Origin of the sequence: Streptococcus sp. SR1, from assembly GCF_000526075.1 — a bacterium.
GTDB lineage: Bacteria > Bacillota > Bacilli > Lactobacillales > Streptococcaceae > Streptococcus > Streptococcus halitosis.
In genome coordinates this window covers 57,672-173,014 of the sequence record NZ_JATR01000002.1, presented here as the reverse complement: position 1 = coordinate 173,014, position 115,343 = coordinate 57,672, and the positions used below count along the sequence as shown (strand labels likewise).

Here is a 115,343-nt window from a genome sequence, read left to right as displayed (position 1 = left end):
CCTTGGTATTCTTCTGGAGTATCGATTTGAACACGTTCAAATGGCTCACATTTAACACCGTCGATTTCTTTTACGATAACTTCTGGACGAGATACTTGAAGCTCATAACCCTCACGACGCATGGTTTCGATCAGGATTGACAAGTGCAATTCTCCACGTCCTGAAACAGTCCATTTATCTGGTGAGTCCGTTGGGTCAACACGAAGGGAAACGTCTGTTTGCAATTCTGCTTGCAAGCGTTCTTCCACCTTACGAGAAGTCACCCATTTACCTTCTTTACCAGCAAATGGTGAGTTGTTGACCAAGAAGGTCATTTGAAGAGTTGGCTCATCGATGTGTAGGATTGGAAGAGGCTCAACTGCATCTGTCGGTGTAATCGTCTCACCAACAAAGATATCTTCCATACCTGAAACGGCAATCAAGTCACCTGCTTTTGCTTCTTGGATTTCACGACGTTCCAAACCAAAGAAACCAAAGAGTTTTGTAACACGGAAGTTCTTCGTTGTACCATCTAGTTTAGAAAGGGTAACTTGGTCCCCAACTTTCACACTACCACGGAAGACACGACCGATACCGATACGACCTACGAAGTCATTGTAGTCCAAAAGTGACACTTGGAACTGCAAAGGCTCATCTGAGTTGTCTACTGGAGCTGGGATATGATCGATAATGGTGTCAAAGATTGGCGCCATTGTTTTTTCTTGATCAGCTGGATCATCTGACAAGGAAGATGTTCCGTTAATCGCTGAAGCATAAACAACTGGGAAATCAAGCTGGTCATCATCTGCACCAAGCTCGATGAAGAGTTCCAAGACTTCGTCCACTACTTCTGCTGGACGAGCTGAAGGTTTGTCGATTTTGTTGACAACCACGATTGGAACAAGGTCTTGTTCCAAGGCTTTTTTCAATACGAAACGAGTCTGTGGCATGGTTCCTTCGTAGGCATCTACGACCAAGACAACACCGTCAACCATTTTCATGATACGCTCAACTTCTCCACCGAAGTCCGCGTGTCCTGGTGTGTCCATGATATTGATACGAGTTCCATTGTAAGCAACGGCTGTATTCTTAGCAAGGATGGTAATTCCACGCTCTTTTTCGATATCGTTTGAGTCCATAGCACGCTCTGCCAATTCAGTACGTGCATCAAGAGTTTCAGATTGTTTCAATAATTCGTCAACGAGGGTTGTTTTACCGTGGTCAACGTGGGCGATAATCGCAATGTTACGGATATCTTCTCTTAATTTTGTCATGATTTCCTCTAATATTTTAAATTTTTATTTCTAACTGAACAATTATACCACAGTCTCATTCAAAAATCACAGTTCAGCTAAGTGTAAATGTTTTCACTCTACTTTTCTAGTCAAGCAACTCTTTTCAAAGTCAGAGACTTATGATAAGATAAGCTGGTATGCGTTTAGATAGATTATTAGCCCAAGAAATGATCAGTCGCAAGGCTGTGAAACAGGCACTCCTGAAAAAAGAAATCCTAGTAGATGATTGTCCAGCCAACTCCCTCGCTCAAAATGTCGATACTGGATTGCAGAAACTAGTTTTTCAAGGACGACAAATCCAAGGATACAAGCACACCTACCTCATGCTTCATAAACCAGGTAGAGTGGTGACAGCCAGTCAGGATAAGGACCTACCAACCGTCATGGACCTCCTTCCACCTGACATCCAGTCTGACCAGCTCTATGCTGTCGGCAGATTAGACCGTGACACGACGGGACTGCTCCTTCTGACAGACAATGGACCTCTTGGTTTTCAGCTCCTTCATCCCCAGTACCATGTCGATAAATCCTATCAAGTGGTGGTCAACGGACTGCTCACACCAGAACATATCCAAAAATTCAAAGATGGGATTGTCTTTTTAGACGGGACCACTTGTAAACCTGCTCAGCTCGAAATTCTGTCCTCAAGCCCAACAGAGAGCCGGGCCTCCATCACCATCTCAGAAGGAAAATTTCATCAGGTTAAAAAAATGTTCCTCTCAGTTGGTGTCAAGGTGACTGCCCTAAAACGCGTCCAATTCGGTGACTTTACATTAAACCCAGAACTAGCAGAAGGGCAATACCGTCCCTTGAATCCAGAGGAATTGGAAATCATTAAAAACTATTTAGAAAAAAGTGGATAAAAGAAAAAAGCTTTATGTTTAAAGCTTTTTTCTTTTTTGCTTATCTAAAAACTATTGCGATTGCTAGAATCCAGTTAAGAACAGAAACTACAAGTCCTACGATATTGAGAATTTTTTCTGTTTTATAGTCCAGTCCAGATTCTTTTTGGTATGAAAAAGCCAAGACCAATCCTATAATCCCCAAAATCAGACCCACTATTGGAGATAGCAAACCAAGGACGATAGATAAGATACCTAAAATAAGTGAAGGTTTTTTCTTTTGTTGTGAATTCATATTACAAAATCTCCTTAAATTTAATATAAATGATGATACCATAAAATGCTAGCTTTATCACTCATTCGACAGTTTTTACAGAATGTTAGCTTGTCTTGATCTTCCCTTTCCAAGAATCCAATCCATAAGAAAGGATATAAATCTCAGAAAAACCTTGTTTTTTCAAATAAAGTGCGGCATTGGTCACTCGTTGTCCGCGTTGGTTTTCGTAGAGAAGGACAGGTTTATCCTTACGAAGGGCTGCAAGGCTTGACTTCAACTGATTTGAAGGAATATTGCGAGCTCCGAGGATATGTTTTCTGTGAAATTCTGCTGGTTCACGGACGTCAATCAATTGCCCTTTCCGAATCAAGTCTTCAAATTCCGCATTATCCACAATCTTAGCCGCACGACGAATACGAAGGTAGTTATACCCCATCCATGCCACCATCGCTAATACGATTCCCCAAACAATCCAAATTGTCATAAGTTCTTATCTCCATTTTTCTCTATGTAGTCTAATTCTATCTTGTGCTCTCTACGAAGAACAGCTTCCGCCTCTAGATAGTCTAGCTTGTCCATCAGACCTGCATCATAGATCCGAGAGAGTTCGAGCTTCATCAGTTCAATATCATACAAACGCTTCCCCATGTAAACAATAATGCCAAATTGTTTGAGAAATTGCTGCACATCATAGAATGTTTTCATAGCTTCCATTTTAGCAGATTCTAGACTTTTTTTCAATACTGGACCAGCTCTTTCCCCCTATTTTCTTCGTCTTCATTGCCCATTCTTCCGCAAGTATGGTACAATAAAAACATGAGAATTCAACAACTACACTATATTATCAAAATCGTCGAAACTGGCTCTATGAATGAGGCAGCTAAGCAGCTCTTTATCACCCAACCCAGTCTCTCTAATGCTGTTCGAGACTTGGAAAATGAAATGGGCATTGAAATCTTTATCCGCAATCCCAAGGGCATTACCTTAACCCGTGATGGGATGGAGTTTCTCTCCTACGCTCGCCAAGTTGTCGAGCAAACGCAGCTTCTGGAGGAACGCTATAAAAATCCTGTCGCCCACCGCGAACTTTTCAGCGTTTCCTCTCAGCACTATGCCTTTGTAGTCAATGCCTTTGTCTCTCTGCTCAAAAAAAGTGATATGGAGAAATACGAGCTCTTCCTTCGTGAAACTCGGACTTGGGAGATTATCGATGACGTCAAGAACTTCCGTAGCGAGGTCGGTGTCCTCTTTTTAAACAGCTACAACCGCGATGTTTTAACGAAAATGCTCGATGACAATCACCTCTTAGCCCACCACCTCTTTACCGCTCAACCCCATATCTTTGTTAGCAAGACCAATCCTCTAGCTAAAAAAGACAAGGTCAAACTGGCTGATTTAGAAGATTTTCCTTACCTCAGTTACGACCAGGGGACGCACAACTCCTTCTACTTTTCAGAGGAGATTCTTTCACAAGAGCACCACAAGAAATCCATCGTAGTCAGTGACCGTGCCACCCTCTTTAACCTCTTGATTGGTTTGGATGGTTACACCATTGCAACAGGGATTTTGAACAGCAACCTCAACGGAGATAATATCGTTTCCATTCCGCTGGACATTGACGACCCGATTGAACTGGTCTATATCCAACATGAAAAAACCAGCCTGTCTAAGATGGGCGAACGCTTTATCGAATACTTAGTAGAAGAAGTTCAATTCGATAGTTGAACAACTCTAAAACATATTTTATAATATGTTTTGGAAAATAAAAATTGGAGAAAAATGTTGAAAAAGTTAATATTAGTAAGTACCATCGCACTCTCTATCACAGGATTGCCACAAGCATCAATATCAGCAGAAGAAAACACAACTCAATCCACATCTGCTGTCAAGGAAGCAATTGCCAAAGAAGAAAAGAAAGAATCGAGTGTTGAGGAAAACTCTAAATCAGAAACTCTTCCGAAAGTAGATGTACAAGAAGACAAGCCTAAAAAAGAAGGGTGGTACCAAGAAAATCAAAACTGGCGCTTTTACCAAGATGATAAGCCTGCTTTGAATTGGAAACAAATCCAAGGAAAATGGTACTACTTCGATCAAGATGGAAATCGTCTTCATTCTACTATCTACAAAGGCTATGCCTTTGATCAAGATGGTGTCATGATAGAAAATAGTTGGACCAAATTGGACAACCAATGGTATTATGCTAATTCCTCTGGACGACTAATTCAGAACACCTGGAAAAAAATTAACGGCTCTTGGTACTATTTTGATCAAACTGGAAGCATGCTCAGCAACACCTCCGTTGACGGCTATCTTCTCACAAAAAGCGGAGCTATGGCAGAAAAGGGTTGGACTAAATTAGACCAAATTTGGTACTATGTCGCTCCTTCCGGAAAAATTTTGCAGGACAAATGGGAGAAAATCAACGGTTCTTGGTATTACTTTGACAAAGACGGTGGAATGCTGAGTGCGACAACCTTCAAGGGCTACCTCTTTAACCAGAGCGGAGCTATGGCAGAAAACAACTGGGTCAAAATCAAGGATACTTGGTTCTATGCGAACGGGTCAGGTAGATATGTCCAACAAAACTGGCAAAAGATTCAGGGTTCCTGGTACTCATTTGACCAGAATGGTGGAATGCTAGCAGACAAATGGAAAGAAAGCTACTACCTTAAAACCAGTGGAGCCATGGCGGAGAATGAGTGGATCTTCGATAAAGCCTACAAGAGCTGGTTCTATCTAAAAGCGGATGGTCGTTATGCAAATCAGGAGTGGATTGGAGCATACTACCTCAAGTCAGGCGGTTACATGGCAAAGAGCGAATGGATTTACGATAACTCTGACAAAGCACGCTACTACCTAGATGATAATGGACATTATGTTTCAGGAACTTACAAGATAGACGGTAAGGAACACCTGTTCCAAAAATACGGCCAATGGATTTCAGAAGTTTCAACTGAGGGTGGATTTGTAAAAGGCCAATACAGTAAGACCATCTTCCTCGATCCCGGACATGGCGGACGAGATTCTGGCGCCTTTTACTACAATGTCGCTGAAAAAGATCTCAACATGCAGATTTACCGTAAGCTTCGTACTAAGTTAGAAGAACTAGGCTACAAGGTTCTCACCTCACGTGATAGTGATATTGATGTAGATTTCATTACAGAACGTTCCCGTATGGTCAACAAAACCAACTCGGATATTTTTATCAGTATCCACTTCAATGCTACTGGTAATACCTACTCAAAAGCAAGCGGTATTCAAACATACTCCTATAGCGATGAACCTGATTATCCAAGTAAGATTAATCAATACTGGCACAACCATCCTGATCGCATTAGTGAAAGTAAGCGCCTCGCTGCTGCTATCCACTCCTCTCTCTTAGCCGAAACAGGGGCTAAGGATGCTGGTCAGTTAGAAAGAAGTTTTGCCGTCCTACGCGAAACAGCCAAACCAGCCGTCCTCCTTGAACTTGGTTATATGGATAATTTCACTGAAAGCCAACAAATCAGAGATAGTCGCTACCAAGATAAACTGGTCGCAGGCATTGTGAAAGGAATTCAAAAATATTACGCTGGTAAATAAAAATAAAGTCTCGAGAAACCTCGAGACTTTTCTATTTGTCTTCTTTTTTATCTTTATCAGGAAAGAGATAGCCAATGCCTACACAAGCTAACACACCGGCACCAATCACCAAACCACTTGAAATTGGCAAGAGATCCAAAATAGCATTTGCAATGATAAAGGCAATAATCAAACACATCAGACTAGCCTTATAGTCTTTTTTCAAAAGATTTTCTAGAGTGAAATAGAGGAACAATCCTACCGGAATCAGTGACCAGAGGTTGACATCCAAACTTGGCCAACCAACAGAACCGAAATACAATACTAGCGCTGCTGCTACTAAAAATACAAGTCCCAATAATTTTTTCATTTTTATGTCTCCATTTTCTTTTTTATTGACTTGAGTTGTCTGATACTGACCCCTCATGTCCCTTACATGAACCATTATAGCAGAGGAATTTTTCAAGAACAAGCCCTTTTGCCTATCTGGTCTCTATCTCAGTCTAAGTGGTTGAATATTACCGACAACAAAAAAAGAAGCCTAATTAAGGCTTCTTGATTCTGCCGATTGCAACAGTATTTTTGAACGAATACAATCTAGTTTTTCTTTTCCTTAGATTCTAGAGAAGATTTGATTGCTTCACGCTCAGCCTGTAGTTGAGCTAAATTCTTCTCCTCTTCATCAAGTTTACTGGCATCTGGTTTCACACGATAATAAACATCTTCTGGTTTCATTAACATAGACCCATAATCTTGTCCTGAAAGTAGTCTTTCCTCAGCATGATTGCTTTTATCCGTAATCTTTCCGTCATCAGCAGGTTGCATAACAACTCCACTTGGCACAGCTACTACTACAAATCCTCCAGCAACAGAATCTTTTACCCACGCACTGATAGACGCTGTCTCAGGGTTACGACTATCTTGTCCTTTTGATACCTTTAATCCAACTACAGATTCGTACTTTTGATCATTTGTAAACCAAGTCGCACGTACTTCTCCAGAATCATTAATAATGTATTCATTGCCAGATTGACTACGCCAAGTACCTTCTAAACTAGACAAATCATTGTTCTTGATTGCTTCAATATCTAGTTTTGGAACGGTAGTTTCTTTCTTGAACTTGCTAACAAGTGCTTCTGCTTCCGTAATTTTGGTATCTAAAGCAGTCAGTTGATCCTTGAGTTTTTGAATTTCCTCTTGTTTATCCTTATCAGTCTCATCTGCTTTTCCTTGGCTTGTAGACGATTGACTTGTTGACTCTGTAGTTGAAACAGCAGACGATGCTTGATTTGACTCTTTCTTTCCAATCAAAGAATGAGAGAAAACACTTACTAGGATTAGAGCAACTAAAATACCGAGGACTAACCCAATATAGATTTTGATGTTTCCAGTTCCTCTCGCAAACTTTTTAGTTGACTGCGCCTCTGCTAATTCTGATGCAGTCGGCTTGCGGCCATTCGCCTCCTCAAATTGTTTTACCCATTCTTTCTTATTCATAATTTTCTCCTTTTTGATTTCTATTCAGCCAAGCTTGCGAGACTTCATTCGTTATTATCCATGGATTTTTATAATTTTTAGAAAACCTATGCAAAAAATTCTAGAATGATTAACAGCCTATAGTCCTCTAAAACGGAACGAAAACAAGTGCTTATTAATATATATTATACCACAAAATATAAATTTTAGTTTTTATTTATAAGCAGGAGTTTCAGACGTTAAATAGAACCTATCTCAAACGTTCCACCTTTCCTATAGTTACAAAAAAAGAAGCCCGTTTGGACTTCTTGATTCTGCCGATTGCAGGGCTTGAACCTGTGACCTACGCGTTACGAGTGCGTTGCTCTACCAACTGAGCTAAATCGGCGATTACCCTTTTAGTATAGCACTCTGAGAATAGATGTCAAGAAATTTTTATCTCCATTAGAAAAAGCCTGTCCTGAGACAAGGCTTTTACATATATCTCTTTCAAATCTCCCATTTTTATAGAAATCTAAATAATATATTTATAAATCAATACTTTCACAAAACTATGTCATCACCTCACTATCTAATCTCAGTGCATAAACCATTTTTTCTATAGCTTTTGTCTTAATCTTTATTTTTTCTCTTCAATCCTAGAAAAGCTCCTACTATAAACATGATTCCGGCAGCTAATAGTGTCTGGGCTCCGCTTGCTGTTCCGGTTCTTGGCAACTCATTAGGATTGTTACTAGTTGATTTACTATTGATGTTGGTATTTTTATTAGTTACGTTCCCTTGTTCATTTAGATAAACGTTCTTGTTAATTTCAAAGTTTTTATCATTTTCATCAGAAACAATACTGTTGACATCATTAGTTGAATCAGATTGTGTTTTTTCTTTCTTTTTCGATACATCAAAAGTAGGTTTATTTTCCTCCTCCTTTTTCTCCTCTATTTTCTTGAATACAGGTTTTATAAAGGTATCTTTTGATAGATTAATAACATACCCGGCGTCTTTTTTCCCTTGGAAACCAGATATTTCCCAACCATCAAATTGGTATCCTTTTTCTAATTCACCCTTATAGACAGGTAACATAAAATCTTCTTCCGACACTATCGTTGAACTCATTTCTTTTCCATTTTGAATGGTCACAGTTACCCTATGAGGTTTTAGTTCGCTTAACTCTCCCGTATCTTTGTTTAAAATGAATTCTTTTACGGTCGTATTTCTTGCGAAATCTTTTACAACAATCTTAATGTTTAGTGTCTTATCTGTTAGTTGTTTAATATCATCAAATGATTTGTATTCTTTTCCGTTTATATAAATATGTTGTTCTTGAATCTCACCATCGAATCCATTATTTCTTTTATCATTGATGTTAAAGACTACAGATTTTCCGTTAGCATATTCGATACTAGTATTTCCCTTAGGGTCAATGTTTACTTCTGGTTTGACATTATCATATAAAAATTGATAGTGTACTCCAACCGCTTTCGCATTCAAATCGCTATAGCCAGTTTGAAGATAAACATTTCCATCCATATCTGTTACCTTATCTGGAAATCCGTTTGCTTTATAGTCTTTCATCCCCCAGTCCATGATGTCACCGTCTTTAACATTAAGCTTAATGTTAAAATCTCTAGTGTTATCAATGTGTAAATCTCCGTAGATTAAATAATTATCTACAACCGATTCATTAACTCTCAACTCCCAGTTAAAACCACCCTTATCAGAAATCTTACCTCTTAAATAAAATTCTGGATTTCGTACATAAATTTTATTAGTTTTAGATGGATTAAAGTAGTTCTTGTCCATTGAAAGATTTACTGGTTTTGCATCAATAAATAACGTAGAGCCATCTTCTTTTATAGCTTCTACATTGGACTTATCCTCTCCTGTGTACTCTTTACCATCCTTACCAAATAATACCAGTTTAGAAGGATCTGTCACAAGATTGCCATCTTTATCGATTGCCTCCCCTTTATCATTCATTTTAAAGGTAAACACTTGATATCTTACAATGTTAAAGCCGTCCAAAGCCGACATTAATACTGATTGAGTACTTCTTCCATCTTCAACATTTCTACTATCAGCATAAATTGTTGTTTCTGATAAGACTCTTAGATTAGGATTGGCCTTTTGGATTTTTGCTATATCTTCCTGGCTATAAACTCCATTCCCTTCTAACATATCCGTTTTTCCAGGATTATAGGTAGTCACTTTTAGTGCATAACCTTTTCTTAGAATGATGTTATCCTTTAATAGATATTGTTGTTTTTCTGAATCAGAATAGATTTTACCAGATTCCATGTCCGTTAAATTGTTTGGTTTATTTTTTGAAAGATCTCCTTCTCCTAATTCTATTACATTCCCATAACTTGATGCATACGGATATTCTGCTTTAGTTTCCTTATTTTTTTCAGGCATTCTAATTTTAGTTTCAGCTTTTATCTGACCATCATCTTTAACAAAGAATCTCATATCTCCTGCAAAAGCTAATCCATCCACAATATCATTAATATTAGCGTATAAATCAAATGTCATCGTTTTCGAATGTGAATCATACTTGGTCGTTTTGATTTCTATCGATTTATAATTATTACCATAATATACCTTGGCATTTTTAGAAACATTACTGATCTTTCCAAGAATTTCAAAGTGTCCATCTTTAGATGGGTTTAGAATGCCATAAATTTTTGATTTGATTTCATCAAGTTTTTCAGTTTCATATTGTAAGGCACTACCATCGTCATAAGCAATGATATTTCCCTTATCATCGTATTTATAATCGTATTCCTCTATTCTCTTACCAGTTTCACTTGTAAAGTCATCAACTTCTCTGAATTTCTTTTTAATGAGTTTCTTTAAATCTTTGGTTTCAAAGTCTCTAATTGTTGAAATTGTTTTATGAATAGTCAAGCTAGATTTTTCTTCGGTAGCCTCTTCATTTTCTTGATGATGTTCTACTTCAGTTGTATCTTTTTTAAGACTATCATCTTTAACGTTTTTTATATTCTTAAATTTAGATTCAGGAATTTCTCCAAGCTTTTGGTATTTAGATGAATCTTGATCAGGATCTACTAGATAATAGGAAATCATCCCCTTTTCATCAGCATGATCAGCAAATTTAATTCTATGAATCTTTGTGAAATTGCTAGAACCGTCTAATGCAATCACTTCAATGATTTTGCCTCTTAAATCTCCTGCTCCACTAATTTCATAAATAGTATTTCCGTCTTTATCAAGTTTCCTATTTCGTCCTTGACCCTCACCTGCATAAGTGACTTCAAGATTTTTCTCAACCTCTCCATCTTCATTAACAAGAGCGGCCCCAGCATACCAAACTTCGTTGGCAATCTCGTCAAATTTTTCAGGATGTTCTTTTTGATCTCTCGCAAATAGCGTTTCATTCTTGTATTGCTCTTTGACCTTGTGATAAGTATCCTTTGTAATCAACTTAATTTTTTCAGGGTTTGAAAAATCAATTGAAACAATCTTTGGAGGGGTGTTATCAATTTTTACAGGAATATAGGAAACCTGCCATGGGTAATCCTTGGTTAATCTATATTTAAATTTATAGAAATATTGGCCTTCCGCAATCGGTTCAAATTGTCCTCGTATCTTAGTAGCAGGATCTTTTTTGTCATTACTTTCTGGGGCATTTTCTTCTCTACCTCTAGGGTTATAAATAAGTCCATCCCATTTCAAGTCACCCCAAACTTTTAGTTTAGATGATTTAATGCCCTTTGCATCATTTCTTTTAGAGTTTAAAATTCCTTTAATAAAGTGTTCTCTCGAAATGACTTTTAAGTCTCTTTGATTTTCTCCTTCTTTATTTGTATTTACTATTGAAATCACTCCTTCTTCTGCACTTCTTAATACAAGTGGAGAAGGCGTTAATCCTCTCTCAAGTTGAGCATCTTGAGGATTTCCATTTGAATCTAAAGGATAAATTTTAGCAATATTAGAACCACTCGTTGATGGTGCGTTGATTCCTTCGTTATTGAAAGCAAATAATTCTGGATTTTGATCTAGGGATGTTGTATTTTTATCTTTTCTGTTTTGTATAACTCCTGCTGGATTAAATTTATCTATACCATGTTCTCCACCAATCCCCTTATTTAAGGTACCTGGAATTTTTGGTTTACCATCATCATCATAACCTTCCATTGCTTTTGATTTTGACCCTTCTTCCCAAGCCCATTTATCAAGGATTGGTTCGTGGTTCCAATTCCCAGCAAATCCCATTAGAGGCATCGATAAAGAAGGTTGGAAGTTTCTTTTCTTACCGTTGGAGTTTAGAGCTTCCATTTCTTCCACTGACTCAAAATGAATAAATGATTCTACAAATTTATTTTTATTTTTTGCCTCTCCAACATTTATAACCGCATTTAAATCAAAGCTAGAATTTGGGCCTATAGTGAAAGTATCATGCTCAAATGTGATATTTGCTCCTTTGACTTTTTCTGGGTGAATTTCTGGAACAATTTGCTTCCCGTCCGGAGATTTTTCATCTTTATATGTTTCATCGAGTTTTAGCCTATCAGTTAGAGCATCTGTAGTTACAGTTGATGCAGAAACTTTAAAGGTTAAAGGTCTATTTGATGTATTGTGAAGCTTAATTGTAAAGTATTTTTTATCACCTTTTATTTCTTTAAGAGAAATGGAACCATATGAATTTACCAAACCTTTAGAATCAGTATTTTTGAAAGTTGCTACAACTTCATTTCTCAAAGCGTTGGCAACATTAATTAGTCCCGCTCCCTGCTGTCTAGGCGATGCATAGTATTGACTCTTTTCTTTCCAAGAGGTTGCATCCATCATAGGTCTTGCAGTATTTTGTAGAGCTATTTTTGTAAGACTTGTAAGGTCTATTTTGTCATCTCCCTTAAGATTTTTCAAGACAGGTCTTTCAAGCAATTCCTTTAATTTTGGTCGAATCAAAACAGTAGAAGCTGCTACGATTGGAGTTGCCATACTAGTTCCTGACATATAACCATAAGTGGATTTACCATTGATAACATTTAGAGTGGATTTAATATTTTTACCAGGTGCTGAAACATCCGGTTTTAAAAGCAAGTCTGTTCTTGGCCCCCAAGATGTAGACCCTGCTGGGACTATAATATCTTCTTTATAAAGTTCTTTGTCTGTGTCAGCTGCAAATTTAAAGTCAATTTCTTTTTCATCACCTACATTCGGTTTATTAGAATTATAGCTTTCCATATCAATTGGATAGTATTGTTCTAAGTTATCTTTAAAATCTTCCTTATTATTTCTTTTGACTTCAGTTTTTTTATCAGGGTTAATCATGTTCCATAATTTTACACCATCATCTCCTGAAATTGAAAATACTTGACTTTTAGTCCCTTCATCCGCTTCATATCCCATAGCTGGAAGGTCTGTCCAATTATCTCTATTGTAGTAATTTACAGTATTTACAACCATAATAGCACGTGCACCTTTATCCGTTGCTCTTTTAAAAGCATCTTTTAAATCCTTGGTATAAATTCTATCCATTACTGCAATTTTGCCCTTAAGATCCAAGCCTATCAAATCTTGGTCTTGACCTTTGCCTATATATACAAATTTTAATTTATTTGGAGTTTTTGAGCCATCCTCATTTGTTAGGATTTTATTTTTATCGAAAAAAGCCCCTATATTTCTGTATTTAAAACTTTGTCCACCTATGTTAACTTTATCAAACTCAATGGTTTGATTTTTAGCAGAAGCGACCGCTATTGCATCTTCATGTGCGGCAGTTCGTGTTACATTTCCAGTATCTGTCATTTTCAGATTATTATTGGCTACTAAATCCCAAGAAGAACTTGAAGCAGAAGTCGCAAAATTACCTGTAGCAACAACCATTGGGATTCCTGCTTTTCTTAATGCTCTAATAGCCTCCCAATATTTCTCGCCTACAAGACCGGTTCCTGTAAAACCAGATGATACCGAAACAACATCGACATTGTGTTTGATCGAATCTTCAATAGCATGAAACATTGTTTCATCACCCGCAAACCCAGATCCTGCGTCAGAGTACATTTTATAAGAGAAAATTTGTGCATTAGGCGCAATTCCATCTATGCCATTAAAGTTCTTGATGTCTTTTTCAGTATCATTTCCAGCAAGAATCCCTGCAATATGCATCCCATGTGGGTCAAAATAATCCCTACCATCATCATATTTTTCTACAGTGATTTTACCACCATTATAATAATTGAACGCATGAGGGATTTTATCACTCAACCAATAATTTTTATCAGTGCCTTTTAAGTCTTCTTTTTTAAATTTCATTGAGTCTTTGGCATCATCATCAATCCTCATAGCCTTATGCCTATAATCTGTTCCAGTATCGATATTTGAAATGACCATACCTCTACCATCAAAATTTTTCCCAAATGGAGCATTAATAGACTTTAGGTAATCAATAGCTTCCTCAACTCCAATTTCCTTTCTGGCATGATTCATCATTGGTTGGACTTTTTGTGATCGTTCAACCGACGAAACACCTTCTATTTGTTTAATTTTGTCCAAATTTTCTGGAGTTGTTTCAATGGCAGCGCCATTAAAAATCGTATTATAGGTATATAAAACTTTTGTATCCTTAAGATTTGATAGTTCCTTAATTACTTTTTCTCGAGATTCTTTATCTTTAAATTCAGCAATATAGACAAGTTTATCTTCTTTTTTCGGATTTTCTGTATCTTTATTTACAAATGAGTTCGCATCATCTCCTTTGGATTGATTGGAGTCTTCTTTGATACTTTCTACTTCGTTACTAGTTTTTTTGTCTATCTCAGACTTTCTACTAACAACTTCTTTTTCCTCAATAACTGTTGTCTTCTTCTCTTCAGTATCCTTTGAAGTTTCTATAACATTATGAAGTTCTTCAGATTGTTCATTGTTTTCTGTTTCTTTATCTGCTACTACTTTTTCTTTATCAGAAATTCTTAAAGCATCTTCAGAACTAGGTGCATCTGCTAAAATTACCTCATTGGGGGCATATGCTGCTAAAATAACTGCAGCAGTAGTTAATGACAATACCGTACTTTTTTTCATTATAATTCCTTCATTTTTTATTTTAAACCCAATAGATAGAAAACTTTAACTTTGCTAGCCTTTGTTATAAAAAGTTTTATGACGTATTATCTAGTGGGATAGAGTAGTACATTTATATATAATTGTTAGCTCTCTGAAAAATAGTATATCAATTAAAAAAATTTAAGTCAAGAAAAATTAACCCAGGTTAATTTTTTTTTTAATCCATGTTAACAAAAAATCTAGTCAATAAATTTTATAGTTAACTGGGTGCAATATAAACTCATTCTTACCATCAAAAATATTATCAATTAACTGAACTAACTACCAAAATCGCAAAAAGGGGGGATAGATACAACTTATACCTCAATAAATATGCAAAAACAACCGCTATAATTTTCAACGGTTGTTTGTAACATATTTAATTTTTAACTCTCATCCTATCTTATATCTTAAGAACCCGCACTTTCGTAGGCATCCAAGCCCCTGTCCCAGAGTTTTAAAGAAATAACAAAGAAAACAAGGGAAATCAAAATCAACCCACCAATGTTAAAGAGCCCGTCTTTGTCCTGCAAGAAATAGCTGGCAGGATAGTAGGCCGTAAAGGCGAAAGGCACGATAAAGCTAATCAACCAACGAAGGAGCGAATTGTAAATGGAAATCGGATACTTGGCAAAGTCATTAAACATATAGAAAATGTAAATCATGGCTCCTGACTGCTTGGTCCAAAAAGCGATACTGGCAGTCGCGATTTTCAAGGAAGTATAGATCAAGGTCGCAAAAGGAATGCAGACTAGAAAAATCAGGAATTTTGGAAGAGTCCAAGCAATGCTTGATACTGTTGTCGCTAATAAAATGCCACCGACCAATAGTTCGCCCAGGGCATCAATCTGAAAGGTCTCAACCAGAATGTGAAAAAGAGGATTAATAGGACGCGTCAGGTACTTGTCAAACTCTCCTTTTCGCACCAAACGTTGCCCCAGTGCCCAGAGATTGTCAAAGAAGAGATGGTCCAATCCCTTGGGAATCAAAGAAAAACCATAGATAAAGGCGATTTCTTGAAAAGTCCATCCTTCTAGGGATGGAATATGTTGAAAGATGACATTGAGAAACAAGAGGTTCAAGCCTTGGGTCAGGAAAACACCTAACACACCAACCACAAAATCAACCTTGTATTCCATGATTTGCTTGATGTATTGTCTGATAAAAATCAGATGCATGCGTTGATATTTTTTCATACTAACCTCCCTGAATGGTGATGAATGACTGGACTCGTTTCCAAATCAACTGAGACAAGCCCACCATCACTATAAGCCAGAAGAACTGGAGCAAAAGCGCTTGAAGAATTTGACTGGCATCGTATTTCCCAACGATAATCATGACCGGAGTATAAATCAAGGATGAAAAAGGCAAGAAGGACAAGATATCAGAAACAATCTTTGGAAAGAAAGCCAAGGGAATCAAACTTCCAGACATAAAGGCCACTATTGAAGTCTTGAGGAGATTGGAACCCCATAAATTTTTAAATACAAAGGCTGAAAATCCAAAGCAGATATTAAAGAAAAAGTTAATCAGATAAGCCAGAGTTAAGCTAAAAAGATAAAGGACAGTTAATCCCAGCACTTCTACCATCCCTTGTCCAGATAAGATTTTCATCAACACAATAACACTTAAAAATGGCAGTCCTACACTGACAAAAATCAACCACTTGGAACCAAGCTCGGTGAAGAGATAAGAGGCCGCAAAATGCACTGGTCGCAATAAGCGCATGATAATGGAACCATCCTTGACCTCCTCACCAATCATAAAGGAGCTATCTGACCTGGTCAAAAGATTAGTCACAAAACTCATAATGATGTAGAGGGTGATATCTGCCATGCTGAAGCCCTGAATCGAAGAATCTTGCGAGGAATCAAAGACCGCCTTCCAGAGATAGAAAGCCACAAAAGCCCCCATGACATCGCCAATCCGATAGAGAATAAAGTTGACTCGATAAGTGATCAACTCCTGAACACCTGCATTGATAAAGGGTTTATAACGTCTCCACAATTTGACCATCTTAGAGCTCCTTTCGGTAGAAGCGACGGATAATATCCTCAATATCCGTATCCAACATCTTCAAATCGCGAATTTCAAAATCAGACAGGGTTTGCTTGATAATATCAGCTGACTGGTAGCGGGAACTATCAAATTCAATATTGAGGCTATTTCCTTGTCTATCAATGGTCATATCAGGCAGGCCTTCATAGTGAGAAAGGAGATGACTTTGACCTGGTACCAGTTCAAAAGAAAGAGTCTTCATCTTGCCAAAGGTTTCCTTGAGCTGGCTAACCGTTCCATCAAAAATCTCTTGCCCCTTGTCAATCATAAAAATCCGATCACAGAGTTGCTCAATGTCACTCAGGTCATGAGTGGTCAAGAGAATGGTTGTTTCTTCCTCCTGATTGATTTGGGTGATAGCCCGACGAATATTGTCCTTGACCGACACATCCAAACCAATGGTCGGTTCATCTAAAAAGAGAACCTTGGGATTATGAAGTAAGGAAGCCGCAATGTCCGCACGCATCCGTTGACCCAGTGAAAGAGTGCGCACGGGGTCCTTGATAAATTCCTTCAAATCCAAGACTTCATTTAAAAAGTCCATGCGCTTATGAAAGAGCGAGTCTGGCACATCGTATATCTCTTTCAAGACCGTATAGGTCTCTTGCAGAGCCAAATCCCACCATAGCTGGGTGCGTTGTCCAAAGACCACACCAATATCCTTAACATAATCCTGACGATTGTCCTGCGGAATCTTACCATTAATCCGACAAAAACCAGATGTCGGTTTCAAAATCCCTGTCAGCATTTTGATGGTTGTCGACTTCCCAGCACCATTTGCCCCGATAAAGCCTAGAATTTGGCCTTTTGGAACCTCAAAGGTTAAATTCTTGACCGCTTCAAAGGTCTGTTTTTCAGGATGAATAAAGGAGCGCAAAGCTCCCTTCAAACCAGGTTCCTTGACTGTCTTCACAAAATTTTTCTGAAGATGTTCCACTTCTATCATTGCCATAAATCTCTCCCTATAGCAAGGAATAGCAACATTGTATTTTTAACTACAAATATCTAAATCCTTACTTTCTACAACTTCTACATTTTATTATTACAGAAGGCTTTATACCAACCTATTATAGTCCAATAAAAACTAGAATGCAAGCGTTTGCCTATGGATTATGAAATTAGAGATTTCTCTCTTAAAATAATACTTTGAAACAAAAATTCTGATTTGATGATTTCCTAGAACACTAAAAAACCCTGCCCATTGGGCAGGGTTTTTGGTAAGAAAAAGAATTTTTTTTAATCGAAAAAATTCACGATTCTACTGTTAATCCTTCAGCATTTAATTATTGTCATCAGTCTAAAATTAAAATGATCTCTAAACCATCAATTACTCTTTAAAAAATCTTCAATCTGAGAAACTATTTCATGACTTTGATAATGATAGAGGTCGTGAGGCGCATCCATATAGACGACTTGAACATTAGACTGGTCGCTTATAAATCTCTCTGCATAACGTTGCCATTCTGATTGGCTAAAACTAGTACCTTCACCGTTAGACACCAGTAATAAGGTGGGAATTTTCGGATTGATGCTAGAAGTAACTTTCTTGGCGTTTTCCTTTACCGTTTGAGATTCATGAAGCATGGCTTGTGACATCAACTGCTTATAAGCTAGAAATCTATATTGTTTTCGTTCAGTTTCAGTCAGAGTTTGATTTTTTATATAAAAAGACTCAGGGAAGTAGCGTAATAAACCAATCTTGCTGCTCCAATATGCCACAGTGAGCAAGGTCTGATTATCCTTTAAATTCTCATAACTTGACGGCAGTGCCCAATCCAGACCAATCAAGGCTTTCACTTCATTAGGATATTTCTCCTGCCAAGCCAGACTCTCAAGACTCGCTATGGAATGAGACAGAATGATAAACGGCCCTGTGATATTTGCTTGCGAAAGAGCTTGGCGAGTCTCAGACAAAACCTCCATCACATCTCTTGAATGATTGCTATCATCACTATAACCATATCCCGCTCGCTCCACGATGACTACCTTATACCGTTTCGATAAGGATTCCGATACATTTTTAAAGTCCAATATGGGAGAAGCAATACCAGCACCTGAGAGAACTACTATAGTCTCAGGTCCATCCCCTTCAACGTAAATATTTATTTGATGTCCATTGACAAGAACTTGTTGTCCCATAGGTGATAGTGAGGCTTCTTCCTTTTCCAAACTGATACGGTGAAAGATGAATGTAGCGAGTAAAAACAAAAGAATGAAACTAAGAATGCCAAGAAACCATTTTTTCAGTATTTTCATAGCATTATTGTACAAAAAATAGAACCTTTTAGCAACTTAAGATTGGTTCTTCTACAGTATATTCGCTATATATCCAGACACAAAAAACCCACCCAATGGGCAGGTTTCATCTGTATTGTTCAGCTAGATTATGCTTTACCTTCTGAACCGAATACGTCGATACGTTCTTCAACAGCTTCTGTAATTGCTTCGAAACCTGGTTTCAAGAATTTACGTGGGTCAAAGAGTTTCTTCTTATCGTATTCTGCTTCGTTTGCTTCGTATTCAGCAACAAATTTACGAGTTGCGTTAGCAAATGCGATTTGGCATTCAGTGTTAACGTTAACTTTCGCAACACCAAGTTTGATAGCTGCTTGGATTTGGTCATCAGGAATACCTGAACCACCATGCAATACGATTGGGAAGCCTGGAACTGCTTCTGTCAATTTTTGCAAGTGATCAAGGTGAAGACCTTTCCAGTTTGCTGGGTAAGGACCGTGGATGTTACCGATACCAGCTGCCAAGAAGTCAATACCAGTTGCAACCATTGCTTTAGCATCTTCAATTGGAGCCAATTCGCCATCACCAATGATTCCGTCTTCTTCACCACCGATAGTACCAACTTCAGCTTCTACTGATACGCCGTTTGCATGAGCAAATTCTACAACTTTACGAGCTTTTTCAAGGTTTTCTTCAACTGGAAGGTGTGAACCGTCAAACATAACTGAAGTATAACCAACTCGGATACATTCAAGTGCATCTTCATAATGACCATGGTCAAGGTGAATAGCAACTGGTACAGTAATTCCCATTGATTCTACAAGGTTTTCGATGAGAAGTTTACATACTTTGTAACCACCCATGTATTTCGCAGCACCCATAGAAGTTTGGATCAAAACTGGAGCTTTTTTAGCTTCTGCTGCACGCAAGATAGCTTGAGTCCACTCAAGGTTGTTTGTGTTAAATCCACCAACTGCATAACCGTTGTCACGAGCTGCTTGGACAAATTTTTCTGCTGAAACGATTGCCATTTGTCAGGCCTCCTATATATTTTTTGGGACATCCCATTTACATTGTTCATTTTATCACTTTTTGATAAAAAAAGCTAGTTTTTCCCATGCTTTAGATTGAATTTCTTCCAATCCAATCAATGTAAACCCTTTCTTTTTTAATCTTGGCTAACTCTAGGAAAGCGTATAAAGAAAGTCAAGCGATCATCCTGCCTTTCAAAACGATAAGGCAATTTCTCATGTTCTAATAAACTTTTGACCACAAAGATCCCCATCCCCGAACCCTTGGCCTTGCGACTAGCATTTCCAGAAAAAGACTGGGCCAATTGTTCTTGTTCTTCAGGACTACAGCTATTCTCGATAAAGAGTTCTCCTTCTCTCTCGCCAATGTAGACCAGGCCACCTGGAGTGGAGTGCTTGATAGCATTACTGATGAGATTCGATAGGATTAGTTTCATGACAGATGGGTTTATGTATGCCTGCTGATGGGTTAGGTTAATGTCTACCTGAAGTTCTCTCTCCTTGGCTAGTAAAGCATAATTCTTGACTAGACTTTGCGTCATCTGAAGGAGGTCAACCTTTTCTTTCTCCTCTCGCAATTCCTGAACAGAAGAAAGAGACAATATCTGGAGAACGTGATGACTGAGGTCATCCACAATCCCCAAGGCAACTCCCAGATAGTGGTCTCTATCTCTATAGCGACCGATATTTTCTTTCATATTCTCAATCAGGATTTTCAAACTGGCCAGAGGTGTTTTCAATTCATGAGAAGCCCCTCGTAGAAACTCAACCTTCATCTTCTCCAGCTGGAGAATAGCTTCATTCTTGTCATGCAAGTCCGCAATAACAGTCAAAAGATGCTGGTAAAGGCTATTGATTTGTTCCTTGAGATCACCAATCTCATCCTTAGAGTCCACGCGCAATCGCACTTGGGCATCCAAATCCATCATCCGACGGGTCACTCGCTTGATTTCCAAAATCGGTGCAACAATGGTCCGAGCATAGATGTAGGCCACCAAGAGGGAAATCAGAAAGGATGCCAGCAAGGTATAGGGAAGAAACTGGAGACTGATCTGCTCTGCTTCTTTTTGCAAATCCATGGAAGCTAGAAACTGAAGAGTCATAGTGCTACCATCTTGCGTTTTTACCTCGCGTTCCTCAATGAAGAGTGAAGTTGTCTGGCGAGCTGTATCTAGTGGAAAATTATCCTTAACCTCTAACTTGTCCTCAGTCATCTCACCCTTAACGGACCCTTTGATATCACTGGTCTGGGAATACAAATCTAACACTTGCTCGATACTTTGCCTATCCTTTCCTTCTAGGGACTGGGCAATAGCTGTCGCTTTCTGACCAATGGTTTCCTGACGGTGGCTCAGATAAGTCGATGGAAAGAGAAAATAAATAGCTAAATGAAGACAAATAACCAGAACACTAAAAATCGAGAAGGTATAGATAAATATTTTAGTAAATAGACCTGTTCGTTTCATTTTCGCTCCAATTTATAACCAACATTGCGCACAGTGAGTATACAATCCAAGTCTAGCTTTTTCCGCAGTTCCTTGATATAGACATCAATGACACGGTCAAAGGGAACCTCATCTGTCACCTTCCAGACCGCATCAATTATCTGAGAACGAGTCAAGGCCCGTCCCTCATTTTTCACCAGATAGTCCAGAATTTCCAACTCTTTGGCATTGATGGCCACTTCTTGACCTGCGAGGCTTGCACTATAGCTTTCAAAGTCTACCTTGGTATCCTTATAAGAGAAGATTCGTCCTGTATCGTAGTAGCGCTTGAAAATCGCGTCCACCCTCACTTTTAAGAGAGACAGGGAGAAGGGTTTTTCCAGATAACCGTCTGCTAGAGAAGCAAAAGCACTCATCTTGTATTCCTCATCCTGAAAGGCGGTCAGCATCAAGACAGGAACCTGACTGGTCTTACGAATCTCAGCTAGGACTTCTAGGCCATTAAGCTTGGGCATCTGGATATCCAGTAGTACTAGAGCAACTTCATAGCTGGAAAATTTTTCCAAAGCTTCTTGTCCATCTGCTGCTTCAATGGTTTCATAACCACAATCCGTCAAATAGTCACTGATCCCCTCACGGATCATCTCTTCATCTTCTACAATTAAAATTTTCATAGAAAAAATTTTTCACATTCCTTTAAATTTCTTGTAAATTATCTCAGTTTCATCCTGATAGGAAGAGTCCTTATCAAGACAAAACAGATAAAAATGCTACCTATATTATACCCCATTTAGGGGAGAATAGGTAGCAAGTTTTTTATTCGCTATCGAGCAAGAGCTCTTTTGGTTGTTTTCTGAGGATATTGCTTGAAGCAAGCGCCATAACGAGAACCACTAGAACCAAGGCAAGGACAAAGATGATGATAAAGTCTGATGTCTGAATGGAAATGTCTAGGCTCGACAAGGTCTTGCTAAAGCCGTCTACTTCTGCACCACCACCAAGGTTAGAGGCTTGAGCAGCCTTGCTGGCTTGCTTGGCAACACCTGAAGTGACATTGGCAAGAACAGTATTTCCGATTGCTCGAGCTGTGTAGTTGGCTAGGAAGTAAGCCGAAACGAGAGCAGGGATGGCAATCAGGATAGATTCGGTGATGAATTGCCCCAAGATACTTGCCTGCTTGAGACCGATAGAGAGGAGGATTCCCACTTCCTTGCGACGGGCGTTGATCCAAAGGCTGAGCAAGAGTGCAAGGAGAAGGACTGAGAAGCTCAAGCTACCCCAGAAGAGGAGGTTGGCCATCTTGTACATACCAGAGATGGATTGCTCTAGAGCTGGGTAGTTAGAGGAGCTCTTCACAAGTGTGTAGCTCTTCCAGTTGATACCACTGATACCATTCAACTCTTTCATGACGTCATCCAAGTTCTTGTCTGCTGTTACAAAGAAGGTTGCGTCCCCATAAATAGCTGTGTCTTCTGTGTATCCATAAAGTTTTGCAGCAGTGTGAATGTCTGTGATAGCTGTGTTTTCATAGAGCTCTTGTGAGTAGGTTACTGCTGACTTATTGTGACCATCAAAGAGTCCCTTGATTGTCACTTCGACTGTTTCCTTGGCACCTTTTTCATTGTCTGCATCGTAAATATTGGAGTCCAATTTGATCTTATCTCCGACTTTCCAACCGTGTTTGGCTGCCAAGTCCTTGTGCATGAGAATCTTGTCCTTGTCGTCGTTGGTTAAGTGCTCACCTTCGACCAGCTTATATGAACCAGAGACAAACTTGTCTTCTTTAGAGGAGTCATTGACACCTGTAATCATCAAGCTGCTTCCAAACCGTTTGGCACGGTCAGCAGTGAGATTTTTCTTGGTTTCTGGTGTTTCGATGAGATCGTATCCAGTCAAATCTCCGATGGCGTTGATGCGTTTAACATAAGACTCGATGGCCTTGTTTTCGGTGATTTTTTTGATATCCTCACCCTTGATATTCCCAGAACCACGTGGCGTTCCTTGATTGACGCGACGATTGATTTGCATGGAGAAGCTATTGGTAATATTTTTAAATGTCTCCTGAGAAGCCTTGGCAGTAGCTCCCTTGATCGACAAGCCGACCAAACTTAAGCTCGCCATGAGGAGAATAATCAGGAAGATAACAATCGATTTGAAAAACTTCCTTGTAACATAGGCAAATGCGTTGTGTAACATAGGTTTCCTTTCTAGATTTGATTCGTTTTTATCATTCTATCAAAACAAACTCATCTTATTTTGTAGTATTGCGAGTTTCAGTTAGTTTCTTATCCTTCAATTCAAGTGTAATATCTGACGCTTGTGCCACTTCTTTACTGTGGGTGACGACGATTACACATTTACCTGTTTTCTCGGCAAGTGATTTGAGCAGTTCGATAATATCTCCAGCAGTTTTAGGGTCCAGATTTCCTGTTGGCTCATCAGCTAGAATAACTGGAGCTTCTGAGACTAAACTGCGAGCGATGGCTACACGTTGCTGTTGACCACCTGATAACTGGAGAACATTCCGCTTGATCTGACTTTCATCCAAACCAAGCTCAAGAAGTGTATCCTTGCTTGCCTTTTTGTTGACCAAGCGGATATTTTCCAGCGGAGAAAGATAATCTATCAAGTTATAATTTTGAAAGACCAGGGAAATATGGTGCATGCGATGGTAAGAATACCCCTTATTCCGAATGTCCTCTCCTTGGAAAAGGATAGAACCTTCAACAGGGCTATCTAGACCAGCCAGTAGGGACAAGAGAGTGGATTTTCCTGCTCCTGACTCACCAATGATACTATAAAATTTTCCGGGTTCAAAATTATACTTGATCTGATATAAAACTGCTTCAGCAGTGTTCTTATAACGGTAGGTAACATCTTGCAATTGTAATAAAGTCATGATTTCTCCTTCTTAACTAATAGATGATAAAATTTCTTTCGGCGATTTTCTAAATAAGAATAGGAAACAAAGGGCTACAGACAAGCAACCAATCAGGAGCAGAAAGACATAGGATTCTGCAAAGGATAGGAGACTAGTTGATAGACCGCTTGCTTTGGCCAGCGTGTCTTGTAAGGTTGCCTGATCTCCACTGGCTAGTACAGTTTGGAGCAGATAGGATGTGATGGCATTTCCAGCGATAAAGGATGGAAGCAAAGCTCCGAGAGATACCAACACTACCTCTAAACAGAACTGTAGGAAGATCGAGCTCTTGCTTTTTCCAAGTGCGAGTAAAATTCCCACTTCGTAGACTCTTTCTCTCAACCAGAGAGACAAGACCAAGATTAATGCTCCTGCTCCTGCTATCAACATCCCATAAAGGAAGATGGTGAGGAAGGTTTGGAAGGTTGCAACTGAGTCTTTGATTTGTTCAAAGGCCTTGTTTTCCTTCTCGACTTGGTAGCCTTGACTTTCCAAAGCCAAGTTTTCCACCTGCTTCATGAGTCCGTCCATTTCCTTAGGATTTTCTACATAGAAGCGCGCTGCACTGACTTGAGCTTCACTATTTCCCAGAAGGGTTTGGCTACTTTCATAGTCTGTAAAGACCTGGTTTTCACTGAAGTCGGAAGACAAGCCTGTGAACTTTTCTTGTTTCTTACCAGAAAAGATGCCGACAATTTCAAAATCAACTGTTTGCCCCTTTCCAGCTTCGGACTGACCAGCATCCAAGCGAATCTTGTCGTGAAGCGAAAGAGCGTTCTTCTTAGCCAACTCTTCGTGGATCAGGATTTTCTTGGAATCTCCTTTTTGAAGGTGTCGCCCTTCTTTTAGATTGAAAGCCGAACTGGTAAAGGTGACATCCTTGGATGAATCTTCAAGAGCCGTTAAGCTAACCAAGTTCTTGTCCGCAGCCGACAAATCATCACGTTCTACGCTCTGCTCACCACTCACCGCTTCCTTGTCTTTCAGTTTTGCGACCATTTCGAGTTCAGGAGAGACATTTTCCAGCCCCTTAATCTTGCTCACGGATGCTAGATTAGACAATTTGAAGGTCTGTCCATTTTCTATCTTTTTGATAGAAAACGAAGTATTGAGTGATTTGTAAAGATTGCTTTCTACTGTTTTGTTGGACTTCATCAGAGTCAAACAAGCTGAAATTCCGGCCAATAGGACCAATAAAATCAGAAATAAAATAAAACTTCTCAGTCGTTTTCTGCTGACATAAGCCCAAGCTCTTTGGATTGGATTCATTTGTCACCTCCATATTTGTAAGACTATTATAAAATCCAAATATGAAATGTTTATGAAATCAAAAATTTTTTTTGATTTATTTTTTGAAAAAACAAAAAAGCTAGCAAACGCTAACTTTTCTTCATATATAAGGATAAATAGTACCAATCAAAAATCTACTTCATTTTATAAATGTTGGCACCGTCTTTCAGCTTAGCATTTTCCATTTCCTAAGTTCTTCATTTTCTGACTTGTGTCTGAGAAAATTCTTGATAGAATGAAATGAAAAACTCAGTTTAAATGTTCTGATACAATGACTGTTCTTTATGCCAATATTTTTCGATATACGAAACGTAGCCTCTAGTTTTCTTTGTAAAAACAAAAAGAGCCAGCCAAAGCTAACTCTTATCCTATGCGGAGAGAGGGACTTGAACCCTCACGACCTAAAGCGGTCACAGGATCCTTAGTCCTGCGCGTCTGCCAATTCCGCCATCCCCGCGTCGATTACTTTACTAGTATATCAACTTTCAAAATCTTTGTCAACACTTTTTTCAGATTTTTTTCATTTTTCCAAGGGAATTATTCTTGGATTTCAGCCAGATTTTCATCCAGCAACTTGGCTCCCAAAGTGTTCTTAAAATGACCAAGAGCAAACTGATGATTTTCTGGCCAAATAGAGGCAACTGCAGGCTTGACAATCTCGATTTGATAACCTAAATTATAGGCATCAATAGCCGTATGAAGAACACAAATATCCGTCAAAACACCTGTTAAGATAACAGTAGTAACCCGACGTTCTCGCAGGCGAATATCGAGGTCCGTTCCTGAAAATGCTGAATAGTGCCGCTTGTCCATCCAAAAGACGCGGCTATCCACCTCATGTTCAGCATAAAAGTCAGCTAGGGGACCATAGAGGTTGCGGCCACTAGTCCCGATGATGTTGTGTGGCGGAAAGAGCTTGCTTTCTGGGTGAAATGTATCCTTCTCTTCATGGGCATCAATGGTGAAAAAGATATAGTCCCCACGTTCAAAAGCCAATCTGGTTACCTGATCAATGGCTTTTGATATGGCTTGAGCAGGTGCCCCTGCAGTCAGCTTTCCATGGTCTGCTACGAAATCCTCTGTATAGTCAATCGAGATTAAAGCCTTTGCCATTAGTAGTCCCTCTTTTTCACTTCCTCAAAAATATCACCAATTAAAACTTTGAGATAAGTCCCCTTCATTCCGAGTGAACGGCTCTCAATAATTCCTGCTGACTCCAGTTTACGAAGCGCATTGACAATCACAGAACGCGTAATTCCAATACGGTCTGCAATAACAGATGCAGTCAGCTGTCCTTCATTTCCATCCAGCTCAGCTAAAATAGCTGATACGGCACGAAGTTCTGAATAGGAAAGGGTGTTGACCGCCATGGTAACAGCCGTACGACGGCGAATATTTTTCTCATCCTCTTCACGTTGGAAGTTCAAGAGTTGAATCCCTACCACCGTGCTCGCAATCTCAACAAGGATTAAATCTTCATCTTCAAATTTCTTATCATTGCGCCAAATAATCAACGAACCTAGGCGAATCCCTGATACATGAATCGGAGCAATGGTCGTCAAACCATCTGGAAAGTCCGCACGACTCTCTACAGGGAAAATGGTCAAATCATGTTCAACAGGAAGGTTGGCTTCCGTATCATAGATCATGTTTGCACCTTGAATATAATCATCTGGAAAAATCTTAGTTTGAAAAAACTGTTCTACACGATCTGTATTCGTTTTATAACGCATGAAGTAGCCTAAAAGGCGCCCCTTGCTATTCACAATACAAGCGTTACAATCAATAATATCTGCCAACTGGCGTGTAATCGCATTATAGGGAAGTTCATCTTGAAGTTGCTCCTCTGAGCGTTTCAAAATAGAAGTAATTTTTCTTGTTTTTTCTAATAAATGTGCCATTTTTTACCTCGCATTTAATCGCTACCATTATAACATAAAGAGCGTGAATTTTCAATTATTATCTGAAAATTGCTTATTTAATTACAATTTTGAACAGCAAAAATATTTTAGAAAAATGAGTTCTTTTGTGTTGACAGCTGAATTATTTTTTGTTAATATAACATTATAAGAAGATGACATGGTAAATCCCTTTCCGTTTCACCTATCCTTTACTATCACCATCTTCTTTTACCCTTGGTCTCCTTATATATAAAAGCGATTCACAATGTGAATCGCTTTTTCCTATTTGTCTCCTTTGTTACGAATAACAAAGCCAGTCTTCTTTTCACTTGAAGTGTTGTGAGGTTTTTTATTGTCTTTATTACGATAGCGTCTGTCTTTATCAAAATGATCGTTCCCGCGGCTGCCTTTTTTGAAAACATCACGGCGACCACCACGACGGTTATCTCCTCGACGATTGTCGCGTCCACGATTACCTCCAGAACGTCCATTTCCTGACGGTTTGAACGGCAGTGGTTTTTCACGCGCAATCTCCACTTCAGGAAGGCTGTCTGGATCTTGGACTGTCAGACTCAAGATATACATAGCCAATTCTTCTGGACTAAATTCTGCAGCTAACTTACGAGCATCTTTAGCAAATTTCTCAAAGTTCCCACGAATAGTTTCATCCGCAAAATCACGTTCGATTTTCTTGAGAGCTACTTGTTTCTTAGCTTGGAAGGCTTCTTCAGCTGTCGCTGGTTTAAGACCTTTCATGCGTTTCTTAGTCAAGTTTTCGATGATTTGAAGGTAGCCCATTTCATTTGGTGCTACGAAAGTAATAGATTGACCTGACTTACCAGCACGACCTGTACGCCCGATACGGTGAACGTAACTTTCAGGATCTTGTGGAATATCGTAGTTATAGACATGGGTCACACCTGAAATATCCAAACCACGTGCTGCCACGTCTGTCGCAACTAGAACATCAAGATTACCATTTTTAAAATCACGAAGGACACGAAGACGTTTGTTTTGATCCAAATCACCATGAATTCCTTCTGCACGGAAACCACGGATTTTAAGTCCACGAGTCAATTCATCCACACGACGTTTGGTACGGCCAAATACGATAGCAAGTTCTGGTTGTTCCACATCCATGAGACGTGTCATGGTATCAAATTTTTCTTGTTCCTTGACACGGATATAGTACTGATCCACCAATTCTGTTGTCAATTCCTTGGCAGCAATCTTGACATGCTCAGGATCTTTCATAAACTGAACGCCGATACGTTTGATAGCGTCTGGCATAGTTGCTGAAAAGAGCAAGGTTTGACGATTTGCAGGGACACGGGAAATGATGGCTTCAATGTCTTCAAGGAAGCCCATGTTGAGCATTTCATCCGCTTCGTCAAGGATGAGGGTTTCAATATCTTGTAATTTCAAGGCCTTCCGTTTAATCAAGTCCAAGAGACGGCCTGGTGTTCCTACCACGATGTGAGCACCCGATTTAAGGGCCTTGATTTGTTTTTCAATGCTGGAACCACCGTAAACTGAGCGAACTTTCACTCCTTTGCTACGACCAAAGCGGAACAGTTCCTCTTGACTTTGGACAGCGAGTTCACGAGTTGGAGCGATGACCAAGGCTTGAATAGTCGCTTCTTCTGTACGGATTTTTTCAAGGGTTGGCAAGCCAAAGGCTGCAGTTTTTCCTGTACCAGTCTGAGCTTGACCAATGACATCCTTGCCTTCAAGGGCCAAGGGAATAGTCTGTTCTTGGATAGGACTGGCTTCTACAAATCCAGCTTTTTCAATCTCTGCTAGCAAATCAGCAGACAAGTTAAATTCATTAAATTTCACGTTATTCTTCTTTCTAAAGGTGGTGCGAAGCCACCCTATAGCGCGTAGTTTATACTTTTCTTTTCATGACGTATCTTCTACAAAAATGAGATACCGTGTTGCTTCTTTTCCACGAAAGAAAAGTACTAGTTTCTTTGCAACCTATCTAGTATAACACAAGAGAGGGGCAAAAGATAGTAGAATCCATTAGGAAAACTATGTAAACGATTTATTATCCATTGAATTAGAATTATAGAAGTTTTTGATAGACTTTTTGATCGGAAATCATTTCCCGTAGCAGATTTGTGCAAAAAGTGTTTTCTTATGCTAGAATGAAAATCGAATAGGAGGACTATAAATGTTAACATATGATTTAATCGTTATTGGATTTGGTAAAGCTGGGAAAACACTAGCTGGTAAATTGGCTTCAGCTGGCAAAAAAGTTGCCCTCGTTGAACGTAGCAAAGCTATGTACGGTGGAACTTGTATCAACATCGGTTGTATCCCAACTAAAACCTTGCTAGTTGCTGCTGAGAAAGATTTGTCTTTTGAAGAAGTCATTGCTACCAAAAATACTATCACTAGTCGCCTCAACGGTAAAAACTATGCGACTGTTGCTGGTACAGGCGTGGATATCTTTGATGCGGAAGCTCACTTCCTTTCAAACAAAGTCATCGAAATCCAAGCTGGTGATGAAAAACAAGAACTAACTGCTGAAACAATCGTCATCAACACTGGTGCTGTTTCAAATGTCTTGCCAATCCCTGGACTTGCTACAAGTAAGAATGTCTTTGACTCGACTGGTATTCAAAACTTGGACAAATTGCCTGAAAAACTTGGTGTCCTTGGTGGCGGAAATATCGGTCTTGAATTTGCAGGCCTTTACAACAAACTTGGAAGCAAGGTTACAGTCCTAGATGCCTTGGATACTTTCCTACCTCGTGCAGAACCTTCCATCGCAGCTCTTGCTAAGCAATACATGGAAGAAGACGGTATTGAATTGCTTCAAAATATCCGTACTACTGAAATCAAAAATGACGGTGACCAAGTTCTCGTCGTAACTGAAAACGAAACTTACCGTTTTGACGCCCTTCTCTACGCAACTGGACGTAAACCAAATGTCGAACCACTTCAACTTGAAAATACAGATATCGAACTTACTGAACGTGGTGCTATCAAAGTAGATAAACATTGTCAAACAAACGTTCCTGGTGTCTTTGCAGTCGGAGACGTCAACGGTGGACCTCAATTTACTTACATTTCACTTGATGACTTCCGTGTTGTCTACAGCTACCTTGCTGGAGATGGCAGCTACACTCTTGAAGACCGTCTCAATGTGCCAAACACTATGTTCATCACACCTGCACTTTCACAAGTTGGTTTGACTGAAAGCCAAGCAGCTGATTTGAAACTTCCATACGCAGTGAAGGAAATCCCTGTTGCTGCCATGCCTCGTGGTCACGTAAATGGAGATCTTCGCGGTGCCTTCAAAGCAGTTGTCAATACTGAAACAAAAGAAATTCTTGGAGCAAGTATCTTCTCAGAAGGTTCTCAAGAAATCATCAACATCATCACTGTTGCTATGGACAACAAGATTCCTTACACTTACTTCACAAAACAAATCTTCACTCACCCAACCTTGGCTGAGAACTTGAATGACTTGTTTGCGATTTAAGATTTCAAATATTCTACACAAGACAAGTATCCATTTTGGTGCTTGTCTTTTTCTATCCAATCCATAGTTTCCTTACAAGATTATTTGTGCTTTTAGCTGTAAAAGCTTATAATATAGGTGTAGGATGTTGTCTTCATTTTCTGTTCAAAAAGGAGACTAGTCACATGGAAAAGCAAGTTAAACTACCAACACACTCTCCTTTTTCCTTTCTATTTAAAGGAAAAAATCCGGCTATGAAAACACTGGTTTTCTGTGTTAGTACAGTCTTCATTTTTCTCCTGCTTTGCTGGGTACTTTTTCGCTTGATTTCACCTCAAAAACAGCGATTCACAGTCAATCAAGCTGCTGATTTTTACCTTGTTAATTCGAAATCCATTCAAAGTTATCAGTTGCAAAACGATCAGTTTCAGCTCATAAAGACTGAAGGCGTCTCCATTGCAGAAGATGTCAATTTCTGGTTTCCTCAGGGACGGTTTGACAATCGCTATCTCGTCTTTTCATCTGGAAATACCAGAGGGAAGGCATCCACTCAGAACATCGTATCTCTTGACTTTCAGACAGGGGACATCCAGAAAACTTCAACTCCCTTCTATGCTTATTCGGGAGCTGGAGTATCAGATAAGTTCTTCTACACGGGCCAAACTACAACTGAGGATGGGGTGCTCTGTATGTTTGACATCTCAGGAAAGCTGATTACTCAGAAAACATTCTCCGAGTCCACTTCCTTTCCAATCCAGTTTCATGGAAGAAGGAATCGCCTCTACCTCGGTCTGGGATTTCACGATGAGTCTCGTCAACGACCCGCTTTAGTGTTTGATGGATATTTAGTTGAATTGGACGAAAAGGACCAACTAAAGGAATTGTCTCGCACACCTCTGACAAGCGAAGGAAAGATCGTTGAAATGTTGACTTCTTCTGAATTAATCGGTGACAATTATTACAGTAGCGTTGCTTATACTCGAAATACAGAAACTTTCTCCAAAGATCCAGACAATCGCATACTTGTCATGAACTTGTCTAGTAAGGAAAAGCACTTCATCAAGCTACCAGAGGACAATCCCAATCTTCTTTATAAAACACCGAAAGAGGACCGTTTGATTGTAAAACATGAGGCGGATGGAAATGATCGCTGTGCCTTATCTATTGTCAATCTCTCTGATGAATCTAGCTATCTGATTAATGTCAGAAAAGATTTGCCTGACTCCACAGAAGAGATAATACACATCGATACAAGTTTGACAAACAAGATATTGGTCGTAACCAATCAACATTTGTTATTGTATTCTTTAGAAAATGGCCAACTTCTAACTAAAACAAAACTGGAACTGAAACAAAACGACTTCCCAATCGCAACTTGGTTTCAGAACTAATCACTCACAGCCCTCTTCGGGCTGTTTTTGTTTCTACGAAATCTCAAATCTATCTTTTCTTTCTTTTATGATATAATGTCCAAACTTTACTTAGCAGTCCTAATTATATATTGAGTCTCAGGTCACTCTTTCAAATATCAGCAATACATATGACTTTGAATAACTCGCTTCAGCTCATCATTTTATGGGTAATTTAAAAAGTATATTTTGCAATGATTGTTTCATGCCTAATTAGTAAATTATCCACTCTTTGCGCGGATCGTATGTGTATTTTCATCGTTTGTGGAAAGGTTTTACCGTTTGCAAATTGATGGCTAAGTCGATATATTTTTTCTTCTTAAATATTTTCCAAATTATTTAATCTTTTTAAAGATAAGAATCACTTTCTAATCAATCAAAGGATACTTCAAATTTCTTCATTCTTGATAATATGAGCAATACCCTGCAAAATGTTTAAACTTTATCATTGTAAAAAATATCGAAAGAAATCCCACATTACATTAGTATATATTTGGTATGGGATGAAATTGACTTTCGAAAACATTAACTATATAATGTCTGTAAACAATAAATAATGAGGTAACGATTATGAATAAAACAGAATTACTGTTACAAAGACTAGATGATATTGGTCAGTCTCTAAAAGATTCTAGACAAGCACTAGCTTTGCTGGCACTTGGTTCTTGCGGAGTAGAAAGAGACCGATTGGATCAATACTCAGATTTGGATTTTTTTGTTATTGTAAAAGATGGCTACAAGCAGGCCTATATACAAGATCTAACTTGGTTAAGTAATCTAGAACCAATTGCATTTCACTACCAAAATACAGTGGACGGACATAAAGTTCTATTTGAAGATGATGTTTTTTGTGAATTTGCTGTCTTTGAAGCTCATGAACTAGTAAACATTCCCTTCGCTGAAGGCAAGATTATCTGGAAGGAGGTCGGTTTTGATGGAACAATCTGCCAGCCACAAAGATTGCCATCAAAAGAAAATAGAGACCGTGAATGGCTGTTGGGAGAAATTTTATGCAATCTATATATAGGACTAGGTCGCTATCAACGAGGCGAAAAATTGGCTGCTTATGATTTCATCCAAAACAGATCCGTCAAGCTTTGGACCGAACTAATCAATTTGGAAAAAACCTCTAAATCTGATTTTATAGATATTTTTAACAGCAACAGAAGATTTGAAAAAGGTTATCCAAACGAGGCCAAACAATTACCCTACTTTTTGCAAGGTTACGAACGAATTTCTGAATCTGCTCAGGCACTCCTAGAATATCTTGATAAACACTATCCTCTTAACGCATTTATAAAAGAAAAAATTCGTAATTTATTATAAAAGAGACTTTCCAAAAAATAATCTAAATCCCAAAAGTTAGGTATCTCTGTCAGTTATAATGGATTAATGAAATTTTAAAACCTGTAGAGGATAATCGATGTCCTCTCCTTTCTTATATTCAGAGTGAGAAAGATTTATTTCTTAAAGTTGCCAAAGTTATCAAATCCAAAGATATTGTATTTGATTGGTTTGGTTTAATCAGAACCTAAAAAGCACTTCTAAGGTTACTTCTTTAGTTGTTCTTAGAGGTTACTTTAGTTATTGGACTGCTGGGCGCAGTATGATATAATAGAAACATGAAATTAAAAACTACTTTGGGCCTCCTAGCTGGGCGTTCTTCTCACTTCGTTTTAAGCCGTCTTGGCCGCGGAAGTACGCTCCCAGGAAAACTCGCCCTTCAATTTGATAAAGATATTTTACAAAATTTAGCTAAGAACTACGAGATTGTCGTGGTCACTGGAACCAACGGGAAAACCCTGACAACTGCCCTCACTGTCGGCATTTTAAAAGAAGTTTATGGTCAGGTTCTGACAAATCCTAGTGGTGCCAACATGATCACAGGAATTACAACAACCTTCTTGACCGCCAAATCTTCTAAAACTGGGAAAAACATTGCCGTCCTCGAAATTGACGAGGCCAGTCTTTCTCGTATCTGTGACTATATCCATCCTAGCCTTTTTGTCATCACTAACATTTTCCGTGACCAGATGGACCGCTACGGTGAAATTTACACAACTTATAACATGATTTTGGATGCCATTCGTAAGGTTCCTACGGCTACTGTTCTCCTCAATGGTGACAGTCCACTTTTCTACAAGCCAGCTATTCCAAATCCTGTTCAGTATTTTGGTTTTGACTTGGAAAAAGGACCAGCCAAACTAGCTCACTACAATACCGAAGGGATTCTCTGCCCTGACTGTCAAGGCATCCTCAAATATGAGCACAATACCTATGCCAACTTGGGGGCCTATATCTGTGAAAATTGTGGCTGCAAACGTCCTGAACTCGACTATCGTTTGACAGAACTGGTTGAGTTGACCAACAATCGCTCTCGCTTTGTCATCGACGGACAAGAATACGGTATTCAAATCGGTGGACTCTACAACATCTACAACGCTCTCGCTGCGGTTGCTATTGCCCGTTTTCTCGGGGCTGATTCGCAACTCATCAAGCAAGGATTTGATAAGAGCCGTGCTGTCTTTGGACGCCAGGAAACCTTCCATATCGGTGATAAAGAATGTACTCTTGTCTTGATTAAAAATCCTGTTGGTGCTACCCAAGCTATCGAGATGATCAAACTAGCGCCTTATCCATTTAGTTTATCTGTTCTCCTTAATGCCAACTATGCTGATGGAATTGATACTAGCTGGATCTGGGATGCGGACTTTGAACAAATCACTGACATGGACATTCCAGAAATTAACGCTGGTGGTGTTCGTCATTCTGAAATCGCACGCCGTCTTCGAGTGACTGGCTACCCAGCTGATAAAATCACTGAAACAAGTAGTCTGGAACAAGTTCTCAAGACCATTGAGAACCAAGACTGCAAACATGCCTATATCCTGGCTACCTATACTGCTATGCTGGAATTCCGAGAACTGCTGGCTAGTCGTCAGATTGTTAGAAAGGAGATGAACTAATGGTTTATACTTCACTTTCCTCAAAAGCTGGCAATTACCCTTATCAGCTCAACATTGCCCACCTCTATGGAAACCTCATGAATACCTACGGGGACAACGGCAATATCCTCATGCTCAAGTATGTGGCTGAAAAACTGGGAGCTCATGTAACAGTTGATATCGTTTCTCTCCATGATGACTTTGACGAAAATCACTACGATATCGCCTTTTTCGGTGGTGGTCAAGACTTTGAACAAAGTATCATCGCAGGCGATCTACCTGCCAAGAAAGAGAGCATTGACAACTACATCCAAAACGATGGTGTGGTTCTAGCCATCTGCGGTGGTTTCCAACTATTGGGCCAATATTATGTTGAAGCTTCCGGTAAACGTATCGAAGGGCTAGGGGTCATGGGCCACTACACCCTCAACCAGACCAATAACCGTTTTATCGGTGACATCAAGATTCACAATGAAGACTTCGACGAAACCTACTATGGATTTGAAAATCACCAGGGCCGTACCTTCCTTTCTGATGACCAAAAACCGCTGGGTCAGGTTGTCTATGGGAATGGAAATAACGAAGAAAAGATCGGCGAAGGGGTTCATTATAAGAATGTCTTTGGTTCCTACTTCCACGGACCTATCCTCTCTCGTAATGCCAATCTGGCTTATCGCCTAGTCACCACTGCCCTCAAGAAGAAATACGGTCAGGATATCCAACTCCCTGCCTATGAAGACATTCTCAGTCAAGAAATCGCTGAAGAATACAGCGACGTAAAAAGCAAGGCAGACTTTTCTTAAACCAAGAAAAACTAGATCAAAGAACTCCGCTATCTTGTCGGAGTTCTTTTTGCCTGCCCTTTTACCCTTCTCCCTTGCATTTTCTCTCTTTTTTTGCCAAAATAGAGGGGTAGAAAGAAGGTAGCATATGTCTAAATTACAACAAATCCTAACATATCTTGAATCAGAAAAACTAGACGTCGCTGTCGTATCTGACCCCGTCACTATCAATTACCTCACTGGCTTTTACAGTGATCCCCATGAACGCCAAATGTTCCTCTTTGTTCTAGCGGATCAGGAACCTCTCCTCTTTGTCCCAGCTCTTGAAGTGGAGCGTGCAAGTAGCACTGTGTCCTTCCCAGTTGTGGACTATGTGGATTCTGAAAATCCATGGCAAAAAATCAAAAATGCCTTGCCACAGCACGACTTCAAACGTGTCGCTGTTGAGTTTGATAATCTCATCTTGACCAAATACCATGGTTTGAAAACAGTTTTTGAAACTGCTGAGTTTGAAAACCTCACTCCTCGCATCCAACGCATGCGCCTCATCAAATCAGCCGATGAAGTCCAAAAAATGATGGTTGCAGGTCTCTATGCTGATAAAGCTGTAAAAGTTGGTTTTGACAATATCTCTCTTGATAAAACAGAGACAGATATCATCGCCCAAATCGACTTCGCCTTAAAGCGTGAAGGCTATGAAATGAGTTTTGATACCATGGTCTTGACTGGTGATAATGCTGCAAATCCACACGGAATTCCCGGTGCAAACAAGGTCGAAAAAGACGCCCTTCTCCTCTTTGACCTGGGTGTTATGGTCAATGGCTACGCATCAGATATGACTCGTACAGTCGCTGTCGGCAAACCAGACCAATTCAAAAAAGATATCTACAACTTGACTCTTGAAGCCCAACAAGCTGCCCTTGACTTTATCAAACCTGGTGTGACTGCACATGAAGTGGACCGCGCTGCCCGTGAAGTCATCGAAAAAGCTGGTTACGGTGAGTACTTCAACCACCGTCTCGGTCACGGTATCGGTATGGATGTCCACGAATTCCCATCTATCATGGAAGGAAACGACATGGTCATCGAAGAAGGCATGTGCTTCTCTGTTGAACCTGGTATCTATATCCCTGGTAAAGTCGGCGTTCGTATCGAAGACTGCGGTGTTGTAACCAAGGATGGATTTGACCTCTTTACCAGCACCAGCAAAGACTTGCTTTATTTTGATTAAACCTAGACAAGCAAAAAGTCAGCTTCAATAGCTGACTTTTTTATTTTATCTTCTTGACGCTCTGAAAGACTACAAATCCCACAACCATCCCCAAGGTATTTTGTAGGAAGTTTGGAAGGATTTCTGGCAAGGCTGCTGACCAGCCATTCATTAGGGTAGAACCTAAGGCGTAGCCACTTACCATGACGATTGTAGCCAAGACAAGTCCTAGCCATTGCCATTTCCCTTTAAAACCTGCAAAAAATCCTTGCAAGCCATGGTTTACCAAGCTAAAGAACATCCACTGTGGAAAGCCTGATAAAAGGTCAATTAGGAATCCTGCTAGTCCTCCAACGACGGCCCCTTCTTTACTGCCAAAGTAAAAGGCAGTAAAGAAAATACCTGCATCCAAGAGAGTCAATATTCCTGTTGGCGTTCCAATTTTCAAGTAATAACCTAGAACTACTGAAAGAGCGGTTAGAAGGGATACAAGTGCGATTTTAGTTGTTTTGGTTTGCTTCATATTGTCTTACTCCATATTGATCTGCTTGTGCAATAGCACGGTAAACGAAAGCTTTCGAGCTCTCTACTGCTGGTAAAAGTTCATCCCCTTTAACCAAGTGACTGGCGATGCTTGAGGCAAAGGTACAACCTGCACCAGCATTTTGGCCTTGAATGACTGGGTTTTCTAGAACAGTGAAAGTTTGTCCATCATAAAAGACATCCACTGCCTTGTCCTGACTGAGGCGATTGCCTCCCTTGATAATGACTGCTGGCGCTCCTAAATCATGCAATTTCTGCGCTGCAGCTTTCATATCTTCCAATGTTTTGATCTCTTGACCCGCTAACAATTCTGCTTCAGGAAGATTTGGCGTAATCACACTGACATGAGGGAAAAAACGAATCAACTCTTGGCAGAGCTCACTAACAGCCACGTCGTGCGTTTCCTTGCAGACCAAGACGGGGTCCAGTACCACAGGCACTCCAGGACGTTGCTTGATAAAGTCCAAGGCCTTCTCAGCCACGCTGACAGTAGGAAGAAGGCCAATCTTAATCCCCGCAAACTCGACATCACGCAAGCTATTCAACTCATGTTGGAAAATAGTATCATCTGTTGGAAAGACCTCAAAGCCCTTTTCGGTCAAGGCCGTCAAACAAGTGACAGCTACAAAGCCATGCAAGCTGTTTAAGGTATAGGTGGCCAAATCAGCTGACAAACCACCACCACTAAAAATATCATTCCCAGAAAGGGCTAAAATACGATTATTCTTCATAACGAATCTCCTTTAAATACAAGCCATTCGGTGCAGCCGTGGGACCTGCAAGTTGCCTGTCCCTCTTCTCCAAAATCAAGTCAATCTGCTCAACTGGCATTCGATCATTTCCGATTTTGAGCAGTGTCCCCACCATATTGCGAATCTGCTTATACAAGAAACCATTTCCCGAAAAGCTAAAGGTCAAAAACTGCCCTGTCTCATCAACTGTTAGACTTGCTTCTGTGATGGTCCGAACCTTGTCCTCTACACTAGTCCCAGATGCTGTAAAACCGGTAAAATCGTGGGTTCCTTCTAATTTCTTGACAGCCTCCTGCATCCGCTCCACATCGAGCGGATAAGGAAAGTGAGTGGCATAGTGACGGCGCATGGGATTTTTAGGACGCCCCCTATCCACGATAAACTCATATGTCTTGCTATGTTTTGCATAACGGCAATGAAAATCATCCGCCACAAGATCAATTGAAATCACATCGATATCTTCTGGTGACTGGGTATCCAGAGCAAAACGGAGTTTTTCCTCATCCATCTGATAGGGCAGATCAAAATGAATAACCTGTCCCAGAGCATGGACCCCACTATCCGTCCTACCAGCACCATGAACAGCGATGGCTTGCCCCTTATTCAATCTAGTCAACGTTTTTTCAATTTCTTCCTGAACGCTCCGCGCATGAGGCTGGCGCTGAAAACCAGCAAAGGCATAACCGTCATAGGAAATGATTGCTTTATATCTTGTCATAACTTCTATTTTATCAGGAAATAAAAGTGTAAACAAGTTTAAAAAACAATAATTGTCTGGGTACAAAATTCCCAGAAAGAAAAACTTAGGAAATTAATCCTAAGCTCTCTTTTGAAGTGCGTACATAACAAAGATAGAAGTGACAATCAACCAACATCCTAAAATGGTGAAGACCAACATACCGTTTTGAGTCACCAAGCCAATCGCCCCAAGAATAAACGGTGTCGTAAAGGCTCCAAAGCTACATCCTAGCACTGCAAAAGATGTTGCCTGATTAAGGAGCTTGGCTGGGATCCTTTCGGAAAGAAGCTGAAAGACAGTGGTCAAGGCCACACTGTAAGAAAAACCTGCCACAACACTTCCAACTACCATCACACCCAATGACGGAGACAAGGCAATCACAATCTGCCCCAATCCAAAGGTGATACCTGACCAAAGGAGCAACCTTTCTTTAAACAGAGAGATAAAGAAAGAAAAACTCACACCTGCCAAGATACCAATCAACTGCATGATACTTAAAACCAAGCTCGATAACTGGGCATCCCCTAGACCTCTTTCCACCATCAGACTAGGAATACGAATGGTGATAGCTGTGTTGGTGCAGACAACAACTGCTGCTTCGACAGCCAATAGAAAAATTAATCCTTTCATCTTTCCTGTCAAACGAGTCGTTTCGGTCTCTTTTTTCTTTGTTTCTTTCTTTTCTTTCCCATAAGGGACAAAGAGCAGATAAAGGATCAATACTAAAAATCCCGCACTGTAGGCCAAGAAGGTCACTGTCCATCCCAAGGATAAGAGTTGACCGACCACTAGAGTCAAAATCGATGCCCCGACAACTTCTGCTGATCCGCGAAGACCCAACATCTGGATCCGTGTCTTTCCATGATAGCGTTCACTGATGATGGAAATGGCCTTGGCATTGATCATCCCAACACCCAAGCCAAATAAAATCCGCATCGCAAAGACAAAGTTGTACTCCTGATACCAGAAAGGGGCTGTCCCCCCGATAGAAAGGATGAGAAGACCTAGACTAATCTGAAATCGCTCAGGAAATAACCGCTCCAAAAACCCATTTAAAACCAGCATAATCATAATTCCAAAAGAAGGAAGACTGACCAGGAGCTCGATTTGTTCTTTGGGATAGCCTTGATAGTAGTCAAACATGGCTGGCAGAGCACTTGAGATGGAGAAGGAGGTAATCAAAACGAGGGAGAGGGCCAAAATACTAGCCCGTTCTAAATATTGTTTCATGAATTTTCTTTCTATATATTTCTCACTGTTTATCCTTTTAAAAGGAAGATGGCAAGAAAAGAAGGAGCCCGATTGAACTAGAGACTCCGTCCTAACTTTCCTAATAGGAAGACTATTTTCGCTTGATTTGCTTGATCAGATAGAAGATGAAGCCTGCAACCATATACGCCGCAAAAATGATCAAACACCATTTGATAACCACGTCCCAACCCTTGTTCACATTTAAAAAGAAATAAGGGAAGGGATTGTCCTTGGAATTCGGAATATTGAGTTTTAAGACCAAGCCATTAAACAAGGCAAAAATCATATAAACCAAGGGCAAGATGGTCCACAAGACTGGATCCCAGATCTTGTATTGACCCCGTTCGTCAAAGAAGAGGGTGTCGGCTAAAAACCAGAGTGGAACGATATAGTGGCAAAGGAAATTTTCCACTCGGTAAAAGTCTGTCGCAATCGGTGCAAGCATAAAATGGTAAATCACACAGGTAATCATGATACTCATGGTAACACCACCCTTGAGACGAAGCAAGGTCGGACTTTGCCAACTTTCACCTGAACGGCTCATCACACGGAGCAGATAACCCGTGAAAATCGTTACCAAAAGATTGGACAACACTGTATAGTAAAGGAGCATACCAAAGCCACCGTGCTTGGTAATCTCCAAATAAACTCCTGTAAATGCCGCTAAGAACAAGAGCACACGACTATAAAAGATAAATTTGTAGTTCAGTTTCATGGCTAGATTTTCTTAACAAATTCTGACTTGAGTTTCATAGCTCCAAAACCATCAATCTTACAGTCGATGTTGTGGTCACCTTCTACAATACGGATATTTTTAACGCGAGTTCCTTGTTTCAAATCCTTTGGCGCACCTTTTACTTTCAAGTCCTTGATTAAGGTTACAGTATCGCCGTCAGCCAATTTATTTCCATTGGCATCAATAGCAACAACACCTTCTTCTACTTCTGCAACTTCAGCAGGATTCCACTCATAGGCACACTCTGGGCAGACCAAGAGATTTCCATCTTCGTAGACATATTCTGAATTACATTTTGGGCAATTTGGTAAATTGTTCATGGGTTCTCCTTATAACATTTCACTATTTTTTGACAATCAAAATTTCTCGAACAGCAACTATTATACCGTAAAATCCTACTTTTGACAATGTGTCCTAAGTCCAGCAAACAAAAAAAATCATGCAACTTTTTACAGTTACATGACTTTTAAAAGATGATTGGTCATGGGCACTTATCAAGCACCTCATGATAAAAGGGGTAGCAACTATATCTTACAAACCAGGAGCTTGTCCAAGTTCTGCTGCAAGCATCCAAACGGTTTTCTCAAGTTCAGCCTTAGCACCAACAAAGATATCATTTGTAACATCGTCGCCTTCTTCATCAGTCACATCCAAAGCTTTTTGGAAAAGAGCGATGAGATAGTGATAAATCGCTAGAACACGTTCCAAGCTTTCTTCAACGTTACGGAATTCTCCTTCTTCTTCTTCGATTTCACTGTGTTGAAGGAACTCTGTCAAAGTTGAGTAAGGTTTGCCACCAAGGGTGATCAAACGTTCGCTGATTTCGTCAAGATAGCCATCAAGGCTGTCCATGTATTCATCCATTTTTGGATGCCATACGAGGAAACCACGACCACGCATATACCAGTGAACTTGGTGAAGGGCAATGTGAGCCACATACAAGTCTGCTACTGCTTGGTTCAATACTTCCTTTGTTTTTGCCAATGCTACTGGCGCTGTTTTAGATAATGTTGTAACGTCTTTTACTGCTTCTTTTTTCAATTCAACCATATTTCTTACCTCTTTCATTTTTTTGTAACCATCTTATTAGTGGTTACAATATAAGTATACTACTACCAGAAAACGATAGCAAGGAAAGTGTACTATCTGAGAAAAGTTGTAATAGACTGATAATTTAAGAATAGTCTGGACAGTTTTGATTAGCCGACTTGCTCGGATTTACTTGAAAATTGACTTTGATATAGGTCATAATAAAAACCTTTTGCTTGGAGCAAGCTTTCATGATTTCCCTGTTCAATAATCTGTCCATCCTTAAGAACGAGAATCTTATCCGCTTCTTGAATGGTAGAGAGACGGTGGGCGATGACAAAGCTGGTTCTTCCCTTCATCAAGCGTTTCATAGCTTTTTGAATCAAGAGTTCCAAACGGGTGTCAACAGAGGAAGTCGCTTCATCCAGAATGAGAATTTTAGGATTGGCTAGGAGAGCACGCGCGATGGTCAAGAGTTGTTTTTGCCCAAGGGAAATATTACTTGACTCTTGGTTCATCTCCATGTTGTAACCACCAGGAAGAGTTCGGATAAAATGGTCTACATTTGCTGCTTTGGCAGCTTCTATTATTTCCTCGTCACTGGCGTCAAGATTTCCAAAACGTAGGTTTTCTTTGATCGTACCTTCATAAAGCCAAGCATCCTGTAAGACCATCCCAAACTGACGGCGGTAGTCTTGACGTGACAACCGACGAATATCCTGCCCGTCAACCAAGATTGCGCCTGCTTTGACATCGTAAAAGCGCATAAGCAGATTGATCAAGGTCGTCTTACCAGCTCCAGTAGGACCAACAATCGCTACCATCTCTCCCGGTTGAACTTCTAGATTAAAGTCTCGAATCAATGGTTTGTTTTCGACATACTGGAAATCAACCTGCTGGAAGGTTACCTGACCCGTTAAAGGGTCAAGGATTTCGAGTTCCTCTCCCTTAACTTCCTCCGTCTCATCTAAGATATCGAAGATACGATCGAGCGAAGACTTGGCACTTTGCATTTGACCCGCAAGTTGTGTGATATTTTGGATAGGCTGGCTGACCTGCCAGACATACTGAACAAAAGCCTGCATATTCCCCACTGTCAAACGACCCGCAATCACTTGCAAACCACCAAGAACCGCAACGATCAGATAGGTCAAATCCGATACAGCATGGAGGGCTGGCATCATGAGCCCAGAGATAAAACTGGCTTTAAAGCCAACACGTTGGAGGTCATCTGTAATCTTAGAAAATTCTTTATGAGAAGTTTCCTCACGACCATAGAGTTTCAAAACATTAAAACCTGTGAGATTTTCCTGCACATAGCCGTTCATCCGACCTAAAATAGCTGCCTGCTCTTTAAAATAAGGCTGAGAACGTTTCAGGATACTTCTGGCACCGAAATAGGTCACTGGAATGGATAGAATCACCACTATAGCCAGTTGGAAGTTCAAGTATAAAACCATTCCCATAACGAGGACAATCGTCAGAACGGCATTGACAATTTGGAGGAAAGACTGTTGAAGAGTGTTGGACACTGTCTCAACGTCACTGGTAAAGCGCCCCAACAAATCACCAAATTGGTGTTTGTCAAAGAAAGATACTGGGATACGATTGATTTTCTCGGTCATTTCATTTCGCAGATCTTGGGTCATGGACTGGACCGCATTGGTCATGAAATAGTTGGAATAATAAGACCCAAGTTCATACAAGAGACCTCTAAAGAGGTAAATGATTAAAACAGTTCCGATGTAGCCAGTATTGATACGAGCACCTGCAAGACCATTAGCCATATCTAAGAGATTCTTTGTCAACTCCGTAATGGCTAGCCCCAATACAAAAGGCTCCAAGACACTCATGACTACGCTTAAAACTTTTAGAAAGACTGCAAAAAAGACAGAAAAACGGTAGGCTTTCAAATAGCTCCACAAACGAGCCAAACTAGATTGTGTTTTCATATTTCCTCCTATTCTTCTGTTAGAGATGCATTTTTCAACTGCGACTCAGCAATCTCACGATAGATATCATTGGTTTCCATTAATTCCTCATGGCGACCGCGACCCACGATCTCTCCCTTATCCAGAACGATGATCTGGTCCGCATCCATAATGGTTCCGACACGTTGAGCAACAATTAAAACTGTAGCATTTTGAGTAACTTCCTTGAGACGACGGCGTAAAATAGCATCCGTACGATAATCCAAGGCTGAGAAGGAATCGTCAAAAATATAGATATCAGGATTCTTTATAACCGCTCTGGCAATTGAAAGACGTTGTTTCTGTCCTCCAGAAAGATTGCTTCCACCTTCAGCTAGATGGGTCGCAAAGCCTTCTTCTCGGCTTTCGATAAAATCTTTGGCTTGCGCCACATCCGCTGCCTGATGTAGGTCTTTGTGACTAGCATCTTCCTTCCCATAGCGGATATTTTCAGCGATAGTTCCTGTAAAAAGCAAGGCCTTCTGCGGGATAAAACCAATCTTTTGACGGAGAGACTTGAGGCGGTAATCTCTCACATCGACACCATCAACCTTGATTTTTCCAAGTGTGACATCGTAAAAACGTGGAATCAATTGCACAAGAGAGGACTTGCCCGATCCGGTCGATCCGATAAAGGCAATGGTTTCACCTGGTTTAGCACTGAAAGAAATATTGTGCAAAACAGGATTTTCCGTCTCACCAGGATAGGCAAAGGTGACATTTTCAAATTCCAAATAGCCGTGGGTTGCTGTCTCTCTGACGCCTCCTTCATTTGGATCAATAGAAATCGGCATATCCATGACTTCTTTCAACCGTTCACTCGAAACGGCTGTACGAGGATACATGGTGAAGAGATTGGATAGGAAAAGGAAGGACAAGAGAGCGTGGAAACTATATTCGATAAAGGCAACCAGGTCCCCAATTTGTAAGTTCCCTTGTTTGATAGGATCCAGAGCAAACCAGACAATAGCTACTATCATAGCAATGATAATCTGAACAAACAAAGGTTCCGTCAAACCAGTTAGTTTAAACAGACGATTGGAATTGGCTGCATAGACTGCATTTTGTCCTGCAAAGCGTTCCTCTTGAAACTCCTCACGGGCAAAGGCACGAATGACACGGAGTCCCATCAGATTTTCCCTGGCATATTGGTTTATCTTATCTAAGGTAGCCTGCTGTTTCTCTGATAATGGTCGAGTCTTGACCGCTACATAAATGACCACCACAGCCAAGAAAGGTACTGCAAAGGCCACTATCCAGGCTAATGACGGACTGGTTAGGAAGATCATTAAGATACTAGACAGCATCATCATGGGAGTGATGACACCCAGTTTTAAGGTCTGTTCTGCAAATTGCATGAGAACAAAGGCATCACTGGTAATACGAGTAACCAGTGAAGACACTCCAATCTTTTCATATTCATGATGAGAATACTCTTGTAATTTGGCATAGAGATCATCTCTCATATCCTTGACCATATTGGTCGTCAGCTTACTAGCAGCATAAGCCAAGACTATACGCCCCAAGGTTCCACATAGGATAATCACTAGCATAATTGCAGCCCAAACATACAATTGCTGTTCATTTCCTTTATTCACACCTTCATCAATCATCCGAGCCAGAACAGTTGGCAGTCCAAGATTGACGACAACAAAGAAAACCGCTCCAAAGAAATCCAAGAATAACCACTTGGGATATTTTTTCAAATAAGACCAAATATAGAGCATAACTCCCCCTTTCATAACTTTTTGATATAGAAAAGAGCGCGCATCTGCACGCCTTTCTTTCCCTAAGGAACTTTCCTAGTCTAGAAAAATCCCTCTTTCACAAGAATGCTCCAAGTAAAAATAAGACAGGCAGTCAAAGTCACTTAGTACTTTTAACTGTCTGTCTGGAATGAGCTAGATTATTTTACAAAATCAAGCAATGCCAAGAAGCTTTCAGCTTCAAGTGACGCACCACCAACAAGGGCACCGTCAACGTCTGGGCAAGCCATGTATGAAGCAACGTTTTCAGGTTTAACAGAACCACCGTATTGAACACGAACTTTGTCAGCAACTTCTTGACCGAAGTCGGCTGCTACAACGTCACGAACAACTTTACACATTTTTTGTGCATCGTCTTGTGAAGCTGATTTACCAGTACCGATAGCCCAGATTGGCTCATAAGCGATAACCGTTGAAGCAACTTGTTCAGCTGTCAATCCAGCCAATGCAGCAGATACTTGAGCACCTACGAATTCAGCAGCTTTACCAGCTTCGTAAGTTTCAAGTGACTCACCACAACAAATGATTGGAAGCATACCGTTTGCAAAGATTGCTTTTGCTTTTTTATTGATATCTTCGTCAGTTTCATGGAAGTAGTCACGACGTTCTGAGTGACCGATCACAACGTAGTCTGTACCGATTTCTTTCAAAACTTGTGGGCTAGTTTCACCAGTGAATGCACCTGCATTTTCAAAGTAGCAGTTTTGAGCAGCAACTTTAAGGTTTGAACCTTTAGCAGCAGCAAGAACAGCCGTCAAATCAACTGCAGGAGCTGCGATACCTGCTTCAACAAGGTCTGATGAAGGAAGTTTTGATGCAACGGCTTCAACGAATGCTTTTGCTTCTTCTGGATTTTTGTTCATTTTCCAGTTACCAGCGATAAATGGTTTACGTGACATTTCACATACCTCTTTTTCATTTTATTCACTATTATTCTATCATATTTATAAGGTGCTTGCAAACCTTACTCTAATTTTCAAGAATTTTCAAGCGACTAATCTTGCCACAAATTCATGGCATCGAGGAAATCAGCCGAAGCCTGAACTTGTTTGGGATTGTTCGCTTCTCGCTCTGCTCGTTTGGCCTCCACCTGGGCCACAGACTGAATGCCTTCATGGCGCCAGTTTCGTAGGATTGCCTGAATGTACTTCCAGTTTGGTTTGCCATTAAAAACCGCCTCTCGGAGAGCTTCCTTGATCAAATCCGCCTTGATTCCATCTTCTTTGACAGTCTTAGAAAGATCTTCGATTTCAAATGGTGTTAACAAGCGACCCAATTCCTGCTGAAAAGTTTCAACCAGATCCTTCAATTGATTTTTGGGGTTTGGGGCAGTTGTAGCTGGAGTTTGGGTATCCAACAAGCTATCTAAGCGTTCAAAAGCCAGACTAGCATCAAAAATGAGCTCAATTTCCCCATTTAGTTCAATGGTCCGATATTGCAGCAAACCATTTTCAGTCAAATTCGAAATAGATTGGTTGACATCTGCCACCTCTTTCCCAATGATTTCAGCTATTTGGCTAGGCGAAACATCTCCTAAGGCTGTGGTATTTTGTAAATAGAAAAATTGCCAGACGAGAAAATCTTCGCTGGAAGGAAAGAGTTCCTTAAAATGCAAGAGCAGGGCACTTGGCAAAACCAAGTTCCCTGATTTAAAAGCGTCAAAATATGTCATAATTCCTCTTATAGATATCCAAATGCAGCCGCATCATCCTCTACCTTTCTCCAGTCAAAAGGGGTTTCTTGATAAACTGCATAGTTTACCCAATTGCTGAAAAAGAGGGCAGCTGATGAAGACCAACAGAGACAAGGTGTCTCATTTACATCATCATTTTTAAAGTAGTTCTCTGGTATATGAGGGTCGAGTCCCGCCTCATAATCACGAAAATACTCTCTTGCCAAAGTGTCACGATCGTACTCCAAATGACCAAAACTATAAATTTCACGCAAATCTCGACTAGCTAGGATAGAAACCCCAACCTCAGGACCTTCTGACAGAATCTCCAGATTGGTCTTGTTTAAGATTTCTTCTTTTAAAATCTCAGTATGACGAGAATGAGGAGCTACATAGCGATCATCAAAACCTCTAAAAAGAAGGTGCCCCTCTTTTAAGGTATCCTGTGGGTAAATACCTGATAGTTTCCGATCCATCTGGTGCTTTTCAACGCCATAGCGAACATAAAGACCTGCTTGCGCTCCCCAACAGATATGCAGGGTTGAAAAGACATGCGTCTTGGACCATTCGATAACCTGCTTGAATTCCTCCCAGTAATCTACCTCCTCAAAAGGCAAATGCTCCACTGGTGCTCCTGTGATAATCATTCCATCAAAAAAGTCATCCTTGACCTCTGGAAAGGTCTTATAGAAGGTTTCCATATGTTCGGCACGAGTTGTCTTGGAATGATGCGTTTCCATATATAAGAAATCAATATCTAATTGCAACGGTGTATTAGCCAAGTGCCGCAAGAGTTGCGTTTCTGTTACCATCTTTTGGGGCATGAGATTTAAAATCAAAATCTTCAAGGGGCGAATATCCTGATGAGCGGCCCGTTGGTCGTCCATAACAAAGATATTTTCTGTCCTTAAAATCTCCACAGCTGGTAATTTTTTATCAAGTCGAATCGGCATAATACCCTCCTAACAGTTCTCTATTTCGGGAATGATCTTGTCTGTTTGAAAGCAAAAACCTCCAAATACTTCTTCCCTATATTATACTGTATGAAGATATAGTTTTCAATTATAGTTTTTCTCTAACTAGCTATAGTTAATTTATATAGCTGATGAAGAGAAAACAGCCCAAAGGACTGTTTTTTATTAATAATGCATAAGTACCTTGTAATCGTAATCTCCGATTTTTTCACGGCCCTTAAGATCATCCAGTTCAATCAAGAAAGCACAGCCTGCTACAATTCCACCAAGTCTTTCAATCATCTCAATTGTTGCCTTGACAGTTCCACCTGTTGCCAAGAGATCATCTACGATGAGAACGCGTTGGCCTGGCTTGATTGCATCAGCATGCATGGTCAAGGTATCGATACCGTACTCTTTCTCATAGTCAGCAGAAATCACTTCACGTGGCAATTTCCCTGGTTTACGAACAGGTGCAAAGCCAATTCCCAACTCGAAAGCAACTGGGCATCCGACAATAAATCCACGGGCCTCTGGGCCCACAATCATGTCAATTTTTTTGTCTGTTGCATACTGAACAATTTCACGAACAGCATAGCTATAAGCATTTCCATCTGCCATCAAAGGGCTAATGTCACGGAAGGTGATGCCTTCCTTAGGATAATTTTCAATCGTTGCGATATAATCTTTTAAATTCATCTTTTTCTTTCTTTCAAAGTTTTTTACTCTCTATTATACCATATTTTCTGTGAAAGAAGAAGAGGAAACGCACTATTGCTACAAAGCTGATCAATGAACTGATTTTTCTAAAAGGTCATACTCATCAAAAAAACGAGCACTTTCGTACTCGTCTTCTCTTTTATAAACTACTGATTAAAGTGAGTTTACGTCAACTTTGATACCAACACCTTGAGTAGTTGTGATTGTCAAGTTTGTTACGTAAGTTCCTTTAGCTGTAGCTGGTTTTGATTTTTGGATTGTTTCGTTGAAAGCTTTGAAGTTTTCAACCAATTTTTCAACTTCAAATGATACTTTACCGATGATTGCTTGAACGTTACCTGCACGGTCAGCACGGTAAGTAATTTTACCACCTTTAGACTCTTCAACTGCTTTAGCAACATCCATTGTTACAGTACCAGTTTTAGGGTTTGGCATCAAGTTACGTGGTCCAAGGACACGCCCAAGACGTCCAACAAGAGCCATCATGTCAGGTGTAGCGATAACTACGTCGAAGTCCAACCAACCGTCGTTGATTTTCGCAACAAGATCATCTTCACCAACAAAGTCTGCACCAGCAGCTTTTGCTTCTTCAGCTTTTGCACCACGTGCGAAAACAAGAACGCGTGAAGTTTTACCAGTTCCGTTTGGCAATACCATTGCTCCACGGATTTGTTGGTCAGCTTTTTTTACGTCGATGTTCAAGTTGTAAGCAACTTCTACAGTTGCGTCAAATTTTGCAAAGTTAGTTTCTTTTGCAAGTGCTACAGCTTCTTCTACACTGTATGCTTTTGTGCTGTCAATTTTCTCAAGAGCAGCACGAAGTTGTTTGCTTTTTTTAGCCATTTTCTATTCTCCTTGTAAGTGGTTCAATCGATTTTCATCTCCCACGTCACTTCTCGAAATGATGAAGCCTTGCGGGTTTTCAGTCTATTATTTTCCTTTTCCTACTTCGTTCGGTTCCTTTACTGTACCTAAGTACAAGCCTCAGTCACTTGCCTAGTATGAAAAGCAACTAATAGACTGCTGTGAGATTTTCTACTGTGTTATTGATTAGTCAACAACAGTGAATCCCATAGAACGAGCAGTACCTTCGATCATACGCATTGCAGACTCAATGTTTGCTGCGTTCAAATCTGGCATCTTAGTTTCTGCAATTTCTTGTACTTGTGCACGAGTAACTGTAGCAACTTTAGTTTTGTTAGGTGTACCTGATCCTTTTTCAACACCTGCAGCTTTTTTCAAAAGAACAGCAGCTGGTGGTGTTTTTGTTACGAAAGTAAATGATTTGTCTTCGTATACTGAGATAACAACTGGAATGATCATACCAGCTTGGTCAGCTGTACGAGCGTTGAACTCTTTTGTGAATCCCATGATGTTGATACCAGCTTGACCAAGAGCAGGTCCGACCGGTGGAGCTGGTGTAGCTTTACCAGCAGGGATTTGCAATTTTACAAGTTTTTCGACTTTTTTAGCCATTTTTAAATCCTCCTTTGTGGTTTTGGCGGTAATGTAAGATTTTTACCTCCCACAAGTATGCTTTACACATACCCATCTATTATACACTATTTATCTAAAAATGCAAGAGAAAAATTTCTTTTTTAATCGACGTAATCTCCGCCTTCAAAGCCATAGTATTCTTCCAAACTAAGGCCACTTGCAGCAATTTCTTTGGCCTCTTTTCCGACGTAGCGAAGATGCCATTCTTCCGCCATATAGCCAGTCTCTTTTTCCTTGCCTTTGAGATAGCGAACAACAAAGCCATAGTCAGCTGCATGATCCAAGAGCCACTGAGCCGCCTTCTCCTCCGTCACTAATTCTCCATTTGTCCCAATCAAATCAAAAGCAAGACCTGTTTGGTGTTCACTGTATCCAGGGCGGGCTGAGTAGCGATCTGCCTCTTCCTTACCATCTTGATTCACATAGTCTTGATAAAGTTTGGTTTGAGTTTCATAACTTCTAAAACCACTGTAGTGATCGCTGATTGGGTAGCCAGCTGCTTGCATTGCTGCAATGAGTTTGACCAACTCTGCCTTGGCTGTTGGATTTTCTCCTGGATTGTAGTCTTTTGACAAAGGATAGTGCTTATTAGCTACGACGATTTCATCGTATTTCCCTTGTATACTATAGTGGTCTCCCTTATTGACAACTTCTGCCTTCTTCTGACTAGAAGCTTGAGATTTGCTTCCTACAGTTCCTTCAGATTGGCTAGTTTGTTCCGTTTTTTGAGTATTTTCTTCATTTTTAGGTTGTTCTTGAGAACATGCTGCTAGGGTTACTGCTAGCAAACCAGATAAAATGATATATCTTTTTTTCATTTTTTGCTTCCTCTCTTAGACCAAGTGCTTCTCTAATTCATCGGATAAGGTTTTAATCATTTGTTCCAACTCATGGGATTTCACTTGGCAATCTTCTGCCGCCATTTCTTCCCAGGGCACCCACCAGACTGGACCACGACCATTCAATCCATAACCCCTCATATCACCTGATCGTCTTGGAAAGAGGTGCCAGTGGGCGTGGGCATCTCCATTTCCTAACAGTTCAATGTTCATCTTTTCAGCTTTAAACGCTTTGGCGACTGCTTCTTGGACCAAACTCATTTCCTCTAGAAAACGCAGTTTTTTAGAAGTCTCCATATGGTGGAGTTCTGTGACATGCTCTTTTGCCAGAAATAAGGTATAGCCCCTAAAGTATTGATGGTCTCCAATGACAACATAGCCTGTTTCTAGTTCTTTTACAAAGTAGGGATTTTCCCCTGCCTTGATCCATTCAATTCTTTGACAAATCAAGCACATATTAGTCTACCAATGCACTCTTAAGATAGGCATCAACCATACGCTCCGTCGCTACTACTGAATCAATGTGTGTTCGTTCGTAAGAGTGACTGGACTCAATACCAGCTCCAAGGAGGGCATGCTTGACTTCTGCTCCCGCAGACATGGCCGCTGAAGCGTCCGAACCATAAAATGGATAGATATCTAGCTTAAATGGAATATCTTGCTCTTTCGCCAAAGCCACTAAATGTTGACGGAAGTCATAGTGATAGGGACCTGAAGCGTCCTTGACACAGATAGATACTGTGTACTCATCCGTCTGCTGGTCATCTCCCATTGCCCCCATATCGACAGCTAGATATTCCACCACTTGAGTTGGAATATTGGAGTTGGCACCATGGCCAACCTCTTCAAAGACTGAAAAAGCAAAATGAGTTGTTACTGGTAATTCAATTCCCTCTTCCTTATAAACACGAAGAAGATTGAGCAAAATCGCTGCGCTGACTTTGTCATCCAAGTGACGTGACTTGATAAAACCAGTCTCTGTCACGACAGTTCGCGGGTCAAAACTGATAAAGTCGCCAACCTCGATGCCCAAGGCGCGGGTTTCTTTTTCATTGGTTACTTTTGCATCCAAACGCACTTCCATATTGTCCTGAGTGCGTTCAGCAGTTCCTGCATCTTTGTAGACATGGCATGATGTCTGGTGGATGAGAATGGTTCCAGATACCTTTTTACCTGTGCTAGCTACATGAACCGTACAGTTCTCCCCTTCAATCATGTTCCAAGGGAAACCACCGATACGATCCAATTTGAGACGACCATCCGGTTTGACAGCACGGACAATAGCACCCAGCGTATCCACATGGGCAGTCACATAGCGGTGTTGGTCATCATTTTGACCTTTAATAGTAACATTAACACCACCCTTGGCTGTACGGACTGGCTGGTAGCCAAGCTCTTCTAAAGTATGGACCAAGTAGTCTGAAATCTCACGAGTGAAACCCGTTGGTGATGCAATAGCGGTTAGTTCTTTGATATAGTTTATAGTCTGATTCATTTCTTCACCTCTTTCCTACCATTATAACATTTTTCTAGTCAGACTCCTTCTCAAAAGGAGAAAAACTATGTTTAGTTGCTTTCACTATAGATCCATGTTATAATACAAATACTTTGATTATGAAAGGAAATTCTATGGAAACTCTTGTCAAAACTTCACTAGCCCTTGTGGCTTCACTTGTCCTCCTACTCGGATGTTCCAAACAAGCATCAACACCTACTAACAGCAGTACCAAAGAAGACACAACAACTCAGTCAAGCGAGACCAAACAAAGCAGTCAACAATCATCTGAAAAGAAAGATGAGACAGAAACCCACACATTTGTCCACAATAGCAAACCTGGGATTCATTCTACCTTGACTTATACTGTGAAGGGAGATGACGTTGTAAAACAAACTGTTCATAATGTACTTGACCCTGAAAAACTTAATAATACCGCGGAAGGTATTAAGGAAATTGTTGACGATACTTATAAAGGTTATGAAGGGGTCAAAGGGGTTACACAAAAAGTTGAAATTCAAGACGGAAAAGTTATCCAAAACATCGAGGTTGACATGACTGTTGCAAGTCTTGACGAATTGAAAAAAGCAATGCCGAACGAATATTCTGGTATTGGAAGCCGTGTAAGCTTTGCTGCCTCGAAAAAAATGCTTAAAGAAGCTGGTTATACCGAACAAAACAACTAATGAGTCGTGCTCATACAAAAAATTCTTGGTCGATGACCAAGAATTTTTTTATTCCATCTCAAAAACGTCACTCTCTTGTTTGTTTGGTAGAACCAATGAAAGCAAGATTCCGATAATAGCTGGCACTAGCCACGGAAGAGAGGCTGACGCAAACGGAAGGGCATTAATCAGATTTTCTAGAAACTCTACCTTAAAGGAACTTCCAAGGACGCTTGCAAGCGCAATAGCTGTAACAAGCCCAATGGTTAACTGCATGCCCGGTTTTGATAGGGCGACAAACTTATTCACAATTACGATCATCACAATGGCGATGGTGATTGGGTACAAGATTACCAGTACTGGCACTGAGTACTTAATGATTGCATCAAGACCAAGATTTGCAATAGCAAATCCAATCAAGGTAAAGGCAGTTGCATAGACCTTGTAGCTGATTTGTGGGAAACGTCCGTTAAAGAACTCTGCTGTTGACACAATCAAGCCAACTGTCGTTGTGAAGCAGGTTACTGTTACCATAACAGCAAGGAAGAGTTGAGCTGTTGAACCAAAGATTTCCTGAGTTGCTTGCGACAAGATATAAACACCTGGTGTTCCACCCTTCATCACTTCTGCTGGTACTGGGAAGTGATTTCCAAGGAATCCTAAACCAATGTAAAGAGCGCTAAAGGCAAGAGCTACAACGATACCAACCACCCAAATAGTTGAAATGTATTCTTTCTTACTGGAAAATCCCAGTTGTTTCAAGGTTTGAACAGCAATTACACTGAAGGCAACTGAAGCAAGGGCATCCAAGGTATTATAACCTTCTAGGAAACCTGTCCCAAAGGCAGAAGCTTGATAAGCAGCTGACGCAGTTTGAGGACTGGTTCCACCATATTTGAAGGCACCTAGTACAACCAAGATAACGATCAACAAAGCAAAGACTGGTGTCAAGATTCGTCCGATACGGTCCAAAATCTTTGATGGATTGAGTGAAATCAGATAGGCCGCTGCAAAATACAACACAGTAAAGACGATCAATCCTAGACCTTTATTTGCTTCAGACAAGAGGGGGCTAATTCCAACTTCATAAGCTGTTGTGGCTGTACGCGGAATGGCAAAGAAGGGACCAATCGATAGATAGAGGACTGCAAGATAAAGCGTCGCAAACCAAGGTGAGATTTTCTTAGAAATCTCGTGAATGTATCCTTTCGGGTTTAGTGTTCCAATAATGAGAGTCAAAACGGCGATACCGACACCTGAAAAGACAAAACCTGCAATGGCAGGAAGAAAATGTTCTCCAGATAGGGCACCTAGAGAAGGCGGAAAAATCAAGTTCCCCGCACCAAAAAATATTCCAAACAGGAGCAAACCTGTTAGGGCACCTTTTTTAGCCATAAAGAATCTCCTTCATATTTCTAAAATACTGACCTAGTATATCACGAATAAGAGTATGAAAAAAGCATCACGAAGTAAATATTGAATGTTTTCAATATTTTTAAAAATAAGAATTATCTAAAAACAAAATCCCTTACTCAGTTGGAGCCGAGCAAGGGAAAACTAGGATCTATCGCCATATAGGTTTAAAGATTTTCAAAGGCCGTCATTCCACCTTGGACATTGATAACGTCATAACCCTTTTCAGCTAGAAATTGACAAGCACGCGCTGATCTCATCCCAGATTTACAAATAACATAATGTAACTGCTCCTTGTCCAACTGCTCATAAGTATCAGCCAGTTGACTAAGCGGTAAGTTGTGTGCACCTTCTAAATGAAGCATCTTGAACTCTTCTATTTCTCTCACGTCCACTAGAGAAAGCTGACCATTTTGGTAAAGCTGATAAAATTCATCGAAGGCTATTTCTTTCATTCTTTTTCTCCTAAAATCGTTTTAATTCTTTTTTTCAAATCTGGCACCACTTCTGACTCAAACCAAGGATTTTTAGCCATCCAGATTTGATTTCGTGGTGATGGGTGAACCAGAGGGAAAAATTCTGGTAGATAGTCTTTGTAGCGTTTTACCCGTTCTGTTACCTTGCCACTAATTTTCTCATGTAAATAATAGGCTTGGGCATATTGCCCAATCAAAAGTGTCAATTCAATATTTGGACATTCCTTGAGGAGTTGTGGGTGCCATTTTTCGGCAAAGCCTTTACGGGGGGGAAGGTCGCCCGATTTTCCATGTCCTGGAAAATAAAAATCCATGGGAATAACTGCAAACAAGCCCGAATTGTAAAATGTATCTTCATCTACACCTAGCCACTCACGCAGCCGATCACCACTCTTATCCTTCCAATAAATCCCAGCTTCTTGCGTTTTAAACCCCGGAGCTTGACCGACAATATTGATGCGAGCAGTTTTTGGCGCCGCAAAGAGAGGTTCGATTCCACGTTCTGTATAGCTGGCATTCTGCGGATCCGCCATAATGGCTTGCTTGATTCTTTCGATTTGAGACATCTGTTTTCCCTCCAAAAAGAAGTCTAAGCATAAAATCTCAGACTTCTATCATTTTATTTGATCAATTCATAGATAGCTTCTGCATAGATTGCTGCTGCTCGGAAGAGATCGTCCAAGGCGATAAATTCATTGGCTTGGTGCATAGTGTCAATTGAGTCTGGGAACATCGCACCGTAGGCAACCCCACGTTCTAGCAAACGACCAAAGGTACCACCACCGATGACTTGTTCGTGACCTTGGAGACCAGTTTGTTTTTCATAGACATTCAACAAGGTTTGCACAAGTGGATCTTCCATCGGTACATAGTGAGGTGTATGACCATGGGCAGAGAGGCTAACAGAAGCAACTGGCAAGTTTTCAAGGATTGACTTGATTTGCTCTGGGCTTGTTCCTTTTGGATAACGGAAGTTGAGGGCAATGGTATTGTCAGCACTTGCTTCGTCAAAGCGGAAGACACCCGCATTCATAGAAAGGGCACCCATTTTTTCATCCACATGAGCAACCTTGAGATTTTCACCCTCATGGTCATTCAAGAGAATCTTACCAGCAATGTCGAGGTAGTCTTTGGCTGGTCCAGCAAAGTCAAATTGGCTGAGGAAGAATGCTAGGTAAGTAGCCCCATTGACACCTGAAGCAGGCATAGCACCATGGGCAGATTTACCAATCACAGTCACCTTGTACTGACCGTTTTCTTCTTGGAGTTCTCCTCTAAGTTTGTGCTCTGCAACAAAGGCATCTAGTTTAGCTTGCAAGTCAGCTAAGACACCTGAAACGACTGCTGTTGCTGATTCAGGCACCATGTTTTCACGCAAACCACCTGTAAAGCTGTGAAGACGAGCAGCACCTGCATTTTCACCTGCAAAGTGAAGGTATTCTGTGATATTTCCTTTTTCACCATTGATGATAGGGAATTCAGCGTCTGGAGAGAAGCCAAAGTCTGGTTTTGCAAGTCCTACATGTTCAAAGTAGTAGTCCATATCTGCCCAGCCTGATTCTTCGTCTGTTCCGACAATAAAACGAACTTTCTTAGAAGTTGGAAGACCCAATTCTTTGATGATTTTCAAACCATAGTAACAAGCTGTTGTAGGTCCCTTGTCATCTGAAGCTCCGCGCGCATAAAGGCGACCATCTTTGATAGTTGGTGTATAAGGGTCCGTGTCCCAACCGCTACCAGCTGGCACCACGTCCATGTGAGCAAAGATTCCGAGAACTTCTTCTCCTTCACCAAACTCAAAATGTCCTGCGTAGTTATCAACATTTTTAGTTGGATAGCCATCGCGGTCTGCTATTTCAAGGAATTTCTCCAAAGCTTTTACTGGACCAGGTCCAAAGGGATGCTGCGCATCTGCCTTGCTATCATCACGTTCTGAGTTGATTTCCAAAAGGCTAAACAAGTCAGCCAAGAGGTCTTCTTTGCGTTTTTCTACTTCTGCTGTAAAATCAATTGCTGTCATTTTTTCTTCCTTCTATCTTTTCTCTATGATTTCATCTACTGGCAAGCGGTAGCTTGGTTCTAATTTCTCGTCTGTGTAACCCACTGTAATCAAGAGTTCTGGGCGGAAACGGTCTTCAATGTCCAAAACTTCGTTGGCTTTTGATTTGTCAAATCCAAGGATAATGTTAGAACCGATTCCTTGGTCTGTAAGAGCCAGAACCAAGTTCATGGCAACCAAACCTGCATTGAGGGCTAGGTAGTCGCTAACTTGTTGTTCACTGTAACGCGCAAACTCGGCAGGCAAATTCTTCATGAAATATTGAAGTTGCTCTTCTGAGAAATTCTTTGCGCCACCAACACGGGCAATCTTGCGGGCACGTTTGGCAAGATCTGTATCTGTAAACAAGGCAATGGTCACTGGCGCTGATGATACCTGCTCAAAGTTCGAACCATAAGCTAATTTTGCCAATTCAGCATTTTTCTCACGAACAACCACAAACTTCCATGGCTGGCTATTGTGGGCACTTGGGGCCAAGGTTGCGATTTCGATAGCCGTACGCACATCTTTGGGATCTACCGGTTTATCAGTAAAATGCTTGGTCGCATGACGTTTTTTATTTAATTCAAGAAATTTCATAATCGATTTCCTTTTCTAATTCTACTGCTTCCATTCTACCATAATTTGAAAGAGCTTGCAGAGATTTTTCATAGAGTTAGTACTTCTTTCAAACTCTCTACTATCCACTTGTAGCTTTTTATGTAGGTATCGTTTTGGATTTAAACAAATCAAAAAGCAGGTGATAATTCACCTACTTTCTCATATTATTGACCAGATGTGTATGGAGCAACTGCTTTATACGCTGACTCCAGTGCTTTCTTCATTGTATCACGTCCAGTTTTCAACTGTTGAACAAATAGAGTACGAGTTTGTTCTGGCACTACTGTATCATCAGAACCAATACTTGAAAGACTTTCGTTAAATGACTCTCTTACAGTCTCCATAGACTTAAGTGCGGGTTCAACTTGGGCGTTATATGCTTCTTTTCCACTCTCTGGAATTTTTTCTCCAATTTCAACTGCATGCTTTTTATAATTGTCAACTAGTTTACCAAAAACTTTCTTCACATCTCCAACAGTTTTAGCATTGTCAATTTCTTCATCAGTGATCAAAACAACCTCATTATTTTCTGTCTTTGAACTAGACGTTGTTGATGAGGTCTCTGAAGAAGTTTGCTCTACAGAACTTGAATTTTTAGTTGAAGAATCAGACGTTGTTTTCCCTGAACATGCTGCTAAAACAACAACAGATAAAAGAGCCATACTGGCTGTAATAATTTTCTTCATAATGTTCTCCTTTTTATTAAGAATTAAGTCCATTCTATAACAAAATAATTTCAATGTCAAACTTTAGCTAAACCATCTTTTCTAAGCAATTCGACTACAAACCTCACTTCCAAATAAGAGCGTCCATTTTATTTCTAACTTTACAAAAAATCAAAATAATCCTTCACATCCTCTACATACCCATGCTTTTCAATTAAACTAGCTAAGAGTTCTAGATTGTGCCCCCGATAGTTGTCATCTCGGCGTAGTTCTTCATACATTTCGATAAAAGGAAGGTCCTTGGACTTGGCCAATTCTAACTCCGCTTCATAATCATAAGAAACTTTTCGGAATAGAATATTTACCAATTCCCCATCTTCTACTTCTATCACGGCATACTGGGCACGGTGATTTTTTAACTTTTCCCAATCAAAATAGGGCATGCCAATCGTACCTGGATTGATGATTTGTTGCCCTTGACTACCGTAACGAAGCAACTGCTTGTGGACATGACCATAGACTGCCACGTCCGTTTCCTCGTCTAGGAGTTGGTCAAATTTATCTGTGTTATTCCCAACAGACAAGTCACCACCATAATTCTTATTTGGCAAATTATGAGAAAGAGAAAAGTGCAGTCCATCAACTTCTTTCTTTTCTAGCATAGGTAAACTTCGTAGCCAGACAATCGTTTCAGGATCCATTCGCTCCATTAAAAACTGGGTCATACGCATGAGCTGGATTTCCTGTGGGTCTTCTAAGCCATATTGCCCATCTAAAGCCTCTAAGACACAATCATCCCAATTGCCTCGAACACTTGCTGTGATAGGAAGTTCCTTTAACAGAGCGACCAAGTCATTTGCACCTGGACCAGGTAGAAAAATATCTCCCAGAAGCCAATATTCACTGGCTCCTTGAGTTTTAGCATCTGCAATCACTGCTTCTAGTGCAGTCACATTGCCATGAATATCTGATAAAATTGCGATTTTATGGTTCATGATGGTTTTCCTTTTTCTATTTCATCTAGCCAATTGTGAAACTCCCAACGAAGAGGAGCTTCCTTGCCTATTCTTTGCCTCAAATGTTCTTGATATTGAAGATAGAAAGCGTAATCTCCCCAACTACTCCACACTTGAGAAGGTTTTGGGATACACAACTGTTTGTTCGCCCTCTCTAACACGATGTTATCTATCGGTACGTGTAAAAAAGGAAAAACGGAGTCTAGGGTTACAGCTTCAAGCATATAGAGATACTTGAAAGTCATATTAATCCACTTTTGAGCATGACCATAAGTGAATCGAATCCCATTTGAGCGATAGCAATCTATCAGAGCATCACAAGTCCTATGATGCCAACTATCAAAATCAGTTTGACACAGCTTGTCCCGATTCAAGAGATTTAAAATCGCTTCTTTGATACACTTAGAGGCCCGATTTCTCATCTCCAAGCGCTGTTCATCTGGCATGCCATGAAATCGCAAGGTTCGATTAAAATCAAGATAGGCTCGAGTAGTTGCAGCTAAAAATAAATCTTTTGAATTCCCAAAGTAAGCAAATCGTAAAAAAAGGAGTATATCTCTGTCAATCTCAATCCTATTCATTTCTTCTACTTTCTATCTAGATACTTATTCCAATTCTTTTAATGGTTCTGCCACTTGAGCCAATTCCACTTCTTCCTGAGGGTTCAACTTTCTCTGCACAGCTTCTGCGACTACCCTCGGCACACCAACTTCGACAATTTCATCCACACTGGCTTCCTTGATTTTAGTGAGAGACTTGAAATGCTTCATGAGATTCTGCTTACGTTTAGGTCCCAATCCTTCAATTCCATCCAGTTGTGATGAAAAGGAATTTTTGGAGCGCAGTTGACGGTGGAAGGTGATGGCAAAACGGTGCACCTCATCCTGAATGCGTTGGAGGAGGAAAAATTCCTGAGAATTGCGAGACAACTCCACCACCTCAAGCGGATCTCCAAAGAGTAGCTCATGGGTTTGGTGCTTGTCATTCTTTTGCAGACCTGCAATTGGGATATCCAAACCTAGCTCTTCTTGGATGACTTGCTTTGCGATATTGACTTGACCTTGTCCCCCATCAATGACAATCAAATCAGGAGGAGTCAAACCGTCTCGTTGAACTCGACCATAACGTCTGCGAATAACTTCACGCATACTGGCATAATCGTCTGGACCAACAACCGTTTTTATCTTGTACTTTCGGTAGTCTTTTTTACTTGGTTTGCCATTGACAAAAACCACCATAGCTGAAACAGGACTGGTTCCCATGATATTAGAGTTATCGAAGGACTCGATGCGAACCGGAGTCGGGATTTGGAGCAAGCGTCCCAGATTTTCAATAGCTCCTTGGGTCTTTTCAACAGATTTTTCTAGCAGATTGAACTTCTGCTCCAGACTAACACGGGCATTCTTTATAGCCAAATTGACCAGTTGTTTTTTCTCACCACGTTGGGGCTTGAAAATCTTAGTATCCACCAAGGCCTTGACGGCTTCTTCATCAATATCCTGCGGAATCAGTACCTCATTGGGAACCAGGTGGGATTTTTCTTGATAGAATTGTCCCACATAGGTCAAAAAATCCTCATCCGGATCATTGTAGTAAGGGAAGAGATTGACATCTCGCTCAATGAGCTTGCCTTGACGGACAAAGAAAACCTGAACACACATCCAGCCTTTATCCACATAGTAGCCAAATACATCCCGATTTTGAAGATCCTTGGCCATAACCCGTTGCTTGGTCCGAAGCGTTCCGATAGCCTGAATCAGGTCACGGTATTCCGCCGCACGTTCAAACTCCATACTTTGAGCTGCCTTTGCCATCTTCCCCTTGAGGTCATCAATGATTTTATCATCCTGCCCTTTTAGGAAATCAGAAACCTCCTGAGCCATGGACTGGAAATAAGCCTCATCTTTTTTACAGATGGTATGGGCCACACATTGGCCGATGTGGTAATAAAAACAGACCTTAGACGGCGGATTGGTACACTTACGAAAAGGAAAAATCCGATCCAGCAACCGCTTGATTTCATTGGCTGCCCCTACATCTGGATAGGGGCCAAAGTAGAGTCCTCCGTCCTTTTTGACCTGACGGGTGATAATCAAGCGAGGATAACGCTCATTGGTGATTTTGATGAAAGGATAGGACTTGTCGTCCTTGAGCATGATATTGTATTTAGGCTTATTCTCCTTGATCAGGTTGATTTCTAGGAGAAGCGCCTCAATATTAGACTCAGTGACGATAAATTCAAAATCCACAATTTCAGACACCAAGGCCTCTGTCTTGGTATCGTGACTTCCACGGAAATAGGACCGCACGCGATTGCGCAGATTTTTAGCCTTTCCTACATAGATAATAGTGCCATTTTTATCCTTGTGAATGTAACAACCAGGGCTGGTTGGTAAGAGCTCTAGTTTTGATTTGATCAAGTTATTCATAGTTCCATTATAGCAAAAAGGCCGTGACAGGACGAACAAAAAGCCCCACCAACCGCTTAATGGAGGAGCTTTAATTTCTTTTCGGATTGCACCGACTTCATCTAGTCGCTACTGGTATAGAGTTCTTGAACAGCCGTCACATCCCGAGGCTGAATCCCATAGTAGGAACCTGCCGGCTGCATGACAGAAGTCTCGTTGGTGTGATCCAATCCGATGGCATGTCCCAGCTCGTGCTCCGCCGTGTGCACGATTCGTTCATAAGAGTAACCATAGTTTGGATTGGATAGATAATAGTGATTCAGGCGAACCGTTACAGATATAAATTGTTTGGTTAACAAATTGGTTTGACTCTCGGCTTGACCAGCTACAGCGGTCGATCCATCATTCATCTCACTTGCCACAATATCTGCCTGGCTAGGATCCGCAACCACCTCAAAGGTAAAGGATCCCGTTTGATTCCAGTTTTTTATAGCTTCTGCATAGGCACCTTGGAAGGTCTCATCCATTTGAGGTTCAATATAGATGCGAGCTGAGGCCTGAGCCCACTTGCCTTCTGCATGTTGGTGACTGTCTGTCTGAGACAAGACTTCCAGCGTTCCCGTCTCCTTCCATTGATTCCAGCCACCTTGACCTATCTTGCTCATTTTTTCAACCTGATTGACCGCAGAATGAAAATCACCAGTCAGGTACCAAAGCACTCCAAAGGCAATAAGCAGTAGAATGGCCACAGTCCAAACCAGACGCCAGAAGAAACGCCAAATTCCCAAAAGAAATCGGAAGAATAATCGAATAATCCAGAACATGACGCCCCACCTTTCATAAAAATAAGAACCTATCTTGAAATCACATTCTCCTTGATCAAGATAGATTCTCTATTTTACTGAAGAAAGCTGAAAGAAACCTAAAACTAAGATAAACGTTCTTCCAAGACAAAGTCAATTGGTAGAGTAGCTAAAAAACGTTCCAATTGTTTTTCCCAGTAGTACCACTCGTGCTTACCTGGACTATGACTATAGGTCACCTCAAAACCAAGATTTTTGAGGTTTTTCACTGCGAGGTTATTGGCAGAGTAAAGATAGTCTTGTTCCCCACACCAAGCCCATAGTTTGGTCTTTTTATCGGATCTTGCAGCCATGCTTTCAAGCGAATGAGGACTAGCTGTCCAGTCTTTAATCTCTCCAAAAACTCCTCGCCAGTAGGCAAGTGATCCCAAATCCTGACTTTCAGGAGAAAATTCTTGAAAACTGAGTGCACCGGAAAAACTAGCCGCATGAGAAAAACGATCGGTTGCGAGAGCCAGCTTGAAGGAACCATAGCCTCCCATGGAGAGACCTGCAATAAAGGTTTTTTCTCGCTTACTGGTCATATTGGGGAAGAAACGTTTCATGACTTGGGGGAGTTCTTCTGCTAGAGCAGTAAAGTAGTTAAAACCGTACTGGGTATCTGTGTACCAGCCATTGTTTGTATTGGGCATGATGACAATGAGATTGGTCCCACGCAACAAGCGTTCGACATTGGTACGTTTGAGCCAGCTATTTTGATTTCCTGACATTCCGTGCAAAAGGTAAAGCACAGGAATATCTGTGCAATCTGGTTCAGTCACTCGACTAGCATCTGGATAGAGTACGGTAACACCCCACTCCATATCCAAAACTTCAGAGTAATACTCAATATTCATAACTGCCATGATTTTCTCCTTTTACTATTTATAAGAAAAAGCCGAATTTCGACTTTTTCTGTAGGTATTCTGCTTATTATTTTGCTTCCATCACGACTGGCAAGATTGCTGGGCGACGCTTGGTTTGATCAAAGAGGTACTTGGTCAAATTGTCACGAACTTTGCCTTTGAGATCTGCCCAGTCAAAGTCATCCCCTTGAAGATACTCTTCTACCGTTTGGTTAATCAATTCTGAACTTTCACGGAGAATGTCGCGACTTTTCTTAAGGTAGATAAATCCACGCGTATGAACACGAGCCTTAGCCACAATCTTCTTCTCACGACGGTTAACAGTAATCGCCACGATAAAGATTCCATCCTCTGACAAGACCTTACGGTCGCGAAGAACGACATTCCCAACATCACCAATGGCATTTCCATCAATCATGACATCGCCTGCAGAAACTGCGCCAGCTGGGACGAAGTCTCCATGTTCATAGGACATGATTGTTCCCTTTTTAGGGATGAAAATGCGCTCTGGCAACATTCCAACTGCCATGGCAGCCTTAGCATGCGCATCCAACTCACGGTACTCCCCTTGGACAGGGAAAAGATATTTCGGTTGCAAAAGATTGATCATCAACTGCAAATCACGCGCATTCCCGTGTCCTGATACTCGCAAACTCTGGGTAATGAGTTTTACCACACCACCAGCTTGGTAAATCATATTTTCAACGCGAGCCACAACTGCTTCTTTGGCGGTGGATGGAGTTGTTACAATATAAACCAAGTCCCCATCCTTGATTTCTACATAACGGTGGCGCCCAACAGACATCTTGCGAAGTCCATTGATAGGTTCACCCATACGACCTGTCTCTAGGATAATCAACTCATGGTCTTCAAAACGAGACATTTCTTTTGGTTTAATCAAAAGGCTTTCATTAGCTAGGGACAATTTTTTGAGACGAATCGCTGTACGAACGATATTTTCAACATCAAATCCAGTCAAAACGACTCGGCGGCCAGTCTCCGCAGCTGCATCAAAAACCTGCTGGATACGAGAAAGGTTGCTGGCAACTGCTGCAACGATGATACGACCGTCCCAGTCAGCGATGGTTTGGGTAATTTCATCCCCAACTTCACTCTCGCTCGCCACCTGAATATTGCTGTCTGCATTTGCAGAATCACTGAGAAGTGCCAAGACACCGTCACGGCCGATTTCGGCTAAACGCGCAAAATCCGTCGCATAGGATTCACTAGCCGTCTGGTCAAATTTGAAGTCGCCTGTGTAAACAATGTTCCCTTTTGGTGTTTTTAACACAACTCCCAGGCTTTCTGGGATAGAGTGAGTCGTACGGAAGAAGGAAACCACCGTTCCCCCAAAGTCAATCTCCGTGTTTTCATCAATCACATGGAAGTCATTGAATTTCTTAACCGTATCATTTCCTTTGACAAAGAGTTTCGCCAACTCAATGGTCAACTCAGAACCAAACACAGGCACCTTAGCCTCTGCCAAGAGATAAGGCAGGGCACCAATGGCATCCGCATGCCCGTGGGTCAAGAAGACCCCTGCGATACGGTCGCTATTCTCAAAAAGGTAGTCCATGTTTGGAATGACGACATCAACCCCTAGTTGTTCATTTTCAGGGTATTTAAGCCCTGCATCCAAAACAAAAATAGATTCATCGATTTCAGCGATGTACATATTTTTCCCATTTTCTCGTACACCACCTAGTGTTGTTAAACTGATATTACTCATTTTCCCTCCGAAACTTCATTTATCTTGATTATAGGGTAGGTTTACCCTCTTATTCTAAAAGTTCTAAAACTTTCAGCCGAATCTTTTCCTACCATTATACCATTTTTTTGATGATTTTCAAAATGAAGATTTGTTTTCAAAAAAGAGCTGGTTACCCAACTCTTTCCTAACTTCTACTATTTTTCCATTAAAAAATCATACATTTCTTGCACGGTACCCAGCGCCATCATTTCTTGATTTTTTACAGTCTGTTTGAGATTTTGGTAAATCTGACTTTCAGCAATCTCCCTTTTCGGCGCTTCTTTATTGACTGTCATGACCCCATCTTTGATCGTCACAAAGCCTAGCTCCTCAAATACTTGAATCATCTTGACCAGCAAGATTTGTTGGATATTGAGATAAGCCGCCAAATCTTTCAACTTGTAGCGAATATCAAACTCTGGGAACTGGTAAATAGTCCTATACAATTTGGCAAACTGCTCTCTGGTCCCATAACCTGTCAGATAGTAGGCCTTGTCAATGTCATTCTTAAAATAGACAGCTGAGAAATATTGCTCCTGAAAAATGGTCTTCAGCAAGGTAATATTTTCCGGAATATTTTTCACAACAACCGCTTCACTATTCGCCAAATCCGGCAACTCTCCAGAGAAATCCAAAACTGGAACCCCTTCTGGCAAGACTGCATTCTTCCCACGAATGTTAAAGAGTTGAACACCTTCCACACGCGCATCCACCATCATTAACTGGAGGGCAGTTTGGCCATTCCATTGATTGACAGACAGGGTGACTGCCAATTCTAGGTTTTTTGTTTGAGCAAACTCTGTTGCCCATCTACCTTGTCCAAAGGCCACCACTTCAAAGCTCGCCTCACCCTTGGAAATTTTTAGTTTGAGGTGGGCATTGCCTGCTCCCATAGTACGGGCACTTTCGACATGAAAATCCTTGATATAAAAGACAGGTTTCTGATTGTCCATCCCAAAGGGTGCCAAGCGTTCAAAGCTTTTGACCGTTTCTAAACTAAGAGTCTCCAAATCCAGCTCTTCATCTAGATTTAACTTGTTCTTGCCACCAGCATCTGCACCTTTTTCACGGACATAGTCTTCCAAAACCTGAGATAAATCTGAAAGTTTCTCAACTTCCAGCGTCATTCCAGCTGCACCAGCATGGCCGCCAAAGGCGATAAAGAGGTCGCGATGGAGATCCAAGGCTTCAAAAATATCGACTGCTTCCACACTACGAGCGCTACCCTTGGCACGACCATCTTCTATATTAAGAACGATAACTGTCTGCCCTAGTTCTTCCAACAAACGACCAGCAACGATACCCAGAACGCCAGGATTCCAGCCTTCCTTGGCCAAAACCTGGACCTTCTTCGCAGGATCCACCATGGTCTTAGCTTCTTCATAAATTGACTGAACGATTTCCTTGCGCTCTTCGTTTTTCTGATGAATCATGAGGGCAATCTCATGTGCTTCCTCATCGTCAAACCCAGTCAACAAATCAATAGCTGGATTAGGATCATCCAAACGCCCCAAAGCATTTAAACGAGGGGCAATCTGAAAGCCAACCGTTTCTTCTGTCACTTCATTCGTAGCGATCCCAGCCATGTCTAGCATTTCTTGCAGACCGATGCGCTGGGTATGTCCCAACATTTCCAGACCATATTGAACCATGATACGGTTTTCATCCGTCAGGCTTACCATATCGGCAATGGTACCGATAGCAACCAAATCAAGCAATTCCACTTGCACTTCTTCTAAAAGAGCGCAAGCCAGCTTGAAAGCCACTCCACAACCAGCTAAATATTTGAAGGGATAGTCCGCATCAGGATGCTCAGGGTGAACAATCGCATAGGCATCAGGAAGGGTTTCCGGCATGGAATGGTGGTCAGTCACAATAACATCCACTCCCATAGACTGGGCCAATTCAATGGCCTCGTGACCAGCAACTCCATTATCCACTGTCACAATCAAGGAAATTCCCTCTTGCTCGATAAAGTATTTATAGACACTGGCATTGGGACCATAGCCATCGGTAAAACGGTTGGGCAAGTAAACTCGGCACTCGGCGCCAAGCTGTTCCAAACTTTCCTTCACAATCGAAGCTGAAGTCATACCATCCGCATCATAGTCTCCATAGACGAGAATATTCTCCCCTTCTTCAATAGCCTGACGAATCCTTTTCACTGCCTTGTCCATATCATGGAGCAGATAGGGGTCATGCAAGTCCTCTAAAGAAGGTTCTAAAAACTTCTTTAGACTTTCTTCATCCTGAATCCCTCTTTCAAATAATAACCGAGCCACCTCGGGACCCAGTCCAGCCTTCTTGGCTATCTTTGTAAAATCCGCATCTTCAACCTGCGGGGCAAACTGCCATTCATAAGTAGGAGTTATCAAAAAAACATCCACTCTTTCTAAGAATTCTATCGTTTCATTATAACATGATTTAGGCATTTTCTCTATCCAGATTGCTTTTTTATAACATTTTAGTGAATTTTTTTCAGATATGATTTGACAAGAACATTCTTTTGGTGTAGAATCATGTTATAAAATCTAACACAAAGGAGATCTCTCATGGCTTTAGTAGAATTTAAAAACGTCGAAAAATATTACGGAGACTATCACGCACTCCGTGACATCAATCTCCGTTTTGAAAAAGGACAAGTTGTTGTTTTGCTTGGACCTTCTGGTTCTGGTAAGTCCACTCTTATCCGTACGATCAATGGTTTGGAGGCTGTTGACAAAGGAAGTCTCCTAGTCAATGGACACCAAGTCGCAGGTGCTAGCCAGAAAGATTTAGTTCCTCTTCGTAAGGAAGTCGGCATGGTTTTTCAGCATTTTAACCTTTATCCACACAAAACAGTGTTAGAAAACGTGACACTTTCGCCCATTAAAGTTCTAGGAATTGATAAAAAAGAAGCTGAAAAAACAGCCCAAAAATATCTGGAATTTGTAAATATGTGGGACAAGAAAGATTCCTACCCAGCTATGCTGTCTGGTGGACAAAAACAGAGAATTGCCATCGCACGTGGTCTTGCCATGCATCCGGAACTCCTCCTCTTTGATGAACCAACATCTGCTCTTGACCCTGAAACCATCGGTGATGTTCTAGCAGTTATGCAAAAACTGGCGCATGATGGGATGAACATGATCATCGTTACCCACGAAATGGGCTTTGCCCGTGAAGTTGCGGACCGCATCATCTTTATGGCCGACGGAGAAGTTTTGGTGGATACGACAGATGTCGATGACTTTTTCGACAATCCAAGCGAACCTCGTGCCCAACAATTCCTCAGCAAAATTATCAACCACGAAAGTGACAAAGTCAAATAAGGAGGCGCCTATGAAAAAGAAATTCTTTTTATCCGCATTATTGATTAGCCTTTTCAGCCTTGCTGCTGCCAAACCAGTTCAGGCTGATACCAGCGTCGCAGACATTCAAAAAAGAGGCGAATTAGTTGTCGGTGTCAAACAAGACGTTCCGAATTTTGGCTACAAGGATCCCAAGACAGGGACTTATTCTGGTATCGAAACCGACTTGGCCAAGATGATTGCAGATGAACTCAAGGTCAAGATTCGCTACGTTCCGGTTACCGCTCAAACCCGCGGTCCACTACTAGACAATGAACAGGTCGATTTGGATATCGCGACCTTCACTATCACAGACGAGCGTAAAAAATTATACAACTTCACCAGTCCCTACTATACGGATGCTTCTGGTTTTTTGGTCAATAAATCTGCCAACATTAAAAGCATTGAGGACCTAAACGGTAAAACCATTGGGGTTGCTCAAGGCTCCATCACCCAACGCCTGATTACTGAACTGGGTAAAAAGAAAGGTCTAACCTTTAAATTCGTCGAACTTGGTTCCTACCCAGAATTGATTACTTCCCTTCACGCTCACCGTATTGATGCCTTTTCCGTGGACCGCTCTATCCTGTCTGGCTACACCAGTAAACGAACAGAACTACTAGATGATAGTTTCAAGCCATCTGACTACGGTATCGTCACCAAGAAATCAAATACCGAGCTACACAACTATCTTGATACCTTGGTCACTAAATGGACCAAGGACGGTAGTTTGCAGAAACTCTATGACCGTTACAAGCTCAAACCATCTAGCCATACCGCAGATTAAGGAGGACACCCCATGACAAATTTATCATCTTGGACAGCCTATTTTCAGGATTTTGGACAATTTTTCAATGGTTTCCTCTTCACCCTTGCCCTATCAATCGGATCCTTTATCCTCGCCATGCTTTTGGGCATCTTCTTTGGGGCCATGTCAACCAGCAAACGCCCATTCTTACGTGTTTTGGCTCGTATCTTTGTCGAATTTTACCAAAATACTCCCCTCTTGGTGCAGTTTGTCATCGTCTTCTATGGTTTGCCTCTTATCAGTGACCATACCATCATGATTCCCATTTATTGGACAGCTGTACTTTGTGTGGGACTCTATCACGGCGCTTATATCGCTGAGGTTATTCGTTCAGGGATTCAGTCTATTCCTAGTGGTCAGATGGAGGCCGCCCTGTCGCAAGGTTTTACTTATATCAATGCCATGCGCTTGATTATCTTGCCTCAGGCCTTCCGCATCATTCTCCCACCTTTGACTAACCAAATCGTTAACCTCATCAAGAACACTTCAACCGTTGCTATCATCTCTGGAGTGGACTTGATGTTTGTGACCAAGTCTTGGTCAGCTCTCAACGGCAACTATATCCCAGCCTTTTTAGGTGCTGCTCTTCTCTACTTTGCCCTATGCTTCCCTGTTGCCCAGTTTGGTCGCAAAATGGAGCAAGCCAACAAAAAAGCCTATTCACTTTAGGAGGTTACTATGGAATCTATTTTAGAAGTTTTGACCCCAGATAACCTAGTCTTTATCTTTAAAGGATTCGGCTTAACTCTCTACATTTCTCTGATTGCTATCGTCCTCTCGACCCTTATCGGAACAGTGCTAGCCGTCATGAGAAATGGGAAAAATCCTGTCTTACGGATCATCTCCAGCATTTATATCGAGTTTGTACGTAACGTTCCCAACCTCCTCTGGATTTTCACCATCTTTTTGGTGTTTAAGATGAAGTCCACACCAGCAGGTATCACTGCCTTTACCCTCTTTACCTCAGCAGCCCTGGCTGAGATTATCCGAGGTGGTCTCAATGCCGTGGACAAGGGCCAGTACGAAGCAGGAATGTCGCAAGGATTCACCTCTGCGCAAATCCTCTACTACATCATTCTCCCACAAGCGATCCGAAAAATGCTGCCAGCCATCATTTCTCAGTTTGTAACTGTGATTAAGGATACCAGCCTTCTCTACTCTGTTATCGCTCTACAAGAACTCTTTGGCGCCAGCCAAATTCTCATGGGCCGTTATTTCGAACCAGAGCAGGTCTTCAGTCTTTATATCCTGATTGCCTTGATTTACTTTATCTTTAACTTTGCCATTTCTAGCCTGTCTCATAAGCTAGCAAAACGTTGGCAACAAGCTGCAGAATAAAAAAAAGAAATGTGAACGTCTATTTTTCGTTCACATTTTTATATTTTCATTCAGGCGGATTGTCCCAATAATCGTCAACATCATAGCCAATCATAATAAATCCAACAGGAATTTCACCATCATAGGTACCAAACGGAAATAAAAATTTATTTTGCTACTCTGATACCTACAATTTTGGTATTTCCCATACATTTTTTCCATATAAAACACTGTTCTAACAGCTCCACAACTTTTAATTCTTTATCAGTACCATTTTCTATTGGATTTTCTCCGACAAAATACGGACACTTAATGTATTCAATTTTATAAATCAATTCTTTCGAAGTCTTTTATAGCTTTCTGATAAGAAAACCAGGTGCATAAGTTAAATATGGCAACACCAAAAAGTAATATTACTATCTGTGGTACGTTCAAATTTGAAGAATCATTCAAACTTTCTAATCCAGGAATATGGTGTAATATCTCTCCCACGAATATTATAACAGTTGCGACTGCGCAGAATAGGATAAAAGGCTTCCCAATCTTATAAGCTGTTTTAAAAAAGCCTTCGAGAAAAACACTGTTGAAGGTTGCAAATACAAGCATTATATAGCCAAGATATGCAGCATTTGCATTCATCAACGGATTTGTCACATACGGTGTGGCATCTCCTAAGAGTCTCATCCGAATAATCGTCAGAAAAAGACATAATATGAAAGCTATGCACTCGATAGATAAAACAAATAAATATTTAGACGTAACCACATCTTGTTTTCTAACTGGCAACATGACCGTGTAGGTGATGTCATCACATTCTCGAACTTGTTGATAAGTATAAAAAATACCAAGACAGATAAAAAAGGAACCGACAAGAATAGGATACCTTGGAATCATCGTAATAGCTGAAAAAGTTATAAACCAATAGCTCAAAGGATTTGCTGTTAGTTTCATTTCTTTATAGAGAAGTTTTCTCATCACAAATTCACCTCTTCCCTTTCAATATGCACCATAATATCTTCAAGTGTGGATTTCTGCCCTATTTCTTTCGTGTAATGACTGATAAAATCCTCTTTTCTCTCAGATAAAAGCAATTCACCATTTCTTATATAAGTAATAGTATCTGCACACTTCTCTAAATCACTAGTAATATGAGTAGAAAACAAGATTGCTACCCCTTTTTCTGCTAGTTTTCGAAAGATTTCATTCATCTCATCTCTAGATACTGGATCAAGTCCACTAGTTGGCTCATCTAAAATCAAAAGCTTAGCATGATGAGAAAGAGCTAAAGTAAGATAAAATTTTACTTTCATCCCCTCAGACAGTTCCATAATTTTCTTATTTTCATCAAGCTTAAATGCATCAAGATAATGACGATACGATTCATCATCCCAGTTATCATAAAAAATACGAGTAATGGCGACAATATCCTTTAATTTTTTTCTTTTATAATAATTGGTTCCTCCCACTGCATAACCAATTCGTTGTTTGATTTCATCTTCATTATCCAGATAATCCATTCCAAGAATACGGACATTCCCTGCATCAGGATGAACAAGATTTAGAATGGATTTAATCGCTGTAGTCTTACCTGCTCCATTCCTACCGATAAGTCCCATAACCTCACCTGATTTAATATGAAAACTTATAGGTTTCAATTCAAATGCTGAATATTTTTTTGTAATATCATTTACCTCTAAAACATACTTCATTTTATTCATCCTCCTTCTCTTCAAAAGCAATTTCCATCAAGTGTGCAAAGGCTCCCTTCGGCGGTATGGCAATTCCACGCTTTTCATCACCAAGAAGTAGAATCGTATCCCCAGGTTTGATATTAAAGACATCGCGCGCCTGTTTTGGTATTACTATTTGACCTTTTTCTCCAACTGTAGCTGTCCAAGCATATTTACCTTTTGGTGCTTTCATAACTATTACCTCCTTTGTGGTATGATTTGTATAACAAATTATACCACTTATCCTAAATAATACAAGTGCAAACTACATCCAGTTGCCATCATAATAAAATGCTCGTTAAAATCTGTACCACTCATCCCAAAACTAAGAATCTTAGACATCTTAACCCTAACTTTTTGTAAGTGGTGCTTATTCATTAACTACTCTCTCTAGAAAATATGTGACTACAAACAAAATTGAGGATTAAAAAAATTCATAAGCACATTGATGCCATGAATCAAAAACAGCATTATTCTCTCCTATAAGAGAGGACACTCCTAAAATCAGGAAAGCGAAACTAAGATTTTTAAAAATATCTTATTGCAAACAAAAATATAATATGCTACAACGCTTTTGACAAAACGTGTCGAAAGGTAGAAAGATGGCAAAAATAATTGATTTAAGGCAAGAAAATATTCACAAAGTACGATCCTGTTTTTATCAAGGAGGAACATGGACCAAGAATCAGTTATCCTGTCAAACAGGGATTTCTCTGGCAGGAACTACCTATATCTTACAAATATTAGAGAATGATGTTAATGTTGCTTCTCTTGGTTATTGTAGTATTCACCCAGAATTTAGAACACTGGCCCTTCTCTACCAGCTAGATACAGATTTTGCCGGTTCTGATATTATCATCAATAAAAGATTGTATCGTGGAAGAAATGGTTTTGCAGGGGAAGTCGGCTATCTCATTAATGGATATAAACCTCCAAATCTCCAATCACGTTCAAATGACTTCACATTTCTTTTGTTAAATCAAATAACAGCACTAACATCAGTCATTGCTCCGGATGCTATTGCATATTATTGTCCATCTTTAAAAGAAAATATAAAAATTTCCGACACCTATCTTCCTAAAGAATTCCACCCAATCCTTGAAAGATTGACTGAAATAGACCCATTCATACTGAACGGAGTTCAATCAATTGGAAAAAACAAGATTCTAAGAATCAAAAGAAGAACAATCTGAAAAGGAGAATTAAATGATTTCGTTATTGTTGGCAGTCATCTATCTGGCCTTTATTAGTTTAGGCTTACCTGATGCTATTTTAGGAAGCGCTTGACCAAATATGTATCGTGGCTTAAATTCAACTATTACTGGGGCAGGCTCCATCTTTCTGATTACCATAAAATACCTCTGTAGGAGAAAATCAGAGCTAAAATTAATAAAATATAGAAGGCGAGAAAAAGCCATCTCATCTTCACACATAGAGCAATGTATTCTCTGATAAAGGCCGATGGGATATAGTAGGCGGCTGTACGGCAACCAAGACCATCTCCCTTCATCCCAATACGGCGAGCATAGGTACTGGTACGAAAAACATGGTAATCATTGGTCACAAAGAGAAAACGTGGACTGGCCACCAGCTTCTCTCCCATTTCTTTTGAGAAGAGAAGATTCTCATAGGTTGTCGTTGAGTCTTCCTCTAGGAGAATCGCTTCTCTCGGAACATCCGTCTCTTCCAACAAATAATTACAAATTGCCTGAGCTTCGGAAATCTTCTCATCCCCACCTCGACCACCACTAGCGATGATTTTAACATTGGGGTTGAGAGACTGGTGATAAGCTTCTACTGCCTTGTCAATGCGACTCTTCAGTAAGGGAGTCACTTTTTCTCCATTCAACAAGCCTGCTCCGTGAATGATGATAAAATCATAATATTTTTTCTTAGGAATAAAAAGATACAGGATAGAATAAAGCAGAAATCCTGCAAAGGCAAAACCAAAAATCAAATACGAATAAATCAAAAAGAAAAAGATAATATTCACTAGATGATTGGTGTAAAACAAGCCCTTGGTATCGCTCACTCGAATCGCCATGATCACAAAAAAGAATAGAATCACGCAGCCTAATCCTAGAGACAAATAATTTGCCTTGGATTTTCCTTCTTTTTTCAATAACACAAATCCATTATAAATAAGGAAAAAACCACTTAGAAAAACTAAAAGAGGCAGCAGGAGAAAAATCCCTGCAAAGAAAACCATGTGCACTTCTTTCTGCCCAGCTTCGTAAAAAAGATTGGCAATAGACATATAAGAAAAGAGTAAAGACAAAAGCAAGAGAGCTGGATTCCAGAGACTGCGATTGTCCCTTAAAAACGAAACGAGAAAAAGTAGGACAAAAAATCCTGTGATAAAGTACATAGTCTCCTCCTTTAATGACTACATTGTACCATAATTATGGCAATAGAAAAAGAGGAGCCTAGTCCTCTTATTTTGCTATTCTTGCTTCTGCATCTGCCACAACCTGAGCCAGACTCATCTGACGAAGTTGATTTTCCATAGCTACTTGGATATCCAGCAATTTCTGATCCAAGACCTTATGAATATTAGCCCCTACTGGACAGTTAGGATTGGGATTGTCATGGAAACTAAAGAGTTTGCCAGATTTTCCTAAACACTCTACAGCTTGGTAGACATCCAACAAGCTGATATCCTGAAGGTCTTTTATTATCTCAGTTCCTCCCGTACCACGAGCAACTGAAATCAATCCAGCTTTTTTAAGTTGCGACAAAGTCTTACGGATAATGACTGGATTAACTCCAACGCTAGCTGCGAGAAAATCACTGGTCACCTTGCTTTCCTGGCCCTTGATAGCAATGATAATTAGCATATGGGTCGCAATGGTAAATCGACTTGAAATTTGCATTTTGTTCCCCTTTCACCTGAGATTCTCATCATCTCTCTTCTCATACTCATTATACCCCTTTTTGATGTCATGTCAATCATTACTACTATCTAACCATGCATCCAACTCAATATCATGCCCCTGTTTTTGAGCAATCTCATACAGAAGTTCCTGGTTATGAGTGTGGTGAATCCCATTTACCAAACTTTCATAATAGACCTGGAAATAGGGGAGCTTTAAATCTTTAGCCAACTGCAATTCAGCCTCTACATCATAATCCACTCGACGAAAATCAACATCAGACAAACCTGCTTCATCAAACTCTAAGATCATATACTGGGCCCGCAGGTCCTTACGCAACTTCGCATCTAGAAAGAAGGGTTGCCCAATGGATCCTGGATTAAGAATCAACTGTCCATCACTTCCATAACGAAGCAACTGTTGGTGGATATGACCATATACTGCGATGGAGGCGTGTGGATTCGTCACTAATCTATCAAAATCTTCTTGTTTTCCCGTATGAATCAACTCCCTACCCCAGTTTTTATCAGGGAGATGGTGAGTGATTCCCACCATCAAATCACCAAACTGACGATGAACTTGCATGGGTTGATTGTGGAGGTCTTCGATTTCTTCAGGGCTGATTTCTTCTAATATATACTGGCATTGACGTAGGAGGTAGCGATGACTAGCTTTTGTCAAATCTAGCTTACGATGCAAGCCTCTCCAGAGACTATTTTCCCAATTTCCCAGAACTTTTACTGTAATAGGCAAACTTGCTAAAAGATCCAAGATCCTTCTACGTCCTGTTCCTGGCATCAGAATATCCCCTAAAAGCCAGTATTGGTCTACCTCTGCAGCTTTAGCATCAGCCAGCACAGCTTCCAGGGCTGTCGTATTCCCATGTATGTCTGAAAGAACTGCTATTTTGATCATCCTTTCTCCTCTTTTCCTCTTACTTCTTTTGTTAGTATTATAGCAGAAAACACTCAAAAAGAGCACTATCACTACTCACTGGATTAACTTGTAAAGGCTTCCAAGACGTGCTATAATATAAATAGAGAGTTCCCCTTCATTTAGGATTATGTGGTCTTCAACATCTCTCAATTTTTGCAGATTGGAGGACTATTGCCATGCGGAAATATCTTAAGTATATTCCATACTACCTTGTCATTTTCTTCTTTTACTGGCCCCTCTATGAGTTGCTTTTACTGCTGATATCTGATCCTTATACGCTGAAAGGGCTCTACATTTACAACATCATCCTCTTTTCACCTTTGGCAACCTTCATCGTGTCCCTTCTTTATAGCTACCGTTTCCAATTCTCATTGTGGTGGCTGCTTGGTATTGCTCTTCTCTATTGCTTTACCATCATTACTTTCAATGAATTCATTCTCGTTTATTTCCTAGCTTATGAACTCTTTGCCCTACTTGGTATGGCTTCAGGTTCAGGTATTAAATACATGCTCCAGCACGGAAAAAATAAAAAACTTTCACAAAATCCTTGAAAAATCTCGCAATCATGCTATAATAATGCATAGAGACAAGTCACTTAGTCCCTTTCTACTAGAGAGTGCGTGGTTGCTGGAAATGCATAGAAAGCCTAAACTGATACTACTCTACTGATTTTTATGCAAACATAAAACGGTGGCTACGTTAAAGCCAATCTGAGGTGTCCCTCTTTTTTGAGGAACATAAATGAAGGTGGAACCACGTTGCGACGTCCTTTTATGGATGTCGCTTTTTGATTTATTAACGAAAAAATCAAAAGGAATTTCTATTTATATTTCAAGGGCACCTTCACCATAACTAGGCTAATAAAAACTTTATAAGGAGAAAACCATGATTAAGATTACTTTCCCAGATGGCGCTGTTCGTGAATTCGAATCTGGCGTGACAACTTTTGAAATTGCCCAATCTATCAGCAATTCCCTAGCTAAAAAAGCTCTCGCTGGTAAATTCAACGGCAAACTCATCGACACGACTCGTGCTATCACTGAAGATGGAAGCATCGAAATCGTGACACCTGATCACGAAGATGCCCTTCCAATCTTGCGCCACTCAGCGGCTCACTTGTTCGCCCAAGCAGCTCGTCGCCTTTTCCCAGACATTCATTTGGGTGTCGGTCCAGCTATCGAAGACGGCTTCTACTACGATACAGACAATACTGCTGGCCAAATCTCTAACGAGGACCTTCCTCGTATCGAAGAAGAAATGAAGAAAATCGTTAAAGAAAACTTCCCATCAATCCGTGAAGAAGTTACCAAAGACGAGGCCCGTGAAATCTTTAAAAATGACCCTTACAAGTTGGAATTGATTGAAGAACACTCAGAAGACGAAGGTGGTTTGACTATCTACCGTCAGGGCGAATACGTGGACCTCTGCCGTGGTCCTCACGTCCCATCAACTGGTCGCATCCAAATCTTCCACCTGCTCAACGTAGCTGGTGCCTACTGGCGTGGAAATAGCGACAACGCGATGATGCAACGAATCTACGGTACAGCTTGGTTTGACAAGAAAGACTTAAAGAACTACCTTCAAATGCGTGAAGAAGCCAAGGAACGTGACCACCGTAAACTCGGTAAAGAGCTTGACCTCTTCATGATTTCACAAGAAGTCGGACAAGGTTTACCATTCTGGTTACCAAACGGAGCGACTATCCGTCGTGAATTGGAACGCTACATTGTCGACAAGGAAATCGCTGCAGGCTACCAACACGTCTACACTCCACCAATTGCCTCAGTGGAACTCTATAAAACTTCTGGTCACTGGGATCACTACCGTGAAGATATGTTCCCAACTATGGACATGGGGGACGGTGAAGAGTTTGTCCTCCGCCCAATGAACTGTCCTCACCATATCGAAGTTTATAAACACCATGTACACTCATACCGTGAATTACCAATCCGTATCGCTGAGATTGGCATGATGCACCGATATGAAAAATCTGGCGCCCTTACAGGTCTTCAACGTGTACGTGAAATGTCCCTCAATGATGGTCATACTTTTGTAGCTCCAGAACAAATTGAGGAAGAATTCAAGAAAATTCTTCAATTGATTATCGACGTGTATGAAGACTTTAATTTGACAGATTACCGTTTCCGCTTGTCTTATCGTGACCCAGAAGATAAACACAAATACTTTGACAACGATGAGATGTGGGAAAATGCACAACGCATGTTGAAAGCAGCTATGGATGATATGGAACTGGACTACTTTGAAGCTGAAGGTGAAGCAGCCTTCTACGGACCAAAATTGGATATCCAAGTTAAAACTGCCCTCGGTAAAGAAGAAACCCTTTCTACTATCCAGCTTGACTTCTTGCTTCCAGAACGCTTCGACCTCAAATATGTTGGAGCAGATGGTGAGGAACACCGTCCAGTCATGATCCACCGTGGAGTTATCTCAACTATGGAACGCTTCACAGCTATCTTGATTGAGAACTACAAGGGTGCCTTCCCAACATGGCTTGCACCACATCAAGTGACCCTTATCCCAGTATCTAACGAAAAACATGTGGACTACGCTTGGGAAGTAGCCAAGAAACTCCGTGACCGTGGTGTCCGTGCAGATGTAGATGAACGCAATGAAAAAATGCAGTTCAAGATCCGTGCTTCACAAACAAGCAAGATTCCTTACCAATTGATCGTTGGGGACAAGGAAATGGAAGACGGAACAGTCAACGTTCGTCGCTATGGCCAAAAAGAAACACAAACTGTCTCAGTTGATGACTTTGTTCAAGCTATCCTAGCTGATATCGCCAACAAATCACGCGTTGAGAAATAAAAACCTAGCATAAAAGCCTCCATTCGGAGGCTTTTTCTCATTTATTCTTACTCAATAACAAGCTTCACTTCAGTGAATTTAATCCGTACGGTTGTTCTTTTTCCAACCTCAGACTCGATACGAATCTGGTGGCCCAGTTCTTCAGAAATTTTCTTAGATAGATAAAGTCCAAGTCCAGATGACTGCTGGGTCAAACGACCATTGTAGCCTGAAAAGCCACGTTCAAAGACTCGGAGCACATCACTGTTTTTAATCCCGATTCCCGTATCCTTGATACAGAGTTCCTGGCCTTCCATATAGATCTCTAGTCCACCTTTCTTGGTGTATTTGAGGCTGTTTGAGAGGATTTGTTCAATGACGACCAACAACCACTTCTTATCGGTCACGATGATTTTGTCAAGGTCATGTAGGTTGACTGTCAGTCCCTTTTGAATAAAGAAAAGGGCATACTTACGGACAACTTCCTTCACCAGATCCTCCACTTGAACCTTTTCAAACACTAGGTCATCATGGAAGCTCTCTAAACGTAGATACTGCAACACCAGATTGGTATAGGAGTCAATCTTGAAGATTTCCTGTTCCAATCGCTGCTTGACCTCACGATCAGAGACTTCTGCCACTAAAAGTCGACTCGCTGCAATAGGGGTCTTTATCTGATGAACCCACAAGGTATAGTAGTCAAGCAAATCTGTCAGTTTACTTTGGGCTTCTGACTTCTTTTGATACAATTCAGACTCACGCTCTTCGAGTTTTTCCGCTAGCACACACTCCAAAGGAGACTTTGGGTCTCTTTCAGCATACAGTACTTCCTGCCGGTAAACCTGAGCTTCTGCAAAAATATCCCAAACCAAAAATAAGAAGGTCAGAAAACCACTGAGCAGAAAGAAATAAAGAAAATAAGTTCCTAGACTAGCAAATAAAAACTGAAAGAGAAGGACGAGAAAGCCTAATGAAAAAATATAGACAAAGATGCGACTGCGAGAACGCAGATAGGCTAGACAAAATGATTTCCAATCAAGCATGTTTCAGTCCGTATCCTATTCCCTTCTTGGTTTCGATAAATCCTGCCAAGCCTTGCTCCTCCAACTTTTTACGCAAACGAGCAACATTGACAGACAAGGTATTATCATCGATGAAAAAGTCGCTATTCCAGAGTTCTCTCATCAAGTCATCACGCGCTACGATATTGCCAGCATGTTCAAACAAAATCCGCAAAATTTGAAATTCATTCTTGGTCAAACTCAATACTTCCCCCTGATAGTGCAGGTCCATAGACTTGGTATTGAGGATCACACCCGCATACTCCAGCAGACTTTCATCCCGCCCAAATTCGTAAGAACGGCGCAACAAGCCCTGAACCTTGGCAAGGAGCACCTGCTGATCAAAAGGCTTGGTCACAAAATCATCTGCTCCCATATTGATCGCCATGACGATATCCATCGCCTGGTCTCTCGAAGACAGAAACATGATGGGTACCTGAGAAATCTTACGAATCTCCTGACACCAGTGGTAACCATTAAAGAGAGGTAAGCCAATATCCATGAGGACCAAATGAGGTTCTGACTGAACAAAGAGGGTCAAAACTTCCATAAAGTCCTCTACCAAAATAACCTCAAAGCCCCATTCAGAAAGCAATTTCCCAACTTGTTGCCGAATGACTTGGTCATCCTCTACTAGTAAAATCTTGTGCATGTGCTCCTCCTTTGTTCTTATTATAACAGATTTTTCCCATGGATAAAATGCAAACCTGTATTTAAACCAGCTCGCTAGCCATGTAGTATCCAATAAGCCTACTAGCTAATTCTAGATAAATGTGATAGGATAAACATAGAGAAAGGAGCTTTTATGGCCAATATTTTTGACTACCTCAATGATGTAGCATACGATTCCTTTTATGACCTCTCCGTGAACGAGTTAGATGTTCTTGCCCTTACTGAATTAACCTACCTTGCTTTTGATGATGTAATCACCCAAGAACCAAAGCGCCTCATAGAACTAGAACCTCAAATCCCTAGAGAAACAACTATGTTGACCAATAAAAACCGTCTCCAGTTGTTGAATCAGCTCGCTCAACACAAACGCTTTAAAAATTGCAAGCTCTCAGACTTTATCAACGATATTGATCCTGAATTGCAAAAACAGTTTGCAGCCATGACTTATCGTATCAGTCTCGATACCTATTTGCTTGTCTTTCGCGGAACGGATGACAGCATCATTGGCTGGAAAGAAGATTTCCATATGACCTATATGAAGGAAATCCCAGCTCAAAAACATGCTCTCCAGTATTTAGAGGACTTTTTTGCCCAACATCCTAATCAAAAGGTTATTCTAGCAGGACATTCAAAAGGGGGCAATCTAGCTGTCTATGCTGCCAGTCAACTTGATCCAAACTTGCAGAAAAATATTATCTCTGTCTACACTTTTGATGCACCTGGACTTCACAAGGAACTAACCGAAACATCAGGCTATCAAAATATGATGAAACGAACGAAAGTATTTGTCCCACAAGGTTCTATCATCGGGATGATGCTGGAAATTCCTGATAAAAAAATCGTCGTTCGAAGCACTGCCTTGGGTGGCATCGCCCAGCACGATACCTTTAGTTGGCAGGTTGAAAACAAACACTTTGTCCAACTGGACGAGACCAATAGTGATAGTCAGCAAGTCGATACAACCTTCAAGGAATGGGTTGAAACAGTTCCTGACGAGGAACTACAACTCTACTTCGACCTCTTTTTCGGAATCATTCTCGATGCAGGCATCTCCTCTATCAACGATCTTTCTTCCTTCAAGGTCATTGAACACATTCATCAACTCTTTGTCCAAACTCAATCCCTCACTCCCGAAGAAAGAGAAACCATGGGGCGCTTAACCCAACTCTTGATTGACACCCGATACCAGGCTTGGAAAAATCGTCAAGGCACGAAAAAGACTTTCTGATACCCTAAGTATCCTCTTCTATGCTATACTTAGTTTAGTACATTCTTTGAGATTGGAGCCAGTATGAAAATCCATAAAACCGTGAATCCCATTGCCTATGAAAATACTTATTATCTAGAAGGGGACCAACACCTGATTGTGGTTGACCCAGGTAGCCATTGGGAAGCTATCCGCAAGACTATCGAGAAAATCAACAAACCAGTCTGTGCGATTCTCCTGACCCACACCCACTACGACCATATTATGAGTCTGGACTTGGTTCGTGAAACTTTTGGAAATCCTCCAGTTTATGTAGCAGAGAGCGAAGCTAGCTGGCTTTACACTCCAGTCGATAATCTCTCTGGTCTCCCTCGTCACGATGATATGGCAGATGTGGTCGCAAAACCTGCAGAGCACACCTTTGTCTTTCATGAAGAATACCAGCTTGAGGAATTTCGTTTTACAGTTCTACCAACCCCAGGGCACTCTATCGGCGGCGTTTCCCTGGTCTTTCCTGATGCTCATCTAGTCTTGACCGGAGATGCTCTATTCCGAGAAACCATCGGACGGACAGACCTTCCTACAGGTAGCACGGAACAACTCCTTCATAGCATTCAGACGCAGCTCTTCACCCTCCCTAACTACGACGTCTATCCTGGACACGGGCCAGCTACGACTATCGCTCACGAAAAGACTTTTAATCCCTTTTTCTAGCAAGCAAAAAACCAAGGATAATTTCCTTGGTTTTTTTGTAGCTTCAATTTCTATGTCAATATTTGCTCAGAAGAATCAATATTGACTAGAAAAATAATTCAAAACTAATTAGCCGGATTCAATTCTTTCCAGCCAATGTTAGACAAATCAAGCTTTTCAGAAGAAATATCTAAAACTTGCTCTGCTTTTTCATTGCTACCGATTTGAAGAGTTGCTTCTTTAATCTTCTGCACTCCGTTTTTATCGAACGAATATAGAGACAGGTTCATTTCTGGACGAGTTGACTGCCAGTCTGCATAAGAGACTTGACCATTTTCATAAATAACAAATTCTGAGCGAAAACCACCTGCAGAAGCTATATATGCTGTGTGAAGTAAGCTAGGTTTTTGATTTTCCAAATAATAAATAGCTGAAACAAATTTTTCATCGCCAATAAGCAACTCGTCTTGACCATCCTTATTCAAATCAACCATTGCGTATTTCCAATCGGGTGCATTTTGATAATCCATTCGAGAGAAAACCAGGCTATATCCTTCTGAAGTAATCTTATCTTGTTTATTTTCCTTGTATAAATCTTCTCTATTACCTTGTTTTAAAAGGTCTGTAAAGTGATTATAGCGTTCAATCACTTCTTTATATAAATCTTGTCTAGTTTCTTTCTTATTTTCAGCAGTTGATTGTGATTCATTGGTTGACGAGTCACTAGTATTTTCAGCCTTTGCTTCTGTTGATACACTAGTCTTATCGTCTTTGGAGACAGATGATAGTGCGGATGAAGGTTCTGTATTGTTCCTATTTTTATCGAGACTACAAGATGCTAGAACTGAAATCGAAAGAATAGCTGATAGCATTATTAAAAATTTCTTCATGTTTACCTCGATAGCATTACATTTTCAGATTGATAAACTTCAAAAATGAACCATTAATTCCAAGATGATACTTGGTTAGGGACTTACTTTACCAAATAATCACACGGTCCTCTGGTGAACGCCACATACCATCGCCTTCTTTGACATCATAGGTTGTAAAGAAGTCATCGAAGTTTGGTACTTGAACATTGACACGGAGTTTGGCAGGCGCGTGCACGTCAACACTGGCCATGAGTTTCATCAACTCTGGACGGCCTTTCATGCGCCAGATACGAGCAAAGTTGTGGAAGAATTCTTCAGCAGAGAAGTCTGGTTCTCTCTTAGCAGCTTCAAGGGCTGCAGCAATTCCGCCCAAGTCAGCAACGTTTTCTGATACAGTTAGTTTTCCGTTGATTCTTGCACCGTAAGATTCTTGCCCATCAAACTGGTCGATAACTTTCTGCGTTTTTTCTTTAAAGGCAGCATAGTCACTCTCTGTCCACCAATCCTTGAGACTACCATTTTCATCAAAGGACGCACCATTTGTGTCGAAGGCATGAGAAATCTCGTGGGCAATAACAGCACCAATACCACCGTAGTTGGCAGAAGACGACTGATGCAAGTCATAGAATGGAGCCTGCAAAATGGCCGCTGGGAAGACAATCAAGTTCTTCTGAGGATTATAGTAGGCATTGACCATGTGTGCTGGCATGCCCCACTCCTTGTAATCAACCGGTTGGTTCCACTTGCTCCAGCTGTGCTTGATTTCCACACGCGCAAAGGCTAGGGCATTGTCAAAGAGACTGGCAGTTTCATCCACTACCTTGTCCTTGTAGCGTTCTGGCAATTCCTCTGGATAACCGATATAAGGCTTGATGACATTGAGTTTGACAATGGCCTTGTCTCGCGTTTCAGGCGTGAGCCAGTCGTTCTTAGCCAAGCGTTCCTTATAAACGTCAATCATAGTCGCTACTTTTTTCTCTACGTCAGCCTTAGCTTCTGGGGAGAATTTTTCATGCGCATACCAGAGACCAAGAGCCTGCTTGAAAGGACCTTGGGCTAAGTGATAAGCTGCCTTGACCTTGTCCTGTGCTTCTGGCACACCTGAAAGGGCACGTCCGTAAGCACCTGATAAGACACGAATCTCGTCTGTGAGGTAGCTGGTTGAGAGATTGACCACACCCAAAATCAAGGTTGCTTTGAGTAAAGGCCACGCTTCTTCACTATAAAATTGATCTGCTGCTTGCCAGAAACGTTCCTCGTCTACGATAACCTTATCTGGAGTTTGTCCAAGAACTGTTTGGAAGAAATCATCCAATGGAAGTGCAGGGGCAAATTTCTTGAAATCTTCATAAGCGTATGGATGGTAGAGTTTGGCATATTCTGAACTTTCTTCGTTAGAAAGCACTACAGCCGCAGTGCGACGGTCCAATTCCAATCGTTTCTCTAGTAAATCTGCGATTTCCTCATCTGAAAAATCATAGGCTTTGAGAAGATTCGTAGTACTTTCCTTCCACAAACCTAACAACTCCTCACGCTGAGGATGGTCTTCAGCGTAGTAGGTTGTATCTGGCAAGATAGTTCCTGGAGCACTGGCCCAGAGAACATTGGTTCTGGCATCCATAAAGTCTGGTGATACTCCAAATGGAAGGAAGTTTGGCTTCCCTACTAGTTCAAACTCTGTCAGTTTGCTGGTGAAATCTGCAAAGCTCTCCAAATCTTGGTATTCCTTGAGCATTGGCAAAACAGGATTAATCCCATCTGCTTCTCTCTTGTCAAAATCACGTACCATACGATGGTACTTAACAAAGTTTGCGAGGATGGCATCCTCTGGGACTTTTTCACCTGCCAACCACTTGTCCGTATTCGCCAGCATCAACTCTTCAATTTCCTCATCAAGGTCAATAAAACCACCTGTTCGAGATTTGTCAGCTGGAATAACAGCTGTTTTTTCCCATTCGCCATTGATTGCATCATAAAAATCGTCTTGATAACGTGTCATCTTGTTCTCGCTTTCATTTTTTCACTTATTCTTAGCTTAGCAAAAAACACTTGGGAATGCAATTAAAAATGGTTTCTCTTTTCACTTCATTTTTCAGTTATTATTTTAAATTTTTCAAAAATTAACTTGACTTAATTTTTTTTTTAAGGTATATTAAAAGACAGGAGGAATACAACTGTATGATACGTATCGAAAACCTCAGTGTCTCCTACAAAGAAACGTTGGCACTAAAGGATATTTCACTAGTGCTCCAAGGACCAACTATTACCGGAATTATTGGTCCAAACGGTGCTGGAAAATCAACTTTATTAAAAAGTATGTTGGGAATTATCCCACACGAAGGTCAGGCCTTTCTTGATGACAAAGAATTCAAGAAATCTTTACATCGAGTTGCCTATGTCGAGCAAAAAATCCATATCGACTACAATTTCCCTATCAAGGTCAAGGAATGCGTCTCTCTGGGACTCTATCCATCTATTCCGCTCTTCCACACTTTAAAGGCCAGCCACTGGAAAAAAGTGGCAGAAGCACTTGAAATCGTTGGGCTCTCAGACTATGCTGATCGCCAAATCAGCCAGCTCTCAGGAGGACAATTCCAACGTGTTTTGATTGCCCGTTGCTTAGTGCAGGAAGCTGACTACATCTTTTTAGATGAGCCTTTTGCCGGGATTGACTCGATCAGTGAGGAGATTATCATGAATACGCTGAGAGACCTTAAAAAAGCTGGTAAAACAGTTCTCATCGTCCATCATGACCTCAGTAAAGTCCCCCATTATTTCGACCAAGTTTTGCTTCTCAATCGAGAATTAATAGACCTTGGTCCGACCGAAGAAACCTTTACCGAGGCCAATCTTAAGAAGGCCTACGGTAGCAAACTCTTTTTCAATGGAGGTGACCTATGATAGCAGAATTTATCGATGGATTGCAACATTTCCATTTCCTACAAAACGCCTTGATCACAGCTATTGTCATCGGAGTCGTTGCTGGAGCTGTGGGATGTTTTATCATCCTACGCGGAATGTCTCTCATGGGGGATGCCATCTCTCACGCAGTTTTGCCTGGCGTAGCCCTTTCCTTTATCCTGGGAATTGATTTCTTTATTGGAGCGATTATCTTTGGTTTGATGGCTTCCATCATCATTACCTACATCAAGGGAAACTCTATCATCAAGAGTGACACTGCCATTGGTATTACCTTTTCATCTTTCTTAGCCTTAGGTGTCATCTTGATTAGTGTTGCCAAGAGTTCGACAGACCTCTTCCATATCCTTTTTGGGAATATCCTCGCTGTCCAAGATACGGACATGTGGATTACCATTGGTGTGGGCGCAGTGATTCTCTTGATTATCGGGATTTTCTTTAAACAACTATTGATTACATCCTTTGACGAGCTCCTGGCTAAAGCAATGGGAATGCCCGTTAATTTCTACCACTATCTGCTCATGGTGCTCTTGACCCTTGTGTCTGTCACCGCAATGCAAAGTGTTGGAACTATTCTTATTGTGGCCATGCTAATCACCCCAGCTGCGACGGCTTACCTTTATGCTAATAGCCTAAAGAGCATGATTTTTCTTTCATCAGGCCTAGGAGCTCTGGCTTCTGTTGTAGGGCTCTTTATCGGCTATAGTTTCAATCTCGCAGCAGGATCCAGCATCGTGCTCACATCTGCCAGTTTCTTTCTCATCAGCTTCTTTATCTCTCCTAAGCAACGATACTTGAAACTGAAAAACAAAAAAATCATTAAATAACGGGGAAACCCTTCTGGAGGAATCTAATGAAAAAATTAGGTACATTGCTTGTACTCTTTCTTTCCGTCATTGCACTTGTCGCATGTGCTAGCGGAAAAAAAGATACTGCTTCTGGTCAAAAACTAAAAGTTGTTGCTACAAACTCAATCATCGCTGATATTACCAAAAATATCGCTGGTGACAAGATTGATCTTCATAGTATCGTTCCTGTTGGTCAAGACCCACACGAATACGAACCACTTCCTGAAGACGTTAAGAAAACCTCTCAAGCTGACTTGATTTTCTATAACGGTATCAACCTTGAAACAGGGGGCAATGCTTGGTTTACCAAATTGGTCGAAAATGCCAAGAAAACTGAAAACAAAGACTACTTTGCAGTCAGCGAAGGCGTTGATGTTATCTACCTTGAAGGCCAAAACGAGAAAGGCAAAGAAGACCCACACGCTTGGCTCAACCTTGAAAATGGGATGATTTATGCTAAAAATATCGCTAAACAGCTCATTGCCAAGGACCCTAGCAACAAGGAATTCTACGAAAAAAATCTCAAAGACTATACTGAAAAACTAGACAAACTGGACAAGGAAGCCAAAGAGAAATTTAACAATATCCCTGCTGAGAAGAAACTCATCGTAACCAGCGAAGGATGCTTCAAATACTTCTCTAAAGCCTACGGTGTTCCAAGTGCCTACATCTGGGAAATCAACACGGAAGAAGAAGGTACTCCTGAACAAATCAAAACCTTGGTTGAAAAACTTCGCCAAACAAAAGTTCCATCACTCTTTGTTGAATCAAGTGTCGATGACCGTCCAATGAAGACTGTTTCACAAGACACAAACATCCCAATCTACGCACAAATCTTTACTGACTCAATCGCTGAAGAAGGCAAAGAAGGCGACAGCTACTACAGCATGATGAAATACAACCTTGACAAGATTGCTGAAGGTTTGTCTAAGTAATCCACTAAAAAACGTCGTTCTCACGTGAATGGGCGTTTTTTTATCACTTAATTTCCGGTCAAATCATTGGAAAAATCTGACAATTCTCGGTAAAATAAAAGAAAAAAGAATGGAGTAGTTTCATGACCACTTTTCTCGGAAATCCTGTAACTTTTACAGGTAAACAACTGCAAGTCGGAGACAAGGCACTTGACTTTTCTCTTACGACAACCGATCTCTCTAAAAAAACGCTAGCTGACTTTGATGGAAAGAAAAAAGTCTTGAGTGTTGTCCCTTCTATCGATACTGGTGTCTGCTCAACGCAAACACGTCGATTCAACCAAGAACTTGCCAACCTTGACAACACCGTCGTTCTTACTGTTTCTATGGACCTACCATTTGCCCAAGGACGCTGGTGTGGGGCTGAAGGCCTTGACAATGCCATCATGCTCTCAGACTACTTTGACCATTCTTTCGGACGCGATTATGCCCTTTTGATCAACGAATGGCATCTCCTTGCACGTGCCGTCTTTGTTCTCGATACTGACAATGTCATCCGTTACGTAGAATACGTTGACAACATCAACACGGAACCAGACTTTGAAGCTGCCATTGCTGCAGTGAAAGAACTGGACTAAAATCAAAGCCATTAGGGCAGAAGGCTAGAGAAATCTAGCTTTTTTTGATATACTAGATGGAGAGAAAAGACAAGAGGAAACGAATGACGCCAAATAAAGAAGACTATCTAAAATGTATTTATGAAATCGGTACGGAGATGCAGAAAATCACCAATAAAGAAATTGCTGCCCGTATGCAAGTCTCTCCACCTGCCGTAACAGAGATGATCAAACGCATGAAAAGTGAAAATCTCATCCTCAAGGACAAGGAGAATGGCTATCTATTGACAGATATTGGGCTCAAACTAGTCTCCGAGCTCTATCGCAAACACCGGTTGATTGAGGTCTTTCTAGTTCACCATCTCGACTATACCAGCGATCAAATCCACGAGGAAGCTGAAGTCCTAGAGCACACTGTATCCGACCTCTTCGTAGAGAGACTGGATAAACTGCTTGGCTTCCCTAAAACCTGCCCCCACGGAGGAACCATCCCAGCTAAGGGAGAGCTCTTGGTTGAAATCAACAACCTACCTCTAGCAGATGCCAAAGAAGCCGGCACCTATCTCCTGACTCGCGTTCATGATAGCTTTGATCTACTCAAATATCTAGAAAAGCATGAAATTCATATCGATGACCAAGTCCAGGTCAAGCAATTTGATAATTTTTCCAATACCTTTACACTGGTCAACAGAGGTGAAGATCTCCAAGTTAGCATCGATATCGCCAAACAACTCTATGTCGAAAAAATCAGTTAAGACCTTATCCCTGAAAGAGGTTCCTTTCAGGGATTTTTTATCATTTAAGTTGTAATCCCCATTCGTTTGGTGTAGAATGAAGCTAGATAAAAGAGGGAGGTCTTCCTATGAAAAAGCTCTTTAGAATCCATTTTGCAGCCATTGCAGTCAGCGATTTGCTACTATTAGCATTTTTTATCACAAGACATGAGACAGCTTTGGGCTGGCTCATGCTCTCTGGTTTTATTTTCATCCTTGCTCAGGGACTACTGCTATCTCGCTTGGTCTTCCGACTCAAAAAACATTTCTCTGAGATTTATCCTCAGATGAACAAAAAAATTCGCCTCTACTATTTAGGGGTGCTCATCAGCGATTTTCTATTATTTGTCCTTTTAACCTTCGCTAGTTCTCAGCGACTTTCCTCTCTTATGCCAATCGTCACTGGTTGTCATTCTACTTTATATTATATAACGGCTAGCCACCTAAGAGAAAACTATCCCGACTTTTACAACAAACATACCTCTTTATGGGAGTGTCTATAAACAAAAACCAAGCCAGCTGGCTTGGTTTTCTTATCTATTTTTAGTATCAAGAATGATGGTGACTGGTCCATCATTGACCAGCTCCACCTGCATATCCGCTCCAAAGATGCCTGTCTGAACGGGCACTTCCTGATCTAGCTTTTGGTTGAAAGCCTCATAGAAGGCAGCTGCCATATCCGGCTTGGCTGCTCCTGTAAAGGCGGGACGATTGCCTTTCTTGGTATCCGCAAAGAGGGTAAACTGAGAAATAGAAAGGAATTCTCCTTCAATATCCTTGACAGACAGATTCATCTTGCCTTCTGCATCAGAAAAAATCCGCATGTTGACGAGCTTTCTCACAGCATAGTCCAGATCTTCCTCTTGGTCCTCTGGTCCAACACCGACCAGCAATAAAAGCCCCTGATTGATTTTCCCATGAACCTGACCTTCGATACTCACTTGGGCTTTATTGACTCGTTGAATGATGATTTTCATAATAGCCTTTCTAGTAACTGAAGGGAGAATTAGCCATTGGTCCGTTTGACAGAGTAGACCTCTGGCACACTCTTAATCTTATCCACGACTGTGGTCAGTGTAGAGAGGTTGGAAATACCAAAGGAGACATGGATATTAGCAAATTTCATATCCTTGGTTGGTTGAGCATTAACGGTTGAGATATTCTTAGTTGTGTTGGAGAGAACTTGCAGAACATCATTTAAGAGCCCTGTACGGTTGAGACCATAGATATCGATGTGGGCAGTGTATTCCTTGCTTGAGAATTGATCTTCCCACTCCACATCAAGAAGACGTTGCTCGTAGTTTTCTTGGGCACGGAGATTCATACAGTCCACACGGTGAATAGCTACACCGCGTCCCTTAGTAATGTAGCCGACAATGTCGTCACCCGGCACTGGATTGCAACACTTGGCAATCCGAACTAGGAGACCTGAAGCCCCTTCAATGACCACACCACCCTCATGCTTGACCTTGAGAGTTTCTTTGTTTTCAACCTTAACTTCGCCACCTTTGACAAGCTCTTCTGCTTCCGCCTTGGCCTTGGCACGCTCTTCCTCACGGCGTTCCTTTTCGGTCAAACGGTTAAAGACGGTAATAGCGCCAATTTCTCCAAAACCAATGGCTGCGTAGAGAGCCTCCTCTGTCTTGTAGCTGGTCTTTTGAAGAACCTCATCCATATGGCGCTTGTCCATGAATTTATTGGCTACATAGCCGTTTTCTTGGAACTGGGCCATCAACATCTCACGGCCCTTGTTAACGGATAATTCCTTGTCTTGATTTTTAAAGAACTGACGAATCTTGTTGCGCGCCTTGCTGGTCTTGACCATGTTGAGCCAGTCACGACTCGGACCAAAGGAGTTGGGATTGGTGATAATTTCAACCTGATCCCCTGTCTTGAGCTTGGTTGTCAGCGGAACCATACGGCCATTGACCTTGGCACCAGTCGCTTTTTCACCGACTTTGGTATGGATTTCATAGGCAAAGTCAATCGGTCCCGAATCTTTTGGAAGGGAGCGAACCGCACCATCTGGAGTAAAGACGTAAATCTCCTCCGCCAGATAGTTTTCTTTAACAGAGTCCACAAATTCCTTGGCATCATCAGCCTGGTCTTGGAGCTCCATCATCTCCTTGATCCAGTTCATCCCAATAGCAGATTCCTTGCTGTTGACCTGCCCTTTAATGCCTTTCTTATAAGCCCAGTGAGCCGCAACCCCGTACTCAGCCACTTCGTGCATTTCTTTAGTCCGAATCTGAAATTCAATCGGTCCTTTTGGCCCATAAACAGTTGTATGGATAGACTGGTAACCATTGGCCTTACGATTGGCGATATAGTCTTTGAAGCGGCCTGGCATAGGTTTCCAAAGTTCATGCACATAACCCAGCATAGCATAGACATCACTCTGGGTATCTAAGATACAGCGAATGGCAATCAGGTCATAAATTTCCTCAAAGCGTTTCTTCTTATCCTGCATCTTGCGGTAGATCGAATAGATATGCTTAGGACGACCATAGATTTTCCCTTTGAGATTGCGTTCGGTAGCGTACTCTTCCAACTTGGTTACGACTTCATCAACCAAAGCCTCACGTTCTCTGCGTTTTTCCTTCATCATGTGGGTAATCTTGTAAAACTCAGTTGGATTGAGGTAACGGAAAGATAGATCTTCCAACTCCCACTTGACACTGGAAATCCCCAGACGATGAGCAAGTGGTGCGTAAATTTCCATAGTTTCTCTGGAGATCCGTTCTTGCTTATCCTTTCGCAGGTGTTTGAGAGTCCGCATATTGTGCAAACGGTCCGATAGTTTAACCAAGATAACACGGATATCCTCAGACATGGCCATAAGCATCTTGCGATGATTTTCCGCCAATTGTTCCTCGAGTGATTTGTACTCAACCTTACCAAGCTTGGTCACCCCATCAACGATAATCCGAACATCATGACCGAACTCTCTCTCCAAATCATCCAGTGTCGCATCTGTGTCCTCAACCACATCATGCAAAAAACCACAGGCAACGGTTACGGCATCCAGCTTGAGCTTAGCCAGAATGCCTGCTACCTGAATGGGATGGATAATATAGGGCTCTCCTGATTTCCGAAATTGCCCACTATGACAATCAACTGCGTAAATCAATGCTTTTTGGACAAAAGCAACGTCTTCCTTTGTTAAATATTCTTTCGTTAAAGCGACTACCTGATCGCCCGTCAAATTCACTTCTTTCGGCATCTATACTCTCCAATTCTTCCTACCATTTTATCACTTTTTTAAGGATATGAAAACTAGAAAAGCCTGTTTTTATACCAATACCAATCATTAAAAAACACTGCCAGATTTCTCTAGCAGTGTTTTGACATTTCATTTGCTTAGTAGACTGTTTTTTCAGTTTCTACGTCGAAGAAGTGTGCTTTGTTCAAGTCAAATCCAAGTTCAACTGTTGCGCCTGTTTGCAAGTAGTCACGAGCATCCACTTTAGCAACAAATTCGTCTTTACCAACTTGGCAGTAAAGGTGAGATTCTGAACCAAGCAATTCTGATACTGAGATAGTAGCTTTGACAACTGATTCTGGGAATGTTTCAAGGAAAGCAGGTTCTGCATTCACGTCCTCTGGACGAATACCGAAGATCAATTCTTTACCTTCATAGCCTTTTTCACGAAGAACTTTCAAAGCACCTTCTGGCACTTTCAAGCGGAAACCGTCAGAAACAATTTCATTGCCTTCTAATTTCACATTGATGAAGTTCATAGCTGGGCTTCCGATAAATCCTGCTACAAATTTGTTAACTGGGTTTTTGTAAACTTCTTGAGGAGTTCCGATTTGTTCAACACGTCCGATAGTACCTGTACCAGCAGGGTTCTTAGTTGCTGACATGATAACGATACGGTCTGCAAGAGTCATCGCTTCTGTTTGGTCGTGGGTTACGTAGATAGTTGTAGCTCCGATACGACGGTGGATTTTCGCAATTTCAGCACGCATCGATACACGAAGTTTGGCATCCAAGTTTGACAAAGGTTCGTCCATCAAGAACACTTTTGCATCACGGACGATCGCACGACCCATGGCAACACGTTGACGTTGACCACCTGAAAGGTCAGCTGGTTTACGATCCAAGAATTCTTTCAAACCAAGGATTGCTGCCGCTTCTTGCACACGTTTGTCGATATCTTCCTTGCTATATTTACGCAATTTCAAACCGAAAGCCATGTTGTCATATACAGTCATATGTGGGTAAAGAGCGTAGTTTTGGAATACCATGGCGATGTCACGGTCTTTTGGAGCTACGTCGTTAACAACCACGCCATCGATAGATGCAGTACCTTCTGTAATGTCTTCAAGACCAGCAATCATACGAAGAGTTGTTGATTTACCACATCCTGAAGGACCTACGAAAACGATAAATTCTTTATCTTTGATGTCCAAGTTGAAGTCTTCAACTGAGTAGTGTTCGCTGTTTGGATATTTTTTGTAAATGTTTTTAAGATTCAATTCTACCATCGAGGTGAACTCCTTTTGTCTTTTGATAGTTTTATTATAGATGAAAACGCTTTACTTTTCTATGGCAAGGTGACCAAAAAAATAAAAAAGTTCTGTGCAACTTGCACAAAACTTTAGAGAATATCTGCTAAAATCAACTGATAACACAGGGTGAGATCCGTCAACCCCTTCAACTGTAGCCCTGTCAATTCTTCCCATTTATCAATCTTGTATTGGAGAGAATTGCGATGCAGATAGAGTTGCTGGGCTGTTTTAGTTAGGACAGCACTGTTTTCCCAAAGAGAGAGAATGATTTCCTGAATCTGGTCCTGATCCAAGATCATCTGGTGCAGGCATTCTTTGATTACCTTCAGGTCCACTAATCTTTCTCCCATACTCCAAAGATAGAGTTGTGAAAAGGTGTGTACACCTTGGTGACCCTGACGCCACCATGTCTTAAACAAGTCCCGCTCTGCTTGGATTAAATCTGACAGAGCCTGATACCCAGTCTGAGACCAAACCTGCCCCAACATGATAGACAGACGAAGGCCAAAGTCATACTCAACCGCTTCAATCGTATCAGATAAGATTGAGCGGACAGAGCTGTACTTATCTTGTTGAAGCACGAATACATAATCCTGAGCACCGACCTGTAGCACTGTCTGGCAGTTGGGAAAAAGAGTCCGCATCATATCCAACCAAGAGGCTAGATTTTCCTGTTGGTAATAAGATAGATGGCAATAAACCAATTGAATCTTTTTGAAAGCTTGCGGTGCCTGCCCCTTCCCCTCAATCAGATAGGGATACCAAGGATTGAGCGAACGAGCCTGCTCCTGCTGGGTCAAAAGGGCAACCAGCTGCTTTTCACGCTCGCTGAGCCCAGCTTCCTCTAGTAAAATCCACTGCTGAGAGGCTAAAGGAAGAGTAAGATAGCCTGGTCTCTCAATCGGCTGATCTGAAATCTGAGCTTCAGGAAACCAGTCTTGTAATTCCTTTGCAATCATATTCTAGCCCTCCACTTTTTGGATGCACCAAGCAATTAAGGTTTCTAGCCGCTCCAGGTTTTCAGTCAAATGGAGATAGCCCATCACTGCTTCAAAACCTGTAGACATGCGGTAGGTCACCACATCTGCATTTTTAGCCTTTGTATGACTATTGGTATTGCGACCTCGTTTATAGATTTCTTCTTCCTTTTCCGTAAGGACTTGCTCCTCCAACATGAGGGCAATCAGACGAGCCTGAGCCTTGGCTGAGACATACTTGGTCGCCTCTTGGTGAAGTTTATTGGGCTTGGTCATGCCTTTGAGGATGAGGTGGCGGCGAATATACATGGAATAAACCGCATCCCCCTCAAAAGCCAGCGCAATCCCATTAATGAGATTGACATCAATCACGTGTCCACCTCACTCCATCCTTGGTGTCAAGGAGCTTAATTCCTTGAGCAGCCAATTGGTCACGGATTTGGTCTGCTGTTGCAAAGTCACGATTCGCACGCGCCTCTTGACGTTTTTGGATTAAGGCTTCAATTTCTGCATCCAAAACTTCCTCTACAAAGACAATACCAAAGACCTCCAACATATCCGCAAGAGCTTGCTTAACACTTGCATCATAGTTGCCGGAGTTGATCCACTTAGCCATTTCAAAGACAACTGTGATGCCATTGGCAGAGTTAAAGTCCTCATCCATAGCTGCTACAAACTTGTCTTTAAAAGCTTGCAAGTCTTGGGCGTCCACAGTTCCTGTAAATGGTTGCTCGTAAGTGTTTTTCAGATATTTGAGATTGGTCTCTGCATCACGCACTGCCTTTTCAGTAAAGTTGATTGGTTTACGGTAATGCTGAGTCGCAAAGAAGAAACGCAACACTTGGCCATCGATAGTCTTCAATGCATCATGCACAGTGATAAAGTTGCCCAAGGACTTGGACATCTTGACATTGTCGATATTGACAAAGCCGTTGTGCATCCAGTAGTTGGCAAAAGTCTTGCCTGTTTTGGCTTCTGACTGGGCAATTTCATTGGTATGATGCGGAAACTCCAGATCGGCTCCCCCACCGTGAATATCAATGGTATCGCCCAAAATCTCTGTTGACATGACCGAACACTCGATATGCCAGCCTGGACGACCAGGTCCCCAAGGACTGTCCCAAGAAATCTCGCCTGGTTTTGCAGCTTTCCAAAGGGCAAAGTCTACAGGGTTTTCCTTACGAGCCGTTTCTTCATCTGTTCGACCTGAAGCACCCAGCTCCAAATCTTCCAAGGTTTTATTGGCCAACTTAGCATAGTTGTGAGATTTTTCCACGCGGAAGTAAACATCTCCTTGACTCTCGTAAGCATAACCTTTTTCAATCAAGTCTTCCACAAAACGAATGATGTCAGCCATAAACTCTACTACACGCGGATGGCAAGTCGCAGGTTTCACGCCTAAGGCTGTCACATCCTCACGAAAGGCAGCGATGTACTTGTCCGCAACCTCCAGAGGCGTGATACCTTCTTCCTTGGCACGGTTGATAATCTTATCGTCTACATCTGTAAAGTTGGAAATATAGGCAACTTCGTAGCCACGGTATTCGAAATAACGACGAATGGTATCAAAAGCCACCGTCGAACGGGCATTCCCAACGTGGATATAGTTGTATACCGTTGGCCCACAGACATACATGCGAACCTTTCCTTCTTCGATTGGGACAAATTCTCGCAAATCACGAGACATGGTGTCATAGATTTTAATCACTCACTGTCTCCTTTCTGTTTCTTGTTTATCGTAAAGAGTCATTTCAATCCAACTCTCTAGCAATTACTAAGGCTATCTCAAAGAAAGTCATAGCATCTGCTTTTCTTTCTTCATGTCTTGCATCCCACTCATGATTGTGATGGTCAACATAATCAGCCGTATAAAAAAATTGATAGACTTTTGCTTGTCGAAATTGCGTCCAAGCCATGATTGCAGAAGCTTCCATATCCACAACAGTCGCACCTGCTGCTAATCTACGTTTGACCTTATCGGCTGTTTCACGATAGAAAGCATCTGTGGTCCAAGCCTTTGTTCGAATGTGCTCAATACCAGATTTGTTCAAAGCTTCTTCCATGGTTAAGAGGAGAGTTTCGTCATAAGCTATCTCATCACTTGCAGGAGCGTAATGGTAACTTGTACCTTCATCACGTAGAGCTGAACTTGGTAGAATAATCTTATCTGCCTGAATAGACTGATTTAGAACTCCGCAAGAACCCAAAACAATAAAGTTCTTAAATCCTCTTGCTTTGAGTTCTTCTAAGAGTCCAACAACCATCGGGGCTCCAATCGTAGCTATAGCAACTGCTACCTTACTCCCATCTTTTTCATAGATATACCATGGAAGTCTGCCATTTAGATTGGTTAGATAGCCACCTTCGTAAACATCTTCAAACTTCTTTACTCGTTCAACGATTTCTCCATTAAAAGATAAAATAATCGTGTCACAGATTTCTCCACTACCACAAATACTTCGATCAGTTGGTTCGATAACAGCAGGTACATTTTCGAATTCTTCTAATAGCATTTTTCTACTCTTTCTCATTCAGATAAACTACCTGTGTCTGTTTGACAAAGCCGATTTTTTCATACAAGCGCTTGGCACCTACGTTGCTGTCCTCTACTGCAATCTGAAATTCCTTATCATTTTGCTCAATCAGTTGGTTGACTAGGGATTTTGCTAAATAGCTTCCATAGCCTTTTCCACGTTCAGGTTCCGATATTGCCAAACCATAGAGGTAATTCGTATTAGTCGATAAATCTACCGTGCAAGTTCCAATAACCTGACCGTTTTTTAATAAAATATATAGGCGACTTTCTGGATCTTTTAGAGCTTCAGCAACATATCTATCCGCAACTTCTCTCGATTCATGTTCCTCTGAAAATGCCTGAAATTTTAACTGGCTAATTTGCTCCTGATACGAACTATCTGCTAACAAAACTTCAATATTGGAAAGTTTTGCTAACGGATAAAGTCTTCTATCCTTACCTAACCAGGTTTCTGTCTCTTCATCCTCGACCAATCCCCAGTTGCTGACAAAACCAGGATGACGCTCTAGAAAAATACGTTCTGTCTGAAAAGTAACTGAACGAATAGGGAAAGAAGCTGTTTCTTTCTCAAAACTCGTAAACAAAGCACGCGCAATTCCCTGACGACGATAATCTGGATGAACCAGTATCGTCACTTCCACATCTTGGTCATCAGCATAGACAGTTAATAAACCAACAAGTTCGCCTTTTTCATAATAAAGGAAAAAGGCGGGCATGTTTGGATCAAAATTAAGCATGTTAGAAAGATAGGGAGCACGATAAGTTCCATCATGGGATTGGCAACAATTAATTAGTTTTTTCGCCTCAGATAACTCCTCTTGGCTTAACTTGTTTCTTGCTTGAATCATATAGGTATCCTCTACAACCCCGACGATCTGTGACTGGCTTCTTTAGCCTGCTCGAGTTTATTGACGTAGTACTCCCGTTTTTCTTCGACTTCGTGGATCGTTGGTTCATCCTTCTGTCCATGAACTCGGACGATCTTAGCCGGAATACCGACCACCGTCACATCACTAGGTACGTCTGCCACGACAACTGCTGCTGCACCGACCTTGGCATTTTCACCTATTTCTACCGGTCCGATAACTTGGGCATGGGCTGATATGAGTGCTCCCTTTCGTACAGTCGGATGGCGTTTGCCACAGTCTTTCCCTGTCCCACCGAGAGTCACTCCATGATAGAGCAGAACGCCTTTTTCAACAATCGCCGTCTCTCCAATCACCAGACCTGAACCATGGTCGATAAAGACACCTGAATCAATCTGGGCACCTGGATGAATCTCGATTTGAGTCCAAAAGCGCCAAAACTGACTGTGCATCCGAGCCAGGAGTTTAAAGCCATGCTTCCAGAGAAAATGCGAGAGACGGTGGGCAGCCAAGGCCTTGACACCTGGATAAGTCAGCAAAACTTCCAAACTGTTGCGTGCCGCTGGATCATTTTCTTTTACAATATCAATGGTTTCGCGCCACCATCCCATACATTTCTCCTTTTCTTATTCTGAATCTTTTGGCGTATCTGTGAATTCTTTCTTAGGTTTGTGGTCCTTGTGATGACGTGGACGGTGAGGTCGCTCAGACTTTTCGCCTTTTTCATCATGCTCAGGTTTTGGCGGACGAGGAAGAAGTGCCTTCATAGAGGCATCGATACGGCCTTTTTCATCAATCTTGATAACCTTAACATCGACTTCATCACCGATAGCTACCAAATCCTCGACACGGTTGGTACGAGTCCAAGCCATTTCCGAAATGTGCACAAGTGCATCTGTCTTATCAAAGAGGTTGACAAAGGCACCAAATTTCTCGATACGAACAACCTTGGCATGGTAAACTTCATCCACTTTGGCTTCGCGAACCAAGCCAGCGATGATTTCTTTGGTACGGTTAATGGCATCTTGGTCGCTAGAGTAGATAGACACATTTCCTTCTTCGTCAATATCAATCTTAACGCCTGTTTCAGCGATAATCTTGTCGATGGTTTCTCCACCTTTACCGATGACAATCTTGATCTTGTCAACATCAATCTTGATGGTATCAATTTTCGGAGCAGTTGGAGCCAATTCTGGACGAACTTCTGGAATAGTCGCTTCGATGACATCAAGGATTTCAAAACGTGCTTTCTTGGCTTGAGCAAGAGCCTCAGTCAAGATTTCTGCAGTAATTCCTTGGATCTTGATATCCATTTGAAGGGCTGTGATTCCGTCACGAGTACCTGCAACCTTGAAGTCCATGTCTCCAAAGTGATCTTCCAAACCTTGGATATCTGTCAATACTGTGTAGTTATTTCCATCTGAGATAAGACCCATAGCAATACCAGCTACTGGCGCCTTGATTGGCACACCACCAGCCATAAGGGCAAGCGTTCCCGCACAGATAGAGGCTTGAGAAGATGAACCGTTTGATTCTAAGACTTCAGCTACCAAGCGGATCGCATATGGGAATTCTTCCAAACTTGGCAATACTTGAGCAAGAGCACGCTCACCGAGAGCACCGTGACCAATTTCACGACGACCTGGCGCACCATAACGACCTGTTTCCCCTACAGAGTATTGAGGGAAGTTATAGTGATGCATAAAGCGTTTCTTATACTCTGGGTCCAAACCATCGATGATTTGAGTTTCTCCCATCGGAGCTAAGGTCAAGACTGAAAGAGCTTGAGTTTGTCCACGAGTGAAAAGGCCAGAACCATGTACACGAGGAAGATAGTCAACCTGCGCATCTAAAGGACGGATTTCATCGACCTTACGCCCGTCAGGACGCACCTTGTCTTCTGTGATCAAACGGCGCACTTCAGCGTGTTCCATTTGTTCCAAGATTTCAGCCACATCACGCATGATACGGTCAAATTCTTCGTGGTCTGCATATTTTTCTTCGTAAACAGCAGTCACTTGGTCTTTAACTGCTTGAGTTGCAGCTTCACGAGCCAATTTTTCTTCTACTTGAACCGCTTTTTGAAGGTCACTGTTATAGGCTGCGACGATTTCAGCTTGCAAGTCCGCATCCACATGAAGCAATTCCACTTCTGCTTTTTCCTTACCAACCACAGCGACGATTTCTTCTTGGAAGGCAATCAATTCTTTGACTGCTTCGTGCCCTTTGAGAAGGGCTTCCAACATGATTTCTTCTGACAATTCTTTGGCACCAGACTCTACCATGTTGATAGCGTGCTTGGTACCAGCTACTGTCAACTCAAGAAGCGAACGCTCTGCTTGTTCTTGAGTAGGGTTGATGATGATTTGGCCATCGACATAACCCACTTGTACCCCAGCGATTGGTCCGTCAAACGGAATATCTGAGATAGACAATGCCAAGGATGAACCGAACATGGCTGCCATTGGTGCAGAGGCATTTTCATCATAAGAAAGGACGGTGTTGATCACTTGGACTTCATTACGGAAACCTTCCGCAAACATTGGACGGATTGGACGGTCAATCAAACGCGCTGTCAAAGTCGCATCTGTTGAAGGACGTCCTTCACGTTTCATAAAGCCGCCAGGAAATTTCCCAGCCGCATACATTTTTTCTTCATAGTTGACTTGAAGAGGGAAGAAATCCCCAGTTGCCATCTTCTTAGACATAACGGCAGCAGTCAATACAGTTGATTCACCGTAACGCACGACAACAGCGCCATTTGCTTGCTTAGCAACCTGACCAGTCTCTACGATTAACTCACGACCCGCAAAAGTCGTTTGAAACACTTGTTTTGTCATTTTAATCCCCTTTGGATTGATAAAATTATACGCCTTGCCTACAAAGATCAAGATACCAAGGACGTCAAAAGCAAAGTAAAAATAGGAAACTGACGAAGTCTTCGATGAAGACAAGACAGTTTATCTTTTTTACACAGCTTTTCGGCCGGGTTCAATTACTCAAGATACAAATCATTAGAAAGGATTGATGCTAAAGCATCTAAGCCTTTCACGCTAATCGCTATCATGCGATTAGCTAAATGCTTTACTAACTCCCTTGTCAAATAATATTGATTTGACTCGCTCGTGTCGCTAAATCTTGCAATTTGAATGCATTGTATTATTTTATACCCTCATCTTTGTATCAAGTACGTACAGAGTCTATTTTATCATATTTTTCTTAAAAAGTGCGGGCTTTTCTATTAAAAAGGAACCATTCCCCTCACCTGAGAAGAATGGTTTGCTTTTTATTATCCTAAAGACTGATGGTTAAACAAGGCATGGGTTGCTTGGTGGATGTATTTTGCTGTTTCAGCATTGTTCATGGTGTAGAGATGCACACCTGCGACATCTTGGGTTACCAAGTCCACGATTTGATCCACGGCATAGGCAAGTCCTGCTGCTCTGAGCGACTCAGGGTCATGCTCATACTTGTCTAAGATGGCCTTAAATTTACGTGGAAGGTGGATATTCTCACACGTTTTCAAGAGACGAAGCGCCTGGTTACGGTTAAGAATGGGCATGATCCCAGCATGAATGGGAACATCAATCCCTGCCAAGGTACACTTGTCTTGGAAATCATAGAAGCGCTCATTGTCAAAGAAAAGCTGCGTTACAAGGCTTGAACAGCCTGCATCCACTTTCTTCTTGAGATTTTGAATATCCGAGATCTGGTTTGGCGAGTCAGGGTGCCCCTCTGGGTAGCAAGCGCCAACAATATCAAAGTGAGGGGCTTGTTCCTTGATGAACTCGATCAAGTCCGTTGCGTAGCGGAAATCCTTTTGTGGTTCCACATCAGGGATAATATCCCCACGCAAGGCCAAGATTTTCTGTACCCCAACCTTATCCAAGTCTGCAATGGTTTCAGCAACTTTGTCCTTGGTCAGATAGATAGCTGGCAAGTGGGCAATGGTTGGAATCGCCAAGTCATTCTGGATAAAGTCTGCCAAACGAACCGTTGTTTCCTTGATATTAAATTTATTATTGCTGGCGGTCACACTGATAAAGTGCGGTGTCAGCTCCCGCATATCCTGCAAAGCTGAAATAATTTTATCATTACCCACAGCTGGGTTTGGAGGGAACACTTCAAATGAAAGTGACGGCGTTTGGCGTGACATAGTCATTATCCTTTTCTTTTTGATTTCATGATTGCTAAGCCGGCTTGGGCCAAGCAGTTCCTTGATCAGTCAGGGTCAAGAGAGAAATCTTATCTTACAATTTCTCACGCGCAGCTTTAGCTGCTTCTACAAGGCGGATCAAGCTTTCTTTTGTTTCTGGAATACCGCGTGTTTTCAAACCACAGTCAGGGTTGATCCAAACTTTCTTGCTTGGTACTTTGGCAAGAATAGCATCGATGGTGTGGTCAATTTCGCCTTCATTTGGCACACGAGGTGAGTGGATATCGTAAACCCCAGGTCCCACTTCTGTTTGGAAGTTTTTCGCTTTGAGTTCGTCCAAGATTTCAAGGTTTGAACGGCTTGCTTCAAAGGAAATAACGTCCGCATCCATGTTGTCGATAGCTGGGATGATATCTGTAAATTCTGAGTAACACATGTGAGTGTGGATTTGTGTGTCTGGCGCTACTGTTGAGTGTACCAAGCGGAAGGCAGGAATTGCCCAGTCAAGGTAGTCTTCGTACCAGTCGCTACGACGGAGTGGCAATTTCTCACGGAGAGCAGCCTCGTCGATTTGGATGATTTTCACACCTGCAGCTTCAAGGTCAAGAACTTCATCCTTGATAGCAAGGGCGATTTGAAGAGTTGAGTCTTTGATAGAGATGTCTTCACGTGGGAATGACCAGTTAAGGATGGTAACAGGTCCTGTCAACATACCTTTAACAGGTTTGTCAGTACGGCTTTGTGCGTAGCTAGACCATTTAACAGTGATTGGGTTGAGACGAGTTACATCACCCCAGATGATTGGTGGTTTCACCCCACGCATACCGTATGATTGTACCCAACCATTCTTAGAGAAGAGGTAACCGGACAAGTTTTGACCGAAGTACTCAACCATGTCGTTACGCTCGAACTCACCGTGTACAAGCACGTCAAATCCAACTTCTTCTTGCCATTTGATCCATTCGTCGATAGTTTCAGCAAGGAAAGCGTCGTATTCTTCTTGTGACAATTCACCCTTACGGTAAGCCAAACGTTTAGCACGGACTTCCTTAGTTTGAGGGAATGAACCGATGGTTGTTGTTGGAAGGGCTGGAAGTTTAAAGGCTTCTTCTTGGATAGCTTCACGTTCTGCAAAGGCTGGCAAACGAGTGTAGTCAGCGTCTGTCAATCCAGCGATGCGCGCACGAAGTTCTGCATTTTCACCCACACGCTCAGTCGCAAAGAGTTCTTTATTGGCTGCAAGAGCTTGTTCACCTTGACCATTGCGGATAGCATCCAAATCACGAATTTCATCCAATTTTTCAACTGCAAAAGCAAAGTGGTTCAAGATAGCTGGTTCAAATTCTTCGTTAGCCGTTGTAAATGGCACATGAAGAAGTGAGCATGAGCTTGTCAAGACAATGTTTTCAGCTGGGATTTGTTCAAGAACAGCCAAGCTCTTTTCGTAGTTGTTACGCCAGATGTTTTTACCATTGACAATCCCTGCATAGAGAGTCTTGTCCGCTGGGAAACCACCTTTCACAAGTTCAAGAGTTTTCTTACCTTCAACGAAGTCAAGACCGATCGCATCTACTGGCAAGTTCACAAGATCAGAGTAGACGTCACGAACGTCACCGAAGTAAGTTTGAAGCAAGACTTCAAGACCTTTTTTGTCAGCCAAAAGCTTGTTGTAGAGGTTCAAGAAGAGAGCTTTTTCTTCAGCTGTCAAATCTTTGACAAGAGCCGCTTCGTCGAGTTGGATGCGAGTTGCACCAAGCTCCGCCAATTTAGCAAAAACTTCTTGGTATGCAGCTACTAAGCTGTCTACGAAGTCTTCTGCTTTCACGCCTTCTTCAAAGTCTGACAATTGAAGGAAAGTGAATGGTCCTACAAGGACTGGACGAGTGTTCAATCCAAGTTCTTTGGCTTCTTGGAACTCATCAAAGATCTTGTGACCAGCCAGTTTAACTTGAGTGTCTTTTTCAAATTTAGGAACGATGTAGTGGTAGTTGGTGTTGAACCATTTCTTCATCGGAAGGGCACGAACGTCCCCTTTTTCTCCTTGGTAACCACGTCCCAAAGCAAAGTAGCGCTCAAGGTCAGACAAGTCCAAGTTTTGAACAGATGCAGGCACCACGTTGAAGAGGAAGGCTGCATCGAGGAAGTTGTCATAGTGAGAAAAGTCATTTGATGGGATTTCAGTGATGCCCTTTTCTTTGACAATGTTCCAGTGTTTAGCGCGCAATTCTTTAGCCGCAGCCAAGAGTTCTTCTTCTGAGATTTCTTTTCTAAAGTATTTTTCAGTTGTAAATTTTAATTCGCGGAATTCACCCAAACGAGGGAAACCGATGATTGTAGTTGACATGATGTGTCCTCCAAAATTTGTTGTTGAAACTATCTTAACAGAAAAGAAACTGTCTGTATAATTGTAAATAATTAGGCTTTGATATAGTTTGAAACTATATCACTTTTTCGAACAAAAGAAAAAGACTTGAGACCAGCGTCTCAAATCCTTTGTATTGCTTGTTTTTTGGCTGTATTTTAGTTGGAATACTCAAACGAGCTATTGATGATTCTCATCAGTGACTATGGCTTGTTATTAGAAAAGACTATAAGTCAGTTTAATCAATTTTTTTCCTGTTCAAGTGGAACGACTGCTAGTGTCTTTCCTAAACTGGCTAAAACTCTTAAGACCGTATCCAACTGAGGACTGGTCTTTCCTGTCTCCATCCTAGCTATGACAGGCTGGCTTACTCCACTGAGTTCTTCTAGCTTTTTCTGACTGATACCTTGCTCATGTCTAGCTTCTATCAACTCACTCATGATGGCCACTCGCATATCACTTTCAAGGATTTCCTCCTTGGTAAAAAGTTCTGACCGGACATCCTTCCAATTACTCCCAATGGCGCTATTTTTCATCACTTAACCCTCTTTCTTTTAAGTCCTTCAGTTTACGCTTGGCTTTTTCAATTTCTCTCCTAGGAGTTTTCTGAGTCTTTTTGACAAAATGATATAAGAGAACAAAACTCCCATCAAGCCACGCTACAAATAAAATCCTATCCTTAAGAGGTCTTAGTTCCCAAATCTCATCTTCCAAATGTTTGATATAGGGTTCACCAGCTCTAGTCCCATGCTGACTAAGTAATTCGATATAGTCATTTAGCTTGTTCAGTTTGATGCGACTATCCTTACTCTTCTTACTAGCCAATTCTCTCATATAATCTAAGACTGGCTCGTTTCCATTTTTGTCCTTATAGAAGTAAATCGTATGCACCAAGTGGCCTCTTTCTAATTAAATTATAACTCAAAAGTTATTAAAAGTAAATCTTAACACTCATAAAAAGAAGACCTTAGAAAAACTCTAAAGGTCTCATCTTTATTATTCGAAAAAATTACGAGAAGAGTTATAATGTGGAGCCAATCCTGACTCTTACTCCAGCTCAATGCCTTTCTCTCGGAGATTATCTAAACACTCCTCATAGTATCCTGCGTCATGCTCACTATAGATGGGATTATCCAACTTTTCCTCAGGCAAGTCTTCATAGGGAGGGCAGGTTTTGCCACGGTAGTTCTTATCCAGCCACTCTGGACTGACATTGTAGCCACGGTCAGCCATTTCCTCCATGATCAAGCGATGATAAGCATAGAGATGATAGGGCGAGTGGGTAAAGACATAGTCCACCGTCGCATGCTTTCTTCCCCAGCCATTGCCACGTAGGGCACAGCACTCTCGATGTTGGCCCAAAAGTTGCGGACGGGGAAGTTGTGAAATCAAAGCCTCATGCCAAAGTCTCATGGGTGTCTCCTTTCAGTATGGTCGAATGTTGCAAGTAGGTGTTTGGATAGCGATTAAGCAACTCTCGAGTCTTAGCAATCAAGTCTTCCTTGGAAGCTTGACCAAAGCGGTAGCGATCCAGCAAGAGCATATAGTCCTTACGCTCAACATCTGTCGCTTTCTTTTTGAAATAGCCCCAAACATGCTGAAAGGCATTGCAAACCTGACCCCTATGTTCTGGGATTTGACAGGCCCGGTCAATCATCTCTTGAACCTGACTCAGCTCCACCTCTTCATTCTTCAAGTATTGGCGAATCTCATTGTAAATATTGCTAGAATGACTCAGAACGAGGTATTTGTTTCTAGCCCAGAGTTGTTGGCACTGGGATTTTTGGTTAGTTTGTTCCATCTTTCTCCTTGCTATCTATCCGTTTCCAGGAAATATGGAAACAAAGTTGTATCTTAAAAATGAGCGAATTATGAGCGGATAAAGAGTGTTTTTTGTAGTTCCCGATTTTTCTAATAAATCATGGTCGACAACCCCTTAAATACCTGAATATGTCTCTACTAACAACTGAATCTTACGTAAAACTTCTTGTTTCTTACGTTCACGAGCTCCGTGTCTACGAGAAATCGGTGGAATAATCGAATCCAAATCAGCTCCACTATTTTCAGCATAACCACGTTGAATAGAACGATCAATGAATAATTGATAATCTTTTACAAGGTTTTCAGACTCTGCCAATTCACGAATAGCGACTGCTTTACGTTCTTTACCATAAGCATAGAATGCATTGATAATCCCATCATGGTCTTTCAATTTTTGCAAATCGGTGTCATTGATAAATCCAATAACCAACTCTTCTTTAGCACGGATATCAATACTAGAACGAATCACACGACTAACTTCTGCTTTCATTACTTCTTTAGACTCAGAATTCTTCGATTTTTCAACAATCAATGCCAAGATATAGTCTAGGTTAATCTCATCAGTTTTTAGTAACTCAATTTCAAATTCGACATCTGAAAGGTCAATCTCTAAATCTTTGGTCTTTTCATAGTTTTTCAGATTTAAGAATTCATCTCGAATTTCCACATAGGCGCTTCTTAAATCCTGAAGATAACCTTCAGAAATAGGTTTGTCGATTTCTTGGAATTCGTCATAATTCCGAAGAACATTATCAAGTTTCAACAACTCGCCAAACAACTTAACAAACTCTTTTTTCTCATGTTCTGTTTCAATTTCTTGCGGATTTGGGAATTTCTCAAGAATTTCCTGACAGACTGCTGTATAGCCTTTTACCTCGATACCTGTTACCTGATCGACAAAACCATCCATGTATTCGCTAAAGCTTTTTTCTAAGATGATTTCAAGTTTGTTTGTATCCCCAAAAACTTTAATAGCTTCTTGCGTAGCCTTTTCTAAATCACGGAAACAAACAATATTCCCAAAAGGTTTAACCTTGTTAAAAATTCGATTGGTTCTCGAGAATGCTTGAATCAAACCATGATAACGAAGGTTTTTATCGACAAAGAGAGTATTCATGGTTGGAGCATCAAATCCAGTCAAGAACATACCCACTACAATCAGCAAATCCACTTCTTTAGACTTAACTCTCTTAGAAAGGTCACGATAGTAATTTTGAAACTCTTTCCCATCAGTTGAGAAGTTAGTCTTGAACATGTGATTATAGTCATCAATCGCTTTTTCCAGAAACTCTTTAGAAGATTGTGGCATGGCTGTATCTTGCGGTTCGAGCTCTTCATCTTGAATTTCCCCATAAGCTGACTGTTCTTCATTTGGTGCGAAGCTAAAGATGGTTGCAACTTTCAAGCGTTTAGCTTCTGGTAAAGTTGCTTGTTGTCGCTGGAGTTCATCATAGTATAACTTAGCAGCTTCAATACTTTGTACAGCTAGCATGGCATTAAATCCAAACAGTTGTTTTTGCTTATGAGTATAATGTTGATTTCGATGCGTTTTGTCATTATAAACTCTCAACAGGTACTCTGTGATGGTTGCTATCCGTTCTGGATGCAAAAGGAGTTCCTTCTCCATCTTTTTGAGTTTCTTCTCATCAAGCTCTTGACCAACTGCTTTTTCTGCTTCTCTATATTTATTGATTTCAGGCTTGATATAGTTATAGTCAACCTTGAACTTCAATACTTTTTTATCTCGAATAGCATCTGTGATAACGTAATTATGAAGTTGTTCTCCAAAAACTTCCTGGGTCGTTTCACCCGTTAAGCTATTTTCTGGGAAAATCGGTGTTCCTGTAAATCCATACAAAGCGTACTGTTTAAAGGCCTTCTTAATCCGCTTCTGCGCCTTCCCAAACTGCGAACGATGACACTCATCAAAAATCAAGACACATTTCTTAGCATAGACTTCATGATTTGGATTTGCTGTGATAAACTTGTTTAACTTTTGAATAGTTGTGACAATGATTCGATCATCATTTTCTTCGATACTTCGTTGGAGTTCTTTTGTATTGTTACTACCATTGACTGAATTTGGCTGGAATTTTTGATACTCCTTCATGGTCTGATAGTCAAGGTCTTTTCTATCAACGACGAATATCACTTTGTCAATGTAGTCCAACTCTGTTGCCAAGCGTGCAGTCTTAAAGCTGGTCAAGGTTTTCCCCGACCCTGTCGTATGCCAGATATAGCCACAAGCATTGATAGAGCCAAAGTTCTTCATTTCATTGGAAGAATGAATCTTGCGCAAGATACTCTCAGTTGCTGCTATCTGATATGGGCGCATGATGAGCAAGGTATTATCAGCATCAAAAACACAATACTTGGTCAAAACTTCTAAGAGGACTCGCTTACTTAAGAAAGTGACAGTAAAGTCCTCGAGGTCATGAATTGTTTTATTTTTGCGGTCCGCCCACTCACAGGTGAACTCATAATGATTTTTATTTTGAGCTGTCGTATTTGCAAAGTAGCGTGTATAAGTGCCATTGGAAATCACAAAAATCTGAATATATTTGTATAAAGAATTTTCACTATTGAAACTTTCCTTACTATATCTATGAATTTGTTCAAAAGCTTCTTTAAGACTAACACCACGTCTTTTCAATTCAATCTGAACTAATGGCAGACCATTCACTAAAATAGTAACATCATAACGATTGGTATGGCTCCCCACCTGAGTCACTTGGTTGATGACCTGCATACTGTTATTGTGAATGTTTTTCTTATCAAGGATGAAAATATTTTTAATCCGCCCATCATCAAAGACAAAGTCATAGATATAATTCTCTTGAATTTTTCGAGTTTTTTCAACTAACCCTTCATTGGGACAATCCAAATACTCTACTACAAAGCGATCCCACTCAGCATTCGTAAATGTTACCTTATTGAGTTTTTCTATTTGCAACTTGGCATTTGCTAAGAGCTCTTCAGGTGTATGAATATTTAGGCGTTCATAGTTAAGATGATTCACCAAATCAGAAATTAACTGATTTTCTAGATCAGCCTCTGACTGATACTCTCTATCCGTACGATACTCTGGTTGATACTCAGCCAAGAGAATCCCTTCATTTGTTTCCGCAACTACTTCATGTACTTTTGAATAATCAACCATAGCATGCTTCCTTTTTTTTTTAATTGAGATCCTATCTCAAAATGATTAAAGAATTTATCTAGTAAAGTTTAATAATTGTTCTCTCCAGTATTCATACTGTTTCTGTCTTAGTTCAATTTCCTCTGGAAGTCCCTCAGAAAGAGAGCTGGTTAGGGTGTTAAAATTATCAAGAATGGAGACAATTTGAGATTGTGTTGATAAAGGAGGTAATATTATTTGAATTTTTGCAAGGTTCTTAGGATAAAGTTCAATTACTTTAGTTCCCAAGACTCTTTTTTTCTTCTGATTTTGGAAATAGCTAGTTCTAAAAAAGTAGGCTAAATATTTACTATTTTGCTCGGTTTTGATTATACATGAATGTCCTCCAATACAAACTTCATCTTTTCCTAACCAAACCAAAGACTTACCAACATCTTCAACATTCTCGGATGTCGTTGCAACAATTAAGTCACCAGTTTTAGCTTTTTGAAGTTTTTTTGATAATTCTAGATTAATAAACGACTTCGTTATATCAGTTTCAATTCCATAGTATGTATATATCTGTCCGTAATGGATACAAGGAACGCCTGCGTCTTGAAAATCTTGTTTCTGAAGCCCATTCCCCCGAATAATGTCTCCTATAGCTCCCAACTCCACTCGGATTGACCCAAATACCCACTGTAAAAGCTTGATAATAGCAGAGTTGTCCCACTCCTCTACTCTACTCTCAGTGTACTCGCCTTCGGCGACGAATGTCAAGAGTTTTTCTCTAAAATATTCATACTGTTTTTGGCGTAGTTCAATCTCCTTGGGCAGTCCAATATTTAAGTCGTTACAAACCATATCGAAGTTGTCTAGAACTTGAACAATACGGGATTGGATTTCGAGGGAGGGGACTGGGATTTTAAAATCTCTAATCATTTTTAAATTTAAACCTCCTCTAGTTCCTTCACCAGAAGAAATATCTCGAAGCTTTTGATATTGTCCTTTTAAATAATAATATAAATAATGACTATTTATATCATCATTTGAAACTATTGAACATAATGATTGATTAGTACACAATTCAACTTTTGTAATAGCCACTGTTCCTCTTGTTTTACCCTGTCCAGCTAAGGCAATAACAACTGTGTCCATTGGAACAACTTTAGTACTGCAACTGTCATAACCTTCTTGAGTAATTTTTTTCTCTGTATCATAAACAAAACCTTTGTTTACTTCTCCTGAGCTCATCCACGGAATAGTTCCATTTTCCCAATACGAAGAATTGGAAGTCCTTGGAGTAGCTCCCGCTAAACATTCCGCCACTTCCCCCAACGTCTTCCACTCAACCTGATAGACCTCATCCTCAAAAGATAAGAGTTTATCTCTATAAAAAGAATATTGCTTTTTACGTGAGGTCAATTCTGAGGTCAATTCTGAGGTCAATTCTGTAACATACCCAGTCATTTTGTCAAGTATTTGCACGATTTTTTCTTGAATTTCTAGAGGGGGAATTGGGATTTTGATTTTTTTCATTTCAGCCATTGAAACACTTTTAACTGTTCCTCCTGCTTTTCGCCTTTCTATTTCCTTTTTAATATTTTCGGACTCAAACAAATACATCAAAAATTTAGAACATATCTGCTCTTTTTTAGGTTTAATAGCATAAACTCCTTCTTTTATATTCCAATTAGTTGGAGTTTTTTCAATTATGGCAACATTTCCTATTGTGCCAGTACCCGTAAAAAGAACATCTCCAATTTCAAGATTAGATCGATTCTGACATAACATCAATCCATCATTATTTATTAAATCTGTCTTTTCAGATGGAACAATTTTATGTCCTCTTATTTCTCTTACAGTAATATAATAATTCGAAGCGTCAGAAGAATTTAATTGAAAAAATTTACGAGGATTTAAACCTGTTTTTATGGAATGTGTCACTTCCCCCAACTCTTTCCACTCAACGGGACAGTTTTGGATGTCTTCTAGGATGTTCATCACTTACCTCCTTCCTTGGCTAGATTTTCAATGCTTTTGATTTCCTTGAGGTAATCTTTTTCAACTTGACTGAGTGTCTTGGCTTGGTAGCTCTTATATTCCTTATCCACCTTCTGCTTCATCTGTTCACGAGAGATCGAACCACTGTTATCCAGCAAGTCTTCTCCAGTAGCCTGAAGGATACGATCTACATGTGTCACCCAGTCCGCCATAGTCATGACTTCCTCTCGCTCTGCCTGTCTTTCAGCGAAGTCTAGATATCCTGATACAAGCTGATTAAGCCCACGGAGTTCCTTTTCTGTCAGATAGTTCTTAGCAACTTTTGCTTCGGATAAAGTAGGGAGGTCTCCCTTAAAAGTGGTTAATCCCATAAACTCCTTTTCACTATCAACACGGTTATAAATGAGTTCACTCGCAGTATTGTGGTGAATGGCATAATGCATCTTGTTTTGCACCGTCGCAAAGAATTTCTTTGCCTCTGGAGAGTTTGCATTGTAGTCACTTGATGTCGCAAAAAGATCTAAAACCTGACGGTAAAAGACTTTTTCACTTGAGCGAATATCTCGGATTCTTTCCAGGAGTTCTTTAAAGTAAGAGCCTCCACCCAAGTTTTTCAAGCGCTCATCATCCATAGCGAAGCCTTTGATCAGATACTCTTTTAAGACTGTCGAAGCATAGTGTCTGAACTGGATTCCACGAGGGGAGCGCACACGATAACCAATCGCTAAAATCATATCGAGATTATAGTAGGCGACTTTTTTTGACTGAGTTTTACCTGCTATTGCACCGTGACGAGTGGTTGTCAACTGATAGTTGACAACCACTGTTTCATCCAATTCACCATCTTCAAAGATAGCCTTGATATGTTTACTAATGTTTTGCTTGGAAGTCTGAAAAAGCTCAGCTAGTTCTTGTTGGGTCAGCCAGACCGTTCCATTATCCAAGTGGAGTTCAATAGCGGACTCCCCGTCATCAGTTCTATAGAGAATCACATCATTAGTCATGGCTCAATTCCTCTACAATCTTATCTATCTCTACACGCAAGTGGTCAATCTTGGCAACAGTCTCAGCGATTTCTTTATTGAGCACATCTATATCAATCTTCTCACGTGTGTCTTCTTGTTCGACATAAGTTGACACAGATAGATTGTAATCCTGCTCTGAACCAATCACATCATTATCAACAAGAGCTGCTTTATAGTCTACACTTTGATAATTAGCGAACAATTCAACAATATGCTCAATATTGCTATCTGTTAAAACATTGTTATTGGTCTCTTTTTTGAACTCTTTACTCGCATCAATAAAGAGTGTTTTATTTTCAAGTTTATTCTTCGCCAGAACTAAAATCGTAGTTGCGATAGAAGTGCCAAAGAAGAGATTATCTGGAAGGGCAATGACTGCTTCAACAAAGTTGTTATCTACCAGATACTGACGAATGGTCTTTTCAGCACCTCCACGATAGAAAATGCCTGGGAAACAAACAATTGCTGCCCTACCTTTATTAGACAAGTGGTTGAGACTATGCATGATAAAGGCAAAGTCAGCTTTTGACTTAGGAGCTAGTTTCCCTGCTGGAGCAAAACGGTCATCGTTTATCAGAGTTGGATCTCCATCTCCCACCCATTTAACAGAATACGGAGGGTTAGAAACGATAGCATCAAAAGGCTTTTCTTCCAGATGCTGAGGATTTAAAAGGGTATCTCCTCGCTTAATATCAAAGTTATTGTAGTTGATATTGTGTAGGAACATATTCATACGAGCCAAGTTATAGTTGGTCATATTGATTTCCTGACCAAAGAAACCATCCTCCAAGATATGGTCTTCGTATTGTTTTTTCATTTGAAGAAGGAGAGAGCCTGAACCACATGTTGGGTCATAGACCTTGTTAATCTTGTTTTTTCCGACCATGACTAGTCGAGCTAACAGTTTAGATACTGTCTGTGGTGTGAAAAATTCACCCCCACTTTTTCCTGCATTACTAGCATAGTTTGAAATCAAGAACTCATAGGCATCACCAAAGGCATCAATGTCATTTTCCTCAAAATTACCAAAGTTAATACTATTGATACCATTAAGAATGTCAGAAAGGCGTTTATTTTTTTCTGGAACAGTTCCACCAAGGATATTGCTTCGTGTGTCCAAGTTATCAAACAAACCTTTGATATCGTCCTCTGATTTGAACCCAATCGCTGACTTCTCAATGTCTTGGAAAATATTAGCTAAGTCTTCGTTTAGATTTTCATTTTGCGAGGCGTTCTTGACGACATTTTCAAATAATTGACTTGGAAGGATAAAGAACCCCTTATCCTCAACTGTCCCTGGTTTGAAATCTTGCTCAGCTTCTTGGTCACTTAAGTCAACATAACGGAATTCTAAATCACCAGCCTCATGCTCCGCACGGTCAAAATAGTCTGCCATGTGCTCTGAAATAAAACGATAGAACAGAATTCCTAGGATATATTGCTTAAAATCCCAACCGTCTACAGCTCCACGAACATCGTCTGCAATCGCCCAAATTTTACGATGCAGCTCCTTGCGTTCTGCATTTTCTTTACTTGCCATTTTTACTTTCCTTAATTAATGTATTATCTTTTCTATTTTATCATATTTCAAGAAAAACCACTCGACCTGACTAGAGCGAGTGGGCTATAAACTATTCTTAACTTTATTAAGGTAGTAGCTCTTTGTTCATA

107 protein-coding genes and 2 tRNA genes (2 of these 109 cut by a window edge) are annotated in these 115,343 nt (G+C 40.9%); 25 read left to right on the top strand and 84 right to left on the bottom strand.

Features of this window, described 5'->3' with window-relative positions; translation table 11 throughout:
- On the bottom strand, window positions 1-1,253 hold the 5' portion of the coding sequence (gene typA, locus HMPREF1518_RS00915) for a translational GTPase TypA (protein ID WP_000164119.1). It extends 589 nt beyond the left edge of the window; 1,253 of the gene's 1,842 nt are visible here — the first part of the coding sequence; it begins with the start codon at window positions 1,251-1,253; the stop codon falls past the left edge of the window.
- A gap of 158 nt (window positions 1,254-1,411) precedes the next feature.
- Here typA and HMPREF1518_RS00910 point away from each other — a divergent pair, with 158 nt between their 5' ends.
- Entirely contained in the window at window positions 1,412-2,137 is a 726-nt protein-coding gene (locus HMPREF1518_RS00910) for a 16S rRNA pseudouridine(516) synthase (protein ID WP_033583512.1), read from the top strand.
- 40 nt (window positions 2,138-2,177) lie between these two features.
- Here HMPREF1518_RS00910 and HMPREF1518_RS00905 read toward each other — a convergent pair whose 3' ends face one another.
- The 3 genes from HMPREF1518_RS00905 to HMPREF1518_RS00895 all read right to left on the bottom strand — a co-directional run bounded on the left by HMPREF1518_RS00905 (window position 2,178) and on the right by HMPREF1518_RS00895 (window position 3,107).
- A complete protein-coding gene (locus HMPREF1518_RS00905; protein WP_001088138.1) occupies window positions 2,178-2,411 on the bottom strand; it encodes a hypothetical protein in 234 nt (77 codons plus the stop codon).
- Window positions 2,412-2,496: 85 nt separating this feature from the next.
- Window positions 2,497-2,877, bottom strand: coding sequence for a rhodanese-like domain-containing protein (locus HMPREF1518_RS00900; protein WP_000158124.1), 381 nt, complete (start codon window positions 2,875-2,877; stop codon window positions 2,497-2,499).
- Window positions 2,874-3,107, bottom strand: coding sequence for a YqgQ family protein (locus HMPREF1518_RS00895; RefSeq protein WP_044135604.1), 234 nt, complete (start codon window positions 3,105-3,107; stop codon window positions 2,874-2,876). The genes HMPREF1518_RS00900 and HMPREF1518_RS00895 overlap by 4 nt, the downstream gene beginning before the upstream one ends.
- Window positions 3,108-3,209: 102 nt before the next feature.
- Between HMPREF1518_RS00895 and HMPREF1518_RS00890 the strand changes: the two genes are divergently transcribed.
- Together HMPREF1518_RS00890 and HMPREF1518_RS00885 are read left to right on the top strand one after the other, a co-directional pair.
- Window positions 3,210-4,118 carry a LysR family transcriptional regulator gene (locus HMPREF1518_RS00890; protein WP_001222586.1) on the top strand — a complete coding sequence of 303 codons (909 nt, stop codon included), beginning with the start codon at window positions 3,210-3,212 and terminating at the stop codon, window positions 4,116-4,118.
- Window positions 4,119-4,172: 54 nt separating this feature from the next.
- Window positions 4,173-5,975, top strand: coding sequence for an N-acetylmuramoyl-L-alanine amidase (locus HMPREF1518_RS00885; RefSeq protein WP_416384793.1), 1,803 nt, complete (start codon window positions 4,173-4,175; stop codon window positions 5,973-5,975).
- A 31-nt stretch (window positions 5,976-6,006) separates the two neighbouring features.
- On the opposite strand, the gene HMPREF1518_RS00880 is transcribed toward HMPREF1518_RS00885, so the two are convergent.
- The 18 genes from HMPREF1518_RS00880 to HMPREF1518_RS00795 all read right to left on the bottom strand — a co-directional run bounded on the left by HMPREF1518_RS00880 (window position 6,007) and on the right by HMPREF1518_RS00795 (window position 29,214).
- Window positions 6,007-6,324, bottom strand: coding sequence for a hypothetical protein (locus tag HMPREF1518_RS00880; protein WP_033583511.1), 318 nt, complete (start codon window positions 6,322-6,324; stop codon window positions 6,007-6,009).
- Between the two features lie 227 nt (window positions 6,325-6,551).
- Entirely contained in the window at window positions 6,552-7,451 is a 900-nt protein-coding gene (locus HMPREF1518_RS00875; protein WP_033583510.1) for a DUF6287 domain-containing protein, read from the bottom strand.
- Window positions 7,452-7,745: 294 nt separating this feature from the next.
- A tRNA-Thr gene (locus HMPREF1518_RS00870) sits at window positions 7,746-7,818 on the bottom strand.
- A 224-nt stretch (window positions 7,819-8,042) separates the two neighbouring features.
- Window positions 8,043-14,474: a S8 family peptidase gene (locus HMPREF1518_RS00865; protein WP_033583509.1), complete on the bottom strand. Its 6,432-nt coding sequence runs from the start codon at window positions 14,472-14,474 to the stop codon at window positions 8,043-8,045.
- Between the two features lie 431 nt (window positions 14,475-14,905).
- On the bottom strand, window positions 14,906-15,691 hold the full coding sequence (locus tag HMPREF1518_RS00860; protein ID WP_018371200.1) for an ABC transporter permease: 786 nt from the start codon (window positions 15,689-15,691) through the stop codon (window positions 14,906-14,908).
- Window position 15,692: 1 nt separating this feature from the next.
- Window positions 15,693-16,511, bottom strand: a complete 819-nt coding sequence (locus HMPREF1518_RS00855) for an ABC transporter permease (protein ID WP_033583508.1) — start codon at window positions 16,509-16,511, stop codon at window positions 15,693-15,695.
- Window position 16,512: 1 nt separating this feature from the next.
- Window positions 16,513-17,505, bottom strand: coding sequence for an ABC transporter ATP-binding protein (locus HMPREF1518_RS00850; protein WP_033583507.1), 993 nt, complete (start codon window positions 17,503-17,505; stop codon window positions 16,513-16,515).
- Window positions 17,506-17,876: 371 nt separating this feature from the next.
- The gene (locus tag HMPREF1518_RS00845) at window positions 17,877-18,809 is read right to left on the bottom strand and encodes an alpha/beta fold hydrolase (RefSeq protein WP_050589076.1); all 933 of its coding nucleotides are present in this window, start codon (window positions 18,807-18,809) and stop codon (window positions 17,877-17,879) included.
- A gap of 128 nt (window positions 18,810-18,937) precedes the next feature.
- Window positions 18,938-19,819 (bottom strand): class II fructose-bisphosphate aldolase, encoded by an 882-nt coding sequence (locus tag HMPREF1518_RS00840; RefSeq protein ID WP_001019007.1) that lies wholly within the window; start codon window positions 19,817-19,819, stop codon window positions 18,938-18,940.
- 137 nt (window positions 19,820-19,956) lie between these two features.
- The gene (gene vncS, locus HMPREF1518_RS00835; protein WP_000831368.1) at window positions 19,957-21,285 is read right to left on the bottom strand and encodes a sensor histidine kinase VncS; all 1,329 of its coding nucleotides are present in this window, start codon (window positions 21,283-21,285) and stop codon (window positions 19,957-19,959) included.
- Window positions 21,282-21,938: a response regulator transcription factor VncR gene (vncR, locus tag HMPREF1518_RS00830; protein ID WP_009729916.1), complete on the bottom strand. Its 657-nt coding sequence runs from the start codon at window positions 21,936-21,938 to the stop codon at window positions 21,282-21,284. The genes vncS and vncR overlap by 4 nt, the downstream gene beginning before the upstream one ends.
- 142 nt (window positions 21,939-22,080) lie before the next feature.
- The gene (gene vex3 / locus HMPREF1518_RS00825; protein WP_033583506.1) at window positions 22,081-23,460 is read right to left on the bottom strand and encodes an ABC transporter permease subunit Vex3; all 1,380 of its coding nucleotides are present in this window, start codon (window positions 23,458-23,460) and stop codon (window positions 22,081-22,083) included.
- Window positions 23,461-23,515: 55 nt separating this feature from the next.
- Window positions 23,516-24,163 (bottom strand): ABC transporter ATP-binding subunit Vex2, encoded by a 648-nt coding sequence (gene vex2, locus HMPREF1518_RS00820; protein ID WP_000173735.1) that lies wholly within the window; start codon window positions 24,161-24,163, stop codon window positions 23,516-23,518.
- Between the two features lie 12 nt (window positions 24,164-24,175).
- A complete protein-coding gene (locus tag HMPREF1518_RS00815) occupies window positions 24,176-25,453 on the bottom strand; it encodes an ABC transporter permease (RefSeq protein ID WP_033583505.1) in 1,278 nt (425 codons plus the stop codon).
- 392 nt (window positions 25,454-25,845) lie between these two features.
- Window positions 25,846-25,931, bottom strand: a tRNA-Leu gene (locus tag HMPREF1518_RS00810).
- Window positions 25,932-26,011: 80 nt separating this feature from the next.
- On the bottom strand, window positions 26,012-26,587 hold the full coding sequence (locus HMPREF1518_RS00805; protein ID WP_033583504.1) for a cysteine hydrolase family protein: 576 nt from the start codon (window positions 26,585-26,587) through the stop codon (window positions 26,012-26,014).
- Window positions 26,587-27,375, bottom strand: coding sequence for a GTP-sensing pleiotropic transcriptional regulator CodY (gene codY / locus HMPREF1518_RS00800; RefSeq protein ID WP_000940727.1), 789 nt, complete (start codon window positions 27,373-27,375; stop codon window positions 26,587-26,589). The genes HMPREF1518_RS00805 and codY overlap by 1 nt, the downstream gene beginning before the upstream one ends.
- 282 nt (window positions 27,376-27,657) lie before the next feature.
- The gene (locus tag HMPREF1518_RS00795; protein WP_033583503.1) at window positions 27,658-29,214 is read right to left on the bottom strand and encodes a DEAD/DEAH box helicase; all 1,557 of its coding nucleotides are present in this window, start codon (window positions 29,212-29,214) and stop codon (window positions 27,658-27,660) included.
- A 337-nt stretch (window positions 29,215-29,551) separates the two neighbouring features.
- Here HMPREF1518_RS00795 and HMPREF1518_RS00790 point away from each other — a divergent pair, with 337 nt between their 5' ends.
- From HMPREF1518_RS00790 to HMPREF1518_RS00765, 6 genes are all read left to right on the top strand, one after another.
- A complete protein-coding gene (locus HMPREF1518_RS00790; RefSeq protein WP_000958953.1) occupies window positions 29,552-30,868 on the top strand; it encodes an FAD-containing oxidoreductase in 1,317 nt (438 codons plus the stop codon).
- 164 nt (window positions 30,869-31,032) lie between these two features.
- Window positions 31,033-32,238, top strand: coding sequence for a hypothetical protein (locus HMPREF1518_RS00785; protein WP_033583502.1), 1,206 nt, complete (start codon window positions 31,033-31,035; stop codon window positions 32,236-32,238).
- Between the two features lie 588 nt (window positions 32,239-32,826).
- Window positions 32,827-33,582, top strand: a complete 756-nt coding sequence (locus HMPREF1518_RS00780) for a hypothetical protein (protein WP_033583501.1) — start codon at window positions 32,827-32,829, stop codon at window positions 33,580-33,582.
- A gap of 296 nt (window positions 33,583-33,878) precedes the next feature.
- The gene (gene murT / locus HMPREF1518_RS00775) at window positions 33,879-35,222 is read left to right on the top strand and encodes a lipid II isoglutaminyl synthase subunit MurT (protein ID WP_033583500.1); all 1,344 of its coding nucleotides are present in this window, start codon (window positions 33,879-33,881) and stop codon (window positions 35,220-35,222) included.
- The gene (gene gatD, locus HMPREF1518_RS00770; protein ID WP_033583499.1) at window positions 35,222-36,004 is read left to right on the top strand and encodes a lipid II isoglutaminyl synthase subunit GatD; all 783 of its coding nucleotides are present in this window, start codon (window positions 35,222-35,224) and stop codon (window positions 36,002-36,004) included. Before murT ends, gatD begins: the two co-directional genes overlap by 1 nt.
- Window positions 36,005-36,131: 127 nt before the next feature.
- Complete coding sequence (locus HMPREF1518_RS00765; protein ID WP_033583498.1) at window positions 36,132-37,214, top strand: M24 family metallopeptidase; 1,083 nt, start codon at window positions 36,132-36,134, stop codon at window positions 37,212-37,214.
- Between the two features lie 40 nt (window positions 37,215-37,254).
- On the opposite strand, the gene HMPREF1518_RS00760 is transcribed toward HMPREF1518_RS00765, so the two are convergent.
- The 18 genes from HMPREF1518_RS00760 to HMPREF1518_RS00675 form a co-directional block, all read right to left on the bottom strand.
- The gene (locus HMPREF1518_RS00760) at window positions 37,255-37,716 is read right to left on the bottom strand and encodes an ECF transporter S component (RefSeq protein ID WP_033583497.1); all 462 of its coding nucleotides are present in this window, start codon (window positions 37,714-37,716) and stop codon (window positions 37,255-37,257) included.
- Window positions 37,694-38,467, bottom strand: coding sequence for a bifunctional hydroxymethylpyrimidine kinase/phosphomethylpyrimidine kinase (locus tag HMPREF1518_RS00755; RefSeq protein ID WP_033583496.1), 774 nt, complete (start codon window positions 38,465-38,467; stop codon window positions 37,694-37,696). Before HMPREF1518_RS00755 ends, HMPREF1518_RS00760 begins: the two co-directional genes overlap by 23 nt.
- On the bottom strand, window positions 38,457-39,206 hold the full coding sequence (truA, locus tag HMPREF1518_RS00750; protein WP_033583495.1) for a tRNA pseudouridine(38-40) synthase TruA: 750 nt from the start codon (window positions 39,204-39,206) through the stop codon (window positions 38,457-38,459). Before truA ends, HMPREF1518_RS00755 begins: the two co-directional genes overlap by 11 nt.
- Window positions 39,207-39,305: 99 nt before the next feature.
- Window positions 39,306-40,457, bottom strand: a complete 1,152-nt coding sequence (locus tag HMPREF1518_RS00745; protein ID WP_033583493.1) for an MFS transporter — start codon at window positions 40,455-40,457, stop codon at window positions 39,306-39,308.
- A 112-nt stretch (window positions 40,458-40,569) separates the two neighbouring features.
- Entirely contained in the window at window positions 40,570-41,193 is a 624-nt protein-coding gene (locus tag HMPREF1518_RS00740) for a Pr6Pr family membrane protein (RefSeq protein WP_033583492.1), read from the bottom strand.
- Window positions 41,194-41,195: 2 nt separating this feature from the next.
- The gene (locus tag HMPREF1518_RS00735) at window positions 41,196-41,534 is read right to left on the bottom strand and encodes a zinc ribbon domain-containing protein YjdM (RefSeq protein ID WP_001061598.1); all 339 of its coding nucleotides are present in this window, start codon (window positions 41,532-41,534) and stop codon (window positions 41,196-41,198) included.
- Window positions 41,535-41,745: 211 nt separating this feature from the next.
- The gene (locus HMPREF1518_RS00730) at window positions 41,746-42,264 is read right to left on the bottom strand and encodes a Dps family protein (RefSeq protein WP_033583491.1); all 519 of its coding nucleotides are present in this window, start codon (window positions 42,262-42,264) and stop codon (window positions 41,746-41,748) included.
- A gap of 149 nt (window positions 42,265-42,413) precedes the next feature.
- The gene (locus tag HMPREF1518_RS00725) at window positions 42,414-44,195 is read right to left on the bottom strand and encodes an ABC transporter ATP-binding protein (protein ID WP_033583490.1); all 1,782 of its coding nucleotides are present in this window, start codon (window positions 44,193-44,195) and stop codon (window positions 42,414-42,416) included.
- An 8-nt stretch (window positions 44,196-44,203) separates the two neighbouring features.
- Entirely contained in the window at window positions 44,204-45,940 is a 1,737-nt protein-coding gene (locus HMPREF1518_RS00720) for an ABC transporter ATP-binding protein (RefSeq protein ID WP_000965828.1), read from the bottom strand.
- Window positions 45,941-46,119: 179 nt separating this feature from the next.
- Window positions 46,120-46,878, bottom strand: a complete 759-nt coding sequence (gene tpiA / locus HMPREF1518_RS00715; RefSeq protein ID WP_000087900.1) for a triose-phosphate isomerase — start codon at window positions 46,876-46,878, stop codon at window positions 46,120-46,122.
- Window positions 46,879-46,973: 95 nt separating this feature from the next.
- A complete protein-coding gene (locus tag HMPREF1518_RS00710) occupies window positions 46,974-47,651 on the bottom strand; it encodes a DnaD domain-containing protein (protein WP_033583489.1) in 678 nt (225 codons plus the stop codon).
- An 8-nt stretch (window positions 47,652-47,659) separates the two neighbouring features.
- Window positions 47,660-48,604 carry a homoserine O-acetyltransferase MetA gene (gene metA, locus HMPREF1518_RS00705; protein ID WP_033583487.1) on the bottom strand — a complete coding sequence of 315 codons (945 nt, stop codon included), beginning with the start codon at window positions 48,602-48,604 and terminating at the stop codon, window positions 47,660-47,662.
- A gap of 186 nt (window positions 48,605-48,790) precedes the next feature.
- Window positions 48,791-49,303, bottom strand: a complete 513-nt coding sequence (locus HMPREF1518_RS00700) for an adenine phosphoribosyltransferase (RefSeq protein ID WP_033583486.1) — start codon at window positions 49,301-49,303, stop codon at window positions 48,791-48,793.
- Between the two features lie 174 nt (window positions 49,304-49,477).
- A complete protein-coding gene (gene rplA / locus HMPREF1518_RS00695) occupies window positions 49,478-50,167 on the bottom strand; it encodes a 50S ribosomal protein L1 (RefSeq protein ID WP_033583485.1) in 690 nt (229 codons plus the stop codon).
- A 207-nt stretch (window positions 50,168-50,374) separates the two neighbouring features.
- Complete coding sequence (rplK, locus tag HMPREF1518_RS00690; RefSeq protein ID WP_001085808.1) at window positions 50,375-50,800, bottom strand: 50S ribosomal protein L11; 426 nt, start codon at window positions 50,798-50,800, stop codon at window positions 50,375-50,377.
- Window positions 50,801-50,922: 122 nt separating this feature from the next.
- Window positions 50,923-51,639: an LD-carboxypeptidase LdcB/DacB gene (gene ldcB / locus HMPREF1518_RS00685; RefSeq protein WP_033583484.1), complete on the bottom strand. Its 717-nt coding sequence runs from the start codon at window positions 51,637-51,639 to the stop codon at window positions 50,923-50,925.
- 15 nt (window positions 51,640-51,654) lie between these two features.
- Entirely contained in the window at window positions 51,655-52,116 is a 462-nt protein-coding gene (locus tag HMPREF1518_RS00680; protein ID WP_033583483.1) for an HIT family protein, read from the bottom strand.
- Between the two features lies 1 nt (window position 52,117).
- Window positions 52,118-53,155, bottom strand: a complete 1,038-nt coding sequence (locus tag HMPREF1518_RS00675) for a M42 family metallopeptidase (RefSeq protein ID WP_033583482.1) — start codon at window positions 53,153-53,155, stop codon at window positions 52,118-52,120.
- A gap of 134 nt (window positions 53,156-53,289) precedes the next feature.
- Between HMPREF1518_RS00675 and HMPREF1518_RS00670 the strand changes: the two genes are divergently transcribed.
- Window positions 53,290-53,841, top strand: a complete 552-nt coding sequence (locus HMPREF1518_RS00670) for a DUF1307 domain-containing protein (protein WP_033583481.1) — start codon at window positions 53,290-53,292, stop codon at window positions 53,839-53,841.
- Window positions 53,842-53,889: 48 nt separating this feature from the next.
- Here HMPREF1518_RS00670 and brnQ read toward each other — a convergent pair whose 3' ends face one another.
- From brnQ to recJ, 13 genes are all read right to left on the bottom strand, one after another.
- Window positions 53,890-55,215: a branched-chain amino acid transport system II carrier protein gene (brnQ, locus tag HMPREF1518_RS00665; RefSeq protein WP_033583480.1), complete on the bottom strand. Its 1,326-nt coding sequence runs from the start codon at window positions 55,213-55,215 to the stop codon at window positions 53,890-53,892.
- A gap of 185 nt (window positions 55,216-55,400) precedes the next feature.
- Entirely contained in the window at window positions 55,401-55,688 is a 288-nt protein-coding gene (locus tag HMPREF1518_RS00660; RefSeq protein ID WP_033583479.1) for a rhodanese-like domain-containing protein, read from the bottom strand.
- Window positions 55,685-56,275 carry a uracil-DNA glycosylase family protein gene (locus HMPREF1518_RS00655; protein ID WP_033583478.1) on the bottom strand — a complete coding sequence of 197 codons (591 nt, stop codon included), beginning with the start codon at window positions 56,273-56,275 and terminating at the stop codon, window positions 55,685-55,687. The genes HMPREF1518_RS00660 and HMPREF1518_RS00655 overlap by 4 nt, the downstream gene beginning before the upstream one ends.
- Window positions 56,276-56,328: 53 nt before the next feature.
- Window positions 56,329-57,729 carry a dipeptidase PepV gene (gene pepV, locus HMPREF1518_RS00650; protein ID WP_033583477.1) on the bottom strand — a complete coding sequence of 467 codons (1,401 nt, stop codon included), beginning with the start codon at window positions 57,727-57,729 and terminating at the stop codon, window positions 56,329-56,331.
- 12 nt (window positions 57,730-57,741) lie between these two features.
- Window positions 57,742-58,347 (bottom strand): nitroreductase family protein, encoded by a 606-nt coding sequence (locus HMPREF1518_RS00645; protein WP_000670152.1) that lies wholly within the window; start codon window positions 58,345-58,347, stop codon window positions 57,742-57,744.
- 185 nt (window positions 58,348-58,532) lie between these two features.
- Window positions 58,533-59,054 (bottom strand): hypothetical protein, encoded by a 522-nt coding sequence (locus tag HMPREF1518_RS00640; RefSeq protein WP_000720914.1) that lies wholly within the window; start codon window positions 59,052-59,054, stop codon window positions 58,533-58,535.
- 140 nt (window positions 59,055-59,194) lie between these two features.
- Complete coding sequence (locus HMPREF1518_RS00635) at window positions 59,195-60,028, bottom strand: metallophosphoesterase family protein (protein WP_033583476.1); 834 nt, start codon at window positions 60,026-60,028, stop codon at window positions 59,195-59,197.
- The gene (locus HMPREF1518_RS00630; RefSeq protein WP_033583475.1) at window positions 60,025-60,630 is read right to left on the bottom strand and encodes a hypothetical protein; all 606 of its coding nucleotides are present in this window, start codon (window positions 60,628-60,630) and stop codon (window positions 60,025-60,027) included. The genes HMPREF1518_RS00635 and HMPREF1518_RS00630 overlap by 4 nt, the downstream gene beginning before the upstream one ends.
- Before the next feature lie 24 nt (window positions 60,631-60,654).
- Window positions 60,655-62,478: an excinuclease ABC subunit UvrC gene (uvrC, locus tag HMPREF1518_RS00625; RefSeq protein WP_033583473.1), complete on the bottom strand. Its 1,824-nt coding sequence runs from the start codon at window positions 62,476-62,478 to the stop codon at window positions 60,655-60,657.
- Window positions 62,479-62,579: 101 nt separating this feature from the next.
- A complete protein-coding gene (locus tag HMPREF1518_RS00620; RefSeq protein WP_033583472.1) occupies window positions 62,580-63,281 on the bottom strand; it encodes a M57 family metalloprotease in 702 nt (233 codons plus the stop codon).
- A gap of 104 nt (window positions 63,282-63,385) precedes the next feature.
- Window positions 63,386-64,165 (bottom strand): alpha/beta hydrolase, encoded by a 780-nt coding sequence (locus HMPREF1518_RS00615; protein WP_033583471.1) that lies wholly within the window; start codon window positions 64,163-64,165, stop codon window positions 63,386-63,388.
- 67 nt (window positions 64,166-64,232) lie between these two features.
- Complete coding sequence (locus tag HMPREF1518_RS00610; RefSeq protein WP_033583469.1) at window positions 64,233-65,894, bottom strand: ribonuclease J; 1,662 nt, start codon at window positions 65,892-65,894, stop codon at window positions 64,233-64,235.
- A gap of 176 nt (window positions 65,895-66,070) precedes the next feature.
- The gene (gene recJ / locus HMPREF1518_RS00605; RefSeq protein WP_033583530.1) at window positions 66,071-68,290 is read right to left on the bottom strand and encodes a single-stranded-DNA-specific exonuclease RecJ; all 2,220 of its coding nucleotides are present in this window, start codon (window positions 68,288-68,290) and stop codon (window positions 66,071-66,073) included.
- A 177-nt stretch (window positions 68,291-68,467) separates the two neighbouring features.
- Between recJ and HMPREF1518_RS00600 the strand changes: the two genes are divergently transcribed.
- The 4 genes from HMPREF1518_RS00600 to HMPREF1518_RS00585 are packed head-to-tail and all read left to right on the top strand — an operon-like array spanning window position 68,468 to window position 71,390.
- A complete protein-coding gene (locus HMPREF1518_RS00600) occupies window positions 68,468-69,226 on the top strand; it encodes an amino acid ABC transporter ATP-binding protein (protein WP_033583468.1) in 759 nt (252 codons plus the stop codon).
- Window positions 69,227-69,236: 10 nt separating this feature from the next.
- The gene (locus HMPREF1518_RS00595) at window positions 69,237-70,031 is read left to right on the top strand and encodes a transporter substrate-binding domain-containing protein (protein ID WP_081021110.1); all 795 of its coding nucleotides are present in this window, start codon (window positions 69,237-69,239) and stop codon (window positions 70,029-70,031) included.
- A 12-nt stretch (window positions 70,032-70,043) separates the two neighbouring features.
- On the top strand, window positions 70,044-70,721 hold the full coding sequence (locus tag HMPREF1518_RS00590) for an amino acid ABC transporter permease (protein WP_033583467.1): 678 nt from the start codon (window positions 70,044-70,046) through the stop codon (window positions 70,719-70,721).
- Window positions 70,722-70,730: 9 nt separating this feature from the next.
- Complete coding sequence (locus tag HMPREF1518_RS00585; RefSeq protein WP_000443890.1) at window positions 70,731-71,390, top strand: amino acid ABC transporter permease; 660 nt, start codon at window positions 70,731-70,733, stop codon at window positions 71,388-71,390.
- A gap of 303 nt (window positions 71,391-71,693) precedes the next feature.
- On the opposite strand, the gene HMPREF1518_RS00580 is transcribed toward HMPREF1518_RS00585, so the two are convergent.
- Genes HMPREF1518_RS00580 through HMPREF1518_RS00570 form a run of 3 tightly spaced genes read right to left on the bottom strand, consistent with a single transcriptional unit; the run spans window position 71,694 to window position 73,292 of the window.
- On the bottom strand, window positions 71,694-72,344 hold the full coding sequence (locus HMPREF1518_RS00580) for an ABC-2 transporter permease (protein WP_033583466.1): 651 nt from the start codon (window positions 72,342-72,344) through the stop codon (window positions 71,694-71,696).
- Window positions 72,344-73,078, bottom strand: a complete 735-nt coding sequence (locus HMPREF1518_RS00575; protein WP_033583465.1) for an ABC transporter ATP-binding protein — start codon at window positions 73,076-73,078, stop codon at window positions 72,344-72,346. The genes HMPREF1518_RS00580 and HMPREF1518_RS00575 overlap by 1 nt, the downstream gene beginning before the upstream one ends.
- Before the next feature lies 1 nt (window position 73,079).
- Complete coding sequence (locus tag HMPREF1518_RS00570) at window positions 73,080-73,292, bottom strand: AbrB/MazE/SpoVT family DNA-binding domain-containing protein (RefSeq protein ID WP_000646903.1); 213 nt, start codon at window positions 73,290-73,292, stop codon at window positions 73,080-73,082.
- Window positions 73,293-73,701: 409 nt separating this feature from the next.
- Here HMPREF1518_RS00570 and HMPREF1518_RS00565 point away from each other — a divergent pair, with 409 nt between their 5' ends.
- Window positions 73,702-74,292: an ROK family protein gene (locus HMPREF1518_RS00565; RefSeq protein WP_033583464.1), complete on the top strand. Its 591-nt coding sequence runs from the start codon at window positions 73,702-73,704 to the stop codon at window positions 74,290-74,292.
- Between the two features lie 152 nt (window positions 74,293-74,444).
- On the opposite strand, the gene HMPREF1518_RS00560 is transcribed toward HMPREF1518_RS00565, so the two are convergent.
- The 3 genes from HMPREF1518_RS00560 to HMPREF1518_RS00550 all read right to left on the bottom strand — a co-directional run bounded on the left by HMPREF1518_RS00560 (window position 74,445) and on the right by HMPREF1518_RS00550 (window position 76,887).
- Window positions 74,445-75,467, bottom strand: a complete 1,023-nt coding sequence (locus HMPREF1518_RS00560) for a YdcF family protein (RefSeq protein ID WP_033583463.1) — start codon at window positions 75,465-75,467, stop codon at window positions 74,445-74,447.
- A 67-nt stretch (window positions 75,468-75,534) separates the two neighbouring features.
- Entirely contained in the window at window positions 75,535-75,972 is a 438-nt protein-coding gene (locus HMPREF1518_RS00555) for an Rrf2 family transcriptional regulator (protein ID WP_033583462.1), read from the bottom strand.
- A gap of 72 nt (window positions 75,973-76,044) precedes the next feature.
- Entirely contained in the window at window positions 76,045-76,887 is an 843-nt protein-coding gene (locus HMPREF1518_RS00550) for a metallophosphoesterase family protein (protein WP_033583461.1), read from the bottom strand.
- Window positions 76,888-77,084: 197 nt separating this feature from the next.
- On the opposite strand from HMPREF1518_RS00550, the gene HMPREF1518_RS10865 reads away from it, so the two are divergent.
- Together HMPREF1518_RS10865 and thrS are read left to right on the top strand one after the other, a co-directional pair.
- Window positions 77,085-77,459: a hypothetical protein gene (locus tag HMPREF1518_RS10865; RefSeq protein ID WP_033583460.1), complete on the top strand. Its 375-nt coding sequence runs from the start codon at window positions 77,085-77,087 to the stop codon at window positions 77,457-77,459.
- Between the two features lie 334 nt (window positions 77,460-77,793).
- Window positions 77,794-79,737 carry a threonine--tRNA ligase gene (thrS, locus tag HMPREF1518_RS00540; protein WP_033583459.1) on the top strand — a complete coding sequence of 648 codons (1,944 nt, stop codon included), beginning with the start codon at window positions 77,794-77,796 and terminating at the stop codon, window positions 79,735-79,737.
- Between the two features lie 47 nt (window positions 79,738-79,784).
- On the opposite strand, the gene HMPREF1518_RS00535 is transcribed toward thrS, so the two are convergent.
- Together HMPREF1518_RS00535 and HMPREF1518_RS00530 are read right to left on the bottom strand one after the other, a co-directional pair.
- Window positions 79,785-80,759 (bottom strand): sensor histidine kinase, encoded by a 975-nt coding sequence (locus HMPREF1518_RS00535; RefSeq protein ID WP_033583458.1) that lies wholly within the window; start codon window positions 80,757-80,759, stop codon window positions 79,785-79,787.
- Window positions 80,752-81,429 (bottom strand): response regulator transcription factor, encoded by a 678-nt coding sequence (locus HMPREF1518_RS00530; RefSeq protein WP_033583457.1) that lies wholly within the window; start codon window positions 81,427-81,429, stop codon window positions 80,752-80,754. Before HMPREF1518_RS00530 ends, HMPREF1518_RS00535 begins: the two co-directional genes overlap by 8 nt.
- A gap of 153 nt (window positions 81,430-81,582) precedes the next feature.
- Between HMPREF1518_RS00530 and HMPREF1518_RS00525 the strand changes: the two genes are divergently transcribed.
- Together HMPREF1518_RS00525 and HMPREF1518_RS00520 are read left to right on the top strand one after the other, a co-directional pair.
- On the top strand, window positions 81,583-82,677 hold the full coding sequence (locus HMPREF1518_RS00525) for a DUF2974 domain-containing protein (protein WP_033583456.1): 1,095 nt from the start codon (window positions 81,583-81,585) through the stop codon (window positions 82,675-82,677).
- 63 nt (window positions 82,678-82,740) lie between these two features.
- The gene (locus HMPREF1518_RS00520) at window positions 82,741-83,370 is read left to right on the top strand and encodes an MBL fold metallo-hydrolase (RefSeq protein ID WP_033583455.1); all 630 of its coding nucleotides are present in this window, start codon (window positions 82,741-82,743) and stop codon (window positions 83,368-83,370) included.
- A gap of 104 nt (window positions 83,371-83,474) precedes the next feature.
- Here HMPREF1518_RS00520 and HMPREF1518_RS00515 read toward each other — a convergent pair whose 3' ends face one another.
- The gene (locus tag HMPREF1518_RS00515; RefSeq protein ID WP_033583454.1) at window positions 83,475-84,239 is read right to left on the bottom strand and encodes a hypothetical protein; all 765 of its coding nucleotides are present in this window, start codon (window positions 84,237-84,239) and stop codon (window positions 83,475-83,477) included.
- A gap of 88 nt (window positions 84,240-84,327) precedes the next feature.
- Complete coding sequence (locus tag HMPREF1518_RS00510; RefSeq protein WP_033583453.1) at window positions 84,328-86,220, bottom strand: M13 family metallopeptidase; 1,893 nt, start codon at window positions 86,218-86,220, stop codon at window positions 84,328-84,330.
- 179 nt (window positions 86,221-86,399) lie between these two features.
- Between HMPREF1518_RS00510 and HMPREF1518_RS00505 the strand changes: the two genes are divergently transcribed.
- The 6 genes from HMPREF1518_RS00505 to HMPREF1518_RS00480 all read left to right on the top strand — a co-directional run bounded on the left by HMPREF1518_RS00505 (window position 86,400) and on the right by HMPREF1518_RS00480 (window position 90,795).
- The gene (locus HMPREF1518_RS00505; protein ID WP_033583452.1) at window positions 86,400-87,122 is read left to right on the top strand and encodes a metal ABC transporter ATP-binding protein; all 723 of its coding nucleotides are present in this window, start codon (window positions 86,400-86,402) and stop codon (window positions 87,120-87,122) included.
- On the top strand, window positions 87,119-87,967 hold the full coding sequence (locus HMPREF1518_RS00500) for a metal ABC transporter permease (RefSeq protein ID WP_033583451.1): 849 nt from the start codon (window positions 87,119-87,121) through the stop codon (window positions 87,965-87,967). The genes HMPREF1518_RS00505 and HMPREF1518_RS00500 overlap by 4 nt, the downstream gene beginning before the upstream one ends.
- A 26-nt stretch (window positions 87,968-87,993) precedes the next feature.
- Complete coding sequence (locus HMPREF1518_RS00495) at window positions 87,994-88,923, top strand: metal ABC transporter substrate-binding protein (protein WP_000733087.1); 930 nt, start codon at window positions 87,994-87,996, stop codon at window positions 88,921-88,923.
- A gap of 122 nt (window positions 88,924-89,045) precedes the next feature.
- Window positions 89,046-89,540 (top strand): thiol peroxidase, encoded by a 495-nt coding sequence (gene tpx, locus HMPREF1518_RS00490; RefSeq protein ID WP_000206541.1) that lies wholly within the window; start codon window positions 89,046-89,048, stop codon window positions 89,538-89,540.
- A gap of 83 nt (window positions 89,541-89,623) precedes the next feature.
- Window positions 89,624-90,274: a metal-dependent transcriptional regulator gene (locus HMPREF1518_RS00485; RefSeq protein WP_033583450.1), complete on the top strand. Its 651-nt coding sequence runs from the start codon at window positions 89,624-89,626 to the stop codon at window positions 90,272-90,274.
- A 107-nt stretch (window positions 90,275-90,381) separates the two neighbouring features.
- Window positions 90,382-90,795 carry a hypothetical protein gene (locus HMPREF1518_RS00480; protein ID WP_033583449.1) on the top strand — a complete coding sequence of 138 codons (414 nt, stop codon included), beginning with the start codon at window positions 90,382-90,384 and terminating at the stop codon, window positions 90,793-90,795.
- A gap of 30 nt (window positions 90,796-90,825) precedes the next feature.
- Here HMPREF1518_RS00480 and dtd read toward each other — a convergent pair whose 3' ends face one another.
- The 21 genes from dtd to HMPREF1518_RS00375 all read right to left on the bottom strand — a co-directional run.
- Window positions 90,826-91,269 carry a D-aminoacyl-tRNA deacylase gene (gene dtd / locus HMPREF1518_RS00475; RefSeq protein WP_033583448.1) on the bottom strand — a complete coding sequence of 148 codons (444 nt, stop codon included), beginning with the start codon at window positions 91,267-91,269 and terminating at the stop codon, window positions 90,826-90,828.
- 29 nt (window positions 91,270-91,298) lie between these two features.
- The gene (locus HMPREF1518_RS00470) at window positions 91,299-93,515 is read right to left on the bottom strand and encodes a RelA/SpoT family protein (RefSeq protein ID WP_001123776.1); all 2,217 of its coding nucleotides are present in this window, start codon (window positions 93,513-93,515) and stop codon (window positions 91,299-91,301) included.
- Between the two features lie 137 nt (window positions 93,516-93,652).
- Complete coding sequence (locus tag HMPREF1518_RS00465; protein ID WP_000229937.1) at window positions 93,653-94,783, bottom strand: ABC transporter ATP-binding protein; 1,131 nt, start codon at window positions 94,781-94,783, stop codon at window positions 93,653-93,655.
- 113 nt (window positions 94,784-94,896) lie between these two features.
- Window positions 94,897-95,766: a helix-turn-helix domain-containing protein gene (locus HMPREF1518_RS00460; RefSeq protein ID WP_033583447.1), complete on the bottom strand. Its 870-nt coding sequence runs from the start codon at window positions 95,764-95,766 to the stop codon at window positions 94,897-94,899.
- Window positions 95,767-95,769: 3 nt separating this feature from the next.
- Entirely contained in the window at window positions 95,770-96,156 is a 387-nt protein-coding gene (locus HMPREF1518_RS00455; RefSeq protein ID WP_000567910.1) for a Mini-ribonuclease 3, read from the bottom strand.
- Window positions 96,149-97,492, bottom strand: coding sequence for a cysteine--tRNA ligase (gene cysS, locus HMPREF1518_RS00450; protein WP_033583446.1), 1,344 nt, complete (start codon window positions 97,490-97,492; stop codon window positions 96,149-96,151). Before cysS ends, HMPREF1518_RS00455 begins: the two co-directional genes overlap by 8 nt.
- 43 nt (window positions 97,493-97,535) lie before the next feature.
- Window positions 97,536-98,297, bottom strand: a complete 762-nt coding sequence (locus tag HMPREF1518_RS00445; protein WP_033583445.1) for a nucleoside phosphorylase — start codon at window positions 98,295-98,297, stop codon at window positions 97,536-97,538.
- 4 nt (window positions 98,298-98,301) lie between these two features.
- A complete protein-coding gene (locus HMPREF1518_RS00440; protein WP_033583444.1) occupies window positions 98,302-99,168 on the bottom strand; it encodes a GNAT family N-acetyltransferase in 867 nt (288 codons plus the stop codon).
- Between the two features lie 11 nt (window positions 99,169-99,179).
- Entirely contained in the window at window positions 99,180-99,797 is a 618-nt protein-coding gene (cysE, locus tag HMPREF1518_RS00435) for a serine O-acetyltransferase (RefSeq protein ID WP_033583443.1), read from the bottom strand.
- Between the two features lie 15 nt (window positions 99,798-99,812).
- A complete protein-coding gene (gene pnp, locus HMPREF1518_RS00430; protein ID WP_033583442.1) occupies window positions 99,813-102,026 on the bottom strand; it encodes a polyribonucleotide nucleotidyltransferase in 2,214 nt (737 codons plus the stop codon).
- 449 nt (window positions 102,027-102,475) lie between these two features.
- Entirely contained in the window at window positions 102,476-103,342 is an 867-nt protein-coding gene (gene metF / locus HMPREF1518_RS00425; RefSeq protein WP_002882688.1) for a methylenetetrahydrofolate reductase [NAD(P)H], read from the bottom strand.
- Window positions 103,343-103,436: 94 nt separating this feature from the next.
- Window positions 103,437-105,686 (bottom strand): 5-methyltetrahydropteroyltriglutamate--homocysteine S-methyltransferase, encoded by a 2,250-nt coding sequence (gene metE / locus HMPREF1518_RS00420; protein WP_000108243.1) that lies wholly within the window; start codon window positions 105,684-105,686, stop codon window positions 103,437-103,439.
- A gap of 260 nt (window positions 105,687-105,946) precedes the next feature.
- Window positions 105,947-106,240, bottom strand: coding sequence for a helix-turn-helix domain-containing protein (locus HMPREF1518_RS00415; RefSeq protein ID WP_033583441.1), 294 nt, complete (start codon window positions 106,238-106,240; stop codon window positions 105,947-105,949).
- Window positions 106,230-106,595 (bottom strand): type II toxin-antitoxin system RelE/ParE family toxin, encoded by a 366-nt coding sequence (locus HMPREF1518_RS00410; RefSeq protein ID WP_033583440.1) that lies wholly within the window; start codon window positions 106,593-106,595, stop codon window positions 106,230-106,232. The genes HMPREF1518_RS00415 and HMPREF1518_RS00410 overlap by 11 nt, the downstream gene beginning before the upstream one ends.
- A gap of 156 nt (window positions 106,596-106,751) precedes the next feature.
- A complete protein-coding gene (locus tag HMPREF1518_RS00405) occupies window positions 106,752-107,117 on the bottom strand; it encodes a TIGR02328 family protein (RefSeq protein WP_033583439.1) in 366 nt (121 codons plus the stop codon).
- Window positions 107,101-107,505: a YbgA family protein gene (locus tag HMPREF1518_RS00400; protein ID WP_033583438.1), complete on the bottom strand. Its 405-nt coding sequence runs from the start codon at window positions 107,503-107,505 to the stop codon at window positions 107,101-107,103. The genes HMPREF1518_RS00405 and HMPREF1518_RS00400 overlap by 17 nt, the downstream gene beginning before the upstream one ends.
- A gap of 135 nt (window positions 107,506-107,640) precedes the next feature.
- Window positions 107,641-110,685: a type I restriction endonuclease subunit R gene (locus HMPREF1518_RS00395; RefSeq protein ID WP_033583437.1), complete on the bottom strand. Its 3,045-nt coding sequence runs from the start codon at window positions 110,683-110,685 to the stop codon at window positions 107,641-107,643.
- Window positions 110,686-110,739: 54 nt separating this feature from the next.
- Window positions 110,740-112,647, bottom strand: a complete 1,908-nt coding sequence (locus tag HMPREF1518_RS00390; RefSeq protein WP_081730770.1) for a restriction endonuclease subunit S — start codon at window positions 112,645-112,647, stop codon at window positions 110,740-110,742.
- Window positions 112,647-113,651, bottom strand: a complete 1,005-nt coding sequence (locus HMPREF1518_RS00385) for a virulence RhuM family protein (RefSeq protein ID WP_033583436.1) — start codon at window positions 113,649-113,651, stop codon at window positions 112,647-112,649. The genes HMPREF1518_RS00390 and HMPREF1518_RS00385 overlap by 1 nt, the downstream gene beginning before the upstream one ends.
- Complete coding sequence (locus HMPREF1518_RS00380) at window positions 113,644-115,212, bottom strand: type I restriction-modification system subunit M (RefSeq protein ID WP_033583435.1); 1,569 nt, start codon at window positions 115,210-115,212, stop codon at window positions 113,644-113,646. The genes HMPREF1518_RS00385 and HMPREF1518_RS00380 overlap by 8 nt, the downstream gene beginning before the upstream one ends.
- Window positions 115,213-115,318: 106 nt before the next feature.
- On the bottom strand, window positions 115,319-115,343 hold the 3' end of the coding sequence (locus HMPREF1518_RS00375; protein ID WP_033583434.1) for an AbiH family protein. 1,118 nt of this gene lie beyond the right edge of the window; only the last 25 of its 1,143 coding nucleotides appear in the window; the start codon falls outside the window, past its right edge; it ends in the stop codon at window positions 115,319-115,321.

Excerpts from the sequence above, each read along its gene's own strand:
- HMPREF1518_RS00910 (WP_033583512.1), top strand. The coding sequence starts at position 1,412 with ATGCGTTTAGATAGATTATTAGCCCAAGAAATGATCAGTCGCAAGGCT.
- HMPREF1518_RS00905 (WP_001088138.1), bottom strand. The coding sequence starts at position 2,411 with ATGAATTCACAACAAAAGAAAAAACCTTCACTTATTTTAGGTATCTTA.
- HMPREF1518_RS00900 (WP_000158124.1), bottom strand. The coding sequence starts at position 2,877 with ATGACAATTTGGATTGTTTGGGGAATCGTATTAGCGATGGTGGCATGG.
- HMPREF1518_RS00895 (WP_044135604.1), bottom strand. The coding sequence starts at position 3,107 with ATGGAAGCTATGAAAACATTCTATGATGTGCAGCAATTTCTCAAACAA.
- HMPREF1518_RS00890 (WP_001222586.1), top strand. The coding sequence starts at position 3,210 with ATGAGAATTCAACAACTACACTATATTATCAAAATCGTCGAAACTGGC.
- HMPREF1518_RS00885 (WP_416384793.1), top strand. The coding sequence starts at position 4,173 with ATGTTGAAAAAGTTAATATTAGTAAGTACCATCGCACTCTCTATCACA.
- HMPREF1518_RS00880 (WP_033583511.1), bottom strand. The coding sequence starts at position 6,324 with ATGAAAAAATTATTGGGACTTGTATTTTTAGTAGCAGCAGCGCTAGTA.
- HMPREF1518_RS00875 (WP_033583510.1), bottom strand. The coding sequence starts at position 7,451 with ATGAATAAGAAAGAATGGGTAAAACAATTTGAGGAGGCGAATGGCCGC.
- HMPREF1518_RS00865 (WP_033583509.1), bottom strand. The coding sequence starts at position 14,474 with ATGAAAAAAAGTACGGTATTGTCATTAACTACTGCTGCAGTTATTTTA.
- HMPREF1518_RS00860 (WP_018371200.1), bottom strand. The coding sequence starts at position 15,691 with ATGAAAAAATATCAACGCATGCATCTGATTTTTATCAGACAATACATC.
- HMPREF1518_RS00855 (WP_033583508.1), bottom strand. The coding sequence starts at position 16,511 with ATGGTCAAATTGTGGAGACGTTATAAACCCTTTATCAATGCAGGTGTT.
- HMPREF1518_RS00850 (WP_033583507.1), bottom strand. The coding sequence starts at position 17,505 with ATGGCAATGATAGAAGTGGAACATCTTCAGAAAAATTTTGTGAAGACA.
- HMPREF1518_RS00845 (WP_050589076.1), bottom strand. The coding sequence starts at position 18,809 with ATGAAAATACTGAAAAAATGGTTTCTTGGCATTCTTAGTTTCATTCTT.
- HMPREF1518_RS00840 (WP_001019007.1), bottom strand. The coding sequence starts at position 19,819 with ATGGCAATCGTTTCAGCAGAAAAATTTGTCCAAGCAGCTCGTGACAAC.
- vncS (WP_000831368.1), bottom strand. The coding sequence starts at position 21,285 with ATGAAACGAACAGGTCTATTTACTAAAATATTTATCTATACCTTCTCG.
- vncR (WP_009729916.1), bottom strand. The coding sequence starts at position 21,938 with ATGAAAATTTTAATTGTAGAAGATGAAGAGATGATCCGTGAGGGGATC.
- vex3 (WP_033583506.1), bottom strand. The coding sequence starts at position 23,460 with ATGTTACACAACGCATTTGCCTATGTTACAAGGAAGTTTTTCAAATCG.
- vex2 (WP_000173735.1), bottom strand. The coding sequence starts at position 24,163 with ATGACTTTATTACAATTGCAAGATGTTACCTACCGTTATAAGAACACT.
- HMPREF1518_RS00815 (WP_033583505.1), bottom strand. The coding sequence starts at position 25,453 with ATGAATCCAATCCAAAGAGCTTGGGCTTATGTCAGCAGAAAACGACTG.
- HMPREF1518_RS00805 (WP_033583504.1), bottom strand. The coding sequence starts at position 26,587 with ATGGCAAAGGCTTTAATCTCGATTGACTATACAGAGGATTTCGTAGCA.
- codY (WP_000940727.1), bottom strand. The coding sequence starts at position 27,375 with ATGGCACATTTATTAGAAAAAACAAGAAAAATTACTTCTATTTTGAAA.
- HMPREF1518_RS00790 (WP_000958953.1), top strand. The coding sequence starts at position 29,552 with ATGTTAACATATGATTTAATCGTTATTGGATTTGGTAAAGCTGGGAAA.
- HMPREF1518_RS00785 (WP_033583502.1), top strand. The coding sequence starts at position 31,033 with ATGGAAAAGCAAGTTAAACTACCAACACACTCTCCTTTTTCCTTTCTA.
- HMPREF1518_RS00780 (WP_033583501.1), top strand. The coding sequence starts at position 32,827 with ATGAATAAAACAGAATTACTGTTACAAAGACTAGATGATATTGGTCAG.
- murT (WP_033583500.1), top strand. The coding sequence starts at position 33,879 with ATGAAATTAAAAACTACTTTGGGCCTCCTAGCTGGGCGTTCTTCTCAC.
- gatD (WP_033583499.1), top strand. The coding sequence starts at position 35,222 with ATGGTTTATACTTCACTTTCCTCAAAAGCTGGCAATTACCCTTATCAG.
- HMPREF1518_RS00765 (WP_033583498.1), top strand. The coding sequence starts at position 36,132 with ATGTCTAAATTACAACAAATCCTAACATATCTTGAATCAGAAAAACTA.
- HMPREF1518_RS00760 (WP_033583497.1), bottom strand. The coding sequence starts at position 37,716 with ATGAAGCAAACCAAAACAACTAAAATCGCACTTGTATCCCTTCTAACC.
- HMPREF1518_RS00755 (WP_033583496.1), bottom strand. The coding sequence starts at position 38,467 with ATGAAGAATAATCGTATTTTAGCCCTTTCTGGGAATGATATTTTTAGT.
- truA (WP_033583495.1), bottom strand. The coding sequence starts at position 39,206 with ATGACAAGATATAAAGCAATCATTTCCTATGACGGTTATGCCTTTGCT.
- HMPREF1518_RS00745 (WP_033583493.1), bottom strand. The coding sequence starts at position 40,457 with ATGAAACAATATTTAGAACGGGCTAGTATTTTGGCCCTCTCCCTCGTT.
- HMPREF1518_RS00740 (WP_033583492.1), bottom strand. The coding sequence starts at position 41,193 with ATGAAACTGAACTACAAATTTATCTTTTATAGTCGTGTGCTCTTGTTC.
- HMPREF1518_RS00735 (WP_001061598.1), bottom strand. The coding sequence starts at position 41,534 with ATGAACAATTTACCAAATTGCCCAAAATGTAATTCAGAATATGTCTAC.
- HMPREF1518_RS00730 (WP_033583491.1), bottom strand. The coding sequence starts at position 42,264 with ATGGTTGAATTGAAAAAAGAAGCAGTAAAAGACGTTACAACATTATCT.
- HMPREF1518_RS00725 (WP_033583490.1), bottom strand. The coding sequence starts at position 44,195 with ATGAAAACACAATCTAGTTTGGCTCGTTTGTGGAGCTATTTGAAAGCC.
- HMPREF1518_RS00720 (WP_000965828.1), bottom strand. The coding sequence starts at position 45,940 with ATGCTCTATATTTGGTCTTATTTGAAAAAATATCCCAAGTGGTTATTC.
- tpiA (WP_000087900.1), bottom strand. The coding sequence starts at position 46,878 with ATGTCACGTAAACCATTTATCGCTGGTAACTGGAAAATGAACAAAAAT.
- HMPREF1518_RS00710 (WP_033583489.1), bottom strand. The coding sequence starts at position 47,651 with ATGACATATTTTGACGCTTTTAAATCAGGGAACTTGGTTTTGCCAAGT.
- metA (WP_033583487.1), bottom strand. The coding sequence starts at position 48,604 with ATGCCGATTCGACTTGATAAAAAATTACCAGCTGTGGAGATTTTAAGG.
- HMPREF1518_RS00700 (WP_033583486.1), bottom strand. The coding sequence starts at position 49,303 with ATGAATTTAAAAGATTATATCGCAACGATTGAAAATTATCCTAAGGAA.
- rplA (WP_033583485.1), bottom strand. The coding sequence starts at position 50,167 with ATGGCTAAAAAAAGCAAACAACTTCGTGCTGCTCTTGAGAAAATTGAC.
- rplK (WP_001085808.1), bottom strand. The coding sequence starts at position 50,800 with ATGGCTAAAAAAGTCGAAAAACTTGTAAAATTGCAAATCCCTGCTGGT.
- ldcB (WP_033583484.1), bottom strand. The coding sequence starts at position 51,639 with ATGAAAAAAAGATATATCATTTTATCTGGTTTGCTAGCAGTAACCCTA.
- HMPREF1518_RS00680 (WP_033583483.1), bottom strand. The coding sequence starts at position 52,116 with ATGTGCTTGATTTGTCAAAGAATTGAATGGATCAAGGCAGGGGAAAAT.
- HMPREF1518_RS00675 (WP_033583482.1), bottom strand. The coding sequence starts at position 53,155 with ATGAATCAGACTATAAACTATATCAAAGAACTAACCGCTATTGCATCA.
- HMPREF1518_RS00670 (WP_033583481.1), top strand. The coding sequence starts at position 53,290 with ATGGAAACTCTTGTCAAAACTTCACTAGCCCTTGTGGCTTCACTTGTC.
- brnQ (WP_033583480.1), bottom strand. The coding sequence starts at position 55,215 with ATGGCTAAAAAAGGTGCCCTAACAGGTTTGCTCCTGTTTGGAATATTT.
- HMPREF1518_RS00660 (WP_033583479.1), bottom strand. The coding sequence starts at position 55,688 with ATGAAAGAAATAGCCTTCGATGAATTTTATCAGCTTTACCAAAATGGT.
- HMPREF1518_RS00655 (WP_033583478.1), bottom strand. The coding sequence starts at position 56,275 with ATGTCTCAAATCGAAAGAATCAAGCAAGCCATTATGGCGGATCCGCAG.
- pepV (WP_033583477.1), bottom strand. The coding sequence starts at position 57,729 with ATGACAGCAATTGATTTTACAGCAGAAGTAGAAAAACGCAAAGAAGAC.
- HMPREF1518_RS00645 (WP_000670152.1), bottom strand. The coding sequence starts at position 58,347 with ATGAAATTTCTTGAATTAAATAAAAAACGTCATGCGACCAAGCATTTT.
- HMPREF1518_RS00640 (WP_000720914.1), bottom strand. The coding sequence starts at position 59,054 with ATGAAGAAAATTATTACAGCCAGTATGGCTCTTTTATCTGTTGTTGTT.
- HMPREF1518_RS00635 (WP_033583476.1), bottom strand. The coding sequence starts at position 60,028 with ATGAACCATAAAATCGCAATTTTATCAGATATTCATGGCAATGTGACT.
- HMPREF1518_RS00630 (WP_033583475.1), bottom strand. The coding sequence starts at position 60,630 with ATGAATAGGATTGAGATTGACAGAGATATACTCCTTTTTTTACGATTT.
- uvrC (WP_033583473.1), bottom strand. The coding sequence starts at position 62,478 with ATGAATAACTTGATCAAATCAAAACTAGAGCTCTTACCAACCAGCCCT.
- HMPREF1518_RS00620 (WP_033583472.1), bottom strand. The coding sequence starts at position 63,281 with ATGTTCTGGATTATTCGATTATTCTTCCGATTTCTTTTGGGAATTTGG.
- HMPREF1518_RS00615 (WP_033583471.1), bottom strand. The coding sequence starts at position 64,165 with ATGGCAGTTATGAATATTGAGTATTACTCTGAAGTTTTGGATATGGAG.
- HMPREF1518_RS00610 (WP_033583469.1), bottom strand. The coding sequence starts at position 65,894 with ATGAGTAATATCAGTTTAACAACACTAGGTGGTGTACGAGAAAATGGG.
- HMPREF1518_RS00600 (WP_033583468.1), top strand. The coding sequence starts at position 68,468 with ATGGCTTTAGTAGAATTTAAAAACGTCGAAAAATATTACGGAGACTAT.
- HMPREF1518_RS00595 (WP_081021110.1), top strand. The coding sequence starts at position 69,237 with ATGAAAAAGAAATTCTTTTTATCCGCATTATTGATTAGCCTTTTCAGC.
- HMPREF1518_RS00590 (WP_033583467.1), top strand. The coding sequence starts at position 70,044 with ATGACAAATTTATCATCTTGGACAGCCTATTTTCAGGATTTTGGACAA.
- HMPREF1518_RS00585 (WP_000443890.1), top strand. The coding sequence starts at position 70,731 with ATGGAATCTATTTTAGAAGTTTTGACCCCAGATAACCTAGTCTTTATC.
- HMPREF1518_RS00580 (WP_033583466.1), bottom strand. The coding sequence starts at position 72,344 with ATGAGAAAACTTCTCTATAAAGAAATGAAACTAACAGCAAATCCTTTG.
- HMPREF1518_RS00575 (WP_033583465.1), bottom strand. The coding sequence starts at position 73,078 with ATGAAGTATGTTTTAGAGGTAAATGATATTACAAAAAAATATTCAGCA.
- HMPREF1518_RS00570 (WP_000646903.1), bottom strand. The coding sequence starts at position 73,292 with ATGAAAGCACCAAAAGGTAAATATGCTTGGACAGCTACAGTTGGAGAA.
- HMPREF1518_RS00565 (WP_033583464.1), top strand. The coding sequence starts at position 73,702 with ATGGCAAAAATAATTGATTTAAGGCAAGAAAATATTCACAAAGTACGA.
- HMPREF1518_RS00560 (WP_033583463.1), bottom strand. The coding sequence starts at position 75,467 with ATGTACTTTATCACAGGATTTTTTGTCCTACTTTTTCTCGTTTCGTTT.
- HMPREF1518_RS00555 (WP_033583462.1), bottom strand. The coding sequence starts at position 75,972 with ATGCAAATTTCAAGTCGATTTACCATTGCGACCCATATGCTAATTATC.
- HMPREF1518_RS00550 (WP_033583461.1), bottom strand. The coding sequence starts at position 76,887 with ATGATCAAAATAGCAGTTCTTTCAGACATACATGGGAATACGACAGCC.
- HMPREF1518_RS10865 (WP_033583460.1), top strand. The coding sequence starts at position 77,085 with ATGCGGAAATATCTTAAGTATATTCCATACTACCTTGTCATTTTCTTC.
- thrS (WP_033583459.1), top strand. The coding sequence starts at position 77,794 with ATGATTAAGATTACTTTCCCAGATGGCGCTGTTCGTGAATTCGAATCT.
- HMPREF1518_RS00535 (WP_033583458.1), bottom strand. The coding sequence starts at position 80,759 with ATGCTTGATTGGAAATCATTTTGTCTAGCCTATCTGCGTTCTCGCAGT.
- HMPREF1518_RS00530 (WP_033583457.1), bottom strand. The coding sequence starts at position 81,429 with ATGCACAAGATTTTACTAGTAGAGGATGACCAAGTCATTCGGCAACAA.
- HMPREF1518_RS00525 (WP_033583456.1), top strand. The coding sequence starts at position 81,583 with ATGGCCAATATTTTTGACTACCTCAATGATGTAGCATACGATTCCTTT.
- HMPREF1518_RS00520 (WP_033583455.1), top strand. The coding sequence starts at position 82,741 with ATGAAAATCCATAAAACCGTGAATCCCATTGCCTATGAAAATACTTAT.
- HMPREF1518_RS00515 (WP_033583454.1), bottom strand. The coding sequence starts at position 84,239 with ATGAAGAAATTTTTAATAATGCTATCAGCTATTCTTTCGATTTCAGTT.
- HMPREF1518_RS00510 (WP_033583453.1), bottom strand. The coding sequence starts at position 86,220 with ATGACACGTTATCAAGACGATTTTTATGATGCAATCAATGGCGAATGG.
- HMPREF1518_RS00505 (WP_033583452.1), top strand. The coding sequence starts at position 86,400 with ATGATACGTATCGAAAACCTCAGTGTCTCCTACAAAGAAACGTTGGCA.
- HMPREF1518_RS00500 (WP_033583451.1), top strand. The coding sequence starts at position 87,119 with ATGATAGCAGAATTTATCGATGGATTGCAACATTTCCATTTCCTACAA.
- HMPREF1518_RS00495 (WP_000733087.1), top strand. The coding sequence starts at position 87,994 with ATGAAAAAATTAGGTACATTGCTTGTACTCTTTCTTTCCGTCATTGCA.
- tpx (WP_000206541.1), top strand. The coding sequence starts at position 89,046 with ATGACCACTTTTCTCGGAAATCCTGTAACTTTTACAGGTAAACAACTG.
- HMPREF1518_RS00485 (WP_033583450.1), top strand. The coding sequence starts at position 89,624 with ATGACGCCAAATAAAGAAGACTATCTAAAATGTATTTATGAAATCGGT.
- HMPREF1518_RS00480 (WP_033583449.1), top strand. The coding sequence starts at position 90,382 with ATGAAAAAGCTCTTTAGAATCCATTTTGCAGCCATTGCAGTCAGCGAT.
- dtd (WP_033583448.1), bottom strand. The coding sequence starts at position 91,269 with ATGAAAATCATCATTCAACGAGTCAATAAAGCCCAAGTGAGTATCGAA.
- HMPREF1518_RS00470 (WP_001123776.1), bottom strand. The coding sequence starts at position 93,515 with ATGCCGAAAGAAGTGAATTTGACGGGCGATCAGGTAGTCGCTTTAACG.
- HMPREF1518_RS00465 (WP_000229937.1), bottom strand. The coding sequence starts at position 94,783 with ATGGTAGAATTGAATCTTAAAAACATTTACAAAAAATATCCAAACAGC.
- HMPREF1518_RS00460 (WP_033583447.1), bottom strand. The coding sequence starts at position 95,766 with ATGATTGCAAAGGAATTACAAGACTGGTTTCCTGAAGCTCAGATTTCA.
- HMPREF1518_RS00445 (WP_033583445.1), bottom strand. The coding sequence starts at position 98,297 with ATGCTATTAGAAGAATTCGAAAATGTACCTGCTGTTATCGAACCAACT.
- HMPREF1518_RS00440 (WP_033583444.1), bottom strand. The coding sequence starts at position 99,168 with ATGATTCAAGCAAGAAACAAGTTAAGCCAAGAGGAGTTATCTGAGGCG.
- cysE (WP_033583443.1), bottom strand. The coding sequence starts at position 99,797 with ATGGGATGGTGGCGCGAAACCATTGATATTGTAAAAGAAAATGATCCA.
- pnp (WP_033583442.1), bottom strand. The coding sequence starts at position 102,026 with ATGACAAAACAAGTGTTTCAAACGACTTTTGCGGGTCGTGAGTTAATC.
- metF (WP_002882688.1), bottom strand. The coding sequence starts at position 103,342 with ATGTCACGCCAAACGCCGTCACTTTCATTTGAAGTGTTCCCTCCAAAC.
- metE (WP_000108243.1), bottom strand. The coding sequence starts at position 105,686 with ATGTCAACTACAATCATCGGTTTCCCTCGTTTGGGTGAATTCCGCGAA.
- HMPREF1518_RS00415 (WP_033583441.1), bottom strand. The coding sequence starts at position 106,240 with ATGAAAAATAGCGCCATTGGGAGTAATTGGAAGGATGTCCGGTCAGAA.
- HMPREF1518_RS00405 (WP_033583439.1), bottom strand. The coding sequence starts at position 107,117 with ATGAGACTTTGGCATGAGGCTTTGATTTCACAACTTCCCCGTCCGCAA.
- HMPREF1518_RS00400 (WP_033583438.1), bottom strand. The coding sequence starts at position 107,505 with ATGGAACAAACTAACCAAAAATCCCAGTGCCAACAACTCTGGGCTAGA.
- HMPREF1518_RS00395 (WP_033583437.1), bottom strand. The coding sequence starts at position 110,685 with ATGGTTGATTATTCAAAAGTACATGAAGTAGTTGCGGAAACAAATGAA.
- HMPREF1518_RS00390 (WP_081730770.1), bottom strand. The coding sequence starts at position 112,647 with ATGAACATCCTAGAAGACATCCAAAACTGTCCCGTTGAGTGGAAAGAG.
- HMPREF1518_RS00385 (WP_033583436.1), bottom strand. The coding sequence starts at position 113,651 with ATGACTAATGATGTGATTCTCTATAGAACTGATGACGGGGAGTCCGCT.
- HMPREF1518_RS00380 (WP_033583435.1), bottom strand. The coding sequence starts at position 115,212 with ATGGCAAGTAAAGAAAATGCAGAACGCAAGGAGCTGCATCGTAAAATT.